Annotated in this window: 102 protein-coding genes and 3 pseudogenes (2 of these 105 cut by a window edge); 62 read left to right on the top strand and 43 right to left on the bottom strand. The window is 59.2% G+C overall.

Annotated features, from left to right (window positions below; all coding sequences use genetic code 11):
- The 4 genes from HV773_RS06750 to HV773_RS06735 all read right to left on the bottom strand — a co-directional run.
- Window positions 1-834, bottom strand: partial view of a VirB4 family type IV secretion system protein gene (locus HV773_RS06750; RefSeq protein WP_246282223.1) — the 5' end (the start) only. 1,686 nt of this gene lie to the left of the window's left edge; the window shows 834 of its 2,520 coding nt (coding positions 1-834); it begins with the start codon at window positions 832-834; its stop codon lies off the left edge, out of view.
- A gap of 50 nt (window positions 835-884) precedes the next feature.
- Window positions 885-1,322 (bottom strand): VirB3 family type IV secretion system protein, encoded by a 438-nt coding sequence (locus HV773_RS06745; protein WP_115783676.1) that lies wholly within the window; start codon window positions 1,320-1,322, stop codon window positions 885-887.
- A gap of 7 nt (window positions 1,323-1,329) precedes the next feature.
- A complete protein-coding gene (locus tag HV773_RS06740; protein ID WP_246282221.1) occupies window positions 1,330-1,605 on the bottom strand; it encodes a hypothetical protein in 276 nt (91 codons plus the stop codon).
- A gap of 140 nt (window positions 1,606-1,745) precedes the next feature.
- Window positions 1,746-2,405 (bottom strand): lytic transglycosylase domain-containing protein, encoded by a 660-nt coding sequence (locus HV773_RS06735; RefSeq protein ID WP_115783674.1) that lies wholly within the window; start codon window positions 2,403-2,405, stop codon window positions 1,746-1,748.
- Between the two features lie 525 nt (window positions 2,406-2,930).
- On the opposite strand from HV773_RS06735, the gene HV773_RS06730 reads away from it, so the two are divergent.
- Window positions 2,931-3,218, top strand: a complete 288-nt coding sequence (locus tag HV773_RS06730) for an Arc family DNA-binding protein (RefSeq protein ID WP_115783673.1) — start codon at window positions 2,931-2,933, stop codon at window positions 3,216-3,218.
- 71 nt (window positions 3,219-3,289) lie between these two features.
- On the opposite strand, the gene HV773_RS37485 is transcribed toward HV773_RS06730, so the two are convergent.
- From HV773_RS37485 to mnmH, 5 genes are all read right to left on the bottom strand, one after another.
- Window positions 3,290-4,009, bottom strand: coding sequence for a fatty acid desaturase (locus HV773_RS37485; RefSeq protein WP_425496169.1), 720 nt, complete (start codon window positions 4,007-4,009; stop codon window positions 3,290-3,292).
- Window positions 4,010-4,247: 238 nt separating this feature from the next.
- Window positions 4,248-4,967: an autoinducer binding domain-containing protein gene (locus HV773_RS06720; RefSeq protein ID WP_115783671.1), complete on the bottom strand. Its 720-nt coding sequence runs from the start codon at window positions 4,965-4,967 to the stop codon at window positions 4,248-4,250.
- Between the two features lie 14 nt (window positions 4,968-4,981).
- Window positions 4,982-5,245, bottom strand: coding sequence for a hypothetical protein (locus HV773_RS06715; RefSeq protein ID WP_162831540.1), 264 nt, complete (start codon window positions 5,243-5,245; stop codon window positions 4,982-4,984).
- A gap of 315 nt (window positions 5,246-5,560) precedes the next feature.
- On the bottom strand, window positions 5,561-6,622 hold the full coding sequence (locus HV773_RS06710; RefSeq protein ID WP_175172071.1) for a hypothetical protein: 1,062 nt from the start codon (window positions 6,620-6,622) through the stop codon (window positions 5,561-5,563).
- A gap of 258 nt (window positions 6,623-6,880) precedes the next feature.
- Complete coding sequence (gene mnmH, locus HV773_RS06705) at window positions 6,881-7,909, bottom strand: tRNA 2-selenouridine(34) synthase MnmH (protein ID WP_115783669.1); 1,029 nt, start codon at window positions 7,907-7,909, stop codon at window positions 6,881-6,883.
- A gap of 287 nt (window positions 7,910-8,196) precedes the next feature.
- Between mnmH and imuA the strand changes: the two genes are divergently transcribed.
- From imuA to HV773_RS06685, 4 genes are read left to right on the top strand one after another with little or no spacing between them, the layout of a single operon-like run.
- Entirely contained in the window at window positions 8,197-8,913 is a 717-nt protein-coding gene (gene imuA, locus HV773_RS06700) for a translesion DNA synthesis-associated protein ImuA (protein WP_115783668.1), read from the top strand.
- The gene (locus HV773_RS06695) at window positions 8,834-10,303 is read left to right on the top strand and encodes a Y-family DNA polymerase (protein WP_115783667.1); all 1,470 of its coding nucleotides are present in this window, start codon (window positions 8,834-8,836) and stop codon (window positions 10,301-10,303) included. The genes imuA and HV773_RS06695 overlap by 80 nt, the downstream gene beginning before the upstream one ends.
- Before the next feature lie 6 nt (window positions 10,304-10,309).
- Entirely contained in the window at window positions 10,310-13,453 is a 3,144-nt protein-coding gene (locus HV773_RS06690) for an error-prone DNA polymerase (RefSeq protein WP_115783666.1), read from the top strand.
- A 49-nt stretch (window positions 13,454-13,502) separates the two neighbouring features.
- On the top strand, window positions 13,503-14,462 hold the full coding sequence (locus HV773_RS06685) for an SOS response-associated peptidase family protein (protein WP_115783665.1): 960 nt from the start codon (window positions 13,503-13,505) through the stop codon (window positions 14,460-14,462).
- Window positions 14,463-15,040: 578 nt separating this feature from the next.
- On the opposite strand, the gene HV773_RS06680 is transcribed toward HV773_RS06685, so the two are convergent.
- The 6 genes from HV773_RS06680 to HV773_RS06655 form a co-directional block, all read right to left on the bottom strand.
- Window positions 15,041-16,435, bottom strand: coding sequence for a hypothetical protein (locus HV773_RS06680; RefSeq protein WP_162831539.1), 1,395 nt, complete (start codon window positions 16,433-16,435; stop codon window positions 15,041-15,043).
- 6 nt (window positions 16,436-16,441) lie between these two features.
- Entirely contained in the window at window positions 16,442-16,930 is a 489-nt protein-coding gene (locus HV773_RS06675) for a Mov34/MPN/PAD-1 family protein (protein ID WP_162831538.1), read from the bottom strand.
- Complete coding sequence (locus HV773_RS06670) at window positions 16,920-17,414, bottom strand: DUF7665 family protein (RefSeq protein WP_115783662.1); 495 nt, start codon at window positions 17,412-17,414, stop codon at window positions 16,920-16,922. Before HV773_RS06670 ends, HV773_RS06675 begins: the two co-directional genes overlap by 11 nt.
- Window positions 17,415-17,419: 5 nt before the next feature.
- Window positions 17,420-17,938, bottom strand: coding sequence for a hypothetical protein (locus HV773_RS06665; RefSeq protein ID WP_115783661.1), 519 nt, complete (start codon window positions 17,936-17,938; stop codon window positions 17,420-17,422).
- Between the two features lie 168 nt (window positions 17,939-18,106).
- Complete coding sequence (locus HV773_RS06660) at window positions 18,107-18,823, bottom strand: ImmA/IrrE family metallo-endopeptidase (RefSeq protein ID WP_115783660.1); 717 nt, start codon at window positions 18,821-18,823, stop codon at window positions 18,107-18,109.
- 4 nt (window positions 18,824-18,827) lie between these two features.
- Window positions 18,828-19,157: a helix-turn-helix domain-containing protein gene (locus tag HV773_RS06655; RefSeq protein ID WP_115783659.1), complete on the bottom strand. Its 330-nt coding sequence runs from the start codon at window positions 19,155-19,157 to the stop codon at window positions 18,828-18,830.
- 211 nt (window positions 19,158-19,368) lie between these two features.
- Between HV773_RS06655 and HV773_RS06650 the strand changes: the two genes are divergently transcribed.
- The 8 genes from HV773_RS06650 (at window position 19,369) to HV773_RS06615 (ending at window position 27,598) form a co-directional block, all read left to right on the top strand.
- A complete protein-coding gene (locus tag HV773_RS06650) occupies window positions 19,369-19,509 on the top strand; it encodes a hypothetical protein (protein ID WP_167470554.1) in 141 nt (46 codons plus the stop codon).
- Window positions 19,510-19,845: 336 nt separating this feature from the next.
- Entirely contained in the window at window positions 19,846-20,037 is a 192-nt protein-coding gene (locus HV773_RS06645) for a hypothetical protein (RefSeq protein WP_115783658.1), read from the top strand.
- 79 nt (window positions 20,038-20,116) lie between these two features.
- Window positions 20,117-21,040, top strand: coding sequence for a hypothetical protein (locus tag HV773_RS06640; protein ID WP_115783657.1), 924 nt, complete (start codon window positions 20,117-20,119; stop codon window positions 21,038-21,040).
- Window positions 21,037-21,984, top strand: a complete 948-nt coding sequence (locus HV773_RS06635) for a tyrosine-type recombinase/integrase (protein ID WP_115783656.1) — start codon at window positions 21,037-21,039, stop codon at window positions 21,982-21,984. The genes HV773_RS06640 and HV773_RS06635 overlap by 4 nt, the downstream gene beginning before the upstream one ends.
- Window positions 21,985-22,233: 249 nt before the next feature.
- On the top strand, window positions 22,234-23,901 hold the full coding sequence (locus HV773_RS06630) for an HsdM family class I SAM-dependent methyltransferase (protein WP_115783655.1): 1,668 nt from the start codon (window positions 22,234-22,236) through the stop codon (window positions 23,899-23,901).
- On the top strand, window positions 23,891-24,913 hold the full coding sequence (locus tag HV773_RS06625) for a hypothetical protein (protein ID WP_115783654.1): 1,023 nt from the start codon (window positions 23,891-23,893) through the stop codon (window positions 24,911-24,913). Before HV773_RS06630 ends, HV773_RS06625 begins: the two co-directional genes overlap by 11 nt.
- Window positions 24,914-25,302: 389 nt before the next feature.
- Window positions 25,303-25,530 (top strand): hypothetical protein, encoded by a 228-nt coding sequence (locus tag HV773_RS06620; RefSeq protein WP_115783653.1) that lies wholly within the window; start codon window positions 25,303-25,305, stop codon window positions 25,528-25,530.
- Between the two features lie 187 nt (window positions 25,531-25,717).
- Window positions 25,718-27,598, top strand: a complete 1,881-nt coding sequence (locus HV773_RS06615) for an ATP-dependent nuclease (RefSeq protein WP_115783652.1) — start codon at window positions 25,718-25,720, stop codon at window positions 27,596-27,598.
- A 255-nt stretch (window positions 27,599-27,853) separates the two neighbouring features.
- Here HV773_RS06615 and HV773_RS06610 read toward each other — a convergent pair whose 3' ends face one another.
- The 5 genes from HV773_RS06610 to HV773_RS06590 form a co-directional block, all read right to left on the bottom strand.
- A complete protein-coding gene (locus HV773_RS06610) occupies window positions 27,854-28,435 on the bottom strand; it encodes a hypothetical protein (RefSeq protein ID WP_175172070.1) in 582 nt (193 codons plus the stop codon).
- An 81-nt stretch (window positions 28,436-28,516) separates the two neighbouring features.
- Window positions 28,517-29,254, bottom strand: coding sequence for a DUF5677 domain-containing protein (locus HV773_RS06605; protein WP_115783793.1), 738 nt, complete (start codon window positions 29,252-29,254; stop codon window positions 28,517-28,519).
- A gap of 21 nt (window positions 29,255-29,275) precedes the next feature.
- Window positions 29,276-30,040: a hypothetical protein gene (locus HV773_RS06600; RefSeq protein ID WP_115783792.1), complete on the bottom strand. Its 765-nt coding sequence runs from the start codon at window positions 30,038-30,040 to the stop codon at window positions 29,276-29,278.
- Window positions 30,041-30,210: 170 nt separating this feature from the next.
- Window positions 30,211-31,053: a hypothetical protein gene (locus HV773_RS06595; RefSeq protein WP_115783791.1), complete on the bottom strand. Its 843-nt coding sequence runs from the start codon at window positions 31,051-31,053 to the stop codon at window positions 30,211-30,213.
- Between the two features lie 188 nt (window positions 31,054-31,241).
- On the bottom strand, window positions 31,242-31,934 hold the full coding sequence (locus HV773_RS06590) for a hypothetical protein (protein ID WP_115783790.1): 693 nt from the start codon (window positions 31,932-31,934) through the stop codon (window positions 31,242-31,244).
- A 308-nt stretch (window positions 31,935-32,242) separates the two neighbouring features.
- Here HV773_RS06590 and HV773_RS06585 point away from each other — a divergent pair, with 308 nt between their 5' ends.
- Window positions 32,243-33,139: a hypothetical protein gene (locus HV773_RS06585; RefSeq protein ID WP_175194383.1), complete on the top strand. Its 897-nt coding sequence runs from the start codon at window positions 32,243-32,245 to the stop codon at window positions 33,137-33,139.
- Window positions 33,129-35,078: a phage integrase family protein gene (locus tag HV773_RS06580; RefSeq protein WP_115783788.1), complete on the top strand. Its 1,950-nt coding sequence runs from the start codon at window positions 33,129-33,131 to the stop codon at window positions 35,076-35,078. Before HV773_RS06585 ends, HV773_RS06580 begins: the two co-directional genes overlap by 11 nt.
- Window positions 35,079-35,511: 433 nt before the next feature.
- Here HV773_RS06580 and HV773_RS06575 read toward each other — a convergent pair whose 3' ends face one another.
- Together HV773_RS06575 and HV773_RS06570 are read right to left on the bottom strand one after the other, a co-directional pair.
- Complete coding sequence (locus HV773_RS06575; protein ID WP_115783787.1) at window positions 35,512-36,486, bottom strand: ParB/RepB/Spo0J family partition protein; 975 nt, start codon at window positions 36,484-36,486, stop codon at window positions 35,512-35,514.
- Window positions 36,483-37,700, bottom strand: a complete 1,218-nt coding sequence (locus HV773_RS06570; RefSeq protein WP_115783786.1) for an AAA family ATPase — start codon at window positions 37,698-37,700, stop codon at window positions 36,483-36,485. Before HV773_RS06570 ends, HV773_RS06575 begins: the two co-directional genes overlap by 4 nt.
- Window positions 37,701-38,924: 1,224 nt before the next feature.
- Between HV773_RS06570 and HV773_RS06565 the strand changes: the two genes are divergently transcribed.
- The 3 genes from HV773_RS06565 to HV773_RS06555 all read left to right on the top strand — a co-directional run bounded on the left by HV773_RS06565 (window position 38,925) and on the right by HV773_RS06555 (window position 41,542).
- Window positions 38,925-40,421, top strand: a complete 1,497-nt coding sequence (locus HV773_RS06565) for a replication initiation protein (RefSeq protein ID WP_115783785.1) — start codon at window positions 38,925-38,927, stop codon at window positions 40,419-40,421.
- Between the two features lie 204 nt (window positions 40,422-40,625).
- On the top strand, window positions 40,626-41,066 hold the full coding sequence (gene parS / locus HV773_RS06560) for a type II RES/Xre toxin-antitoxin system antitoxin (protein ID WP_007731380.1): 441 nt from the start codon (window positions 40,626-40,628) through the stop codon (window positions 41,064-41,066).
- Window positions 41,066-41,542 carry an RES family NAD+ phosphorylase gene (locus HV773_RS06555; RefSeq protein WP_115783784.1) on the top strand — a complete coding sequence of 159 codons (477 nt, stop codon included), beginning with the start codon at window positions 41,066-41,068 and terminating at the stop codon, window positions 41,540-41,542. The genes parS and HV773_RS06555 overlap by 1 nt, the downstream gene beginning before the upstream one ends.
- A gap of 215 nt (window positions 41,543-41,757) precedes the next feature.
- On the opposite strand, the gene HV773_RS06550 is transcribed toward HV773_RS06555, so the two are convergent.
- The 9 genes and pseudogenes from HV773_RS06550 to HV773_RS06515 form a co-directional block, all read right to left on the bottom strand.
- A complete protein-coding gene (locus tag HV773_RS06550) occupies window positions 41,758-42,291 on the bottom strand; it encodes a hypothetical protein (protein ID WP_115783783.1) in 534 nt (177 codons plus the stop codon).
- A gap of 405 nt (window positions 42,292-42,696) precedes the next feature.
- A complete protein-coding gene (locus HV773_RS06545; protein ID WP_115783782.1) occupies window positions 42,697-42,963 on the bottom strand; it encodes an XRE family transcriptional regulator in 267 nt (88 codons plus the stop codon).
- 31 nt (window positions 42,964-42,994) lie between these two features.
- On the bottom strand, window positions 42,995-43,219 hold the full coding sequence (locus HV773_RS37480; protein ID WP_425272062.1) for a hypothetical protein: 225 nt from the start codon (window positions 43,217-43,219) through the stop codon (window positions 42,995-42,997).
- Window positions 43,220-43,373: 154 nt separating this feature from the next.
- A pseudogene (locus HV773_RS37475) lies at window positions 43,374-43,541 on the bottom strand (DUF7673 family protein); the annotation flags it as partial.
- 199 nt (window positions 43,542-43,740) lie between these two features.
- Window positions 43,741-43,986, bottom strand: coding sequence for a hypothetical protein (locus HV773_RS06535; RefSeq protein ID WP_162831547.1), 246 nt, complete (start codon window positions 43,984-43,986; stop codon window positions 43,741-43,743).
- A gap of 447 nt (window positions 43,987-44,433) precedes the next feature.
- Window positions 44,434-44,796 carry a single-stranded DNA-binding protein gene (locus tag HV773_RS06530; RefSeq protein WP_115783781.1) on the bottom strand — a complete coding sequence of 121 codons (363 nt, stop codon included), beginning with the start codon at window positions 44,794-44,796 and terminating at the stop codon, window positions 44,434-44,436.
- A gap of 45 nt (window positions 44,797-44,841) precedes the next feature.
- Window positions 44,842-45,141, bottom strand: a complete 300-nt coding sequence (locus tag HV773_RS06525) for a hypothetical protein (RefSeq protein WP_097397482.1) — start codon at window positions 45,139-45,141, stop codon at window positions 44,842-44,844.
- A 51-nt stretch (window positions 45,142-45,192) separates the two neighbouring features.
- A complete protein-coding gene (locus HV773_RS06520; protein WP_115783780.1) occupies window positions 45,193-46,026 on the bottom strand; it encodes a DUF932 domain-containing protein in 834 nt (277 codons plus the stop codon).
- Between the two features lie 62 nt (window positions 46,027-46,088).
- Window positions 46,089-46,502 (bottom strand): antirestriction protein, encoded by a 414-nt coding sequence (locus HV773_RS06515; protein ID WP_115783779.1) that lies wholly within the window; start codon window positions 46,500-46,502, stop codon window positions 46,089-46,091.
- A gap of 220 nt (window positions 46,503-46,722) precedes the next feature.
- Between HV773_RS06515 and HV773_RS06510 the strand changes: the two genes are divergently transcribed.
- On the top strand, window positions 46,723-48,777 hold the full coding sequence (locus HV773_RS06510; protein WP_115783778.1) for a ParB/RepB/Spo0J family partition protein: 2,055 nt from the start codon (window positions 46,723-46,725) through the stop codon (window positions 48,775-48,777).
- A 344-nt stretch (window positions 48,778-49,121) separates the two neighbouring features.
- On the opposite strand, the gene HV773_RS06505 is transcribed toward HV773_RS06510, so the two are convergent.
- A complete protein-coding gene (locus HV773_RS06505; RefSeq protein ID WP_162831546.1) occupies window positions 49,122-49,643 on the bottom strand; it encodes a hypothetical protein in 522 nt (173 codons plus the stop codon).
- 332 nt (window positions 49,644-49,975) lie between these two features.
- Here HV773_RS06505 and HV773_RS06500 point away from each other — a divergent pair, with 332 nt between their 5' ends.
- From HV773_RS06500 to HV773_RS37470, 9 genes and pseudogenes are all read left to right on the top strand, one after another.
- Complete coding sequence (locus HV773_RS06500) at window positions 49,976-50,233, top strand: hypothetical protein (RefSeq protein WP_115783776.1); 258 nt, start codon at window positions 49,976-49,978, stop codon at window positions 50,231-50,233.
- Window positions 50,233-50,598 carry a plasmid mobilization protein gene (locus HV773_RS06495; RefSeq protein ID WP_115783775.1) on the top strand — a complete coding sequence of 122 codons (366 nt, stop codon included), beginning with the start codon at window positions 50,233-50,235 and terminating at the stop codon, window positions 50,596-50,598. The genes HV773_RS06500 and HV773_RS06495 overlap by 1 nt, the downstream gene beginning before the upstream one ends.
- Window positions 50,599-50,609: 11 nt before the next feature.
- The gene (locus HV773_RS06490; protein ID WP_246282218.1) at window positions 50,610-50,837 is read left to right on the top strand and encodes a hypothetical protein; all 228 of its coding nucleotides are present in this window, start codon (window positions 50,610-50,612) and stop codon (window positions 50,835-50,837) included.
- 4 nt (window positions 50,838-50,841) lie between these two features.
- Window positions 50,842-54,084, top strand: coding sequence for an LPD7 domain-containing protein (locus HV773_RS06485; protein WP_115783773.1), 3,243 nt, complete (start codon window positions 50,842-50,844; stop codon window positions 54,082-54,084).
- A 1,283-nt stretch (window positions 54,085-55,367) separates the two neighbouring features.
- Window positions 55,368-55,646 (top strand): HU family DNA-binding protein, encoded by a 279-nt coding sequence (locus HV773_RS06480; RefSeq protein ID WP_115783772.1) that lies wholly within the window; start codon window positions 55,368-55,370, stop codon window positions 55,644-55,646.
- Window positions 55,647-55,951: 305 nt separating this feature from the next.
- The gene (locus HV773_RS06475) at window positions 55,952-58,411 is read left to right on the top strand and encodes an NACHT domain-containing protein (protein WP_115783771.1); all 2,460 of its coding nucleotides are present in this window, start codon (window positions 55,952-55,954) and stop codon (window positions 58,409-58,411) included.
- An 814-nt stretch (window positions 58,412-59,225) separates the two neighbouring features.
- A complete protein-coding gene (gene eat, locus HV773_RS06470) occupies window positions 59,226-60,608 on the top strand; it encodes an ethanolamine permease (RefSeq protein ID WP_115783770.1) in 1,383 nt (460 codons plus the stop codon).
- 127 nt (window positions 60,609-60,735) lie between these two features.
- Window positions 60,736-62,715, top strand: a complete 1,980-nt coding sequence (locus tag HV773_RS06465; RefSeq protein WP_115783769.1) for a primary-amine oxidase — start codon at window positions 60,736-60,738, stop codon at window positions 62,713-62,715.
- A 30-nt stretch (window positions 62,716-62,745) separates the two neighbouring features.
- Window positions 62,746-63,435, top strand: a pseudogene (locus tag HV773_RS37470) (cytochrome c oxidase assembly protein); the annotation flags it as partial.
- Between the two features lie 115 nt (window positions 63,436-63,550).
- On the opposite strand, the gene HV773_RS37240 reads toward HV773_RS37470, so the two are convergent.
- Window positions 63,551-64,546: a helix-turn-helix domain-containing protein gene (locus HV773_RS37240; protein WP_115783767.1), complete on the bottom strand. Its 996-nt coding sequence runs from the start codon at window positions 64,544-64,546 to the stop codon at window positions 63,551-63,553.
- 1,093 nt (window positions 64,547-65,639) lie between these two features.
- Between HV773_RS37240 and adh the strand changes: the two genes are divergently transcribed.
- The 4 genes from adh (at window position 65,640) to HV773_RS06440 (ending at window position 72,611) form a co-directional block, all read left to right on the top strand.
- Window positions 65,640-67,160, top strand: a complete 1,521-nt coding sequence (gene adh, locus HV773_RS06455; protein WP_115783765.1) for an aldehyde dehydrogenase — start codon at window positions 65,640-65,642, stop codon at window positions 67,158-67,160.
- Window positions 67,161-67,260: 100 nt separating this feature from the next.
- The gene (locus HV773_RS06450; RefSeq protein WP_115783764.1) at window positions 67,261-68,094 is read left to right on the top strand and encodes a sigma 54-interacting transcriptional regulator; all 834 of its coding nucleotides are present in this window, start codon (window positions 67,261-67,263) and stop codon (window positions 68,092-68,094) included.
- A gap of 1,356 nt (window positions 68,095-69,450) precedes the next feature.
- The gene (locus tag HV773_RS06445; protein ID WP_175172066.1) at window positions 69,451-70,224 is read left to right on the top strand and encodes a gamma-glutamyl-gamma-aminobutyrate hydrolase family protein; all 774 of its coding nucleotides are present in this window, start codon (window positions 69,451-69,453) and stop codon (window positions 70,222-70,224) included.
- Between the two features lie 986 nt (window positions 70,225-71,210).
- Entirely contained in the window at window positions 71,211-72,611 is a 1,401-nt protein-coding gene (locus tag HV773_RS06440; RefSeq protein ID WP_115783762.1) for an amino acid permease, read from the top strand.
- Window positions 72,612-73,043: 432 nt separating this feature from the next.
- Here the strand turns inward: HV773_RS06440 and HV773_RS06435 are convergent, their stop codons facing one another.
- Entirely contained in the window at window positions 73,044-73,784 is a 741-nt protein-coding gene (locus HV773_RS06435; RefSeq protein WP_115783761.1) for a FadR/GntR family transcriptional regulator, read from the bottom strand.
- Between the two features lie 903 nt (window positions 73,785-74,687).
- Between HV773_RS06435 and HV773_RS06430 the strand changes: the two genes are divergently transcribed.
- From HV773_RS06430 to HV773_RS36765, 4 genes are all read left to right on the top strand, one after another.
- On the top strand, window positions 74,688-75,827 hold the full coding sequence (locus HV773_RS06430; protein ID WP_115783760.1) for a branched-chain amino acid ABC transporter substrate-binding protein: 1,140 nt from the start codon (window positions 74,688-74,690) through the stop codon (window positions 75,825-75,827).
- Window positions 75,828-76,219: 392 nt separating this feature from the next.
- A complete protein-coding gene (locus HV773_RS06425) occupies window positions 76,220-77,365 on the top strand; it encodes a porin (protein WP_115783759.1) in 1,146 nt (381 codons plus the stop codon).
- A gap of 650 nt (window positions 77,366-78,015) precedes the next feature.
- Window positions 78,016-78,168 carry an IS4/Tn5 family transposase DNA-binding protein gene (locus HV773_RS36770; RefSeq protein WP_229758341.1) on the top strand — a complete coding sequence of 51 codons (153 nt, stop codon included), beginning with the start codon at window positions 78,016-78,018 and terminating at the stop codon, window positions 78,166-78,168.
- Window positions 78,107-78,424 carry a hypothetical protein gene (locus tag HV773_RS36765; protein WP_229758342.1) on the top strand — a complete coding sequence of 106 codons (318 nt, stop codon included), beginning with the start codon at window positions 78,107-78,109 and terminating at the stop codon, window positions 78,422-78,424. The genes HV773_RS36770 and HV773_RS36765 overlap by 62 nt, the downstream gene beginning before the upstream one ends.
- 99 nt (window positions 78,425-78,523) lie before the next feature.
- Here HV773_RS36765 and HV773_RS06415 read toward each other — a convergent pair whose 3' ends face one another.
- The gene (locus HV773_RS06415; protein WP_115783758.1) at window positions 78,524-79,441 is read right to left on the bottom strand and encodes a LysR family transcriptional regulator; all 918 of its coding nucleotides are present in this window, start codon (window positions 79,439-79,441) and stop codon (window positions 78,524-78,526) included.
- A gap of 212 nt (window positions 79,442-79,653) precedes the next feature.
- On the opposite strand from HV773_RS06415, the gene HV773_RS06410 reads away from it, so the two are divergent.
- The 6 genes from HV773_RS06410 to HV773_RS06385 all read left to right on the top strand — a co-directional run bounded on the left by HV773_RS06410 (window position 79,654) and on the right by HV773_RS06385 (window position 85,931).
- Window positions 79,654-80,454, top strand: a complete 801-nt coding sequence (locus tag HV773_RS06410) for a carbon-nitrogen hydrolase family protein (protein WP_115783757.1) — start codon at window positions 79,654-79,656, stop codon at window positions 80,452-80,454.
- 13 nt (window positions 80,455-80,467) lie between these two features.
- Entirely contained in the window at window positions 80,468-81,130 is a 663-nt protein-coding gene (locus HV773_RS06405; protein WP_115783756.1) for an RraA family protein, read from the top strand.
- 102 nt (window positions 81,131-81,232) lie between these two features.
- The gene (locus HV773_RS06400; RefSeq protein WP_115783755.1) at window positions 81,233-82,555 is read left to right on the top strand and encodes an MFS transporter; all 1,323 of its coding nucleotides are present in this window, start codon (window positions 81,233-81,235) and stop codon (window positions 82,553-82,555) included.
- 62 nt (window positions 82,556-82,617) lie between these two features.
- Complete coding sequence (locus HV773_RS06395) at window positions 82,618-83,781, top strand: porin (RefSeq protein WP_115783754.1); 1,164 nt, start codon at window positions 82,618-82,620, stop codon at window positions 83,779-83,781.
- 54 nt (window positions 83,782-83,835) lie between these two features.
- Window positions 83,836-84,606, top strand: a complete 771-nt coding sequence (locus tag HV773_RS06390; RefSeq protein WP_115783753.1) for an HpcH/HpaI aldolase family protein — start codon at window positions 83,836-83,838, stop codon at window positions 84,604-84,606.
- Window positions 84,603-85,931, top strand: a complete 1,329-nt coding sequence (locus HV773_RS06385; RefSeq protein WP_115783752.1) for an MFS transporter — start codon at window positions 84,603-84,605, stop codon at window positions 85,929-85,931. Before HV773_RS06390 ends, HV773_RS06385 begins: the two co-directional genes overlap by 4 nt.
- Window positions 85,932-86,223: 292 nt before the next feature.
- Here HV773_RS06385 and HV773_RS37465 read toward each other — a convergent pair.
- Window positions 86,224-86,353, bottom strand: a pseudogene (locus HV773_RS37465) (IS3 family transposase); the annotation flags it as partial.
- Window positions 86,354-86,613: 260 nt separating this feature from the next.
- On the opposite strand from HV773_RS37465, the gene HV773_RS06380 reads away from it, so the two are divergent.
- The 5 genes from HV773_RS06380 (at window position 86,614) to HV773_RS06360 (ending at window position 91,025) form a co-directional block, all read left to right on the top strand.
- The gene (locus tag HV773_RS06380) at window positions 86,614-87,504 is read left to right on the top strand and encodes a transporter substrate-binding domain-containing protein (RefSeq protein WP_115783751.1); all 891 of its coding nucleotides are present in this window, start codon (window positions 86,614-86,616) and stop codon (window positions 87,502-87,504) included.
- Between the two features lie 43 nt (window positions 87,505-87,547).
- Complete coding sequence (locus HV773_RS06375; RefSeq protein WP_115783750.1) at window positions 87,548-88,273, top strand: amino acid ABC transporter permease; 726 nt, start codon at window positions 87,548-87,550, stop codon at window positions 88,271-88,273.
- 8 nt (window positions 88,274-88,281) lie between these two features.
- Window positions 88,282-89,010, top strand: coding sequence for an amino acid ABC transporter permease (locus HV773_RS06370; RefSeq protein ID WP_115783749.1), 729 nt, complete (start codon window positions 88,282-88,284; stop codon window positions 89,008-89,010).
- A gap of 32 nt (window positions 89,011-89,042) precedes the next feature.
- Window positions 89,043-89,795, top strand: coding sequence for an amino acid ABC transporter ATP-binding protein (locus HV773_RS06365; RefSeq protein WP_115783748.1), 753 nt, complete (start codon window positions 89,043-89,045; stop codon window positions 89,793-89,795).
- A 99-nt stretch (window positions 89,796-89,894) separates the two neighbouring features.
- The gene (locus HV773_RS06360) at window positions 89,895-91,025 is read left to right on the top strand and encodes an aminotransferase class V-fold PLP-dependent enzyme (RefSeq protein WP_115783747.1); all 1,131 of its coding nucleotides are present in this window, start codon (window positions 89,895-89,897) and stop codon (window positions 91,023-91,025) included.
- A gap of 86 nt (window positions 91,026-91,111) precedes the next feature.
- Here the strand turns inward: HV773_RS06360 and HV773_RS06355 are convergent, their stop codons facing one another.
- Window positions 91,112-92,017, bottom strand: a complete 906-nt coding sequence (locus HV773_RS06355; protein WP_115783746.1) for a LysR family transcriptional regulator — start codon at window positions 92,015-92,017, stop codon at window positions 91,112-91,114.
- Between the two features lie 216 nt (window positions 92,018-92,233).
- Here HV773_RS06355 and HV773_RS06350 point away from each other — a divergent pair, with 216 nt between their 5' ends.
- The 10 genes from HV773_RS06350 to gmtX all read left to right on the top strand — a co-directional run bounded on the left by HV773_RS06350 (window position 92,234) and on the right by gmtX (window position 104,778).
- A complete protein-coding gene (locus HV773_RS06350; RefSeq protein WP_115783745.1) occupies window positions 92,234-93,124 on the top strand; it encodes an NAD(P)-dependent oxidoreductase in 891 nt (296 codons plus the stop codon).
- Window positions 93,125-93,159: 35 nt separating this feature from the next.
- Entirely contained in the window at window positions 93,160-94,650 is a 1,491-nt protein-coding gene (locus tag HV773_RS06345) for an aldehyde dehydrogenase family protein (protein WP_115783744.1), read from the top strand.
- Between the two features lie 77 nt (window positions 94,651-94,727).
- Window positions 94,728-96,044: an MFS transporter gene (locus tag HV773_RS06340; protein ID WP_115783743.1), complete on the top strand. Its 1,317-nt coding sequence runs from the start codon at window positions 94,728-94,730 to the stop codon at window positions 96,042-96,044.
- A gap of 13 nt (window positions 96,045-96,057) precedes the next feature.
- Entirely contained in the window at window positions 96,058-97,053 is a 996-nt protein-coding gene (locus tag HV773_RS06335) for a glutamate cyclase domain-containing protein (protein WP_115783742.1), read from the top strand.
- A gap of 59 nt (window positions 97,054-97,112) precedes the next feature.
- On the top strand, window positions 97,113-98,438 hold the full coding sequence (locus HV773_RS06330) for a PLP-dependent aminotransferase family protein (RefSeq protein WP_115783741.1): 1,326 nt from the start codon (window positions 97,113-97,115) through the stop codon (window positions 98,436-98,438).
- Window positions 98,435-99,445, top strand: a complete 1,011-nt coding sequence (locus tag HV773_RS06325) for a glutamate cyclase domain-containing protein (protein ID WP_115783740.1) — start codon at window positions 98,435-98,437, stop codon at window positions 99,443-99,445. Before HV773_RS06330 ends, HV773_RS06325 begins: the two co-directional genes overlap by 4 nt.
- Window positions 99,446-99,767: 322 nt before the next feature.
- On the top strand, window positions 99,768-100,049 hold the full coding sequence (locus HV773_RS06320; protein ID WP_465263027.1) for a hypothetical protein: 282 nt from the start codon (window positions 99,768-99,770) through the stop codon (window positions 100,047-100,049).
- A gap of 5 nt (window positions 100,050-100,054) precedes the next feature.
- Complete coding sequence (gene gmtY, locus HV773_RS06315) at window positions 100,055-101,455, top strand: gamma-mobile-trio recombinase GmtY (RefSeq protein WP_175194380.1); 1,401 nt, start codon at window positions 100,055-100,057, stop codon at window positions 101,453-101,455.
- A gap of 9 nt (window positions 101,456-101,464) precedes the next feature.
- Window positions 101,465-104,101: a gamma-mobile-trio integrase GmtZ gene (gene gmtZ, locus HV773_RS06310; RefSeq protein WP_175194379.1), complete on the top strand. Its 2,637-nt coding sequence runs from the start codon at window positions 101,465-101,467 to the stop codon at window positions 104,099-104,101.
- The gene (gene gmtX, locus HV773_RS06305; protein WP_175194378.1) at window positions 104,098-104,778 is read left to right on the top strand and encodes a gamma-mobile-trio protein GmtX; all 681 of its coding nucleotides are present in this window, start codon (window positions 104,098-104,100) and stop codon (window positions 104,776-104,778) included. Before gmtZ ends, gmtX begins: the two co-directional genes overlap by 4 nt.
- A gap of 190 nt (window positions 104,779-104,968) precedes the next feature.
- On the opposite strand, the gene HV773_RS06300 is transcribed toward gmtX, so the two are convergent.
- From HV773_RS06300 to HV773_RS06275, 6 genes are all read right to left on the bottom strand, one after another.
- Window positions 104,969-106,513: a 2-isopropylmalate synthase gene (locus HV773_RS06300; protein ID WP_129561592.1), complete on the bottom strand. Its 1,545-nt coding sequence runs from the start codon at window positions 106,511-106,513 to the stop codon at window positions 104,969-104,971.
- A gap of 345 nt (window positions 106,514-106,858) precedes the next feature.
- Window positions 106,859-107,737, bottom strand: coding sequence for a CDP-diacylglycerol--serine O-phosphatidyltransferase (gene pssA, locus HV773_RS06295; protein ID WP_129561591.1), 879 nt, complete (start codon window positions 107,735-107,737; stop codon window positions 106,859-106,861).
- A 12-nt stretch (window positions 107,738-107,749) separates the two neighbouring features.
- The gene (locus HV773_RS06290; RefSeq protein WP_129561590.1) at window positions 107,750-108,403 is read right to left on the bottom strand and encodes a phosphatidylserine decarboxylase; all 654 of its coding nucleotides are present in this window, start codon (window positions 108,401-108,403) and stop codon (window positions 107,750-107,752) included.
- A 139-nt stretch (window positions 108,404-108,542) separates the two neighbouring features.
- Window positions 108,543-109,589 carry a ketol-acid reductoisomerase gene (ilvC, locus tag HV773_RS06285; RefSeq protein WP_174220078.1) on the bottom strand — a complete coding sequence of 349 codons (1,047 nt, stop codon included), beginning with the start codon at window positions 109,587-109,589 and terminating at the stop codon, window positions 108,543-108,545.
- Window positions 109,590-109,697: 108 nt separating this feature from the next.
- On the bottom strand, window positions 109,698-110,189 hold the full coding sequence (ilvN, locus tag HV773_RS06280; RefSeq protein ID WP_028226244.1) for an acetolactate synthase small subunit: 492 nt from the start codon (window positions 110,187-110,189) through the stop codon (window positions 109,698-109,700).
- 116 nt (window positions 110,190-110,305) lie between these two features.
- A complete protein-coding gene (locus HV773_RS06275) occupies window positions 110,306-112,081 on the bottom strand; it encodes an acetolactate synthase 3 catalytic subunit (protein ID WP_129563300.1) in 1,776 nt (591 codons plus the stop codon).
- Between the two features lie 426 nt (window positions 112,082-112,507).
- Here HV773_RS06275 and HV773_RS06270 point away from each other — a divergent pair, with 426 nt between their 5' ends.
- From HV773_RS06270 to HV773_RS06250, 5 genes are all read left to right on the top strand, one after another.
- Window positions 112,508-113,071 carry an RNA polymerase sigma factor gene (locus tag HV773_RS06270; RefSeq protein WP_129561588.1) on the top strand — a complete coding sequence of 188 codons (564 nt, stop codon included), beginning with the start codon at window positions 112,508-112,510 and terminating at the stop codon, window positions 113,069-113,071.
- Complete coding sequence (locus HV773_RS06265) at window positions 113,068-113,505, top strand: DUF3619 family protein (RefSeq protein WP_129561587.1); 438 nt, start codon at window positions 113,068-113,070, stop codon at window positions 113,503-113,505. The genes HV773_RS06270 and HV773_RS06265 overlap by 4 nt, the downstream gene beginning before the upstream one ends.
- Window positions 113,506-113,522: 17 nt before the next feature.
- Window positions 113,523-114,326, top strand: a complete 804-nt coding sequence (locus HV773_RS06260) for a DUF3106 domain-containing protein (RefSeq protein ID WP_129561586.1) — start codon at window positions 113,523-113,525, stop codon at window positions 114,324-114,326.
- A gap of 169 nt (window positions 114,327-114,495) precedes the next feature.
- Window positions 114,496-115,047, top strand: a complete 552-nt coding sequence (locus tag HV773_RS06255) for an RDD family protein (RefSeq protein WP_129563299.1) — start codon at window positions 114,496-114,498, stop codon at window positions 115,045-115,047.
- Window positions 115,048-115,253: 206 nt separating this feature from the next.
- On the top strand, window positions 115,254-115,343 hold the beginning of the coding sequence (locus tag HV773_RS06250; RefSeq protein WP_129561585.1) for a UDP-2,3-diacylglucosamine diphosphatase. Its footprint extends 864 nt past the window's final position; only the first 90 of its 954 coding nucleotides appear in the window; its start codon is at window positions 115,254-115,256; the stop codon falls past the right edge of the window.

The following is a 115,343-nucleotide window of genomic DNA, read 5'->3' as shown; positions in this document are numbered from 1 at the left end:
CTTCGCCTTGTCACCGGCCGACTCCAGCTTGTTGATTGCCGAATCGATGGTCCGGTTTGACTCGAAGCCCGTCATACAGTTGAACGTATGCGTAATCGTGAATTCGATGTTCAACGTGATCAACGGGTCGAGCTGACCCCAGCCCGGCTTCTCCGGGCAACTGCGAAGGTCGAGGCAGGTTGCAACGCGTCGGTACGCCGGCACGTTGCTCGCCCCGATCTCGAGCGTGTTGTACCCAAAGTGCAGATGGCTCGACGGGATGACATCGGTGCCGGGTTCCGCTGCGACCGGCAGATCGCCGGTCTTCCCATTGATGAGATAGCTGACGAGTCCATACAAGGGTGAGAACAGCAACTTCGTGCCGTTCATGTGCCTGCGCTCGTACACTTCAAGCAACTCGGCTTCATACTCGGCGAACTGCAGCAGCGCCTGTTTCGCAAGGGAGCAGATTTCCTTGAGCCCGTCATCGAAGTCCTCGTATTTCAGGATCAGCGACAGGTAGTAGCGGTTCTCGAAGAACTTTTCGTCTCCGAAACGTCGCCCGATGTACTCGCGTACGAACCACTGCAGGAAGCGTTGTTTGAACCGGTACACACGATCAAAACTCACGCGCTGTCGCACGAACGTTGCGTGATAGCCAAGGCGGCCACCCAGGTCGCGACCAAGCTTGCTGTACGCTTCCGTATCGCGATCGAACATACGCTCCATCGCGACGTTCTCGTGCACCTCGAACGGCACGCCGCGCATGGCCAGCGTCACCATGAACCGGTTGCCCTCAAGGTGCTGTACGTGTTTCGCGACCGGATGCCAGTACTTCGGAATCCAGTCTTCCACGGCGCCGATCGCGCCGAGGATTTCGCTGGTGACGGCGGGTCTGCTTTGCATCAGGCCTCCGGATCGAGCTCACGCAGCCGGCGCTCACCCTTGGACAACGGTTTAAAAAAATCGCGATAGACGCGGCGCTGCCGTCCGTATCGCAACGGCGCGAGCGTAGCGGTATTGCCGAAGCGCGGGGCGGCTCGCCCGGCATTTAGCCGCGCGCGGACCCGCAGCTGCCAGAAGTAGAAGCGGCAACGCAATTCCAGCCACATGATCCGCAGGCCTTGGTCGTCGGTTTCGCAGATGTGCTTGAAATACAGCAGCACCGGAAAGCCCAGGAAAACGAATAGCAGACCGCCTGGTCCCACGAAGAAGGAAATCAGCACGCCGACAAACATCGACGCGACGACGACAACCAGCATCGCCATATAGGGGACGCCCCAGATGGCAGCCGTGCGGCCAAGGCCGTTGAATCCGGGGTAGCGGGTTTTTTCGTCCGACATGGCGTGCTCAGCTGAACATGTTCCACAGATACGGTGCGAGCACGCCGACCACCGAGCCCACCGCCGCCACCTTGCCGCACATCGTCACAAACTCGCTCCAGTGCGCGCGATCGGCCCAGCACTCCGCCCCTTTCCACATCAGCACGCAGGCCGCGACGACGCCAAGGAACGAATAGAGCCAGATCTTGAAGGTGTTCGCGCCCTGCGTCGCCGAATCGAGCCCACCACCCGCGAATGCAAGTTCCGGACCGATTGCAATGCCGAGAGCGATCGTCTGGCGCATATGGGTTGCGATTCGCCGCATTGATATGCGATATGAGTAATTTTTCAGTAGTACTAATTTCATGGCCGCGAGCTTCGTATTGCGATTCATGTCTTCTCCTTTCACGTGGTTGAGATCAGGCCGCGTCGTCGCGGCTCAAGTCAATTGCAGTCGTTGTCACAAGCGGAATCGCCGAATGCATCCCATGACGGGTGCGGTGCGTCCTGCCGTTGTTTTGGGCCACTGTGGCGCGCGGAAGATGTTTTGACATCGGGCGCTGCTGCGCGTGCTGGTCTGTCGGACTGACTGTCCATCACTACAGGAATCGCAGGAACGACGTTGGTTGAACCTGCCGCCATCTGGGCGTTGGCAACAACTCGCTGGACATAACTGGTGCCGCCGGCGTCGGCTGACTCGCCGCGCGTGAAATTGCCACTGTAGTAGCAGCTGATCGCCGCACGCAATGCCGGCGCACCCTGCCCCATTGCCGCAGTCGCCCGCTCATAACATTCGCGCAGTATCGCGCTGCCCGCGCGCAGGTTCGCACACGGATCGAAGGCCGTTTCGTAGGTCAATCCGTAGCGGGCAAGATTGGCCTTGTTGACCTGTCCAAGCCCCATGCTGAAATTGATGCCTTGTGAATTGAGCACTTTTGCCGTCGCCACCGCTTCAGCACGGTCACGCGGCTGGCGAACAAGGTGGCCACCAACGACGCCGATCGCGTACGGATTGAAGCCGGACTCAGTCCTCACGACCGCCTGAAGCGTCGTGGGGTGGACGTTCGGCGCGCATTGCTGGGCTAACGAGATGAAATCAAGCATGACTTCCCCCCTCGCTCACGTTATGTCGCCGGCTGTGCCCGAACGATATAATGGCTTTAGCCATTGTCGACCTCTCAGGTTCCAACAACTGGTCAGGTCGACGCCACTGCTCGCAACATCGACGCTGACCGCTTCTACTACCCGTACCTCCACGCCGGCCCTTCCCTGTCTGGCGTTACCTCGCCAAAATCCGGCCGCGCGATGCGAACCAATTTAATCTCTTTCTGATACCTGCTCCTGTCGCGACGTTGGCGACGCGGAGGGCGCATCCGACGCGCACTCCTTGCAGACCACCCCATCTCCCAGTTCGGCCCGACGAGTACGAAGCTCGACAATCAGCTGCGCATTTTTTGACCGTGCCTCCTGCTTTGCCCGATCGATGAGCCACTCATTCAGCTCTCGGGGGAGTCGACACTGCGAGCGAACGATGTCACCCATTCTCTCTCCTCTGGTGCTTTATAGTCACTACGTGGTAGTGACACATTGTCACTATATTCCAGCGCCAACGTAGTGTCAAATGTCACTATGAAAGACAGCTACCGCTCACAATTCCGGCTACCGTGGTCCCTCTACCACCAGTTGAACGAATCCGCCACGAAGAATCAGCGCTCACTCAACGCTGAGCTGGTCGCGCGTTTGGAGTCGACCTATCCCCAGCTCAGTGTCCGCGGCGATACCGATCTCGACGAATTACGCGAAACCGTCACTACGATGTCTCTCGCCGAGCTCATGACCCCAGACGAGATAACAATGTTCGCCGAACGCATGCTCGCTCTTGTCGCACGCAAGCGCACTACCAAGACAACACCGTAGTGACACTTTCCAACAGATGATGTGACGAATTCAAGAGACCCACTTAGCCTTGCGGCCGCCAGTGTTTTATGCTAGTGGCTTGTCTTTGATAGCCTATGGTTCATGGCCGAGAACCAGAGCGGTGGAATTAACGCCAGGCCAAACATGTGCAGATAGCCGCCAGGAAGCGCTCTCCCGGCGTGAACCAGGCGATCATAGGCCTGCGTTTGCTCAAGATGATGGTGGGTGTGAAGCCCGTTATTTACGAATAGGCGATTGGACAACCAGAAATTAACGTCCCACGCAATCTGATTGCCCAGGTCGTCAGGACTACCACACAGGCCATAGTGCTGCAGGTAGCCAACCGCCTCTACGACGAAGACAGAGACTATGCCCTGCCCCGCGTAGAAGACCGCCCCACGCCACCCACCAAACCACGCGAAAAGGCCCACGACGGCTACGCTGACCGGGACGATCTGCAGGAGCCGGCTTCCCCTCCACCTGCGGGCCTGGCTTAGCTCGTAAGCAATAGCGGATCTCAGCGCCGAGAAGAAGGAGCGGCCGACGTGACACCAAACCGACAGGCCAACATGGGCCGTTGAGCCAAATCGCGGATCGCCGACATGCCCGTGGTGGAGTTGATGTACGACCCGGTAGTGAGGGTATCCAGCGACTGCTAGCGCTACGTCGGAGATCAGCCTGGATACACGCCCGCCCCGGTGCATTACCTCGTGAATGTGCGCCATCGCGAAAGCACTCAGCACCCCTGAGGCAATAACGAGCCCGGCAAACTCCAGCGGCCTCGCGGTCATCGCTCTTTCGAGGGCAACAAGCACCGCAGCGCCCCACACGCAAATGTAAGTGAGTGGGACTACAGGACCGCTCGGCGCTCGGCTCGCCCTCTGGTTTGTGACCTCCACGTCCTGCCCGATAACCGCGTCAGCGGCAGGAACCACCACAACCAAGAACAGCAAAAACAGCCAGGGATGCCGGTAAATGAAGAATGCCGTCGCGGTCGCTGGTAATAGCGTCGACAGCCAGAACCCGCCCTTATTGCTGCGCAAAGATGTCATTTTCTTCCGCAAACCGCACCGCCGCGGTAATGTGCGAAACGCCAATCTTTTCGTTGATCCGTTGGAACTGCCTGTAGACAGTCGTCGAAGACACTTTCAGCTCATCGGCGATCGCACCTGCATTGAAGCCAGATCTTACGAATCCAATCAACTGCACGTCCTGTTGTGAAAGGCCACACTTTCTGATCGCATCTTCTCGCACTCCCCGCGATGACCAATCGAGGAGCTCCAACGCCAGGGCCCGGAAAAATGCCCTTCCCTCTCTGAGTTTCGGCTCACCTTCCTCGGGCTTCACGCTCGAGCCAAGGTAGAGAGCTCCAATCCGGCCTTTCTCGCTAGCGTGCGCAGGAATGAGGAACGTGCTGAGAAACCCGTGTTCCGCGGCAACCTCAAGCATCCGCTTTTGCCCAGCAGTCCGGACTGGCAACTCCGAGCCCAACACTGGCGCAGTGTTCGATCGTGCGTAATCGAGACAAGGGTCCGTCAGATACCATCGGTTCGCGTTGTACAGTTGGCACCATTCAGGGCGACAACCGATCAAGAATCGATGGGTGGAGCGACTGGCTGAATGATCGGTCGGATGCAACGAAACGAACACAAACCATTCCGCTCCCTTCGATCGAATTGCGTCGCTAACAAGCGGTATCAACTCCAATTCATCCGCTGCATTTATAACGGCATCAAAGCTCAGTTCCATTACGGTCGATCCATCTAGATTACTTCACCAACCCCATCCGCCCAGACAATGTTTCGCACTTCCGTATAAATTGCCCGCATAACCGAATGATGTGGGTCCGAAAGCGCGAACTTTTCAAACTCGCCTTTTGATGAAATCGGCATAATCTGAACCAGCATAAGTTCGTCACCCTGAATCAGATACCTTTCCGCAATGAAACCGCCTGGCACCTGATAGAGACGAATGCCCACCTGCTCGACATCGGCACTAACGGCTCGTTCATAGACAAGGTTCTTCATAATCCTGGCCTTCGATCTCGGGGCGATGTCCGCAAGCACGACACGTCCGATTCTTGACTTCATGCTCAGATTGAGACGAAATCACATTGTCTGCCACGCATCTTTCGCACTCGAAGATCGATACGAAAAATTCCGCGCGGCAGACTTCGCACTTCATTTGATGGACTTCGTTTTCCTGCAAGACTTCCCATCCATCATCACCGTGATCGGCCCCACAAGAAGGGCACACAATGCTGATACAGTCGCTCATAGTTTCCAATCCAACAAATCATCTTCACTCCGGCGAATCGCCGGGCCACCTCATGCACACGAGTGCTACGCCAGCTTTCTGCTCATCCGCGCTGGATACTTATCGCGCGGTCGACTCGAACGCTGGCTTTGCACGTAATTAACGAACTGTTCGATCTCGGAGTCGGCCATCCCGAGCCATGCGAATCGTATGGTTCCGGGCTCCAACGGGAAAATTAACTCGCGGTCGATGCCGTGATGCTCGAGATACTGAAAGAACACGAACAGGTCGTCGTCCTGCAACTGCTCCAGCCATGTTCGCAGACGCTTCAACTCCTCGTCTCTCAGATCCGCCGGCGATGTGTTTAGAACGCTCAATGCGAAGCGCGTTGGGCAGGGCACTCGCGGGACGTAGTAAAGATCGCAGTGGTCTTGGTGCGATGTGCGGGGATCGACGCCCAGTATAGGAAACGAAAGCCCCTGCTCCTTTGCTTCCTTCGCACGCTGCACCCACGGCCGATCGTCAGGGGATGTTGGCCAGATGCGTTTCAAGTTATCAGCCCGGTACTTCTCGCGGGACTCCCAGATCTCATGCAGCTCGCAGTACTCCCTTGATTGAGAAATCCGGTAAGCCGCATCGACAAGCGGGCTGTCGTGCCAGTGAGCGAGCGGCCTGGTGCGTTCCGCTGCATACATGCGCTGATGGTCATCTTGCAGATTGACGCTCGACTCCTCGAACAGGCGACGAAATAGAACCAGTGATCTGCGGAAATACAGGGATGCGCCATCTGACTGCGCATACAGGCGCTCCGGAAATGTTTGCGCGTTATCCGGTGCAACATGGCCATTGGCCGCGTCTGTAATGCCCGTGACAAGCCAGAAAGCATAGTGCGGGAAAAGACGTGCCAGCGCCTCGATCATGTCTGGCGTGGGTCGTTGTCGACGATGAAACACCTTACGCCAGCGCTGAATGGAAATACGGGTGTATTCCGTCAGCCGCTCCAAGTAACCCCGGCCAGGCTCGGGCCTCGGGAGCAGAGTACCGAACGCCCTGCGAAGTGCGCCCATTGGCCTTTCGTCTTCACTTGGCGCGAGGCGGGCCTGCTCATTCAGGAGCAAGATCATGCGGTCTTCGATCGTCGTGGTCATATTTGAAGCAATCCCAATCAGTCAATCTGTCCCGATTAGATCAATTCATAAGATATGACCATACCCGCCCTCCCTTCCCCTCCACCAATTCAGTTACAAACGGAAACACGAAGAAAGGTACCCATGGCTACAAGGCGGAAATTTCTCTGCGTCCATATGCTTCTTGCATAGACGACATGGCAAATATGCCCTATTCCACCCGTATCGCGGGGGCGATTGGCAATGACACGGTTTTAGTGAGATTGAGATAAGAGTCGTTTAGCCAAAGCGCTGAATGAGCGCAAGCGCCACGGCGCGGAGACTGTTTGGCGACAGTTCCTGCAAGTCAACGACTGGTGCGTCTGCAAGTGCGGGATAACTGCGCCGTGTCGAACGTGCATAGGCGGGATCGTAGTGCGCGACCATGACCCGCTCGAACAACTCGGGTATTTGCCGTGTTCTGGCCATTTCCTGCCACACCTCGAACTCTTTGCCTCCGATAAGGCTCCGCAGAGAGGCGAGTTTCGATACGAAGGCGTCCGGATCTTGCTCGAAATGGTGATAGTCCTCTCGCCACAATATGACTCGCTGGGCCATCGGCGCATTCACGCAGACAGGCTTGCCCTTCATATGCATCGTTTCGAGCAGCGCTTCCGGTAACTGCACGTTGCCAATCTTCTTGCTCTCTGCTTCCACCCACACCGGGCGGCTGGGCGAGAAAGTACTAAGCTTTTGTTGCAGCAGGCTATCAAAGTATTTCTGCGTCGGCTGCGGGGTACCAGGTATCGCACCAATAACCGAGCCCCGGTGAGACGCGAGCGCCTCCAGATTCAAGACCTGCGCACCGACGGCTTCGAGTTGATCGAGCAATCGAGTCTTTCCACAACCAGTCGAGCCTGACAGGACCACATACGAGAACTCCCGCGGTAGCTTTGTCAGTTGCTCGTTGACCCAACGTCGATAGCCCTTCCAGCCACCAGGTAGACGGTCCACCTTATAGCCGATCGTATCGAGAGCATCAAACCAAAGTCGACTGCGCTTTCCGCCGCGAAAGCAATATACAAGCACCCTGCCATGACGTGGGCGGCCCGCAATTACGGTGTCAAGGTGTCGCGAAATGTTTTTCAGCGAATAGGACACGCCGATCAGATATGCCCGCATTTTGTCGGTCCGATGCAAGGTGCCGACCTCGGCGTATTCGTCATTGCTGACCACGGGGAGGTTGATTGCCCCAGGGATGTGATCCACGGCGTATTCGCGTTCGCTGCGCGCGTCGATGATGAGGTCGTAATCTTCGAATCGGTACATGCCCACCTGCCTTGTAATTTTTGGCGTACAACGAATTTTCTCTACGCCATCCAGACAACCGGTCGAGTGCAGGCATGGTACGAACCCCTTACCTCTCTGGCAAGCCCTACCACCCGGCAGGTCTGTCACCGCTGGGGTTCCCTCCCATGTCGCAAAAGATGGTCTCGCGCCCGCTTGGCACGGAACCCCAGCTGTAACCGGCCGCGGCCTCCGGACCACCCCCTTTTACATTTTTTGGAGATAAGCGCTACACTAGATACTGTATATCCATACAGTGTTCTTGCCCCATGAGCGCCCTCCCGCGTCACCCTGAAGAAATCCACCCCGCGCTATGGCGAGCATCTCAACTGGCCGCCGGCTTCGATCGGGTGGTGTCGTGCGGCCACGCCGCGCTGGCCTCCGGATTGCCGGGCGGCGGCTGGCCCGCTGGCGCGCTCACCGAACTGCTCACACCGCAGCCTGGCTGCGGTGAACTGCGTCTGCTGCAGCCCGCACTGGCGACCGTCGGATCCCGCCCCCTGCTCCTGCTGCAGCCGCCGCACCGGCTGCAACCGGCCGGTCTGGCGTGGCTGGACATTCCCTCAGCGCAGGCCTGCGCACTGCATGCTCCGCGCACTGCTGACGCGCTGTGGGCCGCCGAGCAGATCCTGCGTGCCGGCACCTGCGGCGCCCTGCTCTTCTGGCAGGCCGAAGTCCGGCAGGAAGCGCTGCGGCGCCTGCATCTGGCCGCGCAGGCCTCGGACACCCTGCTGTTCCTGTTTCGCCCGCTCGCGGCCGCCCAGGCGACGTCGCCGGCGCCGCTGCGGCTTGCGCTGCGAGCCGCCAGGGGCGGTATTGAAGTGACCTTCGTCAAGCGCCGCGGACCGCAGCGCGACGAACCCGTTTTCGTTCCTCTCGTACCTTCACCTGCCCTGTTGAGCCGATATGCAACTCTGGATCGGCGTACATCTGCCGCACCTCGCCCTCGAGTCGTTTCTCCCGCGCTGGTCGATGCCACGCAATGAGGGCGGGTTTGTCGTGCTGGAGAAGGACCGCGTTGTCGCGCTCGACCGCGCGGCGCACTCGGGCGGGATCGTGCCCGGCATGCGCCGCGGTGGCGTGTTGACGCTCGTCCCCGACGCGGTCATCCGGGAACGTGATCTCACCCGTGAAGCGGAGCTGGTTCGTGGCGTGGCCTTCGCCCTGCTGCAGTTCACCCCGCACGTGGTGCTGGCGGAGGAATCGGTCGTGCTGGTCGACGTCTCGGCGAGCCTGCGGCTCTTCGGCGGTATTCGCCCGCTGCGCCGACTCGCGCGCGAAACGGTGATCGCGTTCGGCGTAACGGCAACGCTTGCTGTTGCACCAACAGGGCAGGCCGCGTGGCTCTTCGCCCGGTCCTCGGGTGGCATTGCCCTCACGTTGCGATCCGTCGACCGCGCACTGCGTCGCGTGCCGTTACCTGCCCTGCCGCCGGCGCGCCACTACGCCGAATGGTTCGACGGCCTGGGATGCGAAACGGTGGACGACGTCCGGCGCCTGCCTCGCGCAGGCCTCAAGAAACGCTGCGGCACGGCGCTGCTGGATGCGCTCGATCGCGCGACGGGCGCGGCACCGGAGGTGTATGAATGGCTCGAGATGCCTCCCGCCTTCAGTGCGCGACTCGAGCTGCCCGACCGGATCGAGCACGCAGAGGCCGTGCTGTTCGCGGCGCGGCGCCTGATCCTGCAGATGACCGGCTGGCTGTCGGCCCGACAGCTTGCGATCGAGCGGTTTGTGCTTGAGCTCGAGCATGAGCGCGGCCGCGCGGCGGTGCCGCCGACGGCAATCGAAGTTGCCCTTGCGGAACCGACGTCGCGCGAGGACCACCTCGTGCGTCTTCTGAAAGAACGGCTGGGCCGCGTTGAACTGGCCGCGCCGGTCATCGCCGTTCGCCTCGATGCAAAGGACGTCCGCGAAGCGGACGCGCCGAGCGAATCGCTGTTCCCGGAACCCGGCGGCTCGCCGCAGGATCACGCGCGCCTGATGGAACTCCTCGTCGCCCGGCTCGGCGCGCAGAACGTGCTCAAGGCGGCTCCGGTTGCCGACCACCGCCCGGAAGTCGCCGCACGCTGGCTTCCCATCGGCGAGACCGCCAGGCCCATGTTGCCACCGCCAGATCTTCCGCGACCCACCTGGCTTCTGGACAACCCGGTACAGCTCATCATGCGCGGCCACCGCCCGTTCTACGGCACGCCGCTGCGCATGGTCTCGCCGGGCGAACGGATCGAGGTCGGCTGGCAGGATGGGCACCCGGTGACGCGAGACTATTTTGTCGCGGAGTCCGACGACGCGCTGCACTACTGGGTCTTCCGGGAGCGCGTAAGCGCCGTCGAGGAACGCGAGCCGCGCTGGTTCCTGCACGGCCTGTTCGGGTGATCGCCCATGGCGCCGACCTACGGCGCACTGCCCGACTATGCGGAACTCCAGTGCGCGTCCAACTTTTCCTTTCTGCACGGCGCATCGCACGCCGAGGATCTCGCTGCACGTGGGGCGCAGCTGGGCTATGCCGCACTGGCCATCACGGATGAATGCTCGCTGGCCGGCGTTGTTCGTGCCCACGTCGAGGCGAAGAAGGCCGGTCTGCCGTTCATCGTCGGGTCACACTTCCATCTGACCAACGCCGACGGCACGCCTGCCCTGTCATTCACCGCGCTGGCGATGACACGCGAAGGCTACGGCAACCTGTCGGAGCTGATCACGCTCGGCCGCATGCGCGCGCACAAGGGCAGCTACCGGATTGCCCCCCTGGATCTCGCGCACCCCGAGAAGCCCTTCGGGCACCTGCGGGCACTGCCGGACTGCGTCGCGATCCTGTCGCCGGACTACCCGGCCGACGAAGAGAGGCTGGATACGCAGGTCGAGTGGTTCGCCCAGACCTTCGGCGATCGCGCGTGGATCGCCCTGACGCTGCATGCCCGGGCAATGGACGACATCCACCGTGGCACCGTCGAACACGTCGCTGCTCGCCACGGCATTCCCGTCGTGGCGACAGGTGCTCCTGTCATGCACGTGCGTTCGCGCAAACCGCTGCAAGACGTGCTCACGGCGATCCGGATTGGCAAACCGGTAGCCGAGTGCGGCTATGATCTCGCGCCCAACGCAGAGCAGCATCTGCGATCGCGCCTGCGACTCGCCAACCTGTACCCGCAGCGGATGCTTGAGGAGACGCTGCGGATCGCGCACCTGTGCACGTTTTCACTCGACGAGCTGCGCTATGAGTATCCGGACGAGCTGGTGCCAGTCGGCCATACGCCGACCAGCTACCTGAGACAGGAGACTTACATCGGCGCACATCGCCGCTGGCCAGCGGGCATCCCACATCAGGTACAGCAGCAGATCGAACACGAGCTCTCGCTGATCGGGGATCTGCGCTACGAGCCGTACTTTCTGACGGTCTACGACATTGTCCGGTTCGCGCGCAGCGAAGGGATCCTGTGTCAGGGGCGCGGCTCGGCGGCCAACTCGGCCGTGTGCTTTGCTCTTGGCGTGACCGAGGTGGATCCTGCGCGCTCGTCGATGCTGTTCGAGCGGTTCATCTCGAAAGAGCGAGGTGAGCCGCCCGACATCGACGTCGATTTCGAGCATCAGCGCCGTGAAGAAGTCGTGCAGTACATCTACCGCAAGTACGGGCGCGATCGGGCAGCACTGACGGCCGCCGTGACGACGTACCGCCCACGTAGCGCACTGCGCGAATCGGGCAAGGCGCTCGGCGTGGATCCGGCGATCGTCGATCGCGTCGCGAAGGCTTACCAGTGGTTCGACTCCAGCCGCGATCTGCTCAACCGCTTCGCCGAGGCCGGTCTCGACCCTGAAGCACCGCTGATCGTGCAGTGGGCGAATTTCGCGGCGCTGCTGCTGGGCTTTCCGCGACATCTGTCGCAGCACAGTGGTGGCTTCGTGATCAGCCGCGGCAAGCTGTCGAGGCTGGTGCCGATCGAGAACGCTGCGATGGCCGACCGCTCGATCATCCAGTGGGACAAGGACGACATCGAGGCGCTCGGTCTGCTGAAAATCGACGTGCTCGCACTTGGCATGCTGTCGGCCATCCGCCGCGCGCTCGACGTCATTTCGGAAAAGCGCGGCGAGCCATTCGAACTGCAGGACATTCCTGCCGAAGATTCCGAGACCTACAAGATGATCTGTCGCGCCGATACCGTTGGCGTATTCCAGATCGAGTCGCGCGCGCAGATGAGCATGCTGCCCCGCCTGCAGCCGCGCTGCTTTTACGATCTCGTGATCGAGGTGGCGATCGTACGTCCGGGCCCGGTACAGGGCGGCATGGTGCATCCCTACCTGCGTCGGCGGCAGGGCGTGGAGCCCGTCACCTATCCGAGCCCACAGATGGAGCAGGCGCTTTCGCGCACGCTCGGCGTGCCGATCTTTCAGGAGCAGGTGATGCAGGTCGCGATGCTCGCGGCAGGATTCACTGCCGGCGAGGCTGACCAGTTGCGTCGCGCGATGGCCGCATGGCGCCGCAAGGGCGGACTCGAAGCCTACTACGACCGCATCGTGAACGGGATGCTCGAGCGCGGTTACGACCGCGAGTTCGCCGAGGCCATCTTTGCGCAGATCCAGGGCTTCGGCGAATATGGCTTTCCGGAGAGTCACGCGGCGAGCTTCGCGCTGCTTGTCTACGCGAGTGCATGGCTGAAGTGTCATGAGCCGGTCGCGTTCCTCGTCGCCATGCTCAACAGCCAGCCGATGGGATTCTATTCACCCTCACAGCTCGTGCAGGATGCAAGGCGCCACGGCGTGAAGGTGCTGCCCGTCGACGTGACGCTCAGCAACTGGGACTCGGCAGTCGAGGGCAGATCGACTCGCGCGCCGGTGCGCCTCGGCATGTCGCTGGTTCGCGGCCTGAAGGAAGAAGCCGCCGCGCGCATCGAGCTCGCGCGGGCCGTGCGGCCCTTTGCCGATGTCTCCGATCTGGCACGACGCGCGCAACTCGATCGCAAGGACCTGCAGGCGCTCGCTATGGCCGACGCGTTACGCTCGCTCGCCGGCGACCGGCGCGCAGCTCTGTGGCATGCGGTGGCTGCGGTACCGGACCGGGATCTGCTGCGCGGCGCGACTGATGACGACGCGACGCCGGTCCTCGCGCCGATGACGGAAGGCCAGCAGATCGCCAGCGATTACCGGACCCTCGGTCTGACACTCGGCCGGCACCCGCTGGAACTGCTGCGCCCTCGCCTGCTTGCCCAGCGCCTGCTGTCGGCGTCGACGCTGGCCGGATTCCGGAACGGGCAGCTCGCTCGTGCCTGCGGCATCGTGACGGTCCGGCAGCGGCCGGGCACGGCCAAGGGTGTGATGTTCGTCACGCTTGAGGATGAGACCGGACAGGTCAACGTCATCATCTGGCCGTCCCTGCTGGAAAAGCAGCGACGCGAAGCGCTCGGCTCGTCACTGCTTGCCGTGTACGGTGTCTGGCAGCGTGAGGGTGAAGTGCGCCACCTCGTCGCGCACCGGCTGGTCGACGTTTCCCCGCTGCTCGGCTCGCTCGTCACGTCGACACGAAACTTCCATTAGGAACCGGCGTACCATATTCGCGCACCTTCCTTCAAAAAGGAGAGCCACCATGTGCTATTCAGCCCAGATCCAGGCGGACTACCGCAAGTACGTCAGGATGTTTGGCGCGCACATGAGCATCCGGGAGTTCGCACAGCTGTACTGGGAACGCGCCGAGGGCAGCAACATCAAGATTCCGAAGGCGATGGACGCCGCGTTCTCGGTTCCCCAGACCGACGAGGAACGGCGGATCAAGGAAGCGATTGACCAGTTCACCCGCGACCAGGTCCCAAAGCTGGAGCAGGAACTGTTCAAACAGCGCGCGCGACTCGCCGACGCGGAACGCACCCTGCAGAGCAAGACGACGAAGGCGGCCACCGAAAGCAAACGGATCGCAACCAACAAGATCGAGTCGGCGCTGCACGGGCTCGACGATCTCCGTCGCACCGAACTGAAAGACCGCGATTCGCGAATTTTCCCCGGCAACTATGCTCCGGTCATGATCATGGAAAACGGCAAGCGTGTCATCAAGCCCATGCGATATCACTGTCGCCCGGCTGGCAAGCCTGCGTTCTACGACAAGAAATATCCCGGACTTTACAATGCCAGGTTTGACAACCTGGAAGGCTTCTGGAAGGGACTCTTTGGGTATTCGCACGGTCTTATCGTCGCGAACGCGTTCTATGAAAACGTGAAACGACATCGTCTGGAAGGGCGCGAACTCGCCGAAGGCGAGCTAGAGGAAAACGTGGTCCTGGAGTTCAAGCCGCAACCCGCTCGGGACATGCTAATCGCCTGCCTGTGGTCGCACTGGCAAAGCCCTGGCGAGCCTGATGTGCTCTCCTTCGCGGCCATCACTGATGAGCCGCCCCCTGAAGTTGCCGCCGCCGGCCACGATCGCTGCATCATTCCCATCAAGCCGGAGCATATCGACGCGTGGCTCAATCCCGATCCACGCAATCTCGCGGCACAGTACGCGATTCTCGACGATCGCCATCGTCCTTACTACGAACATCGGATGGCGGCCTGAGCGGACCGGACCGGCGACGACATCGGAGCGCATTACTTGCTGCCGGCCTGGCGTTACCGCCTGTCCACGAAGAAGGACATGTTGGCGAAATAAATTTGCGTAACTAACAGATAACAGGTTCAACCCACCTACTCAAACATGGGTGAACTGATGGCGACATCAAATCGTGTGTTCTGCGTCAACTGTCTGGCGCATTTCGTTGCCGAGAGCGGTGAGGATATGTGCCGAGGCCTCGGCTATTTGATGTTCCTGAGAAATCCCAAACTGAAGCGACCGGGAATAGTCACTGTAACGTTGCCCGCTAAGCAAGTCAGGTACACAAGATGTCACGGCGAGTGGTATGAGCCCAAAGAGCAGGTTTAGAGCAGTTCATCGCTCGGGCAGTGATCAGTGGAAAGTCCGTTCTTGAGATCGCGGCGCGTATCCCTCCCCAGCATCCGCATCCGGGGAAGGCCTTGCTAGATGGCGCAGTCGACGATGGCTCACCAACCTTCAAAGTTGCGTGTTAGATGGCCCACTGCCCGATTCACCGACGACCCGCTGCGCCGCCATAGTTTGATAGGCAGACCCTACAAAAGTTACTTGGCGGCTTGCGTTGCCAAGCCCCGCATCGGCGTCGCCACCTCGCTCGCCAGCCGCCCGTCCAAAGGACTGTTGCCGAGCGCGCAGAGCCGAAGCTTCAGGTCGCTGAATGTCGGGCCACCGTTGACGTTCTTGAGCATTTCGGCCAGCACGATGCACGCTGCCATAGCTCCGACGAAAGGCACCGCGACCGATTTGCCCGCGAGCAGTAAGCGGCCGCACTCGTCGGCACCAAGGGTCTGATATGCCGCGTTGCTATCGGCCTGTTGTCTCTTACGTGCCTCGCGCAGAGCGACCTCCGACGCGGACTCCAGGGGCCACACTTCCGAGGCGATCCGTGGATTCGGCCAAGTATGAAAAGCGATGGTGTCAAAATTAAATGCCTCACCGCCCAATCCGCTATCGAAAATCGCCTGGAAACCAGCATTTGCGAGCCACTGCCGCGGCTGATTATCGTCAAAACCGCACAGAGCAATTATTGGTTCACGATCGGTGCGCCTGAATTGCATGTCGACGCGACGCTCCAGCAGCCTGGTCACGAACCCGCGTCCTTCAAGCCATTCCGCAACCACGCGCGTCTTGAGCCGTTGCACCGCCGCAGCCGTCAACAAGGCGCCCGTCTCGACGTTCACCTTCTCTACCTCATCGTCATCGCAGAGCAGAACCATCACCCTTTCGGGCGACGCGTACGGCAATGCTGCAAAGCCCCACAAATAGGCTTGCCCCAGATGCCCGAGTCCAAAGAGGCCCAGAGAGAGCGGCAATTCAGCGAGCTGCATGCCAACCGCGTCCGGGTGTTCAAACGGCAGGTCCGGCCGCCAGAGCGACATCGCAACAACCCGCCGCGTGGCCGTGATGTTGATGCCTGCAAAATCGGCGAACAACTCCCCCACTGCAATGGCGGCGACCGCAATGCCGGCAAGCGGACAGTAGGTACGCTCCGCCATCCGAGGCACCTCGTTCGCGGGCCCGACCGAAATACGCCAGCCGTCATAGGTCAGCCTGAGCGAGCCTTCTTCGGCGACCGCGTTACCGAGCAGAAGATGACGGCCGCGCGGCGCAGCTCTGTTCCGAGCGACCAGGCTGCCGCCAAGCTCGATGATCGCGTCACCTAGCGTTCCCGAGCGGACCACCGGAACCAGGCACGGAGCCAGCCACATGTCTGCCGACGCGTGCACCACAGTTGCGCCGGCGAAACACTTGACGCCTAAGTTCACCGCAGTGAGCAGAGCCAGCTGCAAGCCATATGACGCTTTGACGTCATCGCCGACGAGCACCTCTAGGCCTCGCTGCGCTCGTCGGCGACGGGACTCCTCCAGATCAGTGGCGTCTTGGTCCATGAATAGCTTGTCGATACGCGACAGCAGGTCACTAGAGATCGGTTGGTTCATCGGGCGTCACCATGTGCAGAGCTTGATCGGGGCGTCAGGATGGTCGTGGGGAAATGACTTCCAGCGTCCATATCCCTGAAAAACGTGAATTCCTACACCTGCCATTGACCACTTCGATGCGTATCCATAGCGAGGCAGGATGAGCGCAACGTGCCCCGCCACGGGCAGCATGGGGTGGTCCTGGTCGATGCTGCTCTGGCGAACGTCAGCCGTCGGATGGGTATGTACGTCGGCTAGAACTTGCAGCTCCTTCTTCTCGCAAAGATCCCAGAGCTCCGAAAAACCTTTCGCATGGAACATAACAATGCCTTTCGACAGTGCGGTGGGGTCGAGATCGTCGTAGCAGACAAAAGCCTCAACTCGACCATCGGGCACCGTCGTTTTGCCGAGCAGGAAAGCGCCGCTCTCCTGCCGGCGCTTTCCCCGCTTGTGCAGCTCCGCGACCAGCCGGCGCCAGGTCAGCAGGGGGATCCGGATGGTACGTTCAGCAGCCAAGATAATCCTCGCAATTCAGCCAACGGTGCACCAGGGTAAGGAAATCCGTCAGCGTATGCTGGGGCGTCCATACATACTGCGGATTCTGTGTTGGCCACTCGTGGTGATTGAGCCTCGCCTGCCTGTCGTAGGGGTGATAGAACCCCTTCCCAGGAGCCGACCAGCCGGAGACCTTGAATACACTTTCAACAGGTGAGTTTGGGCGGCCTTTCGGCCATCGGTCGATTGCCAGGAAGTCGTTGCCAACTTCATCCCAGAAGGCCCCAGTCGGCGACTGGCTGCCGTAGCCGTCGACGTCCCAGCGGACCGTCAGGCGTTCAGGCCCTCCCGGGCGTGGTGCGGCCTGAACCGACGTGTAGACGAAGGGCCAGTCCGCCTCCGACACCTTCCGAATGAGCGACCACTGCCCTTTGGCAACGCCAATCTGAAATTCTGCGCGTTGCAAGTCTTCCCCGAGAAGACGCTGAGCTGTCGACTTCGACATTGCGATCAGCCTTGTGGGGTCACTTCTTTGATCAGATCGAACTCCAACGCGTGGCAACCCGGTTCCAGGAGTTCGCCCAAAAATTCGTTCGGACGAGGATGCTGGCCGGTCGGCCGCAACGCGAGGACGAAGTCGGCGCCCGCACGCGGGTCAATATTGAAGCGCTTCTTCGCCCAGGTTGTCACCGTTGCGATAGTCGTCGCAGGAGAAAACCGGCGCTTGTGATGGCCATTGAAGAACACCGTCACTTCTACACGATGCACCGACTGCGTATGCACGTGCTTATGCTTGTGAAGCTCCAACTGCTCGATCGTCAATTCAAGGTCGACCGGTTCATGGGTATCGGCGTCGGCGTCCGGCAGGCGAATCGCCTCGTCGACCTCACCGACGAAGACAAACTGACCTTCGCCCGGGAGTGCCTCGCATCGGACCAGCAGTTCCCTGAGTGTTTCGTTGAGCCGTGTCTTCGCCACCTGCGGGCGGCCGCTACCATGGAGAAAAACGTCCACTGACATCTCGTTCATACATACCTCTTCAAGACAGTGATTGTTCGCAAGAGCGCTATTTCACGGCGCCTTCCCTGCTTATCTTGGCGAGGCGTTCACAACATCACAAACGCTAATCCGCCGATATGCTGATTAGCGTATCACCAACGCGCGGTCGGTGCAAGCGGTTGCTATGTTCCGCGCTGTTTATTCGAAGAGAGATCGGGTAGCAGCGGCCTGCGTCACAAGCCCAAGCTTGAGGAGGCGCACGCGGGCCGCTTCATCTGACACCTGGAATGTGTTCACGACGCTTGCAATGAGCGCCGCGCCGTGCGAGGTCTGCAGCGAAACGGCCCCATAGAGGCCGTGCGTTTCAGCAAAAGAGCAACATAAGGCGAGCACGGCGCTCTTGGGCATCAGGATCGCGCCGCATACGTAGCCGGCTTGCCACTCCATCCAGTCAGTCTGCACGGCATCGATCATCGCATCACGCTTACAGATAATCTTGTCGCGGTTCGGCTGTTGGCGAAGCAGGTCCGGTGGCTGCTCTATCTCCCAGAGGTAGCTGTGGAAGTGGACATGCCCGTACTCGTGCGTCAGCGTCGTTCGAAGCCGGTTTTCACGGCGTGCGTCCTCGGTAAGGATCGAGGCTATCTTCACTGCAGGCTTGCTTCCCGGGTGAAACTCGGTCACACCCTCGACATCGGCGCCATAGACGGAAAGGTCCGCGTAAACGTCCAGATCTTCGGCATCGCGCTCGATCAGGTTCTTAAGGTCCTCTGTATCGATCGGGTAGCGGACGTCGCCGTGCAACTGTTTGAGGAACCCAGTAATGATGGACTCGCATTCTCGATCCAGCTCTTCTGGTTTGAAGTGTGGCCGCTGCTGAAAGCGGCCTGTGTGATCGCGAACAAAAGTCACCATGGCGTCATTTCGTTTGTGGTCTGCGGAATGCAGTGAAGGCGGCTCTCACTGCATCCTCTGATAAATTCTTCTGGCGTATCTCGTCGGGAAGCTTGCCTGCCAGGTAATGGAGATAGTCGGCGTCGATCTTGAGGGCCTTGGCAAACTGTAGGATCAGGTGATCCGAAGTCGGATTACGACGATCGCGTTCGATGTCGTTAAGGTATTGAGGAGAAATGGGCGCGTCGTCTTCTTCGCGCAGGATGCGCGAGGCCAACTCCTTCTGGCTGATCTGGAGCTTCTTGCGGGCGTCGGCAATGTAGCTGCCGAATGTGGCTGGTTCAGGGCGAGTCATAGGATATCTGCGTCTCCGCTAATCAGCGAATCTTACAGGAAGGGTAGGTGTCAATCGCGATGGGAGCAAGAAAGATTCACGGAGCCAAATTGTCGCGAGGCTATGGCAACCATCCCGTGAAGCAACGCCCGTCCCTTGCCTTGAAATTCCCTCTTGTTGTTCATACGATTAATGTGCCCTGACTTGAGGGTTCGACCACAACGAGGTGACCATGGCAACAGGCAAGAAACCAGCATCGGACGCGGGCAAGATCCTGCGTGATCCGAAGTCGACCAGGAAGGAGAAAGAGGTCGCCGCTTCGGACCTCTCCCAGCGCAAGGGCGCAACCTCAAGCAAGCCGAAGAAAAAGTGACTTTCCTGGGCGCGGGCGGGTGGGTTCTCCGGAACCGATCCACCGCGCTTTATTCAATGCGGTTACTATTGATAAAATATGTTATCAATAGTACCCTGGCTGCCGTGCCATCTACCCCACGCCATCACAACCATGTCCGAACATTCCGACAACGACTGCAGCCCCGTTAATACGTGGAACTACCGCGTGGTTGAACTGTGTCACGACGGCGGTGCAGTCATGCTCACTCTACTGCAGGAGGCCCTTGCCAAACCGGTCCTCACGCCGGCTGATTTCGCCCGGCCGGCCACGTGAACCAGCCAATGGAAGTCCCCGTTTTACCCGAAGGAAATAAAGATGGATTACCGAGTGAGCTATGAGCACAGCCTGGCGAGTTCGCCGGACGACTTCATCGTCCAGGTGCCGGGCCAGACAGTCAGCGACGTGCCGGCGAATGTCCCGCGCGCGCTGCTGCCCGAGTTCATCGCCGACCTGATCCGCGAGCGTTCGCCGAAGATCGGCCGGATCCGCAACCTGCGCATCCTGTGATCACCGCGTCTGAAGACATCGCCGTCGACCGGGTCGCCCCGGCCGGGCGGTTTCCATTCGCCCGCCCGGAGACTGACTTATGACGTTCATGCAGACCGAGTGCGCGCTGGCCATGGGCACGCTGCTGCACGCGCTTCCCGCGTCGACGCCCGACAGCCCGATCCTGGGCATGCCCGCGACCGTGTTCGGTGCCGGCGTCAGCGGCCTGGTCGCGTCGGCCATCACGCTCGCCGGCGTGTTCGTCTCGAACTGGCACAACCGGCAGCTCAAGCGCAGCGAACTCGACCATGACGCCACGCAACGCAATCGCGAGCGGGAGATGGCCCTGCGCCGGGATGTCTTTCTGCCGGCAGTCGAAGCCGCGCTCACCATGCAGAATTCGCTCGGTGCGCTGGTCAACCTCCAGTTGCCCGTGACTGGAATTTCTGAAAAGTATGGGACGGCCCATGCGACCTTCATCAAGGTGGCGGCAATCGGCACGCAGGATACGGTGAACGCCTGCCAGGCGCTGGCCAGTGCGCTGGGACGGGGCTTCTGGGAACTCTCGCTGTGCCGTGCCAGACTGGAAAATTTCCAGAGCCAGCTCGCCGACCTGGACCGGAACACGACGATTCACGAAGGCCTGCGCGATGCGTGGATCAAGGTGCAACTGGACCTGGTCACGAAGGCGGAAAAAGACAACGACGCGTGGCAGGCCGCAAGAAACCACGTCACGCACCACGTGAACGAGATCGGCAAGGCGATGGCGGAGCGCAACCGCATCGTTGACCTGCGGCAATCCGCCCACAGCGAAATGGCCAGGATCATGCTCACGCAGATGGAGACGCCCGGCGCATTGTTCCCGCCAGCGCTGTTCGCCATGCGTCGCGAAATGCAGCTGCCACTGGACGAAACCGCCTTTCTCGAACGCTACAGGAAGCTGCGCGAAGAGCAGATGGCCGTCCTCAGGGCGACTATCGACCCGGCCCATGATCACGTGGCTGCTACGGAGGCCGTCAGATGAATCTTCCCACCCTTGCCGATCGCGGCCAGAGGCTGCTGACCACTGACCAGTTTCACCGGCTGGCCGCCGTCCCTGCCGAGGCCGAGTGGTTTGCCAATCTCGACAATCCCCGCACGCGTCGCGCGTACCAGATCGACCTGCAGGACTTCATGAGTTTCACCGGGATCCAGCGCCCGGACGAGTTCCGCATCGTCACCCGCGCCCACGTGCTCGCGTGGCGCAAGGTGCTCGAGGACCGTACGTTGTCCGGCGCGACGATCCGGCGCAAGCTCGCCGCGCTGTCGTCGCTGTTCGAATACCTGTGTGAAAAGAACGCCGTTGACTTCAATCCGGTCAAGGGCGCGAAGCGTCCGAAGGTCAACAGTAACGAGGGCAGGACGCCAGCGCTTGGCGATCATCAGGCGCGCGCGCTACTCAATGCGCCTGACCCAACTACGCTCAAGGGGCAACGTGATCGCGCGATGCTCGCCGTGCTGCTGTATCACGGGCTGCGTCGCGAGGAACTCTGCCTGCTGAAGGTCCGCGACATTCATGACCGCCGCGGCGTGCCGCATCTGCGCGTGCACGGCAAGGCTGGCAAGACCCGTTACGTCCCGCTCCATCCCGCGAGCGCCGAACGCCTCCACACGTATGTAGAAGCGGCCGGCCACGCGATGACACCGGACGCAGCACTGTTCCAGCCGACCCGGAAAACCGGCAAGGCGATCACGGCGGATGGCGTGTACAAATGCGTGCTCGGGTATGCGGCGCAGGCCAGGATAAACGTGGAAGGTTTCGGCGTACACAGCCTGCGTGCGACTGCGGCAACCAACGCTTTGGAACATGACGCAGATATCGCAAAGGTCCAGGAGTGGCTTGGCCATGCGAACATCGCAACCACAAGGATCTACGATCGCCGAAAGGCCCGACCACAAGATTCACCAACGTTCAAAGTCCTATATTGAGTCGCCGCGACCGCGGTCAGATCGGTTAGATCAACGGCTCGGTATAATGCGTTTACGGAAGATTCCCTGCGCGTGCGATGTGGGACGTGACCGTACCGTACATCGACTTGATCGAATTTATAAAGAGAGCGAACTTCGTTCTTGGCTAATGAATAAGAAGGTAGCTTGACAATGAACTCCCGCTTCAGCGAGGCCGGTGCGGCAAGTTTCCGCGTTAAGACCCGCGCCGCTGCTTCCTAGGATTTGCAAGTGACTCTCGTACGCTCCGTCCATCCCGACGACACGCCCGCCCTCCGCAAGGAGCGAGGTGCCTTCTTCACGCCCGATGAGATCACCCGGTTCGTGGCCAATTGGGCCATTCGCAAGCCTGACGACCAAGTGATGGAACCCTCGGCAGGCGATGCTGCCTTCCTTGTCGCCGCCGTGACTCGCCTTCGCGAACTGACATCGGACATGGATGCGCGTCCGACCGTAGACGGTGTCGAGATTCATGCCCACAGCGCGCGCGTCGCCCGCCAACGCGTGCGCGAAGCTGGTGGCAAAGCCCAAATCCGGCACAGCGACTTTTTTTCGGTCGAACCTGAATCGTTCTACGACACTGTTATCGGCAACCCGCCCTACATCCGCTATCAGGACTTTTCGGGCGAGTCGCGTGCTCGATCCCGCGAGGCCGCCCTCCGAGGTGGCGTCTCGCTCACCGGCCTTGCCTCCAGTTGGGCCGCATTCACTATCCACTCCGCGCTTTTCCTGAAACAGGGTGGGCGGCTCGGGCTCGTTCTCCCGGCCGAGTTGCTCTCGGTGAACTATGCGGCACCCGTGCGCCGGTTTCTATTCAACCGCTTCCGCGACGTGCAACTCGTGCTCTTTGACGAGCAGGTGTTCCCCGAGGCCGAGGCCGACGTCGTCCTGCTACTAGCCGACGGTTATCTTGAAGGCCCCGCGCGTCACGCGACCATCCGGCAAGCGAAGAACGCCGCTGACCTTGCGTCGCTCGGTGCAGGACTGATCTGGACGCCGACTGACCCGTCGGCCAAGTGGACCAGCAGCCTCATCGACCCGAAAGCAATCGAGCCGCTGCACGAGCTACTGCAGCGAGGACTGTTTACGAGCTTGGAGACGTGGGGGGACACCACCCTCGGCATCGTCACGGGCAACAACAAATACTTCACGCTTTCACCTCAACGTGTGAAGGAACTCGGCCTGCGCCGCAATGAGCTGCTGCGCCTCTCGCCGCCTGGAAGTTCCCACCTGCGTGGTCTCTCGCTCTCCAACGCCATGCTTACCAAGCTGGGCCGCGAAGGTCACGCTACCTATCTCTTTTATCCGGGCGATCCACCCTCGGCTGAAGCAGCGGCATACATCGAGGACGGCCACCGAACTGGTGTCGATACTGCATACAAGTGCCGCGTCCGCAAGACCTGGTACCAGGTGCCGCTCGTTCCCGCCGCGGACCTGTTATTGACTTGCATGAACGCAGACACACCCCGACTCACAGCAAATGACGCTGGAGCCCGCCACCTCAACTCGGTGCACGGCGTCTACCTCGATGCAAAAAACCGTGAACTCGGCCACGAACTTTTGCCGCTGGCGAGCCTGAATTCGGTCACGCTGCTGCACGCAGAGATGGTTGGCCGCGCGTATGGTGGGGGGATTCTGAAGATCGAGCCGAAGGAAGCAGACGTCTGGGCAATGCCCTCGCCCGCGTTGATCTTGGCCCATGCCGACGCGCTTCGCACAATCAAACAACAGGTCGCTGAGCTATTAAGCGAAGGCAGACTGCTCGACGCCGTAAATATCGTCGATAAAGTCGTCCTTGCGGGCTGTGGTGACTTGACGGCAAAACAGATCAAGCAAATCCGGCAGGCGCGAGCAGAACTCGCCAACCGCCGCACAATGAGGGCAGGCAGTGGCCGCTAAACAATCCGCGAAAGCAGAAGCGTGGGTCATTTTCGACCGAATCGTCTCCCTCGCCGCCCCTGGCGGTGTGCACAGCAATCCTTGGATCAAGAACGCCGACGGCCAGTTGCGCTTCGAGCCGGACTACACCACGCTTGTCAAACTGCTGGGCGTTCCTCTTTACTTAAAGGCCGGGACCCAATCCGGAGTACCGGCGTTAGCCCTCGATGTATGGCTGAGCTATGAGTTGCGACGGGCGGGCTTCGACTCAGATCAGGCGTGGCCGCGACCAGTCCACCCGCGCATCCTCCCGGCGGCTGTCGCGTACTTGCTGAAGGCACTGCCCCGCAAGATCCGGGATGCTGTGGCGGATCGCGTGAACAACCAAGCTTCGATCCCTGGCGTTACGTCCTCCAGCGCATCCATCCTTGGTAAGAACTACCTCAAGCAGGTTGACGTCATCATCACGGACTGGGCCACGGGGCCCGAGTTGCTGATTTCGACAAAGCGCATGGACTCCTCCTATGGAAAAAACGCACCGAATCGCATCGAGGAGTCATACGGTGACGCTAAGAACCTGCGATTAAGGCACCCCCTCGCAGCTCTCGGTTTTGTGTTCGGGCTTCGCTCCGACATCCTTCAAAAGGAGCCTAAAACCGCAGATTGGTTGTTTGACCTGCTCGCCAAGCTCGGGCGTGAGGACGACGCTTACCACGCGACCTGCCTCGTCTTGATGGAATACTCAGACGATGCCGCAATACCCGACACTGGCGAAGAAAGGCCCGCTGAAGGCGTGCCGGAGCCTGGGCCTGAATTGGTCGAAGAAGAAGATGCACCGGCCCCCACCCCCGAGTCGGAAGTTGATCGTGAGATTGCGGAGCTTCCTAAAGTGACGATCCTCGAAGAAAAGATTCCAGAGGATCTCGCACCTGGCCGCTTCCTCGCAGCGATGGTCACGCGTGTCCTTGGCGCTACGCCGGTCAACATGCACGAGGAAGCGCGGCAACGCCGTGCCTCGCCGGGGCTACGATAAAGACTGTCTCTGCTGGGCTCTGTCGCGTTGCATGTGCCGCTGAATGTTCGAGTGTGTGAGTGCGGGGGGACCTGACCTCCTCCGCTCATTCGAGCTCGGTACACGAGGTGCCGCTCGCGGCACCCGAAGTAGTCATCGATCGGACGATGTCGCCTTGGCTAGTACGACAGTCGCGTCCTTGATGGTTCTGAGATTCCTTATGCGAACCGATTCAATACGCATAACGGTCTCCGCTTTCGGTTGCCTCGTTCGGACGTTCTGATCAACACCGGGAAGACCCCTGCTGGTGACAACGGCATGGCAGCTTATAGTATCCGCTCTGCGGAACAGTGGTTGCACATCGGAGAAGTAGAGAAGCCCCCCATTTTCGTTAGGTAGCAGGAGGTTTTATGGAACGCTATAAAAATCTAAGTGGCGATTCGAACGTCGTTGCCTACGAAATTGAACAAGGGTCTATTACTGTCCAGTTTGGCGACGGCTCGGTTTATCTCTATACAACACAGAGTACCAGTGCAGCAAACATTGCCGAGATGCAGCGTCTGGCGAATGTCGGCCACGGCCTAAATAGCTTCATTGGCCGTGTTGTTAAGAAGGGTTACGCCCGAAAAATTCGCTAGGTGTTCGTGCTCAGATCTTGAGCGGCTGCAACGAGTTGAAAATCCGTGGTTATGGAACGCGGAAGCAGACGTTCACGATCGACTGCTATCAAGACACGTGAGCGAACGATCCGGCGAGAGACTGCTCTTTCGGGCGACGAGTCGGTGTTCGCGGCTCGGTCTTCGGCACAAGGAGCTGGAACCTGCAATGAAAATCCAATCCATTCGCATCAAGAACTTCCGCACGTTGAGAGACGTGACGATCCCCTTCGATTCCGTCACGACATTCATCGGGCCGAACGGTGCCGGTAAGTCAACTGTGCTTCGTGCGCTCGACTGGTACTTCAACGGTAAACCCGGCTCGCTGACGGAGAAGGACTGTTCCTTCGGTGTCACTACCGAGAACATCGAGGTTCAAGTCACCTTCACCGATCTCACCGACAAGGATCGCGAAGCACTTGGCAAGTACGTGCCGGACGGCGTTGCCACATTCACAGCATGGAAGCTCCGGTCGCCTGACGGCTCTGAGGTGCTTTCGGCGAATGCGAAGGGCTTTCCAGAATTCAACGCGGTCAAAGCAGCAGGCGGCGCGACGGCGAAGAAGGATCTATATGCCAATCTCCGCAGCAGCCGTGCGGATCTAGATCTCCCAGCGGCCAATACAGGTGCAGCGGTTGATCAGGCGATGACGGCGTGGGAGTCCGCTCACACCGACCAGCTCGCCGACGCCCCCGAAGCGCTGCAGACCAACTTCTTCGGTTTCAACAGCGGCGGCAAGATGAGCGGTCTCTTCGACTTCGTCCTAGTCACTGCTGACCTTCGCGCAAGCGAGGAGTCGACCGACGGCAAGGCGAGCATCATCGGTCGAATCCTTGAGCGCTCAGTTGATCGTGCTGCTGCGGATGAGGAGATCGCTACGATCGTCGAAGAGTCGCGCACGAAGCAGCAGAAAGTCTACGAGGAAAAGTTCAAGGGGCAGTTGGACGCTATGACGACGCAGCTCAACGAGGTCGTCAGATCTTACTCGCCTGGTCGGGCTGTCACGGTCTCGCCTGCCGAAGTGGAACTCAAGGCCCCACGGACCACGTTCGAAGTCGCAGTGCTCGATGGCGCAACCGAGACCGCTGTGGAGCGACAGGGACATGGCTTTCAGCGCACGCTCCTGGTTTCGGCGCTGCAACTTCTGGCGCAGTCAGGTGCGGCGTCGGCAGAGGGTGTCATATGCCTGGCGATTGAGGAGCCGGAGCTCTTTCAACACCCGATTCAGGCCCAGACCTTCGCGAAAGTACTAAGATCGCTTGCCGAGAAAGCAAGCAAGCGCATCCAAGTGACCTATGCGACTCATAGCCCCTACTTCCTTGAGGCTCGACATTTCGACCAGATCAGGCGGCTGACGAGGTCGTCTGACGAGACCCCTGTGGTCACTGTTCATTTCGCCACGGTCGACGAAGTGAAGACGAGGCTCAATGAAATAGTAGATGCCGACCAGGTTGGCCGTCAACTTGATGGCATAGTCACGAATCGCCTCTCGGTCGCGTTGTTCGCAGCGCGTGTGCTGCTGGTGGAGGGGGATACAGAGGCGGCCGTGTTCTACGGCATCGGCGATCGGGACGCCGTTGGGCGTCTCGAATCCCAGGGACTGTCGATTGTTCCGGCCGGAGGCAAGGGTGGAATCCCGCTTGCTCATGCCATCCTTACCTGCCTCGGGATTCCGACCTACGTACTCTTCGACGGGGACAGTGGCTTCGAGGTACGGGCTAAGGCTGCGGGCAAGAATCCGACCGTAATAGATGGCGAGCGCACGAAGTTTTCGACAGAGAACCGTCGGCTGTTGAAGTACCTCGGTGAGACAGAGGTTGATTTCCCATCGGAACAGGTCGGCGATTGTGTAGCGACCCTGAGCGACCACCTTGAGACCTACCTAGAGTCCAACTGGACGGAGTGGGTCACGTCGTGTGCGGCGATTGAGGCCGCCGCCGGAATCCAACTCGCAAAGAATCAGTATGCTTACCGGACTGCGACGCTTGAGGCGGAAGGAACTGCGCCAGAGATGCTTAAGCAGATTCTCACAAAGGCGGGAGGAGCGTAGACATGCATGAAATCATCTGCCCGCACTGTCGTAGAGCAAAATAAAGTCGTCACAACTTCGCCAATAAAGGTGTCACCTGACACGCTCGCTGCTCGAATTATCCAATAAATCTCATCAATTCAATAACTTGGAAAAGCGCAATAAAGATGTCACCGGCGATGGGGAGCGTGCTGTGGAACCCAGCCTTTACAAGCGTTCCGGATTGACAGGTTTATTGCGTTCTACGGCAGGCGCCAGCGGGAATAAACAGGGACGTCAGGAGATCGACGGCTGCTCGTTGTCCCCGTCAGGCGTAGCGGGCCGCGGGCGCAAAGGCGCCAGTTGCCACTTCAGGAACGCGCCGATCGGCACCTTGCCTTTCTTCTCGTCATGCTCGCAGAAGTAATAGACGAAGCAGTGAACGCCGGCAAGAATCGCCAGGCCCAGCAGCAGGCCGTCAGCCCATCCCGCTCCGCCAACGGTGGCCGTGCCGCCAGCTGACCGGCAGACATAGCCGAGATAAACGTCAACTGGAAATCCCGCGATGAATGTGAGGGCGAAGATCGCCGCGGCGGGCACCTCCCTGTTGCGCCCCCGAGCCCGTGGCAGCCACAGGACAACGCACATCAGCACGGTGCCTGGAACCACATGCACCGCACGTGCGTCGCAGTACGAGGAGAACGTCGAGATCATCAGCGACAGCAGGAACACAACGCGATGGAACCATCCCAACGCGTTGAAACTGCGGGGCAGGTAAAGCAACGACAGGGCCAGCGGCAATATGGCCCCGACCGGATGGATAGAGACGATGTTCGTGTGCTTTGAGCATCTTTCGGACGGCTTCCCTACTCTGTTCATGCTCAGCTCGCCGTGCTGCGGCCTCCGCTTGCCTGAAGGGCGCGACTCGCTTGATGATGTCCATAAGGTCACCCATGTTCTCTAGCGTTCTATACGCTTGTCGACGACGCTGCTCCACTTCTGGTTCATCGCCCCAAAAACCGAGTCGAAATGATCGCCGGGAAATTTCGCAATCTTGCCGAACTGATGGGTTGCATCCATCAGTACCAGCAACGCAGTGTGGACGACTGAGTGTACAAACTCTGGCGGATCGTCCTGCTTGTAGACCATACTCTTTTCGCCCTGATGCCGGAGCGCCAGGACAGCCAGATCGTTATGAGAGAAAGCGCACAGCATCGAATATGGTCCAACCAAATGCCATAACTCCGCAGTTCCAAGATCGTCGCTGATTTTTTTCGGCTTGCGCCCCGCTGCACGAAAAGTTTCACACTCGGAATTGCAAATGGCGTAGCTATCCTTGATCGTCACCTTCAGGTGTTCAGGAATATTTGGGTCAGCCAGTATCCCTTCGTAGACGCGTCGCTCGCCTCTCAACTTCTCGTATCGCATCTGGTCGACGTAGCCGCTATCGGACGCAAGCATCTTCATCGCGACGAGAGCTTCGATCATCGACCGGACGTGCGTAGCAGAATGAGTACTCATATGGGCATTCGCGAGTCGCAACGCCGCTTCAAACTGCTCGGCGATCGTTAGTACGAGGCCGACCCGCAAACGGTCCGGCCCACCCTTCGGAGGACGTGAGCGGACAATGAGGTTTCGAAGATCGTCAAGGATCTGCCCCGACGTATTGAGAAGTTGTGCGACCGTTATTGTGTTCATCTTCTTCTGCCGAGGGGCGGTTCAATCCGGCTCAAATCCCTTACCAGACATAAACGCGTCAAAGCTTTCGATCGTCTCGTCGTCTGGAGGTTCGGCCGTGAAGTCGAGATCGCGGATACTGTCAGCAATGTCGCGGCGGTTGATATAGCCCATACTGTACTTACCATTCTCCAGTTCAAAGTCCAGTGAGCCGCACCAGCTATTGATGCGCCCGTAACCGGGCATAAGCGCCGCCTGCTTTGGATTGCCGCTGACTTCGTGTTTTGCAAGCGACACGCGAACCCACTCCAGACGTGCGAACGGAATGTAGATATGTCGGCGTTGCCTGTCCAGTTCGGCCACGATCGCTTCGTCGTTCAGCACCCGCTCGATCTGCTCAATTCTGATTCTTAGCCCAAAGTGCAAGTCCGCCTTGTGCCGCTCTTTCAGCGACGCCAGTTTCTGTTCAAGCCCGTGGTTCGCATGCCACTTGATGATTTCACTGGCACGCTGCCTCCAGTTTCGCAGCAGTTCATACGCAGCGAAGATCCACATCTGCGACTGCGCGAGCAGGAAATGCGTGTCAGCGGGTGTGGAGTCTGTCTCGAACAGTTCTCGCAATACCTTGTATTCCAACGGCATAAGAAACTGGTCGACGAGGTTCAGGTTTTGCGCCTGAGAACTCAGGTACATATCGTCGGAGAAAAAAACAAGGTTCGATAACGATTGATAGAGCGCCGTGCTGCCGATCGCGTCCGGATCGTCGTATCGTGAACCTTCGTCGTGTTCCTCGAGATTCTCATCCACCTTCGCCCCCGATCAACATGATTATTCCTTGCACGCCGTCTAGGCGCGTTCGCCTGGCGCAAACCGGCCCCGGTTCACCGAAACGATGCCTGCGCGCGTCGCGCCGCATTTCCCATCGCGTCTAGATCTGTTCCTGTTGACTTTGCATGACCATGTGCATACATCCGGGATCAGCGGAGTCCAAGGCGGTGGTGTTCATTCAGCAGGTACGAAATGTAGCTACGCGTGAGGTCGCATATGAGGCGCGCTTCGACGTCGCTCAGTTCGTATGCATCGTTGAGCACCGTACCGTGCCGCACGCCACCGCCGCCAGGCGCCGAGAGGTAGCCGTGCAGCGTTTCCATCCACGAAGCAACCTGCCCCAGCATGCGTCCACGGTTGAACTTCTTCAGGTCGCCAATGATCCGGTTGAAGTATTTGCCCTGCACCGTGCCGTCGCCGTGGCTGCTTCCTTCGAAGGCTGTCGAAATGGTTTCCAGAAGCCAGAGTATTTCCTGAACCGCCTGACGGGAGCGCCCGCTGTTGAGCAGCTCTTCGGACTGCGCGAGCGAGCGCTGGATCAATTCGTTGGCCTGGGTGTCGAGCGATGGGACGTTCTGCGGCACGGACACAGCCGAGACGATGGTGCCGACGATCAGTCGCGGCGGGTCGATCGCATACCCGCTCGGTGCCAGCACGCTGTTGACATAGACCCACGGCGGCTGGCCAATCTCCGGGTGCAGCCGCGCGAGGTCGCTCATCGCATCGTGCAGCGCTTCGACGAAGAGAGCCGCGTTGTCGGCCGCATACCCCATATAGGACCGCAGGTCACTCTCGGCCCAGCTCTCGTTCGAACTGCGCGTCGCGGTCCGGCCCGACGCTTGTGCAAAGCGTCGCTTGAACAGTTCGTAGACCGTCTGCGGATTGGCCTGGGAGGCCAGACGGGCGATGATCACCGAAAACACGTCGTCCAATAGGTCGGACGGGAATTCACCCGGCGACGTGTAGCGCAGTGCGCTGTCGAACTGGAGCATCCTTCCTCCCCTCCTGTGCATGATCCCTGCGGCACGCGTACTGTGTGCCTGCGGACCGCTGCCGCATGCGGCGAGCGGCCGTCCCGATGCTAGCAGATCGGATACCGGTTCAGCGCGAGGAAGCCATCTACCGGACCCTTCGCCCGCAGGGACAGCGTGGCGCGAACGACGGCGCGAAGCGGTCGTACTTACGCCACTGGCTTGTCGCCCATCAGTGCCCGCAGTTCCGCCGCGAGATCGCCGATCGCTTTCGTGACGGGGCCCCGAACAGTCTGTTCGATTTCCATCCACTTCAGGGGACGCTCAGGGTCGTGCTGGTTCAGCGCGACCGTCCACTGGAACAGGTTGGCGTTGCTGACGAGCATCTGGCGGATCTCGACGATCTTGGCTTCAGTCCGCTGGGACAGGAAGATCTGCTTCTCGCTGAGCACCTTGTCGAAGGCTTCCGATGCGTCGGCGACTTCCTTAAGCAATGCTTGTTCGTCGACGCCGACCGGCCGGAACGCGGCGGTCAGTCGTCCGAGCGCGATGTGGAATTTGAGCAGCGGGGCGTGTATGGCGGCGATCGCTTCGAACCGGCGCGTGGTGAGCGCATTGAGCAGCGTGTTGCGTTCGGCCGCCGTCGCGGCCAGTTGCGAGCGCAGCCTTTCCAGCTCGACGTCGCCTGCCGCCTTCAGACTGGCCTTGTGGACTTCGAGCCGCATATCGGCGTCCCCCTTCAGTTGGGCCTTCAGGGTTTCGAGCTTCCCGGCGTATTCCGACTGGATCGCCCCCTTCAGCCGCTCACTGATCCAGGAGCGCAGAAGAAAGGCCAGTGCGCTGACCAGGGCGCTGCTGCCGAGGACCGAGGTCGCGACGGTCAACCAGTTCATCTCATCCATATTTGTATTCCCGTTGTGTGGTCGTTCTCACCCGCGCGGAAGCCCGCGCGCGCCTTTTCGCATGCGAAAGGCGACGTGGGCCCTGCCCTGTTGCTTTTCAAGGTCTGCGTGTCCCGGCGGCGCAAGAAAAACCCGCCGTTTCCCCGCTGCAGCAAAATCGCTACATCTGATAACTGGAGTTATCACGAGTGATGATTTTCCTTGGCAGATTTGCCCCACTCCGCCATACTTCGCCGGAAGGCCCGCCCGGCAACACTTCCAGCCATTCGGCGGACAGGCAACTCAACCGGGAAGACGCCACTCGCACGATGACGACCAACGAGACCTACAGTTACACGGAGCTGACGACGCACACCGAGCAGACAATCCAAGCGCTCATGGACCGGGCGGGGAAGCTGCAGTTGCCCAAGGCGCAGCGTCAGCAACAGACCAGCATGGCCCACGGAGCTTTGGCCCTGTGGCACCGTCTCGTCGGCGGACTGTCCGACCCGTCCTCCCCGAATCACACCGACCAGGTGAAGGCTGATCACGAGCGGCTGAAGGCGCTGATTCGCCGCCCGTCGGCGGTGACACCTGAGGCGTCAAGCGAAGTCCACCCCAACGGTCACCTCGGCCGGACACCGCCGACGCGGCGCACGTACGGACTGCACTGGCACCGCGTGCAACGTTCCGTTCGCAACGTACTGGCGCCGTCTTTCGGTACGCGCCTCGCCGATGATGCGATCGACTGGCACGACATGTGGGAGGACGTCGCGACTTCGACCTTCATCCATCTTCATCAGTTGAAGGACTGGTTCCCCGAACCGGTGAACGAGCAGGCCAATGCGTACATCGACGAACACGAGCCACTGCAGATCTGTGCCGACTTAGCGAATACGGCCAAGCACGCGTGGCTCGACCCGGCAAGGGGCGGCACCCGCGCGAACGTGGTCGCCCGACCGGGGGGGCCAGCGATCACTATCCCGCTCGGCCGCTCAGCGCCTGGGCACGTATCGCGGGCAAAAGTCGAGATCCGGATCGCGCTCGAACGTGGTGGAGCGGCGTCGCACCTGCCGGCGGTCGAACTGGTCGGCCAGTGCTTTGAACTCTGGCGGCAGTTCATCGTGGAGCATGTCGCCGCTGGGGAGCTGGACAACGTGGAGCACGGAAGCGTCTGGATCAACGAAGGGGGCCGCCTGCGACCGAGGACTCCCGATGACCGGTAGCCGGCCGGCACACGCTGGCGCGGCCCGTCGCCTGACCCGGCAGCACTTCGCGCTCTATCGCGGCTGGCTGGAAGGCGCAGCGGTCGGGGGACTCCACGCCGCGTACGGCGAGCCCGGCACCGACGTGCGTGTCACGCGCCGACTGATCGCAACGCTGCGCGACACGCTGGCCGTCGCGGCGCGGCGCGCATGCGACCTCGAGGCGGCGCACCTGCTGCGGCTGAAACCGGGCAGCATTCCGTTGGCTGAACTGCACGCTCGGGATGACGTCCCTACGCTCGAAGCCTACCGCGCGCAGGTGGACCCCGACGGCTTCTATTCCGAGGCCGAGCTCCTGCAACTGTACCGGGGTGATTTTCCGCCGCCGCCCTCGGCCGCCCTTGACCGGAAAATCGCCCGCAATGCGCGGCTGCGCGCCCGCCAGGCCGCGGCGCTCGAGCGCATGGAACGCGCGCTGGTTCAGGACCCTGCGCCAGAGCACCCGCTCGACGGCTGGTTCGAGCCGGAGGTCGCGGCGCGCCTCGCCGCCGCGGGGCTAACCACCCTCGCCGACCTGCTCGCGCTGATCCAGCGCCGCCGGCAGCGCTGGTACACCGCCGTGCCCAGGCTCGGTCCGAAAGGCGCGCAGCGCATCACCGACTGGCTGGATCTGCACGCGCGCTCGTTAGACTGCATCCTCTCGCCGCTGGCGACCACGCCACGCCGGCAGCTCGCCGTGGGCCATCCGGTGCTCACCCGGCCGGTCGTCAGCGCCGACGTGGCGCCCCTGGAGTCGCTGCGCGTGCCGCCCGAACTGGATGGGTCGCACGGCCTGAACCGGGCGCCCGTGCCCGCCCACCAGGCGGAACTCGCCACCGACCTGGACGCCGTCAACGCGTGGATCGCGATCCGCGGCGAACGCAGCGCGCACACCGCCCGCGCCTACCGGCGCGAAGCCGAGCGGCTGCTGCTGTGGGCGATCATCGTGCGGCGCAAACCGCTGTCTTCGCTCAATACGCTGGACTGCCGCGACTACATCAATGGCTTCCTGGCCGACCCGCAACCCGCTGACCGCTGGATCGGCAACGGCAAGGCCGAGCGGTTCGACACGGCCTGGCGGCCGTTCGCCAAGAAACTGCCGCCCGCGAGCCGGGAGACCGCCCGAAAGATCCTGTCGGCCCTGTGCAGCTGGCTGGTGGAGGAGCACTACCTGCTGGTCAACCCGTTTCACGGGCTGCAGAAGGTGGACAGTGCGAAGCCGCTGGTCGACGTGACCGGGCGCACGCTCACGCACGCCCAGTGGCGTTTTGTGCTCCAGACCGTCAGCCGGCCACTGAACCTGCCCGGCGGCTCGCTCGCCGACCAAAGGGACTGTTTTGCGCTGCTGCTGGCGTATGCGACCGGGCTGCGCCGCACCGAACTGGCCACCGCCACCACCGGCGCGCTGTCGCGCAAGGCACTAGATGCGGCCCTCGAGGACGCCTGGACCCTGCGGGTCATGGGCAAGGGCAGGCGCGAGCGGCAGGTGCCGATGCCACACCGGCTGATGGAGACGCTCGCGGCGTCGCTGCCGCTGCGGCCGACGCCCTGCACGCTCGAGACCGCGCCCGCTGACACGCCGCTGATCGCCCACCTGAAAACCGGCAAGCCCCTGACGCCCGACGCGCTGGCCCGGCTGTACAAAGCCATCTTCAGGCGGGCCGCGGACGCGCTCGCGCCCAGCTACCCCGGTGCCGCGGCGGACCTGAAACGGGCCAGCACGCACTGGCTGCGCCACACGCATGCGAATCACGCGCTCGACGCCGGCAGCGACCTGCGGGACGTGCAGACGGGCCTGGGCCACGCCAGTCTCGGCACGACGACCCTTTACACCAAGGGCGACGCGGCCCGGCAGTACCGCGCGGTGGAGCGGTTTTTTGAGGCAGCGCTGGAGGATGCTGCCGCCGCATCGCCAGTCTGATCCGGCCGAAACCGGCTGATCAAGCCTTACCATCTGTGCCGTCCGCATAGTCAATGCCGCTAACAGGAGTTAGCGGCATTGAAGCGAAAAAAGCGGCCCGTCGGCGGCCGATCGCGCGGACCGCTTCGCGATGGGGGCAGAGCCGCGACGGACGGCCAGACATCAACACACCCCCGCGATTCTAAACAGCAGGGATCTAGCCTGACTGTTTTGTTTGCTCACTGACAGCAGTTTGAGTGTGTCAGTAATACTGACACGGCAGTTGTTCACCGGAGGTGCGTGCAGGTCGACACTCGGGCGAGTCCCGCAGAAGTGAAACCGCGGGTTGTTCGGTTTGGGGGCTGTGTCAGTATTACTGACACCAACCCGACGTTCTACAGGCACAAAAAAGCCCGCTCGAGGCGGGCTCTTCGATGGCGGCTGCGTCGGACGGTCAGCGCGGCTCACCCTTGTACAGATCACTTATTAGTTGCCGGATTCGAGTCTCTTGCGCCTCGGTCAACGACGCGGTTTTGATTTTGACCGTGAAATTGTTGACGTCCTTGGTTATGCTTCCAGCTTGGTCCTTGCCAGCGAAAAACTTCTCAATGAGACGCTCCCGAGCCGCTGTCCCGGTCGCGCGACGTGTGACCATGGCGGCGATTGCTGGAGCGAATTTGCCTTGGGCCAACTCGCCTTTCACCACGTCGGGCCACAATTCTCGCGCTGCCAATTCAGCGTCCGCCCCGTGCTTCTTCAGAGCAGAAACTACCTCCTCAGCTGCGTTGCAACCGAGAAGACCAGGCTGCAAATCGAGGTCATTCTTGATGAAGTCAGGCAAATTTTGAAACGCGAGAAACTGGTACAGGCCTGTGCGCGACAGGCCCAGTGATTCCGCCAAACGCTTGCGACTCGGAAACTCAGTCTCAGACCGCCGGATGGAGATGGCAACCTCATAGTCAGACAGGTCGTCCCGTCCCAAATTCTCGACAAGCGCCAAGACAATCATGTCTTGGTCGGAGCATTCGATCACTACTGTCTTGATATTCTCAAGCCCAAGCATCTTATGTGACCGCCAACGGCGTTCCCCGGCGACAATCTGGTACGCCGACTCGACGCGCCGAACAACGATGGGTTGCATGAGCCCCACTTCGCGAATCGATTCCGCGAGCTCAGACAGTTTGGTTTCATTGAAAACTCGCCGCGGCTGCCAGGGATTTGGGACGATGGCGGAAACAGGCAATTGCGACGACGTGCCCGTCGACTCGAGTTCCTGCACCCTCAATTGCGCAGCCGCCAATGCCCCGGCCATACCCGGCGCGGTCTCTGTGCGACTCGCGCGCCGGCCAACGTCGGGGGTTCTTTCCGCCGTCGAGCGAAGACCGGCGGTCTTAGCCAGCATCTGGTCACGAATATTGCCGTTGCTCATTGTGCCGGCCTCCATTGTTGGACGAACATGTCATCGACCCATCGGCAGTAGTCGACGAGCGGCTGTCTTACCCGCGCCAAGGACTTGGCCTGGCTGTGCGAGCTGCTGATGTCAAATACGGTAGTGAACGCAAGCGCGCCCGAACTCATCACGGAGCTAGCTGGAACCTCGAACTGGGACAGCCAGTGCCGGTAAGCGCCCTGCGCCCAAGTGCGGACGACAGGAGCCGCGGAAGTGGTGCTGTAATTCACACGCGTCAGCAGGACGGACACGAAGTCATACTTTTTGTTGGATTCGTATTTGATAAAGGACTTTGCGACGTCGGAGAAAAGCCGCCAGAACGAAAGTGAGCTGAAAAAGTCGAGATTTTCCGGGACCATGGGCATCACCATCGCGTCCGCGGCTAACAGGGCGTTCAGATTCAGGTACGAAAGAGACGGCGACGTGTCCAGAATGATGTAATCGTAATGCGTGCGCAAAGGCGCGAGCCCGTCGCGCAGCACCTGCCAGAATTTGAAGCCAGGAATCTTCATCTGCATTGCTGGGAGGTGATACTCCGCACCGACTAGCTCAGTATGAGCAGGGATGATGTCTAGCCCGTCCCAATAAGTCTTCTGCACCTTCGCCAGTAGGCCGCCCTCTACCTTCTGGTCATAGATATAAGGGAGTACCGTGTCGTCAGCAAAGACTTCCTTCTCGGCATACAAGCCACACAGCTCCGAAAGGGAAGCTTGGGGGTCGAGATCAACTACGACAACCTTTCTCCCGCGCAAGCTCAGCCCTTGGGCGAGACACATAGCTGACGTCGTTTTGGCCGAACCGCCCTTGAGCTGTGAGGTAACGATCACTTTGCCCTCAAAGTCACTCGGACCGACTACCAGCGGCGTCTGGTAAATGTCCGATACCTTCTGTACCCAGTTTCGAGCTTCAACCAATGTAAATAGACGACTACGGCTTCGGCCAGTGCCTGTCGACTGCCCCTCCGGCAACACACCGTCCCCCTTCGTTGCAAGATATTGCACTTGCTGACGCGTCAACCCACATAGCTCGGCGACTTCTCCCGTAGTGAACACCGGCGCTTCCTTGCGCGGGCGCGGCGCTATAATCTGGTCTCGCAATTCAGTTGCATAATCGGTGACGACGTCCGCGAAATCGGAGATTTCCTCAAGCGTTACGGTTCGGTCTATCGGCATCGGTTGACTGACATTGGCCATTTCTGAGTTTTCCCTGAAAATTGAAGCTAAACGGAGAATACAGGAAAAACGCAGAAACATGCTTGTTTCATCGTCTGAATTCTGAAGAGTCGCCCGTAAGCCACTGTTTTCTATATATTCACTCACCCAGTCCCAGCGCGGACAGAAGATGAGTCTCCGCCATTGCAGGTACAAAATCTCTCACCTTTGACGAGCTACACGAGCCGAGGTGAGCGTATTCCCGTCAAGGTACTAAGAAACGAAGTAATCGGGCTGCTGCCGCAGTTAGGAAAAATCAGACATGTCGAGGCAGAAAAGCGGGCCTGCGGCACGCAGAATGGCGTCTCCACACCGTGTCCATCTCACATTCGCCTTTCACTAACCACGAACCAGAGCTAAAGGTGAGAGATTGTGTACCTAGTTTGCCTAGTTGCCCATGCACCAGCATATTGAGCACAAAGTTTCTCATCCTACGGATGCACGGATGCTCGCCACGGAAGCGCATTTCCATTGGCCATCGGCGGCCTAACGAATAGGTGGGAGATTTCGTACCGTGCGCTCCTTGTGCAATCTCAAAGCCAAACCACGCGTACAAAATCTCTCACCTTTCGAAGAGCAACTTCAGCTATATCCGAGCAGCCGATGTGCTGACTGTTCCGACCTCACTGGCGCTTGACGACGGCTGCTTTTGTGCCGCGAATTCGGCGAGGCCAATTAGCAATCACCGGTCGTATCTTGCCAAAGCGCCTGTCCGCGACCATCCGCGTCATGCTCTTTCAATAGGGCAATGAACTGGTCACCCGTTTGTAGGTTGTTTTATAAAAAAAACGAACCTACAAACTAACAGGGAAGATTGGGATCCTTTAAAATCAACAGGTTAACACCTGTGGGGTGAGAGTTGATGTGTCAAAGGTGAGAGATAATGTACCTCGCAGGTGAGAAATCAGAAGGGTAAAAAGTGAGACTCCGTGGACCCGAAGGTGAGAGAAGGTGCCATAGCCGGTCCCGAGGTGAGAGATTTGGCGGCAGGTCTGTGGATAAGCGGGCGGAATCCCGGCCGCGCAGAGGTTTGGGCGCACGTGTCTGAATTGACGGTGAGACTTGTTGTACCGAAGGTGAGAGATGTTGTACCCGCGGTCGTCGACGGCGCGAAAGGTGAGACGCATCCATTGACATCTCACCTTTATATGCTTAGAGTCTGCTGAAATTTTGGCTTAAGAATAGCTGCATTTTCAGGGAACAGGCATGGCCAGCAGCGTCGAACGGCGAGTGACCCCGCTTCAATATGCGCTTGACCTTTTCGTCGAAATGGCGCCGACACGCGGGTCTATCAATGAGGCCGTCTCTGACAAGGATATCGGCTATCAAAAGAACCGGGTCTTTGCCCGCATTATTGGCCTCGGTCTATCCGCTAGGCGTTTCGTTGACGCCGCCTACTTTATCGTCGCGCAGGAACCTGAAGTCCAGGAAGCCTACGATGTCACCCTCAGCTTTTTCAAATGGCTGATGCGCTATGACAGTAAAAACAAGAAGCATTTTTCCAGCGTCATTCGTAGCGTCAAATCTTCCATGCTCGAAGTGACAAGCGCGCCAGTCTTGTCGGTCGATTCGGCTGGACGGATGGTGGAAGAGTCCGTTGAAAGCGGTGAGGAAAAGGGCAGGGCAGTCGATGATGAGGCGGATGACCACGACTTGGTGGTCGAAAATGAGGATGGCGACTGGCTTGAGCTGATAGGCCGCGTCAGTGTCAGAAATGGTCGGATTCGATTCAGGGTGCCGGTTGAGCTGCAACGCCTCATCAAGGACCCCCAGAATTCTTACTGGACTAGCCTGTTAATCACCTCGAGATTTACGCTTATCTATGCGCGCGCAATCTACGACCATGTCCTGCCATTTGTTCCGAACGCGGTAACGGAGTGGCTGCCGCTGGACCTCGTTAGAAACCTGCCCGGAAAGTCATGGGCAAACAACGCTGAATTCAAATACTTCAAGCGTGATTACCTAGAGCCAGCCGTGAGCCAAATCAACGAGCTGTCTGACATCGAGCTGTCGTATGAAACCCGGGCAGGGACTCCGGGTTCGCGAAAGAAAGACCAGATTCGCTTCAGGCTCAAGCGCAAGGAGGCAGCTGTGGCCTCCAAGGCGGATATGCTCAATTCGGTAGCGCTTTTCATGACGCTGCAGAACGAATTCGCGCTGTCCGAAAAGCAGTTTGAGACAATCGCGCAGAACCGGGCAGTGTGGACCGATGAGCGCATTCAACAGGCCATCGAATACACCCGGTGGAGAATCCGACAGGGCGACAAGATTAAAACGGCTGCGGGGTACATGATGAAAGCCCTTTCGGACAACTACCGAGTGTCCGAAGCCGATAAGCAGGTTGAGTTAATTCAGGCGCAACTGGTTGACGCGGCGACGGTTCAACAGGACTCCAATTCCAACATTCAAAAAGCGGTAGCTGCCAACTTGGCGGCAGCTAACGCCGCAGCCGAACACCGTCGACACGAAGAGATTCGCCTCGCGCGCGAATACTTTGACACGGCAGACAAGAAGAAACGGGAGGACCTTGTCCGCAAGTTTGTCGCATCGAGCACTATGGGGCTCCGGGCGATTGAACGCCAGATGCTTAAACCTGCCCAGGTAACAGAGGCGAACATCCTGACCTTTCCGGATATCGCCAATACGTTTGGTTCCTTTGTTGCCGGCGAACTTAGAAAGGCCGCGCGAGTGCAACGCAAGTAGAGGCAAAGGTGCACTTCCTCCGTCTCGGGTACAACATCGCGTTCAAATTACAAACACGTTCATGGCACACCCCCCAAGGGGTTTTGGCGCAATCTCTCGCTGAAAGTAGCCGGCAGTCCCGCCCGGACCGGCGACGCCCCAGCAGCAGCTACCGTCTCTGCCATTTTGGTATAAAATAGATGCCAAATGGCAGGAGGTGAAACCGTGAACGTCATCGAGAAGGTATCAGCCGATTCATTACTGGGAGGCCGGTCGGTATTTCCGCGTTCTCCCCGATCCGGCCTTGAATGGGTGGAGGTCGTCCGCCACGGCATTTCGTCGCGGGCGCTGGACGCGATGCTCAAATCCATCGGACTTTCGCAAGCAGAACTGGCGCAGGCGCTCGATATCCCGGAGCGGACCTTGGCGCGTCGCAAGCGGGAAGGGGTGTTGAGCCGTGAGGAGTCAGCCAAGCTGCTGCGACTCGCGCGTGTCGCAGCGCGCGCTGCCGAGGTGTTTGACGATCTCGACCTGGCACTCGCCTGGCTTAAGATGCCGGTTGCTGCCCTGGAAGACGCCACGCCACTGAGTCTTGTCGATACCGACATTGGCACCGATAGCGTGATGGATACGCTGGGACGCATCGAGCATGGCGTGTTTGCGTGATGTTCACGGCATGGCGGGTGGTGACTGAACGATATGCGGATACCGCTTTTTCTGGGGAAGGAGCGCGATTGTACGGTGGCCGGTGGAATCCCAAAGGCGTCGCGATGGTGTATACGGCGCAGACGCAATCGCTCGCGCTGCTCGAGATGTTGGTCCAGGATTCACCGCTGCGCGCCCGCTATGTGATGATCCCGGCCACTATCCCGGAGAAAATCGTCGAACGTATCGATCCCGCCAGTTTGCCTCGCGACTGGCGGGACATTTCAGCGCGGGCCGAACTGCAGCAACTTGGATCGGCGTGGGAGCGGAAGCGAACCAGCGCCGTGCTGGCTGTTCCCAGTGCGGTCGTTCCTGCAGAATCCAATTATTTGCTCAATCCCAATCATCCGGACTTCGCGCTCGTCCTGGTTGGAGCGCGTGATGAGTGGTTGACCGACCCTCGGTTATTGCGGCGCGCTGCTGCGAAGGGATCGTGACGAGCATTTCGTGTGGCAGTGGCAAGCGGACGATGGCGTGTGATCAACCAACCCGCCGGCCATGCTTCGCGGGGTGCCGCCATTCAAGGTGCCTGTGCGTTGTCAAAACCGATTACATCATGCGTTTAGGGACGTCGCCTGTCACGGACCACCACTGGCGGAACCGGTCCTGCAGGTTCTTGAACTGGCTCGTGCCGATCCAGTCAGTAGGGGGATTATTTTTCGTTACGGTCACGGTCGATGTAACGGTTAAATGCGGCTTCGTCGTCGTAAAGCGACCTCGAAAACGTGTCGTCGGCCCAGTCGATCATGCGCTCGATCACCGCGCGCCGGGACAGGCCGAAGTGCGCGCCCAACCGCTCCAGCGCGAAAAACTGGGTGCCAGTCATCGTCAGGTGCAGACGCCGCTCGCCAGAATCGGCGTCTTCCTGACGCGGAAGCCGTCCGAGGACTGTCGCCACGTCAGAAGGAGCTTGGGCAGACGGCTTCGCCCGTGACACAGTCTTAAGCTCGCGCCGCGCCTGTACCAGTTCACCACGCAGCTGCTCGCACTCCCGCACCAGGGCGTCATGGGCGTCGGCAGGCGGAGGGGTATTTTTCGTTACAGTAACGGATTTTGTGTGCGCGCCATGTCGGGCTCGCCACGCTGCCTGACGCTCAGCGTTCGACATCGCATCCGGTTTCCGTGGCCGGCCACGGCCACGCTTTTCCGTGATGCCGGTTACCTTGTCGTTTGCCGGTGAAGGCATGATCCATCCTGGTGCGGTTGACCAAATCTATTTTACGTTATACATAACGATAAATATGCTATTTCGTTACGCGTAACAAATGTGCACAAGCTGCCTTGCACGGCATGTATTCATCCGGGCAGATGGTTGCAGGTGTCGGGTCCCAGCCCGGGTGTCGTTCCCCGGAGAGGATCGCTCACGGCGCAAAGCCGGTTGCAACCCGACATGGCATCGCTCTTTTTTCGTTTTGTTACCTGACACACTCGGGGAGGCCGTCAGGGAAGAGGGCATCTGAAGACTCGGAAATACTGGGATGGCCCCAGCCTCGCGTACGTAAACGTCCGAATCTTGAAGGGGCACCCCGATTAGTCGCGCCCCCGGCGTGATACAGGAACCGCAGGATTGCGAATCATCAGCGTATCGAGGCTACTCTTCTGTTTCCCAGATATGGCCAAATCCGGCGGCATGGCAGAGTAGCGCCCATGCGGAATAGGGGATTTCATTTTCGCCGCTGATCCAACGACGTATCTGCCGCCCGCTCTTGTCAGCGAGGTCCAGAAATTCCGCTGCACTACGTCCCGTAAAACCGGCCAGCCGCACTACCTCCTGGATTTCTGCCCCGGTCGGTTTGGCCCAGTAGATCGCGGGCTGCAAGCATTCGCGTCGGATTGTCGTGTTTGTGTCAACTGCCATATGCTTTCCCCCTGGTACTCTTACGTTCGTCTCAACTACTGGCGCATAAGGCGTGCGCCCGGAATCTAAAGCCACTGCGGCCGCAGTTCGCCTTCCTACATGTCGAGTGGCCCTTCGTGCCACTCACGCGGCCGCCAGGCCCCGCGATGCAGGTAGATAAGATCGCGGCTATACGCTCCGAGGCGCCAGTTGAAAAGTCTAGTTCGATCGGCTGCTGGCGTGCAGGGTTCCCGTCGATCACCGCTACCAGCGTCATATCGCGATAACCTGGTGCTTCCTGATACGTCACATAGCTGGCCTGATAGCGTTCGCCATGAAGCGGCGCCGGCTCTGGCCGGACGTTTGTCCAGATTCCAGCGCGTGATTATCTGCTGCCGGCGCCGCTCACCGCCAGGAAAATAGCCGTGCACTTCACCAGTCGGGCGGTGGTCGAGTCGCAGCACGGCGAGACAGTGCTCGAACAGATCGTCGTCCGGCGCCCGCAGCGCCGTGAGGTCGAGACGGTAGTCGGTGCCGTTGTACAGGCCCGCGAGAAATTCGGCGACGGTCTCCGCCTGTTCGGTGTCGCCTTCGGCCATGTCAACGAGCTGCAGGAGCGAATCGAGGCCGCGGTCACGATCGCCAGCGCGGATCTCCGCTGCGCGCTGCGCCGGCGTCTGGCCGCCGTGCGCGTTCGCAAAAAACTCGGCGATGGTGTGCTGGAATGCCTCGAGGAGGTGCTCGGGCACGTCGCTGGTAATCCGGTGCGTTTTCGGCCGGGGCGCAATGTTCATGGTGTTACCTTGATTGTCCGGAGTAGGAGGATTCGGCCTCGTACCCGCGTTCGGTGATAAAAGCGGCGATGCCGAACGGCACTGTTGCATCGACGGCATCGGCCAGCGCAAGCCCGACAACCATGCCGCCGAAACATTCGCGACGGTACCCAACGCCAGTTCCTCGCGTCCGTTCGCGCCAGGCCACAACCATGTGCACCTCGAGACGTGCCAGTCCGTCTGCACCAGCGTAAATCGTTCTCTCTTCCATCTCTGGTCCTGTTGATTGAGTCCGTGTACGGGATCGTACGACAGCGCTGGCCTCGAAGGTCCGCAAGCCGATCCTGGATCCAGCCCCCACGGCTTCGCCGCGGAGGAAACACGCAGCCTGCGGCTGCTTGACGACCCCGGCTGCGGTTCGCTTGCGCTGTACCGGATCGTCCCGGCGCTACTGCGCCGCGCCGGCGCTCTCCCCACGCCTACTGGCGCGGGTCCCCGTGCGCCTCGATCCGGGCGCGCCGGCGCGCGCGTGACGCCTGCGGTTATCCGGACTCAAGGTTTGGCAGGAAGGGGGTGCCCTTTCCGGACGCCTGGGACGCCCATGCCGCTGAGGCTATTTCGGCCAGGCATGGGCCGGAAGGAACCACCGCAGCCCACGGTTTCAGCGTCATCTCCTGTACTGATCAACAGCCCCGGCATGAACCGGGGCCACCATGCATCATTCCTGACGCCGCGCCAGTTGCGCCCGTTTGAGTTCACCGGGCGCGCCGAAGTCGAAGTTATCGACCGTGAAGTTGTATCCGTAACGCTCGATGCCTTCACCGTCCGTGAAATCGTTGTTCGACAGCTTCGCCTCAACGATCAGTTGATCGCCCTTCAGAACGTTTCTGGCGATGGCCCCACCGCGCGAACCAAAGGCGGTGAACTGGATTCTCACCTGACGCTCTTTCGCTTCACCGCTGCCTTCGTCGCGACCGGCGTACTCGTTGAAAATCAGGGTGAATTTCGTCACCTTCGAATCACCGTGATTCGCAAGCACAGGGGCGGCGGCAACACGGCCAGTAAAGAAAAGCTTGTTCATGATTTGTACTCCTGACAGTTTGAATGAAACAGAGGGCAACTTTCGTTAAAATCCTGACTCGGGTAGGGCAGGCTGCGGGGCACGGGGCGGCACACGATGAAACTCGGAGAGAGCGTTGCGGGCTATCGCGCGCAACTCTTCCCGGTGCATGTCGATTGGGTGCCCGTCGCGGTCCAGCATGTTGGCAATCCGGTCGAGTGCTTCGGCGGAGCGCGCGGCGGCATCGGCGGACAAGGCCATGCGGAACAGTTCCGCGCGCACCAGGGAACGATCGCCGTATTGATAGACGGCCAGCAGCGGAAGGAGGGCGGTCAGCCACGTTGGGCGGATGTGAGCGGTATCCATGTCGGTTTCCATAGTTGAGGTCATGCCCGGCGCGAAGGCCGGGCGCACCTGTCATCCGCGCAGGCGGCACAGTTCGTCGGCGAGCACCCAAAGGGCGCGGTTGAGCCTGATGTTCTGGTCAATGCCGGTGACGGCGCGGGTTGTGGTTGCCCGCCCATTCGCGTTACGACCGCGCAGGCCGCCGTTGATCATGTTTTCCTGCACGCGATTGAATGTCGTCCATAGGTCCGGTGCGCGATCCTCCATGCGATGCGGTGTTAATAGTTGCTGCTCAGTGATGGGCGCGGGCTTCTCGTCGTCGTACCGCAGCGCAAGCGCGGCCCGTGCGAAAGCGGTCTGTTCGCCGTCGGTCAATGCCAGACCGGCCATCCCCTCTCGCTGATGGGTCGCTGCCTCAAAGCTGTCGAGCACCTTGAACGCCCCCTCGATTACCTGGCCGACTACGTCGCCCTTATGAGGCACGCGGATATCACCAATGGTGTCCCCGCAGACCATACCGTTCTGGCACACAAACCGGAACATCCCGGCGAGCATCTGGTAGCTGCTGCTGCCATCATGGCTGTTCAGAAGGATGATTTCGTTGGCTTCGCGGCCCGTGACCTGGTCGGCGTGGCGCAGGCGGACCAGATGTTTTGTGTGTGCGCGCTTGTCGTCGGCGCGTACGCGGGTCTGACAGGCCATGAAGGGTTGAAAACCTTCCTTGCGCAGGCCGTCCAGTACATCGCTGGTTGGAATGTAGGTGTACCGTTCCGAGCGACTTTCGTGCGCGGACAGCGCGAAGATCGACGGGGCAACCTCTGCAATCTCGTCATTCGTCAGCGGGCGATCCGATCGTGTGCCAACTGCGTTGCGTCCGAAGCGGCTTGTCAGGTAAGTGGTATCCATGCTGTTCCCCAATATCAGGATCAGCCCCAGCCCACAGGCTAGGGCCGTGAGTGGTCAATGCGTCAGTCGATGGCGCGCAGAATGTTGGCGGCCTCTACGTGCTGCGCCGCGTAGGCCCGCAGCGCGTGGTAGTGGTCAACGATCCTGTCATCGCCGCACTTTTCCGCGAGATGGCACAGGGCAAACAGCGTGACGACGATGCCGAACGCGTCAGCGCCCATCGTGTCGCTGTAGCCGTTCATGTGCCACCGCACATGCACCCGTCCGCAATTCGCTGGAGCCATATAGAAGCCGCTGTTCGACAACTGGAAGAAGTCCCACGAACCGCCCTTGTAGGCACTCGAAAGGCGGGCAGCCCAGTCGTACACCAATGCCTCGCCCCGAAGGTATTGCGCGCCCAGGTAGTGAGGAAGGAAATTCAGACGCAACTCATCGACAACGACTGCTGACGAGATTCTGGTTTCATTGTCAATCACGGTTATCTCCGGAAATGGGCCGCAGCGGAATGCCGGGCCACGCTTTTATATTAGGTCGTATTGACCGTTACATCAAGATTTTAACGATCCCATGTTTCAATCATAAAGATAAATCAATTTAAAATATAAATCGAATAATTACGTGCTATAAGGGCAATTCGACCTATCATATCAGTGTGGCCCGGCATTCCGCTGCGGCCCATTTCCGGAGGCATCCATAATGGAAGTCGTTGAAATCCGTGTAACTGAATCCGTTCTCGAAGCTAACTTCGGCAACGAAGCGCAGATCGAATACGTCCCGTACGGACGGCTGTGCCGCTCACCGCTGAATATCCGCAAAAAGGCACCCACCGGCATCGAGGCGCTGGCCGGAACAATTGCCGGGAAAGGACTGATACAGAATCTCGTCGTGCATGAGATGAAAGGCCGCGCGAAGGTGCCGAAGCTCGGCGTGTGCGCCGGACAACGGCGGCTCGCTGCGCTGGACCTGCTGTTTTCGCAGGGGCACATTACTAAGGATTACCTGGTGCCGGTGCTGATCGTAAGTGATGGCGAGGCGGTGGCTGCGTCGCTGATCGAGAACCGGGAACGGGAAGCCATGTCGATCGCAGATGAAAGCGTAGCGTTCCGCCTGCTCACGGAGGATGGCAAAAGTGTGGCCCACGTCGCGGCGCTGTTCAAAGTCTCCGAAATGGTGGTGCGCCGTGCACTGAAAATTTCGAACCTCGCTCCGGCGCTGCTTGACCTGCTGCGCGACGACAAGCTGGATTATGAGCAGGCGAAGGTGCTTGCACTGGCCGACGATCACGCGACGCAGGAACGCGTGTGGAACGATGCCCCAAATGCCTGGCAACGCCGACCATCCGAACTGCGCGCAGCGCTGACGAAAGCGGAGCTCGACGCCAGCGAGAATCCGCTCGCGAAGTTTGTCGGGCTAGACGCTTACGAGGCGGCAGGCGGCTACGTGCGTCGCGATCTGTTTTCCGACGACCAGAACGCCGGATACATCGCGGACGCTGACCTGCTGCATCGCCTGGCAACTGACCGCCTGATCGAGCTATCCCAAGCCGTGGCCACTGAGGGCTGGTGTTTCGTGGAAACGCGGACCCGCTGTGACCAGGCCGAACTGTTCCAGTACGACCGGATCGCATCGACCACGCGCAAGCCGACCAAAGCGGAAAAGGCCGAGCTTGCGAAGCTTGTTGCCACGCGCGACGAGGCGAAGGCCGCGCTTGATGCGTATTACGCCGATCAGGACGGCGAGGAAGACGAGGCGCTTTGGGAAAAGCTGGACAACGCGCTCAACGATGCTTCGGCTGCTGTTGACGCCTATGCCGAGCGCTTCGAAACATTCGCCGCCGACGACATGAAGCAGGCCGGTGCGTTCGTCGCCATTGACGAGGACGGGAAGGTGCAGATCACGCGCGGCCTGCGGTGCCGGGAAATCAACGACGCAGACGCGGGCAGTATCGCTCACTTCGCGCATGCGCAGCGAAATCGCGACCTGCCCGCGAAGGCCCGGCCCCTGCACGGCGAAAAGCTGTGCAAACGGCTTACCGCGCACCGCACGGCTGCGGTACAGATCGAGCTTGCGCAGCAGCCGACCGTTGCGCTGGCCGTGCTGATGTACCGGATGATTCCGGCTGTGTTCGATGACGTGTACCGACAGTCATACATCGACCATGCGGTGCGGATCGACGTGCATACATCGCGCGATGCGCTGGTGTCGAACGCCGACGACATGGCCGACAGCGCTGCATGGAAGGCGTTTGAAGGCGAGCGGGCGAAGTGGAGCCGGATGCTGCCGAAGCGCACCGATGAACTGCTCGCGTGGCTGCTGCAACAGGATGTGGACGTGATGTCAAACCTGTTTGCATTCTGCGTGGCCGCGACGGTAGACAGCATCAGTCCCGTTGACCGGGCGCACCCGGTCAACGAAGTGGCGAACACGCTGGAACTGGACCTCACGCGCTACTGGAAGCCAACGCGTGCAGGGTATTTCGAGCACGTCCCGAAAGATCGTATCGTGACCGTCGTCGGCGAGACGGTTTCGCCGCAGGCCGCAGGCGAACTGCGCGGGCTGAAAAAGGGCGATGCCGCAGCTGCCGCCGAGCTTCGCATGACGGACGCGGGCTGGTTGCCGGAAGTGCTGCGCAACCGTGAGGTGCCGGAACACGTCACGTACGGCCAATGGGAGGATGACGGGGAAAGCGATGCCGATAGCACGCAGGATGAGTGCAACGACGGGGACGCGGAGGAAGCCGAAGTCGCCTGAGCCGTGATGCACTTCGCGTAAGTGCGGGTTGTCACATGCCGCCGTCCGGGTGAACGCCCGGGCGGCTTTTTGCTTTACGGGTTCTGCACAGGAAAAAAAGAAGCCGGTACGCAGACCGGCTTTCCGAGGCTCCTACCGCATGGCTTTGGGGACTAGGCAGGGGCAGGGCGATTGTGCCAAGGAGCACGCCTGAAGGCGCCGCGTTTTGCGAAACAGAATGTAACTGCGTGTGCGAACCAGGGTGGTATCGCGCGCGCCGCGCGCCCGTATCGAGGGCCACGGGGACCCATGCAGGATGCATGGGGAGCGGCCCGACCCGGCGCAGTGCGGCGGGCCGATGCGGCTCAGGGTTTCGCGTGCTGAGGGTATTTTTTCTTGAGTGCATCAATATCGGCATTGCTCACGCGAGGTTCGCCGTACTGTTCGGCGTAGAGGCGGTTCAACTGCATGCTTGAGAGGTGGGGATTCTCAGACTGCAATTGCTCGAAGGTTTTGATGCGAGTCTGTGCCGGTGCCGGTGCATCGGTCGTGGGAGGGGTAGGCTTGTGCGTTTCGAGAGGGGCTGTCGCTCGGGAGGCTGTAACGGGGGGCGGGGCGCTGGGGCGGGCTGCCGCAGCGCCGGATTTGCTGCCGGAATCGGGCGGAGAGGTGATCTTTCGAAGCCTGTACAGGGTTCCGTGAAACGTCCGAAGGGAGATATCGAGTCCCTGTTCGCGCAAGGTATTCAGGATATCAGCGGCGGGAACGCGAGCGGCGAGCGCCGCCTCAATGTCCGGAAGGAGGGCCTTGAGATGGGAAGCTTTACTGCGTTTCGGGCTTGTGCTGGCAAGGCGGCGCAGCGCGGAAGCAAGTTGTTCGTGATCCATTGGGGAAATGGCGAATAAATGTAGTATGGACGTAGTATGAATGACGACAGCATGTAGGGGCAAGGTTGTATTGGGTAGTACTCCCACGCAATGCGTGATGTACTGGTGTAGTAGGGGCGTAGAATATGCGTAGGAAATAATGTGTGGCAAGAGCGGGGCGAGGCACGTCGAATATGTTTACGTAACGCTACGCGTTCCGTAAAATATTTCGTGCCAAAGGGGCGGGCCCCTTTGAAACCCCGCCGCGGTCTATTGCCGCGTCCGCGTGTCGGCAACTCCGTTACTGACACTAAGCACTGCCTGGTATGCGTAATGAATACGGAGGTCTGGCGATGATTCCGAGCAGTGAATGGGTGATCCAGCTTGTAGTGGGGCCGCGTGCCGACGAGCGCGGCAGCGAGCCGCGTTATCTGCCGTGGGCAGGCTATACGTTGCCAATGACGGGTGACCAGGCAATGCGCGCGCTGCGCGAGTGCGAGTTGCGGTGGCCGGAATACGAGTTTCGCGCGCATCCGATCGAGGACGACGGCAGGCCGTTCGCGATGGTCGGCGCCGAGATCGACCGTAGTCGTTCGACGGGGCTCTGGTAATGCCACGGCAGAAGAGCAATGACGGGGCAGGGCTGGGCAAGCCGATCGCGTTCCGTCTGTCGGATGCGGATCGCGCAGCGTACCTTGCCAAGGTGGCGCAAAGCGGGATGACGCAATCAGAGTTTTTCAGGCAGGCGGTGCTCACCAACCGTACGCAGGTGATTGCGCGCCCGGTGGCGAGCGGAGACCGCAAGCGGTTGCTGTACATCTTCAACAAGACCAGCAACAACCTGAACCAGATTGCCCACCGCGCGAACTCGGAGCACGTTCGCGGGAAGCTTTCGGAGGCGACCTACGAGCAACTGCTCGCGCAATTGCAGCTCATCGGGCAGTACCTCAAGGCAACCCTGAACAAGGTCGACTGATATCGATGGGAATGGATCAAAAGCAGGCCGCCATCATGGCGGTCATCGAGCTGGAGACGAAGCTGCACTTCGATCGCGACCATGACGGTGCGCGTACGCTGACGCAGCCGGACTGCGACAGCGCCCGGGCGGCTGTCGATGCCGCTGGCCATCTGCTGCTGTCGATCGTGAACAGCACGCTGCTTTTGCGCATCGAAGGGGCTGAGCGCTGGCTCGCCGAGCGCGGGATGCTGGAGTAGGACGATGCTCATACGCGTACGCGGCTATCACGACGGGATCAAGGCATACCTGGAGAAGGGCCAGAAGCAGGGTCGCGAAATGGAACGCGACGAGATGGACGAGCGCGTGATACTCGCCGGCGATCTCGATCTGACGAACGACATCATCCAGTCGATCGACACGGACGCTGAACGCTACCTGAATGTCACGCTGTCTTTCAAGGAAGACGAGGTCGACCGCGAGCTGCTGGGTGAGATCGTGCGCGAGTTCGAGGCGTTTGCGTTTGCCGCATACCGTCGGGACGAATACAACTTCTACGCCGAAGCGCATGTGCCGCGGATCAAGAGCTATGCGGACCGCAAGACGGGCGAGGCTGTCGAGCGCAAGGTTCACGTGCATGTGGTGATCCCGGAAATGAATCTGGTAACGGGCAGACGGCTTGATCCGTTCGGGAAGGTTGACCATAACGAGCGGTATCTGGAGGCTTTTCAGGAGCACATTAACGCGAAGTACGGACTGGCGAGCCCAAAGGACAACCGGCGTGTGCAGTTCACGGACGCGTCCGAAATGATCAGCCGGTACAAGGGCGATGTGTTCGAGGGCGCTAACCGCGAGCTGAAGGCCTCGATTCTTGAGGCAGTGATGACGCGTGATGTGACCCGGTATGACGACTTCAGGGCCTTGATCACGGAGTACGGCGAGACGCGCACACGCAATGCCGGCAGGGAGTCGGAGTACGAGAACGTCAAACCGCCCGGTGCCGCGAAGGGTGTGAACCTGAAGGAGTTCGTGTTTTCGCGCGAGTTCATCGAGCTCGATGCTACGGCCAAGCGTGAGGCGCTCGAATCGAATGTGCATGCGCAGTACGTCGAGCCAGGCGTACCGCGCGATACGCCGCGGATCTATCTCGATTCGCTCGAGACGTGGCACGACACGCGCGCGAGAGAGATCAAGTATCTGAACAGCGGCAGCAGTTTTTACAAGACGTATCAGGCAGCGCCGCCGGCGGAGCAGCGGCGCATTCTCGATCACCGCGAACAGCGGTTCTATGACGCAACAGGAGGGCTTAATGAACGCACACGAGAGCGAACACAACAGCGCCACGATCGATCCGGACACTGGCGAGATTGGAAGCGGATGGGAGCCGCCGGAGCAGGAGGGCGGGCGCGAGAGCGCGGTGCCGGGCGGGAACCGGAAAGGACAGGGCAGTCGCAGCAATGGTGGAACGAGCTCGAACGCGCGCACCGCGAAATCACGGGGCGATGGCGAGCCGGAGCGGATCACGACTTTGACGCTCGCTTCGATCGATCCGGCGCGCCGTCCCAATCCGCCCACCGTGTGCATGGCATGCCCGGCCGCGGTGTGGATGGCGACGCCGCGCGACGTCAAGTGCTTCTGCCGGCTGATGCATTACTGGAGCTGGGAAACCAGCAAGCCGAACGAATTGACGCACTGCGATGGTCTGGCGATCGCGAGCGAGCGGGAAGAGAACAGCTAGTCATTTCGGTGCCACTGCCGCGATGGCGCGAAGGTGCCGAGGGCGGTTTCGACGTGGGCCGCAATTACGGCGAGTTCGAGGATCGGTGGCAATGGTCGGGCGAACCCGATGCCATTGACAGTTCCGCCGGCGAGCCTGAATGGAAAGCGATCGTAGATCGCATGTTTGTCGCGTGGGACCAGGCCGACGAGGCAGGGCGGACGCGTCTCACCCGCACCGCTGCCGGGAAGTTCATGCGGGCAGGAGGACCGTTCGGCTCACGCGAGCCTTTTGGTCTGAGCGGCGGCGGCCTGCCTGCAGGGTTCGGACCGCGTGAGGAAATCCGCAGCCTCGCGGATGTGCAATCGTTCGATGCGATCGAATCGCTGCCGTTCGAGATCCGGCCAACTGATACGCCGCTGCCGACGGACGCGGCGTCGGTCGATTTCAATGCAGGTGCGCGCGCATCGACGGGCCGGGCAGCCGATACCGTTTGCGACCAGTTTGCGCGTGACCTGTCCGAGGCTCGCACGGTGCGACGTGCCCGGGAGCGGGATGAGTTCACAGAGATTCGCGCGACGCTCGACGCGGGCCGGTTGCTGGCCGTGCTCGCGCATACGCACGGAGTGATCGTCGAAAAGTATTCGATCGGTAAAGGCGCGGACGGCGGTGACAGGATCCAGGCCGGCTCGCGCAATCTGAATGTGTCTGACTTCCTCACCAAGGAGATGAACCTGTCATGGGAGGAGGCGGCTGAGCTGCTGCGCGAGACCTATCGTGCACAGACAGGACGTGATCCGGAGCATGCACAGAGGCGTGCGCCTGAACGGGACCTATGGGGCGAGTTCCAGCAATGGCGATCGGCATACCGGAACGAGCTACGTCGCGCGTGGGATGCGCAGGCCGATCATGAGAGTGAGCGGCGAAAGGCGGTCAAATCCGAGTTCTACAGTGCCCGTAGCGCGCTGGTTGAACGCCCGCGCATGGACCTGTCAGGTGCGCAGCGCCGCGAGCAGCTTTCCGCGGCACGTGTTGCGCGCCTTGAGGCAGAGGCTGCGCTGCGTGTGCAGATCGCGAAAGAGCGGGATGCGCTGAAGGGCGCCGCAAGCCGGCCCTTGACCGAGCGGTATCGTGACTTCCTTCAGGAGCGCGCTCAGGAAGGCGACGAACGGGCGCTGCGTGAGTTGCGCCGGATGCAGCAGATCCTCCTGCGGACGAAACGTGCAGACGACGAACGCGCGGTCATTTTCAGTGCGCCGTCTCATGCGGTGAACCGACCGGCAGCCTACGACCGCAACGAGATCATCTACGCGGGCCCGGCGATCACGTACGAGGTGCGGGCCAGCGGCGAGGTCGACTACCGGAAGGACGGTGTGGCGTTCCTCGTCGACGAGGGCCGCACGTTGCGCCTGTGGGATAGCGAGCGCGAGGCGATCGAGATTGCGCTGCGTTTCGCGCAGCAGAAGTTCGGCAGCACGCTGTCGCTGTCCGGACCTGATGACTTCCAGGCGGCCGCGGCGCGTGTGGCGGCCGACACGCGTATGCGCATCGTGTTCGAGCAACCGGAGCTGGAGAGCATCCGGCAGGTCCGGCTTGCGGAGCTCGATTCCGAAGCGCTGGAACGTCGGGCGGCGCAGCGTGAGCGCGAGGCATGGGAGCGTGACGAGCTGCGCGATGTTGTGCGCAATCCGCCGCCACCCACCCCGGAAGATCCGTCCAATCCCGACTTGGATGTAGCACCGCCAGCTGATCCGGATGCACCGGACAGCGGGCCGGATATTGACCGATGAACCATCAACCTGAGCGAAGAAAATGAACGAGCTTGCACACATCGATCGCGACGGCCCGATTGCGGTCGCGCCCGGCGTGGGCATTCGCGAGGTCAACATGGGCCGAGTATAAGCGCTCGTTACCTGACGCCGGCAGCCCGCGCTGGCGATACCGATAAAACAGGGTATGAGTCGTGCGTACTCGCACGATCATTAGCGGAGGATCGCGCAAACTGTTGTCCTCTTTCGGGTTCGGTATGGCCCTCCGAATAGCCGAATCTGCGCCAGCCAGCGACCAGCGAAGGTTGCTGCTTTTTTATTCGTAAAAGCAACTAACGGACCGCGCCTACGTCGGCCGACATCAAACCTGTAAAGGCCGCTACGAACGTAGCCGGTTGCATGAGTGAAATGAAGGGGTAGATAGTTTAGGGCTATCTACCCCTTCATTTGTGGACACGGGCCCAAGTTCCGGAATTGCCGCTGGGGTTTCACCTCAAGGCCACGCTGCGGGCGTCCCTTATGCGATGGCCCACACTTGCCATGGCACGCAACCGGGCCCGGTGAAGAAGTCGGCTAGCGGGTGACCGCATTGACGTGATGCGCCAGAAGGTCACACGGCACGCCCGTGCGCCGCAGAGAGCACCGCAACAGCCGGAGCCCGGCAGGCTGGGCGCCCCGGCGGTTGGTGCCGTCGGAAACCGGCGTCCGGTCTGGAAAGCTGGAAGCGGAACCATAGACGTTCACCTTTGCTCAGGTGCGCCGAACTTTGCACGTGCAAAGTTCGCCCAAGCGATTCAACGACCCTGCGACAGACACGTCGGTGAGGGGCGACAGGCTGGAGGTTTGACTGACTATCGATGGATTCAGGTCATTAAATGCAGTATTGCTTGTAGCAGTTATCAAAACTGCCATTGATATGTCCCCAATTTTTATGGGTGATGTGCTACCGCGCACACAACTAATTTTGTTACCGTGAGCGACTGTTCAGATGCGTTCAGGCGCCGGGTGTGGAGGCGCCAGGCAGCATTGGGATGACGCGAGCCAGCAATGAAAGCCAGCTGCTGGTCGCAAACTGTCCGGCGACTGACGAAACGGCACACTTGCGCGCGCTGGGCTTCATCGCCCGGCACGCGACGGAATCCCACGCGGATGGGAACGTTGCTGTTGAGGTGAGAAGAAACGGGAGGCGGGCGGAGAGCCAGTGCACGGGCTACCTGCGATGCCAAAGAAACAGTGCGGCCATTGCGCGACCCGGCACCGATCGGGTACGGTGGCGCAGTCAACAACCATCAAGAGGAATAGCCATGAACAAGCAGGAGCTGGTCGATGCCGTGGCCGCGAAGACGGGCGACAGCAAGGTCGCCACGGGCGAGACGATCGACGCGGTGATCGCGGCCATCACAGGCGAACTGACGAAGGGCAAAACGGTACAGCTGATCGGATTCGGCTCGTTCTCGGTAGGCGCGCGCGCCGCACGGGTCGGCCGCAATCCGGCAACCGGCGCCGAGATCCAGATTCCGGCCGCGAAGACGGTCAAGTTCACCGCGGGCAAGGCTTTCAAGGATGCGGTGAACGGCGGATGAGACCGGGCACACGTCGTCGGCTAGATAAGATACGTGCCGACGGTAGCGTTGCCGGCCAAATCGCTGCCGCAGATCGTGACGGTAGAGAACGGCCGCGTCTGGCAGAAGGCCTGAGCGCGTGGGCAGCGCGCGATGATCGAGTCGTTTGATACGAAGGGGCAGGACATTCGTTAACACCGACAAATGGAACAATTTGCGGGAGCGCGGCGCCCAGCATTTCGCGATGAAACTGCCATGGGCGGTCCGACGTCGCGACGCGGCCATGCGCGTCGCGACGACAGTGAAGACAAACTGAGAACACTACGATGCGCGCTAACCCTGCCAATACAACGGAAGTCGGCAACGCTTTTCGCGACGCCGTTGCGAGCCTCCTGCGCACGAAATATTCCGATGTCCGGACGGAAGTCCTAGTTGGCCATAAGAAGGTCGACGTGGTCTACACGTACGTCGAGTTTGGCCGGCGGATCACCGTCGGCGTCGAATGTAAGAACGAAGCAGCTCCGCTTACAAAGGATGATATCCGAACGAGGATCTGGTCGGACTACGACCCGCTCGTCGACAAACACGAGCTAGATATTGTCATCATCGTTGCCAGGAAGGACATTAACGCGATGGCGCGTGCGTATGTCGACGGAATACCGTCACTGAGGTTCCAGACGTACGAGCAGTTCGAGGACAGCCTGATCGGGTTGAACGACTATGTGACACAGCTCGCTGGTACGTTCAAAGCCAGCGATCTGGAAAGCTATTACGTGGACGCCCGTTTCGAGGGACACGAAAAACCCGCACTAGCCGTTATCGAAGATTGGATGCGATCCGACGATCCAATGCCGCTGGCCATCCTTGGGGGATATGGAAAAGGCAAGACGAGCCTCGCGCTGCGGGTCGTCTCGCAGCAGGCTGCGCGACACCGTGCGGATCCCGCTGAACGCATCCCAATCCTCATTCGGTTGGGACAGGTGGTACACGAGACACAGCTCGAGGCTCTCTTCGGAAAGGAGTTCACGGCCCGCTTTCCCGCGACGGACTTTCGGTTTCACACGCTCATGCATCTGAATGCCGAGGGGCGGCTGTTCGTCGTCCTTGACGGATTTGACGAGATGAAGCACGCGATGTCAGTCGCGGACTTTCATGCCACGTTTAGGGAGTTCAATCGCCTGCTCGGGCCGAAGGCAAGAGTACTGCTGCTCGGCCGTCCGAACGCACTGCCAACCGAGGCGCGTACGCATGTGCTCCGCGGCCAGCGACGCGTTGGATCGCAAACGGTAAATGATCCTCAGTTTGCGCCGTGGCGCGAGGAGGAGATTGCCTTCTTCAATGCCGAGGAGATTGAACGGTTCTTGCGTGCGTACCTCGGACATTTGCTGAGACATCTGACGCACGTTAACGGCGTGACTGTGACCGAATTCGTCGATCTGCGTGTGCGGGAAGTCATCTTAAAGGTTAGCCCTGACCTTCTCCGGCGCCCGGTGCAAGCAAGGATCGTCGCTGAGCTGGCCTATGATCCGAATTTCAGGCTCGATGGCTTCACCAGCTACACGTTGTACGACCAGTTCATCAGGCAATTGATCGCGCGCGATACGGAGGAGAAGCGTGCACGCGGGGTTATCCCCCTCGAGGCAAGGTATTCGTTTCAGAAGGAACTGGGGTGGTGGTCCTGGACGAAAGCAAGTGATGGTCAGGGTTACTTCAACCGAGACGAGATCCCTCAAGCCCTCGTCGATCAGTTGCCGGATGGCGATGCGACTGATGGGGCGGCCAAACTGACCGAATACATCGTGTCGAGTCTGACCGAAGAGAAGGAAGCGGGCATCCTGTACTTTGCACACCGCTCATTTCAGGAGTTTCTTGTTGCCGACCGTCTGCGCACTGTCCGGCTTACGCCGGATCAACACGTCCTCATGAGTTCCGCCATCACGCCGGACATTCGCAGTTTCCTCGACGCTGCGCCGGACCAAAGCCATCTCGCGAGCTGGTTCGAAACGCTGAGCGCCTGCGAAGGGCCGCTCACCATAGACTACCTTCGCTATTTCCAATCGGACGCTGCGCTTGTAAAGGAAATCGCCGCGACGGCGAGGTCATCCAGTTGCTCGCCCGCGCACATCGCTATTGTCGGTATCGCACATGAGGATCGTGCTGATTGGCCGCTGTCGCGCGCCGACACGATTAACACCCTAGCCTACGCCGTACTTCGGTTTGACAAGGAGACATCTGCGCTAGCTGCGCTGTGTCTGCTGCGCATGGCCCACAACGGAGACACAGCGGCGACCAAAGCGTTTTTGGCGGCACTTATCGTTCGAATTGCGCAACGAGTTCGCGAAACCGATGACGTTGACAAGTCGCTGACCATCGCGAGTCAGCGCTACGGCCCGCTCGAGGAGCTACTTAGTAAATGGGTGCGAAAGTCGACAAACGTGAGGGATGGGGTCGTTGTGCAGGTCGATGTCCAGCGAGCCTGCCTGTTGCTGCATGCCTATGTGACCGGCAAGTACATCAAGCCTGCCTATGACGCCGAGATGCAATTGGCACTATCGCCGTTCAGCGAGGAAATCGGGGCAGCGTCAAGGGTTGAGAGCCGTTTGTCACTGTCTGCCGCCCGGGTCATCGAAGCTGTAAAAGACAAAGACTTGCGAAAATTGGCGGGGAGAATTCTCCACGCACGCGGGGAGGGATTCAACGTCGTTTCCGTCAACGATCGGACGCGGCGTATCTACCGCGGCAATGAAGAGGCCGAACTCACCATTGTCTACGACGAGCGCGAGTAATCGTGCATTAGTGCAAAACGGGCGGTATGTGTTGAAGTCCTTAAAAACTGCTAATCGTGTCCATAGATTACGCTAATGTAAGACTGCATTTTGGCCCTGCAAAACAAGGCATAGCGGCGGTTTCGCACGCTTTTCTAGGCGTTGCGTTTCAGCAACACACGCACGCTCGGATGTCCGTTGATTTTGCTAACGCGTTTGTCGTGTCCGCTAATTCGGCTAGTACGGTTGTAGAGGAGCGCGATAGGTGCATTCGCTTGAAGCGGCAGCAAGTGTAAATATCGGAGGTCATTTTTTTGATCTTCGGAAGGTGCCCATCTCAGTGCGCAGATCAAAAACGCCATACAGTACGGCACTTTGTGTGTCACATCGGGGGCCTTCAACATCCCCTTGTGTGGATGTTGGTCAGCACGGCGTCGTCCTGCGCTTTGTCAGTCGTGCCGGGCAGTGAGTTCGCGTTGCGGTAGAAAAAGCCGCGCTAGCAGAATTAATGGGCACGATTAGCGCTCCAACGGACATCATTAGCAGAATTGACGAACGGCAACACCAATCAGTTCGGGTGAGGCGACAACTCGCCTGACATGTCTGGGTACCCAAGATTGTTAGCACTGGAGGGCTCGCCGGCCCGGTGGCTGCTCGCCCCCCGTAAAAGCACAATGCTGTCATTAACATTACGAAATCCAAACAAAGAGAATGCGGATGGATGCCGGAAGGAGGTTTCATTCCGGAAACGTCGCATGTCTTGCTGATTCCAGATAGGTGCAGAAATTTCGGCTGCATAAATTGGGCGCTCACCCACCAACTTGACGAGCCCAACATGCAACCGTCGAACCAATCCCTTCAGCCAACGCTTAATGCGTGGCACCTTTGGGGCCTAGCTGTCGGCCTTGTCATCGCTGGCGAATACTTTGGGTGGAGCTACGGCTGGTCTGCCGCGGGTACCCTTGGATTCATCGTTACCTCCGTCGTCGTCGCGGTGATGTACACGACCTTCATTTTCAGCTTCACGGAACTCACCACCTCTATTCCAAACGCGGGTGGCCCCTTCGCATACGCCCGGCGCGCGTTCGGCCCGAGAATCGGGTTCATTGCCGGCTTTGCGACGCTGATCGAATTCGTGTTTGCACCGCCTGCAATCGCGATGGCGATCGGCGCCTATCTCAATGTCCAGTTTCCCAGCGTCGATCCGAAGTGGATGGCCGTCGGTGCTTACGTCGTTTTCATGGGTTTGAACATCCTTGGCGTGCGCATGGCGGCAACCTTCGAATTGATCGTGACGATACTCGCGATCATCGAATTGCTGGTTTTCATGGGCGTCGTGTCGCCCGGATTTTCGGTCGCTAATTTCGTGGCGCATGGCTGGGCCGGTCACGATCATTTCTCGCTCGGTGTGGTGCCGGGTCTGTTCGCGGCGGTGCCTTTCGCGATCTGGTTCTTTCTCGCTATCGAAGGCGTGGCAATGGCTGCGGAGGAAGCGAAGAACCCGACTCGTACGATTCCCGTCGCGTACATCACGGGCATTCTGACGCTGCTCGTGCTTGCCATTGGCGTGATGATGTTTGCAGGCGGAGTCGGCGACTGGCGTGTGCTCGCGAATATCAACGACCCGCTTCCGCAAGCAATGAAGGCGGTAGTCGGTAATCACAGCAACTGGTTACACATGCTCGTGTGGCTCGGCCTGTTTGGTCTCGTGGCGTCGTTCCACGGCATCATTCTGGGCTACTCACGCTGCGTTTTTGCAATGGCCCGTGAAGGTTACTTGCCCCGGTGGCTGTCAGCCGTGCATCCGCGGTTCCATACGCCCCATCGGGCGATTCTCGCCGGTGGTGTGGTCGGCATCGCAGCCATTTTCAGCGACTCGCTCGTCACGTTCGGTGGCCAGACGCTAACGGCCAACATCGTCACGTTGTCGGTGCTCGGCGCTATCACGATGTACATCGTGTCGATGGCCAGTCTCTTTGCGCTGCGCCGTCGCGAGCCTGATCTGAACCGCCCATATCGCGCGATCGCCTATCCGCTCTTTCCGGCTCTTGCGCTGTGTCTCGCGGTCGTGTGCCTTGTCACGATGCTGTACTACAACGCGATGCTTTCGGGGCTGTATCTCGTCATGATGGGCATCTTCTATTTGTACTACCACTTCACACGCGACCAGCGCGTGCACGAAGAGGCTCCCTCGCTCGCGTCGCTACAGGGCGATTGACTTCCGGCGCCCCTACCTTGTTGCCCGGCGAGTCTTGCTGAAACTTGATATCCACGCAAATTTGCTCCGCTAACAATGAATCTATCGGCTCTACGCAGCCGCCAACCCAGACATTGAAGGTCCCTCAATGAAGAACGATCACAGCGCGGTGCTTAGCGCACATCCTCTTGATCCCTTGTCGATTGCCGAGATCGAAGCGGCATGCAAAATCGTGAGGGACGCGAAAGCACTTGGTCCACGATGCCGTTTTCCGTATGTTTATCTCGATGAGCCCAGTAAAAGCGAAGTGCTGGCATTCAAGCCCGGCATGCCGTATTCGCGTAAAGCTTTTGTGCTCGTACTCGATAAGGCGACCGGGGCAACCTACGAGTCGCTCGTTGATCTCCGCGTAGCGGAGGTTGTATCCTGGCGCGCGCTCGATACAGAAGTTACGGGTCAGGCGCCGATCATGGTGGAGGAATTCGACCTCTGCGTGAAGATAGTTCAGGAAGATCCCGAATGGCGGGCTGCGGTGAAGCGGCGTGGTTTGACCGATGAGGACATTGCCAACGTGCAGATCGATCCATGGTCCTTTGGCTACTTCGGCGATGAGGAGCGTTATCGCGGTCGCCGCCTGATGCGCGGAGTCGCGTTCTACCGTGATGTCATCACCGACAACGGCTACGCGCACCCGATTGAAGGTCTGGTCGCGATCATCGATCTGAACGAGGAAAAGGTTATCGACCTGCTTGACGACGGTCGCAACGTACCGATCCCGAAGACAAAACGCAACTACGATACGCCGTCGCTCGGCGCGCCTCGCGACGGCTTGAAGCCCCTGCACATCACGCAGCCCGAAGGTGTGACATTCTCGGTGGACGGCTGGAGAGTGTCATGGCAAAACTGGGACTTCCGCGTAGGCTTCACGCCGCGCGAGGGCCTTGTGCTTCATAACCTCAGTTACCACGATGGCGAGGAGGTCAGGCCGATTATCTATCGCGCGAGCGTGACCGACATGGGCGTGCCATATTCGAGCGACGAACTCAATCACTTCTGGAAATGCGCTTTCGACGGCGGCGAATATGGACTCGGCCGACTCGCTAATTCGCTCGAGCTTGGCTGTGACTGCCTCGGCGCGATCCGTTATTTCGACGTGCCCGCGGTAAACGATCTGGGTGAGGCATTCGTCATGAAGAATGCCATTTGCATGCACGAGGAAGATTACGGCACGCTCTGGAAGCATTATGAGTTTCGCACCGGCGTCTTCGAAATGCGTCGCTCGCGGCGCCTTGTTATCAGTTTCTTCTGTACGGTCGCCAACTACGACTATGGCTTCTTCTGGTACCTCTACCAGGACGGCACGATCCAGCTCGAGGCGAAGCTGACCGGCATCATCCAGACGGCTGCGCTTGTACCCGGAGAGGTTCAGAACGGCGGAAAGGTCGCCGCGGATATATACGGACCTAGCCACCAGCACTTCTTCAGCGCGCGTTTGCACATGATGGTCGACGGCGAGCAGAATTCAGTGGTGGAGACAGACTTCCATCCGAGACCGGTCGGGGAAGGGAACCGCTATGGAAATGTCTTCGACGCAGTGACGACGACGTTCAAGAACGAGCTCGACGCCTGCCGCGAAGCGAACGGGCAAACCGGACGTTTCTGGAAGATTATCAACCCCAACGTGCGCAATGCCGCCGGGAATCATCCAGGCTACAAGCTTGTCGCCGAGCAGAATCCCGTCATGCTTGCGCAGCCCGGAAGCTATTTCCATCAACGGGCCGGCTTTGCATCGAAGCATGTGTGGGTCACGCGTTACTCTCCGGGCGAGCGGTACGGTTCGGGGGAATATCCGAACCAGCACAAGGGCGGCGATGGGCTTCCTGCCTATGTAAAGCAGAATCGCAGCATTGAGAACCAGGATCTCGTTCTCTGGCATACCTTCGGCCACACCCATATCTGCAAGCCCGAAGATTTCCCGGTGATGCCGGTCGAGTATGTCGGTTTCAAGCTCAAGCCGAATAACTTCTTTGCAGCCAACCCTGCAATGGATCTGCCGGGTGGCAAAGATAGCAAGAGTGTTAGCGCAAGTGGCGGGAGCGGTTCGAGTTGCTGCCATAGTGCGAAATAAGGGGCGCAGAGCACTTGCGTGGAGAGTCGAATGCCTGTTCTAAATCAAAGCCGTGTCCTCACGGGAGTGTCAGCCCGGTGGGAGCTGCTGACTCCACAACGGCGTTCGAACATGCGTCGACTCTCGTTCAGGCCGCACGGGCGCGTCGTATGTGGAGCGCTTTTGCTGCTGATTGCGCAGTGTGGCGTCGTCAACGAGTTCGCGCGACAAGCGCTTTGGATTCATGCAGTCCAAAGCGTGTTGCTTCACCACGTTGTACCCAGCCTCGTTTTCTCTGGAGCATGTTCTGCCGGGGCAATGGATGCAGAGGGCGACGCAGGCCACGCGAATTGCAGCACATACGTGAAACTATGGAGCACGCTTGCCGCGTTGGCCTTCGCTACTATCAGCGTCGTGTGGATGATCCCGGTCGTGCATGCACTCGCGATGAGGAGCGCCGTCGTGCTTTCAGCAATGAGCGCTTCGATGCTGCTTAGCGGGACGTGGCTTGTCCTAGCTTTTCGCAATCAAAGACCATTTGCAACGCGATCGGCGCTCTTCTGGATGCTTTGCGTGACCCCGGTCGCAATCCTCGGTCTCGAACTATGCCTTTCCTCGCCGCTCTATGCATTCGACATGGCGCTATGCCGCTCTGCTGCACGCCCGTCTCTCGGCGGCATTGCGTGGATACTCGTTCATTCGCTGTCGTGGAGCGCGGATCAACGGCTCGCGGGCGGGCTTTACCTGTTTACTGCTGGCTGGCACGGCCTCAACTATGCTCGCAATACAGCGTGTCAAGGAGCAACAGTTAAGGATTGGAAAATCGTGCAATCGGGCGCGTTGCCGCAATGGCATCTCAATGCGGCAACAGCAATGTTTTGGATGGCAATTCGCCGAACAGTTCAAAGTACTGCTTGGCGAACATGCCGAGGTGCCAAAAGCCGCAGTCGAGTGCGACCTGCTGAATGCGTCCCGGCGCGGGCGGCGATGCGCGTAGAGCGCGTCGCGCAAGATGCAGGCGAACCGTTCGGAGATACTTGACTGGGCTGATGTCCAGCACCTGATGGAATGCATGGTGCAGGCTGCGCTGACTAATGTTCAGCTGAATGCAAAGCTGGCTCACAGTAGGCGGGCTGCCGGGGTCGGCGAGAATGCGGTCGCGAACGGCGTTGACGATGTATCGGTGAACGCGTTGGGTGGTCCGTGCTACGCGTTCGACGCTGGGCGTACCCAGCGCGGCAAGCGCCGCAAGGCAAAGGTCACTGGCCAGTAAATCAAAGGCGCACGCGTGCTTGTCTACCGTCCCGTCCAACGCGAGGAGGAGCATCGTCCGCAGCTTCGCGGCGTGAACTGGCGATACACGCTCTGCCGCCGGCCGAACCCTCAATACCTTCTCAAGCGACTCCAGTTCGACTGACGAACACGATTCGCCGAGCAATTCTTGGCTAACGGTCATAAACGAAAAGTCGGATTCTGTGGGCGTCTTGAAAGTAAGCTCAGCGCCGTCAGTCAGCAGCAACACGCTGTCCTGATGAAGACCTCGGCCGCCCCAAAACCCTTCACCGATCAAGCGATTGCCGACGCCGACAACTAAACGTCCGACGGGCGCTTCGCCATGCTGATCGACAGAGCGGTTCATTTGTTCTCGAAAGATCTGCATCCCTGCGGTGCTCACCGACCACGTCTCCCCAGCAAACCTGCCGTTGGTCAACTGCCAGTACGACTGGCGCCATTCCGGCAAATTGTCGGCTTGCTCAAAGACATCCGCAGCAAGGGCATGCGTCACCGACGCCGAGATCGACTCGGTGCCAAATGCGCTTTCGGAAGAGATTGGAAAATCATTCGTTGCCATGGCCCGGCATCCTCATTCGAATGCGGTTTGCGGATGCAATTTCTGTTTCTACACCGCTTTGGACATCAGTGTACCTCGCCAAAAAAACGCGCGTGACGATACGCACGAAAGAGGCACTGGGGCCATATCGTGGTCATTCAAAGTAAGCCGTATGACGACGAATATTAATCGCAACTTTTTCGCTTCATGCGTCATTCGATCTGGTGCCGCGCGGACCTCCTTCCGCCCAAACATCCGTTCGAATTAGGTGAGCGCGGTATAACACAATTGCCTTGGTGCCATGCGGGGGATCACGCCATTCGCCGATCTGCGGGCCTTGCATGCGTTTGTCATCGTTTGCGAAGCAGCGTCGATGATCGAAGCCGCGCGTGCGCTTGGGGGCGGAAGGCGCGATCAGCCAGTCCAGCAAATCCCTCGAAGTGGAACATGGCGGAGCTCTATTCGATTGTGAGATGAGGCCACTGCGCCCCAACGCTGCTGGCCGCGTGCTGCTCGATCAGGCCGCCGCACTACTCGAACATGCATACACTGCTGCCTTCAACGTGCGCGCCGCTTCCGGGGGCCATCGTGGTGCAGTTGCGCCTTGGGTGCGTAGACTCGTTCGCCGCGGCGATCGGGCGTGCTCGATTGAATCGGCTGATGGGGACAGCGCAAAGCCAGCAGCTGTAGTCCGGTAGTATCATGAGGAATCCGTACTATATCCGCCTTCGTGGCTCGTCTCTCCCACGTGTGCTCTTAGACAGACAATGGACTACGTGCTTAAACCCCCACTTTGCTGATTTCGACGAACATGATGCTGGATTGCACTGGACCTCAATTTATGTGTCCGCTGCTGCGAACAGAACGACAGGACGGAGCTGTTTCCTCGCATAGAAGAGACTGCCCACAAACCGACACAAATCGGGGGAACGCCGATGCAGCCGCGCCGAAACTGGGGCGAATACATTGCCGATTTTTGATACCCACAGCGGAGCAAGGTCGGTAACCTGTTCATTCGATGCGTTGTCGGATGCATGTCGCCTTTCCCCAGGATTAAAGCTGATCCCAGGTCGGAAAATCAACGCAATAGGCAAGTTTACCTTGGGAGCGATAGATGAATCACGCGGAAATGCAATATCTGACCACCGAATTCCCGTACAAGAAGCAGTACGCGAACTATATTGACGGTGAATGGGTAACGCCGGTTGGCGGTGAGTACTTTGACGACATCTCTCCAATTACGGGCGAACCGTTCACGTCGATTCCGCGCTCGCGCGAAGCCGATATCGAACTCGCACTCGACGCCGCGCATCGCGCGAAAGCTGCGTGGGGCAAGACCTCGACCACCGAGCGCGCGAACATCCTGAACCGCATTGCCGACCGGATGGAAGCTAACCTGCAACGTCTTGCCGTAGCCGAGACGATCGACAACGGCAAGCCGCTGCGCGAAACCATGGCCGCGGACATTCCTCTCGCCATCGACCACTTCCGCTACTTCGCGGGCGCCGTGCGTGCGCAGGAAGGCTCGATCTCCGAGATCGACGACGACACGGTTGCCTATCACTTTCATGAACCGCTCGGCGTGGTCGGCCAGATCATTCCGTGGAATTTCCCGATCCTGATGGCCGTGTGGAAGCTCGCCCCCGCGCTCGCCGCCGGCAACTGCGTGGTGCTCAAACCAGCCGAACAAACGCCGGCGTCGATTCTCGTGCTGGTCGAACTGATTCACGACCTGCTGCCCGCGGGCGTGCTGAACGTGGTCAACGGCTTCGGCCTTGAAGCCGGCAAGCCGCTCGCCTCCAGCAAGCGCATCGCCAAGATCGCGTTTACCGGCGAGACCACGACCGGCCGCCTGATCATGCAGTACGCGAGCCAGAACATCATTCCGGTGACGCTCGAACTCGGCGGCAAGAGCCCGAATATTTTCTTCGCCGACGTGATGAATGCTGACGACAGCTACTTCGACAAAGCACTCGAAGGCTTCGCGATGTTCGCGCTGAATCAGGGTGAAGTGTGCACGTGTCCGTCGCGCGTCCTAATCGATGAAAAGATCTACGACCGCTTCATGGAACGTGCGTTGAAGCGCGTCGCGGCAATTACGCAAGGGCATCCGCTCGACACCAAGACGATGATTGGTGCTCAGGCATCGCAGGAGCAACTGGAAAAGATTCTCTCGTATGTCGACCTCGGCAAACAGGAAGGCGCCCAATGTCTGATTGGCGGCGAACGCAATACGCTTGGCGGTGAGTTGAGCAAAGGCTATTACGTGAAGCCGACTGTGTTCCGCGGCCACAACAAGATGCGCATCTTCCAGGAAGAGATCTTCGGGCCGGTGGTGTCGGTCACGACGTTCAAGACCGAAGAGGAAGCGCTCGAGATCGCCAACGACACACTCTACGGCCTCGGCGCCGGCGTGTGGACGCGCGACGGCACGCGCGCCTATCGCTTCGGCCGTCAGATTCAGGCGGGCCGCGTATGGACCAACTGCTATCACGCCTATCCGGCACACGCAGCGTTCGGCGGCTACAAGCAGTCGGGCATTGGCCGCGAGAATCACAAGATGATGCTCGATCACTACCAGCAAACGAAAAATCTGCTTGTCAACTACAGTCAAGAACCTCTAGGGTTCTTTTAAAAAGTAGGGTTGCCCTCGGATCTGAGAAGGGTCGGAGGGCGACGGCGAAGCCAAAGAATTGAGGTCAGATCGTGACGCTATTTATCGAACTTTGCCAAGTATGGATAGAGTTAACTTTCTCACTGTAAAAGAAGGGGACGGGACTCGGCGGCGGTCGCGGCCTAAGCGCGCCTACTTTGAAATCGCCTACCCAAATCGCTGCCTTTGCTCAAGCAATCACTGCGACACAGTCCCTTGTATGGAGCCAGTATTCACAGCATTTGCGCGCGCTGGTTCTTTGCTAGTCGGCGGTGAAACTGGTACTGGAAAGACGGCGTTTGTGGGTGCTCTGCACGCAATCTCACCCTGGTCCAACAGGCCGCTTTGCGTGGTTGACTGCTCAGCAATGCAAGAAAATTCTTTGCATAAAATGCTGCTTGGATACGAACCAAATCAGCCACCTCTGAGCCCGGAAAATATCATTCTTAAAATGGATCGCACCGGTGCTGGAATCCTGTTTTTGGATCACGTTGACCAGATGTCTGAGGAAATCCAGCAACGCTTGCTTCCTGTGGTGGAAAAGATGGCTTCGTCGGCTCCCGAGTGCGGGGTAATGAAAACAAAAGTTATCTGTGCAACGAGTATTAATCTAAGTGCGGCTGTATCCAGGGGGGAGTTTTCTGAAGACCTATATCGCTTCTTCGGTCGGGTAGAAGTGTTTCTCCAACCTCTACGTGATAGGAAGGACATAATGTTATTGGTTGACAAGATTTTGAAAATTCATTGTGGAGGCCGATCAGAAATCACGCTTACTCCTTTAGCTGTCAGAGCAATTCGCCAGCATCCGTGGCCAGGAAATCTCCGACAGCTTGTAAATTTACTGAAAACAGCGTGTGCGCTCCTTGAGCCGGATGGAGTTGTGATTGACACGGATCATTTTTCTGGTGATTTTTGAGTTGATTCCATTATTTCCATCAAAAGAATGTCAAGCTGGAATTTAGTTTAATTAGAGCTTTTTGCTATCAGGCGGAACGGTTTAAGAAATATCTAAAAAAGTTCGTGAAAACAAGATTACCAATTGCGTGCGGTTGATCTTACGTAATTCATCCGGATGTGTTTTTCATGCAAACGAAAAACGTTAGAGGTTCTCCGGAAATTAATCAGATGGCTTTCTCTAGATGAGCTGAAGAAGGCACACACCAGCGATAGCGAGGTATCCGCCGAATGCTGTAGCGCAGTGCGTCGCGCCGTTTGGGCGCCTTCTTGTGAGCGTTTTTTTGGACTGGGAAGGGCGAGCTGCTGGGATTTCCATGCCGCTAGACACTGTCACTCATGCGACGCCGGCCCTACGATTCCTGTAGGGCAAAACCGGTGCGAAGCGTGGATTCCGCCTTTCGCTGCCGTTTGTGACAGTGGTCTCGCATCTGCACGAATCTTTACCTCCTACTCGACATGGCACTACGCGTCCGGAACACCACGCAAAGGGTGGCCGTCAGGCTTTCCGCTGCGGCGATTATCGATCTGTCGCTTCGAAATCATCTCTGTTTCAGTGCTCTACGTACTGAGCACGGCACCGCATTCCATTTGGGAGTCATCGTTCGAACAATGTTTGCATCATTTTATTTGTTTGACGCCGGCTTCGGTAACGGAGATCTGTCGATATACACCGAAGCGGATCTCAACCTAGGTGAACTCGCAATGTCCCGCAGCCTCGGGTCTCATTACAGTTTGAAATCGAATGCAGTTCAACCGACCGCACGACTGCTTGCACTTTACGATCATCAGCTTCACACGGCCCCGCTCGATGAATTGGTCGCGGCACATCAACGCGCCGAGTGTAATTTCCATGCATCTCCTGAAAGGCGATTGTCTATTCCAGCGCTCGTACAACGGTCCCAAAGACGACGACTGGAAAATCGCGGCTTCCGTGCTGTGGGAGCCGCACCATAAACCATTTTCGAGAGCGCACCATTCCGGGGGCAGACACAACCCCAAAGGTGCCACGCATTGAGCGTGGGCTGACGCGGGTGTGTTGACGGTAGCATGGTGAACTCGGCGGAGTAGTTGGAGAACTCCCGATCTATGCAGCCGAAACGGTGGGTAGTATCAGAAATCAGCAAGACACATGTACTTGAGCGGGAACATCACTGGTTGTGCGTTATTTGAGGGGCGGATCTTTGCTTAGCGAATGAGTCTCTTGCGTAGCCCCACCTGTTCCACCGCGATCGGGGTAAGCCCTGGTATAAAAGCGTTTTTAAAGATAACATCTATATGTTAGAGTTTTATCCATCAAATACTTGCCCACGAGATGATGGAACAGCGATCTGATACGCCCTCTCCGCGACAATTGCGGGTACTGGTTTCCGGCTCCTTTGGTTCACCGCTTGCGACACCACAGCTCAATTCCACGCTACAGACTCTTGCGGACAGCGTGCATGACCAGCTTTTGATCGTCGGTGTGACGGGGCACGCGGTCAACGCGGTTGCGCCCAACTGCGAGCCCCAAGTTCTGGCCGACTTATACGACGGGCTGATAGTTCTTGGCGGAGCCGATGTCGATCCGGCACAGTATGGTCAGAGCATGGAAAGTGTCTGCTCGTACGGAATCAATCCAAATGCGGATGAATTCGAGATTTCCCTTTTGCGCCGCGCCGTCGAAGTGCAGATGCCGATCTTCGGGATCTGCCGTGGTATGCAGTTGTTGAACGTTGCTCAAGGAGGCACGTTGCTTCAGGACATTGGCCCCAGTACTGTACACAATGTCGCCGAAGACAATTCTGCGCTGACCGGGCATAGCGTTCGCATCCTGCCCGAGACGAGACTTTCGTCAATTTTCGGGGAACAGGACATTGAGATTCGATCTGCGCATCATCAAGCGATAGGCACGTTAGGCAATGAGTTGAGAGTCGCCGCGGTTGCTCCCGACGGAATTATCGAGGCGATAGAGCTAAAGGGAGAAGCCTGGGGAGTTGGCGTGCAATGGCACCCTGAGGATCCGATGGCCGACCAGGCGCAAATTGGACGAATCCTCGAGTCATTCGCGCTGCAATGCGCTACCTACGCAGAACGTCGAGTGTCATGTTGATACAGGTTCATTGACGGTATCGACGCGAAAGCCATCCGCGTCGCTATTTTCTGAGTAGACGTGAGTTCCGCGTGCATGAATATTCATGCTGAACTCGACGTTCAATCAATAGGGTAACTAGAGTTACATATTTTTGTCGCCGGTGGTTCACCGTGAGATCCATGCAAGTAGGTTGCGGGAATCGTAGGGCCACAAAAAACATGCGACCTACTTTCCGCCGCGCATCGCAAAGGCGACCGTTTTGAGCCTTATTTAGATCGCACATACACGTGGCAATAGCGATCGCAAGTAGCAGTCGTCGATACTCACTGTACTCATTCTGGAGATTATTTGCATCGATGTCGGATTTTGGACAGCCTGACTGGTCCTCCGATTGGATGTCAATATATTGACGCTCAGTTCGAGCGAGAGAACCCGTGCTTAACCTATCTGAGCGACGGAAGGGGTCGAGAAAGATCGAGGGAGCACGGGTCGTGTCTGCCTGATCCAACTCGACTGGTTGCGACGCCATGGAAGACTACCGGCGACCAGTCGATAAGATCGACGCATAACGCGATACCACTGGAGAAACGTACGGACTATCTTATCCTCGAACGGCGCCACGCGTGTTGATGGCCCTGGGCAATTCACAGTGAACAGCAGATTGTTTCCTGCGTGGGCGTCAGCTTGAGGACGCCGTACGGTGGTACGGAGAGGATGCGCCGTCAGGGAGGTACGCGGCCAAAAATCTCTGGCGGGCAAGGGTGTGGCCGACCTGGTGCCATCGAGAACCAAAACGTCCGGATTAGTCGTGGTACTCCGGCAGGACGGATGTGTGTCGTCGTTGTTTTTGCTTGGACAAACAAGCGAGACGGTGGCCAGAGCACGATACGGACAGGCAGACCTTCGACCTCATTTCTCTCGAACCTCACATAGCAGTATCGACAATTCAGTATAGAAATGATCTGCCAATACATTTAACGTTTTACGAAATACAGAGACATGTGATGGACACTAGTGTTACACGCAATGATAGTACAACTGATTTGTATGAGGTTGATCGCCAAAGCCTTGAGCGCAAACTCGATAATCGACATGTGCAGCTTATTTCAATTGGAGGTGCGATTGGTACAGGGCTGTTTATGGGCTCCGGTAAGGTAATCGAGCTCGCAGGAACATCGATTGTTCTCGTCTATGCAATCATCGGATTTTTCCTGTTTTTTGTGATGCGAGCGATGGGCGAGCTCCTGCTGTCCGATTCGCGGGTTCGGTCATTCGCGGATATTGTTGGCATCTATCTTGGGCCTCGCGCCGGTTACGTACTGAGCTGGTCCTATTGGTTGAGCTGGAGTGTGGCAGTGATCGGCGACGTCGTTGTGGTCGCTGGCTACGTCCAGTATTGGTTTCCGAGTGTGCCTGCGTGGTTGCCAGCTCTTTTCACGATGGCGCTTCTTCTTGCACTGAACATGATGGCGGTAAGGATATTTGGCGAAGTGGAGTTCTGGTTGGCGATCGTAAAAATCGTGGCGATTGTGGCGCTGGTCACTACTGCACTTGTAATGATCGCAACGTCATTCACTTCGCCGAACGGTGTCGTCGCCTCGTTTTCGCATATGGCGGCCCCCGGCACAATATTTCCGCACGGCATTACCGGGTTCTTTGCTGGATTCCAGATTGCCATTTTCTCATTTGCTGGCACCGAGCTAATCGGAACGACAGCAGCAGAGGCCAAAGACCCCGAAAAGACTCTGCCGAAGGCGATCAATACGATCCCAGCGCGGATCCTTTTATTTTACGTCCTGTCGCTGGTGTGCATCATCAGCGTTGTGTCTTGGCAATACGTTCCATCCACTCGCAGTCCATTTGTCGAGCTGTTCAAACTCGCAGGTTTTCCTGCCGCTGCAAGTATCATTAACTTCGTCGTCTTGACCTCCGCAGCCTCATCCGCAAATAGCGGCGTCTATTCTGGTAGTCGAATGCTATTTGGTCTGGCGGCGTGGAAGAACGCGCCAGTAGCGTTCGGCCGACTATCTTCGAACGGCGTGCCGGTTTTTAGCCTGATTTTCTCAGGTATGTGCATGCTTGTGGGATTGTTGCTTCTGGTCATCATCCCCGAGGTGATGACCGTCTTCACCCTAGTTTCGACCGTCTCAGCGATTCTCGTGATCTTCACCTGGTCAATGATTCTCGCCGCTTACATCTCCTACACGCGAAAATGTCCGGACGTTCACCGTCTGTCACGCTTCCGCAGCCCTGGCGGTGCAGCTGCCGCTGTGGTTACACTCGTTTTTCTTCTTCTTGTATTGTGCTTGCTCGCGATTAGAGCTGACACGCGCGCTGCGCTTCTCGTCTCGCCGCTTTGGTTCATATTCGTCTGGGCTTCTTATCGATGGAAGCGAAGTCGTTAGACTTCTACTGAACAAACATCTCATCGTCGAATTGGTAGACTCAGTGCGTGATTGGGGGAGCGTCCCGTCCGTGAATGGCGAGCTTTGCTGGCTTCGCATTCGAGAAGTGGTCGTGCACATGGCTCCGTAGCCACCGACGATCTCGGTCAGCGCTTTGTCAACTGCACGTGCCGGCAATCTCCGACGGAATTGAGTTCGGCAGCGCCCTGTCGTGCAGAAGGATGCCGGACCTGCCAAACAAAGGTATTGCTGCTCGGTGCGATTGGACGCGTGTGCGCGGAAGCAATGGTTTGCAAGCGGAAGCGCTGAAGCTACACGCTACGCTGTCTTCTCATTAAACGGTTGAACCCGGGCATTGCAGGCGACAGGGGCGGTGTTGCCGCGCCTGCTGCCTGGCGCACCGAGATGGGTCATCTGCGTCACGTGGTAGCGTCAATTGTTGGTGGTCTGCCTCGACATCATCAAGCTGACACACCAGTCGAACGTCGATTCGACGTGGGCGATAAGTTCCCGCCTTGCACCGTCGGCGTCCCTCTCGACGATGGCTGAAACGAGGGAATCATGATGCATGGAGCGAGTGTTTCCTACAAGCGAGGGAGTGGTCAGCGGTAGGATAATGGAGTTAAGTTGCTCCTGAATATGGATCTCTTGGCGCACCAGATCTGCCGACTTGGACGCCTCTGCAATCAGTGTATGCAAGCGAGCGTCTGCCAGTCGCCGGAGAGAGACGTCCGATGAGCATTTGGAGAATTCTTCGGCAGCGGATTGTATGTTTGAAAAGTCTCGTTGATTTCCGCGCTCCGCAGCGAGATAGCATGCTTCCCCGGAAATTGCTCGACGCCAGTCCGTCAGGCTACGTAGTTCCTGCTTGGTCATTATGTTGGACTTGGCGGCTTTCCGTAGTTTCTCCCCGATGTCACTCGCGACAAAGGTGCCGCCGTATCGCCCACGAGTCGTGACCAATAGGCCCATCTCTCTAAGTGACGCAAGCGCGTTGCGTAGCGTCATCGGTGCGACTCGCAGCACCCGGGCCAACTCGTCCTCGCGTGGCAGTTGGTCGCCCGCCTTCAACTCGCCCGCGATGATCGCCTCAGTGAGTCGGCGCACGATTGCCTCGGGCGCGCTCAACCCGCTGATCGGGGTAAGTCCCGACACAAAAAGTTGTTGAACCATAAGCTTTAAATGTTAGAGTTTTAAACATAGGACAGCAATGCTACGTTCATGATACAGAAAGCAGGGCTGGATGATATACGACAATCGCGCGTGCTGGTTTCCGGCTCGTTTGCTTCTACCTCCGCGAGACCGCGACTCAACACGGCGCCAAAGATGATGGTTACAGATGAGGCTTGCAATGACACCCTTCGGTTCCGCTGGCAGGTCAGAGCAGAGTGCGAGGATGCCCAAGGCGCTCGCGCTGCAGTGCGGTGTCTGCGCGAACGTCTGCTCCCATCCCGATACGCGCCAGATTATGGCGACATGGGCGCTATGCAATTGAATTCAACAGCGGTCTGCGTTTGAGGCACTCATTCTGGCCTGTTCAAAAAACTCTCCATCAATTTTATTAGTATAACGAAACAAGAAGATGAAAAATTTAGTCTGACTCCACCGCGTATTGCTGTTTCAGATTTTTGGGAGGCGAGGTCTCCGCAATCAACGTGTGGTTTTCATGTCAGAGCTCTTGCACAGTGAAACCGAGCGGGAAAGGCGGTGTTGGCTGGGGGAGTGTTCCACACGCAATTCCGGACTGAGACTTGAAGTATAGGTGTCACTGGTAGTCCAGCTTACAGATTAGGCACCAGACGAGAATACGGGAATCAAGAAAACGTTAGTTGAATGTTTGGCTCCGTCCCGCATCAGTAGGAGCGCGCGACGCTGTTCTCCGTCTCGCTGAAAAGCGGCGATTCGGGAGGTTCTCGGGGTCGCGCGAGATTTTCTGAGCCTCTGAGGCGCGATTCTAGGCGAGTCACAAGTGGGCTGCACTTGGTCTGGGTGACTTACATCCTCTGAGGTCATCGCAAGGTGTACCCAAATTTCATTGTTGTACCGTAGTTTCCCCAATCTTTGGAGAAAATTGGAATGAGTATTTCTAGAAACAAGTATCAACTCGCATCTGTGGTGATTAGTGTTGTGATTTCTAATCCCGCGTGGAGTGACGAAGTCGTTCTGATCGGGAACGTCGCGCCCACAACCGGTAGCATCGCCCACTTGGGGAAGGATCAGGAAAATGGCGCGCTCATGGCAGTAGAGGAGATCAATAGTAAAGGTCTCGTGATTCAAGGCAAAAAGGTTTTGCTTCGTCTTGACTCACAGGACGATGCGGGTGATCCGCGTATCGCAACGCAGGTCGCGCAGAAGCTAGTTGACGAACACGTAGTCGCGATTGTCGGCCATGGAACGTCGGGCACATCGATTCCCGCATCGAAGATCTACAGCGACGCCCATATCGTCCAGATTTCGCCGTCCGCAACAAATCCTACCTACACGCAACAAGGCTTCAAGACGACCTACCGAGTGGTTGCCACCGATGCGCAGCAAGGACCAGCGCTTGCGAAGTATGCGGCGACCACATTGAAGTTGAAGACCGTCGCGATCGTCGACGATGCAACTGCGTATGGACAAGGGCTGGCTCGGGAATTCGAAAACGCCGCTCAATCGCTGGGACTGAAGATCGTTTCACGTGACGCGACCAACGACAAAGCGATCGACTTCCGTGCAATTCTGACAAAAATTAAAGGCGAAAACCCCGATGCAATTATGTTCGGTGGGATGGATGCGACAGGGGGGGCCTTCGCCAAGCAAGCGAGGCAGCTAGGCATGCATGCAAGGGTTCTGGCCGGAGACGGAGTATGTACGGAGGCCTTGTCCGAGTTAGCGGGTCCCGCAACGGATAACGTCATCTGCTCGTCGCCTGGAATCTCACTTGGAAAAATGTCTGGTGGCGCTGAATTTGCGGCAAAGTATCAGAAGCGCTTCGGTATACCGGTTGTCTCATATGCCCCTTACTCCTACGACGCCGTGAACGTCGTAGTCAAAGCCATGAAAAGCGCTGATTCGACAAATCCGGAAAAAATCCTCGCAGCTATGCAAGGTACTGATTATAAGGGCGTTACCGGTCCGATTGCGTTTGATCCGAGGGGTGACTTGCTCCACGGAGTAGTCTCAATATTCAATTATAAAAACGGAAAAAAGACGTTGCTCGACGAAATTCGCATGTAACTTATTCGTGACACACAGTCGAAGTCCCATGTGCGCCTTAGACAACTATCTTTGGCGAACGCATGTCGACTTACGGAGGGCTAGACCAGCCGTTTCGGATGTCAGTCAGGTAGGGACTTCAACTAACGACGCGACTTAGAAACAAGACGATCAAGCTGCCATTCTGGCCGCTTTCACAGCAAATCTTGGGCGATGGAGTGACTAGTGCGAATCACTTGACAACTGAAAGGTTGTCGGGCTGTGGTGTATTCATAATGAAGCCTGCTATAGATATTAGTTAAAAAAGATAATTAGGTTTATGTATGTAATACGATAATCGCTAATTTGTTAGAAGTACTATATACGATTAGTGCCAATTTAAATATATAAAAAATTATTGTTTGGAGATGAAAATGATAAATATCAGACTGTCGGTCATTCCGTTTGCGCTTGTCTGTGCCATCAATACGGCATATGGCCAGAGCAGTGTCGCGTTGTATGGTGTGATCGACGATTCGTTGCAATTCGTGCACAACACGACTGACAACAAAGGCAGCGACGCGAACTTTATTGGTATGGCGGGTGGCAACCTGCAGGGCCCGCGGTGGGGACTCAAAGGCGCAGAAGACCTTGGTGGTGGCTTAAGGGCAATTTTCCAGTTGGAGAGCGGGTTCAACCCGAACACAGGTAGGCTCAATCAAGGCGGTCGCCAGTTCGGTCGCCAGGCGTTCGTTGGGCTCGCGAGTGACCATTGGGGCACCGTGACCGTTGGCCGCCAGTACGACCCGGTCGTTGACCAAGTTCAGCAATTCACCGCTGACAACTACTGGGGCTCTACATTTTCGACGCCTAGCGATGTCGATAACAACGATAACAGCTCGCGTACAAACAATGCAGTCAAGTACACGTCGCAAACATACGCGGGCTTCCAGGTCGAAGCCATGTATGCGTTCGGCGGGGTTGCAGGTTCAACTGGATCGGGGCAGACATGGTCGGGAGCGGCTAGCTACTCTAATGGCCCTTTTAGCCTCGCCGCAGGTTACCTTCGCATGGACAATGCGGGCTCGGCAGCGTCTCGGAATGGGAGCTGGAGTGCCGGTGCAACGTCGGACGGTACGTTCAATTCGATTAACCTGCCGTACCAATCGGCGATGTCAATCCGCATCGTCTCAATTGCAGGCCAGTACGTGAGCGGCCCGTTCACTGCTGGTTTGCGGTATAGCAATGCCCAGTACAAGCCTGATGCATTCTCGACGTTCAGCTTCACCGAGCACTACGACGTTGGTGCAGGTTTTGTGAGCTATCAACTGACGGCGGCTACGCTGCTGGGCCTGGGTTACACATTCACTCATGCTTCGGGGAACGGACCGTCGGCTTCGTACAACCAGGTTTCGCTCGGCGCTGACTATAGTGTGTCCAAACGTACGGACGTTTATGTTGTCGGTGCATATCAGCGTGCGTCCGGCACCGGCGCGACAGCCACGGTGGCCGACTACGACTACCCATCGGGGTCGCGCTCGCAGGAAATCGCCAGCCTAGGTATCCGTCACAGGTTCTGATCAAAGAGTGGTGCCCTTTGGGCTACAAGGCTGCGACGAATCCAAGCGCCGGCACAAGCCATGGGTTTGCTTTCGGGTCCGACATTGGCGAGTTCCAAGGAGGATGCGAATCCCGTAGGGGTCGCGGCGGCAGCATCGCGATGTGCCGCCGCCGCGCTGTGAGAACTATATGATCACTACTCGGTCCATTTCGATGTCCCTTCTCACATGCATGGTCATCTGGATGCCATCTGGCCGATCCGGCCGTAATAGGTCGTCACTGAGGCTGAGTGGGACCAGGATCCCAAGCTCTTCGTCGAAAGTGCTCCTACGACGGGCGATAAGGCGATCCGCGACCACGCGCAAAGCCTGAACGGTTTAGCGCTGCGTAGGGAGTTTACGTTTTACACAGGATGGCACGTCGAAAGGTTGCGTCGGCAGTCGAATGTGATGACTAGACAGGTTGGACCTGAACTCGCTAAACCTGAATGTGCATAAGAGCCCTTAGCTCGTGACGCCAATGAGGGGCGAGTCAGCGGATTTCATAGGGATCCGCAGTGACTGTATCGGCTGCAATAAGGCCCCACATCTTCGTGAGCGGCGTGATGGATGATCGCTTGTAAACAGTCTGCGTCGATGTTGATTTCGGCCCATTCTGTTCGCAACGGCAGTTGCAATTCGTCAACGAGAACGAGACGGGTGACTGGGCAAGTGCCGAATTCGGGGAGGCGAATCTGGGTGATGCACGCCTGGCGCAGCGCCTTGTTGCGCTGGCTCGCCGACTCGCGTGCAGTCCGCAACGGTTGGTTTCCACAATCGCTTAAGCCAGCCTACTGTTTCTTCGATAATACGCAGGTCGACAAGGACGGCATCCTCGCGCCCCATATTGCGCAAACGCTCGATCGCATGAGGCAGGTGCCGATCGTGCTGGCGGTTCAGGACACAACGGAGTTCAACCTGTCTCATCTGCAAGCGACTGAGCGTTTGGGTCGCGGCACCGGCAACCATGAGCAAGGCTTCATGATGCCCAGCCTGCTGGCGATCACGCCGAGGGGCTTGCCGTTAGCGTGCTTGGGATGAAGACCTGGGTGCGCCCCGAAGAGAAGTTCGGCGAGCGGGCCCCTGCGGTTACGCGCCGTGTTACGACAGAGCGATGAAAAAAGAGTGGCACCTGGCGACTCACGGAACCCAAGCAACTCGAGAAGTTTCCTGCCGACAGTAGTCATGTGCTGCAGCGCTGACTAGGTCGGCAATGAGTCCGGGTAGCGAAGTCTCCGGCGCGTCGACATACGCAAGATGGAAAGCGAACGCGGGAAATGGTTGGATCACGTCGAGCTTCAGGAGCTTGCCGCTCGTTATCTCGTCTTTCACGATTGCTTCCGGGAGAACTGCCACCCCCAATCCATCGCTGACCAGCTTGACAATTGTGGCAACGGAATTGGACGTATAAACACGCATTGCCTGGAAGACGTCTCGGCGAAAATAGCCTCGCATTGTTTCATGCGGGTCGGAGCCTTTTGGAAATGAAATGATGGGATGGCTGACCAGAACGTCTAGATCGATCGGCGTTTCTGCGTTAGGAAAGGATGGACCCGCGATCCAGGTTGCAGACAGGTTGAACATGGGGCGACTGACAATGTCTGTTCCGTGAACCGGACCCATGAGCAAGGCCAGATGCAGCTTGCTCTCTGTCAGTTGCCGTGCGAGGTTGATGCTCGTATCAGCATGTAACTCGAAATTGACGTTTGGGTAGGTCGTATTCAATCGGTCCACGATCAGCGGAAGGAGCGTGAACGCGATTGCGTCGATCACGCCAATTCGAATCGTTCCCCGTGCGTGTTCAAGTCCATTCAATTGGAGCCGAAACTTGGCAGCGGCTCTTAGTAGTTCGTCGGCGCCCGTGAGCGCGCGTTCACCTTGCACTGTCAGGCTCGTGTCCCTACCGCTTCTTTGGAACAGCTTTATGCCCAGCTCTTGTTCCAGTGCCGCTATTCGAGCTGAAATCGTCGCCTGGCTCAGGTTCAATTTCTCTGCCGCTAAACGAAAGCTATTAAGGCGGGCCGCCCAAACGAAGGTTTCGAGAAAACGCAGGTTCATGACACGCCAAAATTAAGCAAGTGATCAATAAAGGGTTAAGGCACGCACGTCCGGTCTGCTCGCGTACCCCGAAAACGTCCGACTCGGCACTTTTTAGATTGTACCGTGGGGCACTGATCGGAAAAATTTGAGAATTTGAATAGATTTTCTCGTTTTACGGGGAAGATCAAAGGCGGGAGGATAGCAACACATCATCCCAACAGAGAACCGCCATGAAAATTGCTGCAATCCAAATGAATTCACAAGACGACAAGGACGCCAATTGCGCAGAAGCTGAGCGCCTGGTGCGTGCCGCGGCCGCGGACGGAGCAACACTGATCGTGCTGCCTGAATACTTCGCCTGCCTGAGCGCAAGCGATTCCCTCCAACGGGAAAGCGGCGAGCCGTTTCCGCAAGGGGGCATTTTCCACCGCTTCTCCGCGCTGGCGCGGGAACTGAAGGTCACGCTCCACGCAGGAAGCGTGGTTGAAAGCGAGGGCGCCGCCCGATACAACACCACCGCTGTCTTCGGCCCGACCGGTGAGGTCATCGCAAAATACCGGAAGATCCATCTGTTCGACGTCGAAGTTCCGGGCGGTATCACCTATCTCGAGTCGTCGCGGGTCGGGCGCGGTACGGAAATCGTGACCTATGAAGTCGACGGTCAGAAAGTCGGCTGCGCGATCTGCTACGACATCCGTTTTCCGGAGCTGTTTAGAAAGCTGCGCGACGAAGGATGCGACATCATCGTGCTGCCGGCCGCCTTCACCCTGCAAACGGGCAAGGACCACTGGGAAGTGTTGTCGCGTGCTCGCGCTATCGAGACGCAAACCTATTTTGTGGCTTGCGGTCAGGTCTTCACGCATGGCAACGGCACGAAAGCGTGCTGGGGTCACAGCATGGTGATCGATCCTTGGGGCAGCGTGGTTGCACAGGCATCGGACCGCGTGGGATTCATCGTCGCAACGCTCGACGATGACTATACCGCGAGCGTTCGCCGCAATGTCCCCGTTGCCAGCCACCACGTACTGTGAAGAGGCAGCCACCATGTTCATCCTGAAAGATCTGCCTCGTCAAATTGATACCGAAACCCTCCAATTATTGGCGCAAGCTGAAACGGCTACGATTGGGCACGTGCAACACAGTGGCTTCGTCGATCCGGCGATCCGCGCGGTGTTGCCCGAGCGTCGTGTCGCGGGGACGGCTGTTACTCTGCGAATCCCGGGGGCTGACTCGACCTTGCTGCATTACATCCTGCCGCATCTACGCCCAGGAGATTTTGTCGTTATCGAGCGTTGCGGGGATACGCGGCACGCCTGTTGGGGCGGCGTCGTGACCAATACTGCGAAGCGCGCAGGTGTCGCGGGCGCCGTGATCGATGGAGTCGCGACCGATTTCTCGGAAATCCGGCGCTGCGAAATGCCCGTGTGGTGCCGTGGACCATCGCCGATCACCACGAAGATCCTTGGCCTCGAAGGCGCCTTCAACGTGCCGATCAGCGTAGGCGGGCAGTCCGTGAATCCGGGAGACGCCATTCTCGCCGATGAAAGCGGGGTCGTGGTGCTCGAAGCGGGGCGCGCTGCGCAGATCGGCCGCATGGCGCTCGATATGCAGCAGGCGGAACTGTTGCTTCTGGAACGGCTTGCAAAGGGCGAGCGGCTTCCCGATATCTCCGGAGCCACCGCCCTCGTCGATACGCGTAGAGGCTAGCCCAAGAAACACCACCACCCGATCGCTCCCGTGGCCCAGTGGCGGTAACCATCGACGCATTGCACGACGCTCATTCCCATTCATCTGCATCTAGGCGGGAAAATGTCTGATTCGAAATTGAGTTCACTTGCTGCCGGACTTCGTTGCGTAAGTTCTTCAGAGAATGAAGCCCGCATCTTCAAGAAGATCGCGCTTCGGATCATGCCTTTCCTTTTCCTGGTGTATGTCCTTTCGTATTTGGACCGGGTGAACATCGGCTACGCGAAGCTGCAGTTTGGCGCAGATCTGGGCTTCTCCGATCGGGTTTATGGCTTGGGCGCAGGGATATTCTTCATCGGGTATTTGTGCTTTGAAGTGCCCAGCAACGTGATGCTGAATCGCTTTGGCGCACGCGTGACGATTAGCCGGATCATGATCCTCTGGGGAGCGTTGTCCACCGGCATGATGTTCATTCACTCGTCCACCAGTTTCTACCTCATGCGGTTTCTTCTCGGTGTCGCTGAAGCCGGCTTGGTGCCGGGCGTCATTCTCTACCTGACATACTGGTTCCCGGCCGACATGCGGGCCCGCATGATCGCGATCTTCATGGCGGCAATCCCGGTGTCAGGAATCATTGGTGCGCCTCTGTCGGGCTTCGTCATGCGGACGTTCAACGGCACGCACGAACTGCGTGGCTGGCAATGGATGTTTTTGCTCGAAGGTATTCCGTCCGTTCTGGTCGGGATTTGGGCGTATTTCTATCTGGACAATCGGCCGAAAGACGCGCGCTGGCTGTCGGCCGAGGAGAGGTCCCTGGTCGCCATACGTGTCGATGCGCAAGTGCAGGTGCCGCACGGGATGTCCAATGGCATCGGTGCAGCGGTTCGCTCGCGTGTTTTCTGGTTGCTTACGTTCATCTACCTTTTCCTGATCGTGGGCAACGCTGGCTTCTCGTTCTGGCTTCCGCAGATCGTAATGGACCTGGGCGTAACCGATCTCGTCACGAACGGGCTGGTGACGGCCATCCCCTACCTAGTCGCCGGCATAGGCATGATCGCGGTCGGATATTCATCCGATAGGAGGGGAGAATGCAGATGGCACTACGCAATGGGTTCCGTCGCTGGCGCATTGGGCCTGTTCGTATGCGCGTTCTTCGCACACTCGCTGGTCGTGGCAGTCGCGGGGCTTGCCTTGTCGTACCTTGGCATTTTGTCGTGCTTCGGCGTCTTCTGGTCATCTGCCACGTCGATTCTGAAAAGTGAAGCGGCCGTGGTCGGTATCGCGTTGATCAATTCTATCTCGAGCGTGCCAAGTTACATCAGCCCGTTCGTGCTGGGCATTATTCGGGATGCGACTCATCACATCTCGGGGGGGCTCTATCTCATCGCGCTCTGCCTGCTGATCGGTGGCTTCCTCGCATTGCGACTGCCACGAATGCGCGTGTAGCCGTCGTGGAAAAAATCTTAGAAGAATGAATGCTTCACAAGTAATTAGGAATCCAAAATATAATGCGCTTATCGAATCTCGCTTTCAGGCAAGCCGCGCTTGCCGTTCTGGTGTCTGCGGGTATTGCCAATACGTCAGTTTTTGCTCAAAGCAGTGTCATCTTGTACGGCAGTATCGACAATGGTGTCGACTACACGAGCAACCGCGGCGGCAAGGCTTCCTATCAAGCGCTCAGTAGCGTCAAATGGGGGAGTCGGGTGGGTTTCACGGGCCGCGAGGATCTGGATGGGGGCATGGCCGCGATCTTCACGCTCGAAAATGGCTTCGATGGTTTTTCAGGTGCACTCGGCCAGGGCGGCCTGATGTTCGGAAGACAGGCGTTCGTCGGCCTCAGCAGCCGTTACGGAACGTTCACGGCAGGCCGTCAGTACGACTCGGTTGCGAACTACTTGGGTGCGCTGGCGACCTCTGATCAGTGGGCGGGCTACCCTGGCGCGCACCCGGGAGACTACGACAACGTGAACGATGCCTTTCGTGAAAACAACGCCTTCAAGTATGCAAGTCCGAATCTGAACGGCTTCACGTTCAACGGCCTGATCGCGCCGGGAGGAGTGGCGGGCAGTACGACGAAAAACAGAATCTTCAGCACGGGCGGCGGGTACACCGCGGGCGGATTCACCCTGAACGCCGCGTATCTAAACGTCAAAAATCCCGCGACAGCAGCTTATGGCGGCACCGTGACGCCCGTCACAGGTACAACCTATCTCAATCCGGTCACGAGCCCGGTTTATCGTGGATATGCATCGGCGCGGACCTATTCGGTGTTCGGTACTGCCACCAAATACACGTTTAAGGGAACGACTCTCGGTGCGATGTACACGTATACCAGTTTCGCCGACATCGTCACTACGTCGTCGACGCCGAACGCCGGGAGTGTGAAGTTTCATAACCTCGAGGTCAGCGTGATGCAGTACATCACGCCGTCCCTGATGGTGGACGCATCGTACGATTTCACAAAGGCAGAGCGTGCGCATTATCACCAGGTGAACGCCATGCTCGACTACTTCCTTTCGAAACGGACAGATGCGTATCTTCTGGCCGTTGCGCAGGACGCGAGCGGTATCGATTCGACGGGTACCACGGCGGTTGCGTCCATCAACGGACTGACTGCCTCGAGGTCCAGTCATCAGCTTTTCTTGCGCGCCGGCATCAACCACAAGTTCTGACGTGCCGCACGAGTTGGACTAACACCATCTTCCTTTTACTCAGTGGGGAATTCCATGAAAGACTTTGACCTGCGAATGCGTTCGGCTGTGTGGTTGTCCGGGCCAAATCTGGCCGCCGCGGAGATAGCGGCGATGATCGGATACCGGGCGGTGGTTCTGGATATCGAGCACGGAACCTTTGATCTCGCCGCACTGGAACGTTTCATTCCGGCGCTCAAGGGTCTCGAGCTGAAAGTGTTCGCGAAAGTGCTGGGTCCGTCTCGTGAACCGATCCAGCAAGCGTTGGATTTTGGCGCGGACGCGATCGTAATTCCGCACATAGAGGGTGCGGCTCACGCAGAGAAGATCTGCGCGTTCGCCAAGTTTCCTCCTGTAGGGGCGCGGAGCTTTGCTGGTGGCCGCACGGCGGGTTACGGCGGTTTTGACGACGAATGGCTGAAACGGCAAGATTGCGAGACTTTGTGTTTCGCCATGATCGAAGACGCGCAGGCGTTGGCGGAAGTCCGCGAGATTCTTGCGCTTCCTTCCGTAGATGGCGTATTCATCGGTCCGTCGGACTTGTCGTTGCGTCGTTCACGTGGCTCATACAAACGCATCGAAGGAGACTGGCAGGACCTGAAGGCCATTGCCGAAGCGGCGCACGAAGCGAATAAGCCGTGGATCCTGCCAGCATGGAGTGTTGAAGAAAAGGCTTTCGCCATCAAAAACGGCGCCTACAAGATGGTCCTAACGATGGAGCACGGTGCGCTTGCACTCGGCCTACGCACAGCCTGGGAGCAAACCGTTCAGCTCTTTGAGGAAGCGGCAGGGGCTGACGACAAATGAACTCGATCTCGAACGGTGCCGAAGACCTGTCCGCACCCGGCCGTACACGCTGGCTGATTGGTGGCTTGCTCGGCACCGGTGCGTTTGTCAATTACGTGGACCGCGTGAACCTGTCGATCGCCGCCCAACCGTTGGCGCATGCGCTGAACCTCGATCCGTCCCAGTTGGGGATTGTCTTTTCATCGTTTTTGTGGACCTATGCGCTTCTGCAAATACCCATAGGAGCGTTTATCGATAAGGTCGGCGTCAAGTGGGTGATGCGAATCGCCACGGTCATGTGGGGCGTTGCAACCTTTATGACCGCCGCAGCGGGCGGCCTGGGACTGCTGATCGTGGCCCGGTTGATCCTGGGCGTGGCTGAGACGCCGATGATTCCCGCCGCATGGAAGGCGACGGGCTACTGGTTTCCGAACAGTGAGCGAGGCATGTGCACGTCACTGCTAGACGGCGCGGCGAAGTTGTCGAATGTAATTGGCATTCCGGCGATGGCCTATGTGGTCAACCGCTGGGGTTGGCAGGCGGCGTTTCATCTCACCGGCATCGTAAGCGTAGGCTATGCAGTCTTGTTTTGGGCGCTGTACAGAAATCCCTCTGAAATGCGCTCGCGTGGCTTGCTGAGGGCCGCGGAGCATGAGTTTATTTTGGAGGGCGGAGCTCAGACCGAGCGTGCTTCGGAAAATTATCGCCCCACGAAGATTTCCTACTTGCTCACACAGCGCAAGACTTGGGGCCTTGCCCTGGGATACGCCAGTTACACGTACACCTACTACGTTCTGCTGACCTGGCTTCCGGGATTCCTCGCAAAACAACTAGGCCTAAACGTTCTTGCGAGCGGCATGTACACGACGATTCCCTGGATCGTGGCAGTAATCGCGGAGTTCGTGATCGGCGGCTGGCTGGTAGACCAGCTGATCATGCGAGGCAAGGAAGCAACCCAGGTGCGCCGGGCTGTTTTGGTAGGGAGCATGGTTTTATCGCTTGCCGTAGTTGGCGCGGCGTTCGCAACTTCACTGCAAATGGCGCTGGTGTTCCTGTCGCTAGGCGCTGCGGGACTCGCCATCACGGCGCCGACAGCGTCGAGCATTGTTGCACTGATCGCGCCTCAGGGAAGTGTGGCGGCGCTGGGCGGTATCGTGAATTGTATTGCCAATCTGATCGGCCTGTCTGCGCCGATCGTGACCGGGTTTGTGGCGCAGAAAACCGGAAGCTTCTCGGCTGCCTTCTTTATCTCCGGGGCGGTCGTGGTGTTGGGAATTCTAAGTTATATATTTTTGCTGGGACCCATCGAGAGAATAGAGAGCGCTGCGTGTTCCGGGATACAGTAGAGAGCCGGGGGCGTCTCGTAGCGCAGGGAGCGCATCAGCAGTTGTCGGGGCAGTGCTCAAGGCACGTTTTGTTTAACGAATGACAGTCTAGGATTCAGCATGAAAGTGGATTATGACAAGGACGCCGACCTCTCGCTCATCAGGGACGTTAGCTGGGCGTATCGTATGTGAAATCCGAAACCCACAGTTCGTGCGGCCAGTCGGCCTTGAATTGACGCTTGATCCGTCCAGCGGTTCGGGGATGGCCGTGCGTACTTGCTTGCTGCGATTCGCGCCGCGCTAACCTATTGCTTCATCCGCCGCTCGACTGTGCAACGTGCCATCGTGATACGTTCCCGGTTCATCTGCTTCCAGACCTTGTCCGCGCCGTAGCCTCGCATGTTGGACTGCAAGACACGCTTGGTTTGCGGTCGCAGATACTCCGCCGCATCTCACGGCGTAATGGCGGGCGCCCCTCGCGCTTCGCACGCGTGCGTTCTCCCCGTTCTCGCGGCATCCAGCACCAAAATAAACGAAACCTTTTCCTTCCTATTGGGAAAGAAAAGGTCATCTTTTTTTATTCTTTTTGGATGCCTACAGTTTTCCTGCACCCAGTCGTTCGGTGCGCATAAATCCACCTACGAATGCCGGCGCCGGGAGACATCGTTGCGCCAGTGAATACGCGACAACACAGGAGTTCGGAATGCTGTTCAGACTTTTCGTTCCAGCGGTTCTTCTCGTTGCGGGAAGTACGATGTTTTCGGTGCAGGCCAACGCCGCCGACACGCTCGCCAAAATCAAAAGCACTGGCGAAATACGGCTGGGAGTGCGGGATGCTTCTGTGCCGTTCTCGTACCTCGACCAGAACCAGAACTACGTCGGGTTCTCGGTCGACCTGTGTCACGCAGTGGTCGACAAACTGAAGCAGACCATGCCGGCGTTGAAGCTGACGAATGTTCCGGTCACTTCGGCCAATCGTATCGCGCTCGTGAACAACGGAAACGTCGACATTGAATGCGCGAGTACGGCGAACAGCCTTGACCGCCAAAAACAGGTCGGGTTCTCGGTCGGTACGTTTGTCAGCCATACGCGCTGGCTCGTGCAAGCAGATTCGGGCATCAAGTCGGCTGCTGATCTCAAGGGTAAGACTGTGGTTTACACCCAGGGCTCAAACGCTTTGGGTTTCGCGAAGGAAATCAGCGAGAAGAACAACCTCGACCTTAAGTTCATTCCGGCACATGACCACGGCGAGTCCATGCTCGTTCTGGAAAGCGGTCGCGCGGCTGCCTTCATCGAGGACGACATTCTCCTCGCCGCGAAGAAAGCTGACGCCAAGAACCCGGCTGCCTTTACGTTCCTCCCGGAATCATATAACTCGCTGGTCTACGGGTTGATGTTCGCGAAGGACGACCCCACCTTCAAGAAGACGGTCGACGACACATTGAAGTCGCTGATGGCTTCAGGTGAATTCAACAAGATCTACGCTAAATGGTTCGAAGACCCGATTCCTCCGCGCGGAATCAAACTGAACTTCCCGATGAGCGATGACCTGAAGGTGCGCGTCAAGGCTCCAAGCGACAAGTTGCCTTCATAAATCTGTGCGGAGCAGCAGCGCTGCTCTTCAACTGGGGGCACCCATGCAACTCCTGTTCGAAACAACCGTCGACGGAAATCACTACTTCAACTGGTTGCTCTCAGGCCTTTATTGGACTTTGCTGCTCTGGTTCGGCGCCGCCGTCATCTCGGCGGCGCTCGGAGTGCTGGTTGGGTCGGGTCGGACATCGCGTAGCAAGATGCTCCGCACGTTAAGTCGCGCTTACGTTCAAGTATTCAGAAATGTCCCTCTGCTACTTCAGGCGTTTCTCTGGTACTTCGTTTTCCCTGAGATTTTGCCTGTCGGACTGGGACATGCAATCAAGCAGATGCCACCACCGTGGGCCAGCTTCGTGCCTGCACTGATTGCTGTCGGCTTGTACACCGGGGCGCGCGTCGCAGAGCAGATCCGCGCGGGGATTCAGTCGTTGGCTAAAGGACAGCGCGAGGCGGCAAATGCGCTGGGGCTGTCTAGCTTCACCACGTACGCATGCATTCTGGTACCCCAATCGCTACGAACAATGGCGCCTTCGCTTACCAGTGAGGCATTGGCGTTGCTCAAAAACACATCGGTTGCAATGACAATTGGGCTGCTGGACCTGACAGCGCAGGCACAGCAGATGAATGAGTTCACGTTCAGAACGTTCGAATCGTTCAGCGTCGTCACAGCGACGTACTTCGTCCTCTCCATAGTCATTTATGGCGCGGCTGAGATTGTCATGCGGCGGTTTTCCGTGAAATCGAACGTCGCAACGGTCAGCAAGGTATAGAGGCAGGCATGACTACGTATGACTTTGGCGCCATCCAGCGCGCACTCCCGTATCTCGGCGAGGGCATGGTGTTCACCCTCAAGCTCACTTTCCTCGCGTTTCTCGGCGGTCTCGCTATCGGAATAGTCCTCGCCGTGATTCGTCACATCAGGGTCCCGGTGCTCGACCGTATCGTCTGGGCTTACGTGACGGTCATGCGGTCAATTCCGCTCATCATGGTGCTGTTCTGGTTTTTCTTTCTTGTGCCGCTAGCGCTTCGCCATTTCTCTCCGGTGGGAATCTCGGTCTCGGTAAGTCCGCAACTGACGGCCTTCGTTACGTACACGCTTTTTGAGGCAGCCTACTTCTGCGAAATCATCCGCTCGGGTCTGCTGTCCGTGCCGAGAGGTCAATATGAGGGAGCGAAAGCTTTGGGTCTTTCGACCTGGCATGCGTATTCACTCGTCATCGTTCCACAGGCGCTTAAGGCGGTGATTCCAATCATGGTGACCCAGGCAATTATTCTGTTCCAGGACACGTCTCTTGTGTACGTCCTGTCGCTGACGGATTTTGTCGGGGCCGCCTCGAAGATTGCCCAGCGTGACGGCAAGCTTGTGGAGTTTTATACATTCGCAGCAGTCGTGTATTTCGTAATCTGCTCCGGTGTGGCGGAGCTTGCTGACTACCTTCGGGCGCGTCGCCAGGCAAAGAGCGAAACACGTATTCCGGCTCCGATCGTTGTCACCGCAGCCAACTGACTCCACCCAATCGCCCGTTACAGGGAGCAGAAATGAATGCAACCGATACCCCAGTCGTCGAACTCGTATCGCTAACCAAGCGCTTCGGGGCGCAAACAGTTCTCAACAGCGTCAACCTGAAGATTGGCGTTGGACAGAAAGTGGTGATTTGCGGACCATCGGGCTCCGGAAAATCTACGCTCATTCGTTGCATCAACGGGCTGGAGGACATTGACGGCGGAGAGGTCATTGTCCGGAACCCACAAACCGGCGAGCGATACCAGAAGCCAGCAGATGTACGTCGCCATGTAGGCATGGTGTTTCAGAGTTTCAATCTGTTTCCGCACTACACTGTGCTCAAAAACTGCATGCTCGCGCCCGTAAAAGTGAACGGAGTAAGCAAGGATGAGGCAAGAGAAATCGCGACTCGGTTGCTCACCAAGGTCCGCGTAGCAAATCAGGCGGGAAAATATCCTCCCCAACTCTCGGGAGGTCAGCAACAGCGAGTGGCCATCGCACGGGCCTTATGCATGAGTCCGAGTGTCATGCTCTTTGATGAACCGACATCGGCGTTGGACCCAGAGATGGTCAAAGAGGTTCTCGACACGATGGTTGCTTTGGCGACGGAGGGTATGACCATGCTTTGTGTCACCCACGAAATGTCGTTTGCACGGAGAGTTGCCGACCGAATCATCTTCGTTGACGGCGGCCGCATCCTTGTCGACGCCTCGCCGGACGAATTCTTCAGCGACGCAGCTCATCCGCGTGTACGCGAATTTCTTGGTCAGGTGTTGGCACACGCCTAAATGAAACCCCGGCCACCGACGAGCGTTTTCGTGGCGCAGGCCTTCCCGTAACCATCTTCCAATTGCAGCGCCCGTTCAGGCGCGCAACGATGAATGCTCATGACACTCCTCGATAACGCAGCAATCAGGGCAGATTTTCCTGCGGCAAGCAAAATGCTCTATCTGGACTCGGCACATCAGACGCCACTTGGCGTGACCGCAAAGGTGGCAGTCGAAGACTTTCTCGCAGAAAGCTTTGAGATGGCAGGCCCAAAGCCGAAATGGCTGGCCCGGGTTGAACAGGTGCGGGGGGGCCTGGCGTCATTCATTGGAGCATCTCCTGACGAAATCGCATACACTAAGAACACGTCGGAAGGCCTCAACATCGCAGCCAATGCGATTGATTTCAACGCTGGCGACAACGTCTTGCTGATTGAAGGCGACCATCCCAACAACGCCTATACGTGGCTGAATTTGCGTCGTAAAGGTGTCGAGGTGCGGTTCGTCAAATTATCTGGAGAGGTTGCGAATGCCCAGACTTTCGCTCCCTACGTCGACTGCAAAACGCGAGCGATATCGCTTTCGCACGTGACCTTTCACGCCGGGCAGCGACATGACATCCGGTCTATCGGACAGCTTTGCAAAGAGAATGCTCTTTATCTCGTTGTCGATGCAATGCAGTCGGTCGGAGTCTTGCCGCTTGACGTCAAAGACCTTGGGGTTTCGATTCTGGCGGCCGGATGCCACAAAGGACTGCTGGTGCCCCAAGGGCTTGGGTTCCTTTACGTCGATTCAAGCCTCGAAAGCCTTGAGCCCGTGTATCTCGCCACGGCTGGGCTCGCGAATCCGCCGGCCGATTTCATAGCACGTCCCGATGATGTCGCTCTGCGAGCAGGGGCTGGTCGATTCGAGCTCGGCAACTTCAACCTGCCAGGGATTCATGCGCTGGGCGCTACGTTGAGTTTGCTCGATAGCATCGGCGTCGACAACATTGAGGCGCACGTCCTCAGACTCGGGGACAGACTTATCGAGCATCTCGATGACCTTCGCATCCGACTTGTCGGGCCACGGAATGCGACGGAGCGTGCGCACATTTACACGATGGCGCTCTCGCCTGACTGGTTGGCGTATCTCTCGGAGAACAATGTCCGCGTATCGCCAGAGCGAGATGGCATCAGAATTTCGTTCGGCATTTTCAACGACGAAACAGACGTTGACGCTGTCGCAGAAATCATCCGAAAACGCCTCTAAGCGTCGGAAATGCCCCGCTCGTATTGAGCGCAAAGGCACTCAACTGGTCGCCTGGTCTTGTGATGGGACCGGCACGGGTTTGGCCTTCACTCGGACGGTTCAGCGGCCAACGTTAGAGCATCGAGAACTGCCGCGATAGCGGGCCGCTTTGCGGTCCCGCGTGGCAAGGCAATGAATACGCGCCTGTTCAACACGGGGTCAATTGGAATGACAGAGAAGTCGGGGTCTTTCTCTGCCTGCCGCAGGGCGAGCCGTGGCAACACAGCGACGGCACAGCCGGTCCGGACCATTTCCAGTGTGACTGCCGTATTGCGGCTGCTTGTCGTCACTTTCGGGGTGAACCCGCCTGCATAGCAGGCGTTCAGAAGGAACGTGTGGTACGTCGCCGCCGACTGATTCAACGCCCAGCGTTCGTGCGCGAGGTCCGATAACGCAATGGATTTTCGTCCAGCAAGCTTGTGCTTCGACGATACAACCGCATCAAAGTGGTCAACACATAAAGGATGAAACTCAAGGGCGCTTGCGAGTGCTTCGGCGCTCACGAGGTCATCCACGATGGCGAGGTCGGTCTGCTTGGCCGCGGCCGCTCTCAGGCCTTCGGATGGCTCCAGTTCGGTAAAGATGACGTTCAACTGAGGGTGCTGCTCAAGTAGTCGGCTGATGGCGACCGGCACGACACTGCTCGCCAGCGACCCGAATGCCGACATTCGCACCTCGCCACTGACTTCCACATTCGCGGCAGCGACCTCGGACTCAATATCCGCAACCATTTCGAACAAGCCAGTCGCTCTTGCCACCAAACGCCGTCCGGCAGGCGTCAGTTGGACGCCGCGACCTGACCGCTCGATTAGAACCGTCTCGAGTTCCTCTTCCAGTTGGGCGAGCTGTTGAGAAACGGCTGGCCGCGTGAGACGGACCGCTTCCGCGACCGCCGAAATCGTTCCAAGGACCGACAACTCATGCAACAGATGAAGGCGGCTGAGGTTGAGCATCCCGCACTCCTACAAGGATATGGAGCGAATGGTAAGCGAAACTTACTCATAGGGTCAAAAAGTGTCGTCTTTTTTTTCTGAATTTGTCTTCCTATAGTCACATCACCGGCACGCAATTTCTGGTCGAAACAAGGGAAAACCCTTGACTGACAATGACTTAGGTGTTGCGCGTTTTGCCCGGCTTAACCAATCAGATTCCAGTTGGAGGAAGCTCAAATGAAGGTTGCATTTATCGGAGTGGGACGCATGGGTGGCCGTATGGCAGCCCGTCTGGTCGCAGCGGGTCATCAGGTGCGCGTGTTCGACCCTAGCCAGGCAGCCGTTGACGCTCTCGCATCGAAGGGTGCAATCGCCGCGAAGAGCCCTGCCGACGCAGCACAAGACGCAGAACGCATTCTCCTCAGCCTGCCGAGCCCGAAGACGCTGCGCGATGCGGTGACTGGCGAAACCGGTGTTCTGCAGACGGCAGCCGAAGGCGCAATCATTGTCGACTTCAGCACCGTCGACCCGGCGACGACCAAAGAGGTTGCTGCTGCAGCCGCAGCAAAGAAAGTTAGCTTCGTCGATTCGCCCGTGAGCGGCGGCGTTGCAGGCGCCGAGAACGGCAAGCTAGTTCTGATGGTCGGTGGCTCGCCCGAAGTAATCGAAAAACTGAACGCGATTTTCGAAGTTCTGGCCGGCCGCGTCGTGCATTGCGGCGATACGGGCGCGGGTCAGCTTACGAAACTAAGCCACAACCTGCTCACGGCAATCAATACCGTCGCCCTAGGTGAAGTGCTTACTGCCAGCGTCAAGGCAGGCGCGAAGCTCGACGTGCTGTGCGACGTCCTGACGGCTGGCCTCGCCGGTAGCAAGATGCTCGACTACCTGCCGAAGACGCTGTTCACCGAGCAGCGCCCGGCCAACTTCGCCATCGACCTCATGCACAAAGACATCAAATTGTGCCTCGACGAATTCTCGAATCTTCCGATGCCGCTCGGCCAACTCGTGCTGCAAACCTACAACGCGGCTCGCGCAAAGGGTCTCGGCGGTAAGGATTCGACCAGCGTGAATGAAATCTACGAAGAGCTGCTTGGCGTGCGCCTTAGCCTGCCCGCCGCCCTGTAAGTCAATTGAACACCAAAGGAAATAACGTGAATTCCATGACCGACAACGTATCCGCCGAAATCGTCGTTCCGAAGGCGGGCATTACCGGCCTGCTGATTAACAACGAGTGGCGCACCCCCGCAAAGGGCAAGACCCTTGATGTCGAAAATCCGTCGCGCCGCACGAAGATTGTCTCCATCGGTGCGAGCGACGAAGAAGACGTCAAGGCGGCCGTTACCGCAGCGAGTGCTGCTTTCCCGGCATGGCGTCGCTTGGCATCGCGTGCACGCGGCGCCCTCCTGATTGAACTGGGCAATCGCGTTACCGCCAACGCTGAAGAAATCGCTCGAGTTCTCGCTGCGGAAAGCGGCAATGCGCTGCGCACCCAAAGCCGCCCGGAAGTTCTGGGTGCCGCTGAAGTGTTGCGTTACTACGGCGGTGTCATCGCTGAACAAAAGGGTGAAACACTACCGCTCGGTCCGGGTCTCTTCAGCTACACGACGCGTGAGCCGCTCGGCGTCGTCGGCGCCATTATCCCGTGGAATTCACCGGTTGTCCTGGCGGCCGTGAAAATCGGCATGGCGCTTGGCACTGGCAACACGCTGGTTCTGAAGCCGGCCGAAGACGCGCCGCTTGCTGTTATCAAAATTGCCGAACTCGCGACCGGTCTGTTCCCGGCGGGCGTGTTCAACGTGGTAACTGGCACGGGTATCGATGCCGGCGCGCCGCTCGCGGCGCATCCGAATGTCGCGAAGGTTTCGTTCACCGGTTCGCTGGAAGTCGGCAAACTGGTCGGTCACGCAGTTGCAGACCGTATCGGTCACGCAACGCTTGAACTCGGCGGCAAGAGCCCGTGCATCGTCTATCCGGATGCGGCGACCCCGGAACATATCGACTCGACGGTCACCGGCATCATCAATGCGATGCGCTTCGCCCGCCAGGGTCAGTCCTGTACCGCTGGCTCGCGGTTGTACGTCCACGAAAGCGTCTGGGACCAGGTGATGACCAAAGTGGTCGCCAAAGTGAAGGAGCTGAAAATTGGCGACTCACTGGACGAATCGAGCGACATCGGCGCAATCATCAGCGCCGAACGTTACTCGGAAGTTCGCGCATTCATCGAAGAAGCCATCAACAACGGCGCGAAGGTTCTGACAGGCGCGCTGCCGCCGACGGTCGAAGAAGCCAAAGGCTTCTTCCCTGAGCCCGTGATTTTCACTGGCGTCGACAACAGCTGGCGCGTGTGCCGCGAAGAGGTCTTCGGCCCGGTTCTGGTGGCATTGCCCTGGAAGGACGACGAGGAGGTGTTGCAATGGGCGAACGACTCCGTCTATGGCCTCGCTGCGTATGTCTTCACAAATGACCTGACCACGGCGCTGCGCGTCACGGAACAAATCGACGCGGGCTGGTTGCAGGTCAATCGCGCTGGCGGCCAGATTCCGGGTATGTCGTACGGTGGCGCGAAGCAGAGCGGCATCGGTGCCGAGTATTCCATTGAAGGCGCACTGGAAGCGTACACGTCGCGAAAGAGCGTAACCATCAACGTGTAACCGCTGCAGATAAGGTAGCCCGGCGACCGACCGGGTGACCACCACACCTTTACTGGGCAACAGGTTGGGAGTTAATCATGAGCGCAAATCTGGCAGCAACGGCTTCGGACGAAGCTAAGGAGGCTCGAAGCGTTTCGACGCGAGCAGCATTCAGTTCGTTCATTGGCACGACGGTCGAATGGTACGACTATTTTCTGTACGGTACAGCCGCAGCACTGGTATTTCCGAAAGTCTTCTTTAATGACTTAACCCCGGAGCTGGCAACGCTTGCTTCGATGGCTTCCTTCGCCGTTGCATTCGTGCTGCGCCCGCTCGGAGGTATGGTCATCGGTCACTTCGGTGACCAGATGGGCCGCAAAAAGATGCTGGTCTTCACCCTGCTTGTCATGGGGATTTGCACCGCCGGCATCGGTTTTCTGCCCTCGTACAACTCGGCGGGTCACTGGAGCCCGGCGCTTCTGATTCTCCTGCGCGTCATCCAGGGTTTCGCTTTGGGTGGCGAATGGGGTGGCGCAGCACTGATGTCAGTCGAGCACGCGCCAGAGGGGCGCAGAGGACTTTTCGGAAGCACTATGCAAATGGGTGTACCGGCCGGCTTGCTGGTGTCTACCGGAGCATTCGCTCTCGTTTCTGCGTTGCCGGACCAGCAGTTCTTCGCATGGGGATGGCGATTGCCGTTCATCTTCAGCCTCGCCCTGCTGGCAGTCGGGATGTACATCCGCTTGCAGGTGTCGGAGCCGCCAGCATTCGAGAAGGTCAAAGAGTCGGGCAACGTCTCGCGCGCCCCGCTGCTTGAAGTGTGGAAGAACGAAAAGAAGAAGACCGTCATCATGGTGTTCTTCCAGACCGTGGCGAATGTCGGCTACTTCCTCATCACCGTTTATGCGTTGACGTACATCACAGGAACACTACATCTGCCGCGAAGCGTCGCATCGACGGGCCTACTCATTGCAGCCGCAGTTGACCTCTTCATGCAACCCTTCTTCGGATGGCTTTCGGACAAGGTTGGCCGGCGAGTCGTCTACGGGTTTGGTGCCATTTTCTTTGCGCTCTACGCATTTCCGCTGTTCTGGCTTCTCGATACTGCGAACCCGGCACTTATCACGGTCGGACTTGCTTTGGGCCTTGGCATCGGCCACGCGTCCACCGGCTCGCTGCACGGCGTTATTTACGCTGAGCAGTACCCGACTCGTTACCGGTTCAGCGGTTCGTCGACCGCGTATCAGCTCTCCGGAATTATCTCCAGTGCGCCGACGCCATTGATTGCCGCGTGGCTCGTGGCGCGAAGTGGCAACTCCATGTCGGTCTCGTGGTACGTGGTGTTGGCGGCAATCATCTCACTGGTCTGCGTCCTTCTGGTGAAGGAGACATATCGTGAGCCTATCGACCGTTAAAACGAGCGTAACAATGACTCCGACGAACGACCAGATTACAGGTGAGCGGATTGACCGTCTTATGACGGTTGAAATTCGCCCTCTGAACGGCGGCCTTCCAGCAGGCTATGTGGTGCCGATGTACAACGTGTGCCGCGCCCACCATGGAGAGCCGCTCAGTTCACTCGCGGCGCGAAAACTCGCCGATACGTTGTCCCGCGGCGACATCGTCTTCATTGCCACGGGAGCTGGTACACCACCTAGGCTGCCGCAAGGTGAAACAGATGGCCCGGTCGGCGCCGCGGTCCTGGCCCGTGCGCTGATAGCCGCCTTCGGTGTGCGCGTAGTCCTTGTCACCGAAGATGCACATGTAGCCCCCGTGATGGCGGTTGCTGCAACCATCAATGCCGAAATGGGCGGCCCCGCCGCAATTTCGACAGTGTGCTTCCCGCTGGGTCTTGAGCCTGGCCGCAGAATCGCGCAAACATTGATGGAAGAGTACCGACCTAGGGCGGTCGTCTTCGTTGAACGCGATGGCCCGAACAAGGAAGGCTACTTCCACGGGGTACGAGGTGATTGTCGCAACCCTGAAGATGTCGGTCACGTTTACCTGCTCGCCGATTTTGCGCGCAAACGCGGGGTGCTGACGATTGGCGTTGGCGATGGTGGTAATGAAGTTGGGTTTGGCGCGGTACGAGACGCTATCACCGCCGTTCATCCGCTGGGCGGGAAATCTTTGGCGGGTCATGAGTCGGGCGTTGTCACGGTCACGGCAACCGACGTCGTTGTGAGCGCGTCGGTTTCCAACTGGGGTGCGTACGCAATCGCCGCTGCGCTTGCAGCACAGACGGGAAACATCGACGTGCTTCATACGCAAGCGCTGGAGCACGAGCTGATTGAAGCAACGGTGAAAGCTGGCGCGCGGGATGGGGCCACGTCTAAAGCTGAGGCCGCGGTGGATGGCATCAACTGGCAGGGCCACACCTCGTTTGTCGAACTATTACGAAGCATTGTTACTGTGTCGCTATGAACGACAGGCACCGGCAAATCTCTCGCAGCAGCACCCAACTGAATTAACAGGTGTAAGTCATGAATGACGTGAAGGACATTAGCAATGCAGCAAAAGCTGCAAGTGTTAGTCCCGTAAAAACGGACAGTTTCGGAAACCCCATCGACCCAACCGTCGGCTTTGCCCGAGGCTCCATCATTCGCTCCAGCATCGACGAGGCACTCCGGCTTCGCCATGGACAGGCTGTCGCGGCGAAACGGGTGAAAACACTTGGCGCGGAGTCGATAGGCGTATTCACTGGCAATCAGCGCGATTTTCCGATTAAAGCTGAAGACATCGCCACGCTTTGCGAGGAGTGGGTCGGGCCGGGACTCGAAGCGGAGTCGCTGCGCCAGGTCGCAATCGGTCACATGGGTGGGAAAACAGACGATGCAGTTGCTACGTTCAATCGAACCAGCGCCGGCATCATCGCCACAATCGCCGCGCTAGCCGAAGGAAAGCCTGTCGTGTCCGTGGTCCCGCCTGGCGGACGCTCGCACGCCTCCGTGCTCCGCGGTTCGAAAATCGCGGGCGTCCCCGTAGTTGAGGTGCAGGGCGATAAAGAGTGGCTGGCGGCAATTCAGAAAAACGCGTCCGCTCTCGTGGTCATTACCACTGTGACAAGCAGTCTCGAGCGTCTGGACGACCACATCACGACCCAGGTCACTGAATTCGCTCACGCACTTGGCGCGAAGGTCTTTCTTGATGAAGCTTACGGCGCACGTCTTCGCACCGTCTTGCACGGCGGTCAACTGAGTCTTCAGATGGGTGCGGATATCTCCATCACGAACTGCGATAAGGCGGGGTTGTCGGGCCCGCGTGCGGGCGTCCTTGTGGGGCGCCCGGAGTTGGTTACAGCAGCAGCGGCAAAGGGCGCTGAGTTTGGTATGGAGGCGCGGGCTCCGATAGCAGCCGCTGTATTCCGGTCGCTCCAAAAATATGAACCTGAGGACCTCCGCAAGGAGTCTGCCGCGGGTCAACAGCTTGCAGCCGTACTCGAAGCGAAGTTGGGCAAGGAGCTTGTCCAACGCAGCGACCTCGGACCGATGGTCGACGAAGACGCGGTACTCCGTGTGCTCCTGAAGCTCGCGGGCAAGACAGGTTCGAAGCCGGTCGTCGTCCCGTGCGAAGCCACATCGGCGCTCGGCATGGTTCTGCTTCAGGACTACGGCGTATTGACCGTGAACACCCACGGGCAACCGGGTGCACGCGTATCGCTGCGTCTCAAACCGACGCTCGATGCTCTGGGTCGCGTCGGGGGCTTCGATGCTGTTGTGACGGCGGTTATGGAGTCTCTCGATAAGGTCGCGAAAATCATCGATAACCCCGACGCAATCAAGCGCCTTATCGTAGGGAGCTATATATGACTTCAAGTATTTTCAGTGCCGTCGATGATAGGCTGGATGCACTTATCACGTTGGACTTGGGCGGACGCGGCGTCGAGCATGTCTATCTGGCTGCCCGGGAGCGACAAGGCGGCTCCCTCGTGGGTGCCGCGGCCGATGCGCTCGCAGCCATCCCCGAAAAAGCGAACGTCTTTGTGACCACAGGTTCGGTGTCACGCGCGTGGATTTCGCCATCCATCGGCGAGAACGATGGTCCAGCGGGACTTGCGGCAGTCGTGCGCGCGCTCTCACTGGCGAAGAAGGCGCTTTGCATCACCTTCGTCGAAGAGACGCTTATCGAGACTACTTCGGCGATTCTGACGACGGCGGGTCTGACTGTTCTTCCCTATGAGCAGGCCGTGATCGCGCGCGATGATGGCAGCCTGGCCGTTGTGTGTGTCGAGCCTTTCCCTGTCGAGGACTCGGCGGCAAGAGACGCTTCGAAATCGCTTCTCGACAAATACGACCCGGCACTGTTCTTCTCGACGGAGCGCGTCGGTCGCAACGTCGACGGCATTTACTGCAGCATGCGTGGTATCGACTACGGAATGGGACGGGCTCGCATCGATTTCCTCTTCGATGAGGCTATCGCGCGGAAAATCCCGACGGTGGCTGTCGGCGATGGTGGTAACGAGATTGGTATGGGCGTCGTCATGGACGCCGTTCAGAAGCACGTCAAATTTGGCGACAAGCGACCTGATGGCAGCAAGGGTATCGGCGCGGTGACAGGAACGGACGTGCTCGTGACAGCGGCATGTTCCAACTGGGGCTGCTATGCCATCGCGGGCGCCTTCGCGGCTCGCCAGGGCAAGGCATCGCTGGCACACACGCCGGCGTTGGAGGCTTCTCTCCTCAGGCGCGGCGTGGATGTCGGTCTAATCAACTCGGTCGCAAATATCGTCGACCCTAACGTCGACGGGATTCCCGAGGCGACGCATCTGGCCGTTGTGCAACTCATCTCGACGATTATAAGTCCAGCGTTCAAGTAGTATTTGTTGAACGGTATCGAGCACCGTGTCTCAGACATGGCGCAAAAAGCTAGACCAAACCCCACGTTCTTTGGTTATTCCCCCCAACGATCAATACATAGTTAGGGTGGTTTAGCTGCCGGAAGGATTCCACGCCCCTCTCGAAGGGGCTTTTTTTTGTCTCAATGTTTTCGTAGTTATGCCGTAAACATGCATCGAATGTATAGCGAACGGGCAGATGCAGCGATGTCTTTGGCTGTTCGAGTAGCCGTCTTTCTTTGAAAGACGAGTAGCAGGTGGGGGTCCGGGGGAGGAGCGGATGGGTCGACGGTCTGTGGATAACTTGACGCTAGAACGCTGGCGGGCGCTTGACGCCCTCTTCGTGCTGGGGAAGCTGGGGTGCTACGCAAAGGTCGACGACACTTTCGAGCCCCTGAGTGCGCAGGGTACGCAGCGCTATCACGTCAATGCTGAAGGACAGGATTTCGAATTGCTCCTTCGCGGCCCCAAGTTCTTCGACACACGGCTCCAGAGAGGCGGAGGCGGTGCAGTGGACCTGGTCATGCATGTGCGCCATGTCGATTTCAAAGCCGCGACTGACTTGTTGCGTCGTCTTGCTGTCTAGCTCCCATGTTCGTCACCGTCAAAGCCCGTGTCCACACCGACGCCACAGGGGCCTACACCGAAATGCCTGCGTTGCTGACACCGGCCGGGGTGTTGGAGCCTTTGCTCGATTATTGCCTGTATCGGAGCCACGACCGTAGTTTGACCTGGATGTCCAAAGTGACCCGCTCGGTACGGATGTTCCTCGAATACCTGCAATCCAACCCCGCCGAGCGCGACACCTACCGTCTGTTTCAAAATTTTGCCCAACGGCTCTATACAGGCACCTTCGACCGCCAGACCGGCCTGGACCCCAGTGACCTGTGCTGGGCACCTCGCTCACCGCAGGACGCTTCGCACATCGTCACCTACCTGACAGACTTCTTCGACTGGCTCGGCGAAATGAGTCCCGAGGCTGCTCAGGTGAACCCACGCTATGCGGGCGGGGCCTTCGACCGGCAGATAGACGAGGCTGCTTATCAGTTCCGGCGCAACAAAGCTTTCCTTGGTCACACCTGGACGACGAACGCATCCCCCAGCGAAACCGGGCATCGTGTCCGGCATCAACGCCTACCTAAGGTCGAAAGAGGTGAGCCCCCGGCCTTCCCTGAGAAGTGCTTCGAGGAACTGCTCGCCAAGGGGTTCAGCGTGGCCGGACGCCAAGACTATCGCGGCATGCTCATCACCTTGCTGCTGCACGGGGCCGGTTTCCGCGAGTCGGAGCCCTTCCACCTCTACATTTCGGACGTGTTTCCTGATCCGGCCAATCCGCGCCAAGCCAAGGTGCTCATCCATCACCCGAGCCACGGTGTTGCGCCCGCTGACTGGTGCGATGAAAGGGGCAAGCCGCGCAAAGGCAACCGCGCGGAGTACCTAGCCCGGCAGTTCGGCCTCGTGCCGCGTACTAAGGTGCTGGACCGCCGCCACGCCGGCTGGAAAGGCGGCATGCACGATGCGGCCTACTACAAGCAAGCGTATTGGTTTCTGCCGGAATATGGCGAGTGGTTCCTGCAACTTTGGTACCGCTACCTTGAGCAGGTTGCTCGCGTCGAGCGCGACCACCCCTTTGCCTTCATCAACCTAAGCCGCGAACCTATGGGCGCGATGTATACGCTGAACCAGTACAACAAGGCGCATGCCGCCGCCTGCAAACGGATCGGACTCGCGATCAGCAAGACACTGGGTACGACACCACATGGCCACCGTCACGCCTATGGCCGCCGGCTGCGCAACGCTGGCGTCGACAAGTCGCTCATCCGACGCTTCATGCATCACGCTTCTGAGGAGAGCCAGGTGGTGTACACGCAAGCGACCACCCACGAGGCTTTGGTGGCGCTGGAAGTGGCCGCACAGCGGTCGCGGGACAAGCATGCCAGGGAGTTGTCCATGCGGGGCCGACAGCCACCGGCCATCGAACTCAACGACTGAGAGATCAGCATGACCGACGGCAATACAACGACTACGCCCACGGCATCTACTGCCGTCGCCCGCAAAGTGAAAGGGATAACGCGTGCTAACGACGTGAACTTAGGTTGGGTCGAGCGCGATTATCCGCATCTGTCTGTCTGGCGCGCGTTGGCGACGGAATGGCTCAAAGGGGAAACGAGAGGCGTCGGGAACAGACTCACGGCCTTGGCGTCTTTCTTCGAGCGCTACCTTGGCCAGCAGGGTGTTCCGCTCGATCCGGCGACGTTCCTGGCTCGCGGCACGGTTCTGCCCGACTTCTACCGCACAGCCTGCCCTGATTCTCGAAGAGGCATCACAACTAACAACTACGTCCAGGCCTTCCTGCACTTTGTGCTGTTGCGCGAGTTCAGCGAAACCGGTGACGAAGGCCAACCGGAAGTCTCGCCAGCCTTTCGAAACCCCGTGCCTCGGATGTCCAAGGGCGGCCAGCCCACGCGCGACGAAAGTGTGCATTCTCCGCTGCCCTACGGCTACATCGACGAACTGCGCCAGATGCTCGCTGCAGGTCCACACTTACGGGACTGGCAGTGGGCGCAGCGCGCCATGGGCGCGGATACCGGCCAGCGCGGACGCGGCGCAGGCAGTTGGTTCGAAGTGACCGAGGCGCAAATAGATCCGAGCGACCCGGATTGCGTGTGGCGGGTGCGCAAGTTGGCTACCCCTAACTATCGCGGCGGCGAGGTGCTGGAGATGTGGAGTCCGGTGCGCTGGATCGCGCTGTTGGTAAAGCTCATCCTGCCACTGCGCACCTTCCAGGTCCGCATGCTCGACTCAGGCGAAGCCGATACATGGCGTTACGCGAAAGGTGGCTGGGCGCCAAACCCGAATCGGCTCGCACAGGGCAGCGAACGACGGCCCTTGCAGCAAGGGGTGTTTCGCCGCGGCAACCCGCTTACCGATGGCGAGGCCGTGCCAACTGTGCTCTATATCAACACCAACAAGACCGCCGACATCGCCAAGTCCGGTCCTGACAAGGGCTACGTGCTGCCCTGGTCTTCTAGCGGGCCGGTGCACCAAGACGTGTTTTACTGGCTGGAGAAGTTGCGTAACTGGCAAGAGAAGTACAACCCCGTCGCGCGGCGCACAGCCTGGGCAAAACTGGACGCCCGCCACCTTCATGCGAAAAGCGCAATGCAATTGGCGGGCTATCCCGACGCCTGCTTTCTATTCCGCATGCCGGAAGCACGCGACGGCGAACACTATCTGCCGCTGACCGCAGATACATTGGACAAACCATGGTTTCTCCTGCTTGCTTCACTGGAATTGCGATTGGCTGAGCGTGGAGAAACGCACCGCAACGGGTCGCCCATTCACTTACTTCCATCATTGGAAGTAAGGGCCAAGAGCGGTACCAACGACTACACCGTAACGCTCTTCCCACTTCACAGCCTGCGTGTTTCCCTCATTACCGCGCTGGCTTTGGAAGGGCAGGTACCGTTTCCGATACTGCAAAAGCTGGTCGGCCACAGCCGCCTGCTGATGACGCTCTACTACACCAAGCCCGGCGCGACGCATATTCGCGACGTATTGCTTAGTGCCGCCGAGCGGCTAGAGGCTGGCAAAGAAAGGAGTATTGAGAACTTCCTGCTCGACACCGAGCACGACGAGTTGTTGCAAAGGGCCATCTGCAACAGCGTACCAAGTCTTGCTGCGGCGATCCCCCAGCACCCGGCCACGCGCAACCCGTTGGGCTGGATGCCAATGCATCACGGGCTGTGCTTGGTCGGCGGCAACACCAGCGAATTCGAGGACAACAGCGCAGTGGGTGGCTGCTACAACGGCGGGCCGATGATCGCCAAGGGTGGTTCGTCAGTGAGAGCCAAGTATGCTCCTGTTCCTGGCGGCAGTCGCAACTGCGTGCGCTGCCGCTGGTTCGTGACCGAGCCGCACCACTTACCTGCGCTGGCAGCGCATTTCAACACGCTTGCCTATCACTTCGACGAGTCCCGCAACGCCTGTCTTGCTCGCGAAAAGGAGCTGGATGGTTTGAAAAAGGAGAAGGCGGATGCGGAGGACGCAGGGCAGCCGTTCGCTCGCCAGGACGCCTACCGGCAGGCCGAACGAGTGTGGGAAAGCGTAATGAAACGCTTCAGCGACCTGGCGGAAGACCTAGTGGCCTGCTGGCGTCTCATCGAACGCTGCAAGTCCTCACTAGAAGCTCCCCCTGGCGACGGGATGCAACTGGTCACGGCCGGCGCGGTTAGTGATGTGCAGGTTGCCTTCGACGAGATAGAGTCCGAACTGCTCCAGCTGGCCGTTGTCTGCGACAGCGTCGAGGCCTACCCCGACCTAGAGCCCGGCAAGGCGGTATTCCGTCGCAGCCAGTTGCTCGATAGCGTACTCTATCGCGACGACCTACCGCCCGTGTTCATGCTGCTGAGCGAGCATGATCAACTGCTCGCGGGCAACGCCTTTATGCGACGACTTGCCCAGCAGATGAACCCTGAAAATCCCGCGCTGGGGCAGAGGGAGGTGATTCGCCTAATGGACGCAGGCGCGCGTCTCAGCCAGCGCTTCGACGTGGACCTCGACTCGCTGCTACCCGCCGCGCAATCGGCCCAGTCGTTACCCACCGCGCTCTGGTCCCTGAAGGAAGATGAAACATGAATGGCGTGACGGACATTCACCCGGACGCCGTGCTGGGGTCGCTGCTCGACAAGGGCGGGCGCTCGAACCGACGAGCAAACCTAGCGAAGATGCACGAACTTTGCCGCCGGCAGCATGCGGCGGGCTCGCGCGACTTCTCGCTGCCCAACATCGGCCGTCTAGCGGAAGCCGAGGGTATTCTGAAGGGGCGTGCCCTCTACAACGCTCCGTCTGCCGACTACCGCACGCTCATCGAAGCCTGGGCCGCGTATGTCGGCCCAGCCGCGCCTAAGCTGCCGAAGACCCTGGCGAGCCATGAATATCTGATGCGTATCGAGGACCCAGCCATCCGCTCCATCGTGCAGGCCATCATCGCTGAGCGCGACAAGCTCAAGGCTCAAATCAACGTGCTGAAAGCCAACACGCTGGTGACCGTGGAGCGGCGTCCCATGGACGCGACGGTTTCTGCTGCCCCCGGTGCTCCGCGGGTTCCCCTGCTCGCTCTATCGGCGAAACTTACACCGTCTGAGCGCGAAGCCTTGCAGAAGGCGGTGTCGGCTGACTACCTCGAAGAGCGCGGTTTGAAGGAAGGCAGCCACGGTGAAATCGTCAACGAGCGTGGTCGAACGGTATTCGAGGTGGGCTTTGCCCGCGCGCTTCGCAAGATACTGGGCGACGAACTTCCCAAATTCACATGAAAAAAGCGCCGATGTTGTCATCGGCGCTTGATAGTTACGATGCATTGCGATGTATTAATGCATCGCAACGAGCGCAGCTAAAGATTCAATATTTGAAGCCCGTTACGGCCATTCACTTCCATACTATGTACGGTTAGGGAATAAGACCTTTGGAGCACGGGGGCTTGTCATTTGAGCCGCGTGGCGCCGCTTATGAACGCTGCGGATTGAGCTTGTCGCCCGAATAAAGCTTGTTCAGCGCCGAGATATACGCCTTCGCCGAAGCGGCGACGATATCCGGATCGGTACCCACGCCATTGACGATGCGGCCCGCCTTCGAGAGGCGCACGGTCACTTCGCCCTGCGCCTGGGTGCCCGTCGTGATCGCGTTGACCGAGTACAGCAGCAGTTCCGAGCCGCTGCCCACTTCGGTTTCGATGGCGTTGAGCGTGGCGTCCACAGGGCCATTGCCCGCTGCTTCGCCGGTCACTTCCTTGCCGTCCGCCGAGAACACCACGCGAGCGTGCGGGCGCTCGCCCGTCTCCGAATGCTGCGCGAGCGAGACGAACTTGAAGTGTTCCTTCTCCTGCGCTTCCGCCGACTCCTCGGTCACGATCGCAATGATGTCTTCGTCGAAGATTTCGGCCTTGCGGTCAGCCAGCTCCTTGAAGCGCGCAAATGCGCTGTTGAGTTCGGCTTCGCTGTCGAGCGCAATGCCGAGCTCCTGCAGGCGCTGCTTGAACGCGTTGCGGCCCGAAAGCTTGCCGAGCACGATCTTGTTCGCGCTCCAGCCCACGTCTTCCGCGCGCATGATCTCGTACGTGTCGCGCGCCTTGAGCACGCCATCCTGGTGGATGCCCGAAGCGTGCGCGAACGCGTTCGCGCCCACCACCGCCTTATTCGGCTGCACGACGAAGCCGGTGATCTGCGAGACAAGCTTCGAGGCCGGCACGATCTGCGTGGTGTCGAGGCCGATGTCGAGGCCGAAGTAGTCCTTGCGGGTCTTCACGGCCATGACGATTTCTTCGAGCGAGGTGTTGCCCGCGCGCTCGCCCAGACCGTTGATGGTGCACTCCACCTGGCGCGCGCCGCCAATCTGTACCCCGGCGAGCGAGTTCGCGACGGCCATGCCGAGGTCGTTGTGGCAATGCACCGAGAACACCGCCTTGTCCGAATTCGGAATGCGCTCGCGCAGCGTCTTGACGAGGTTGCCGTAAAGCTCCGGAATACCGTAGCCCACCGTATCGGCAATATTGATCGTGGTGGCGCCTTCGTTGATCACCGCTTCGATCACGCGGCACAGGAAGTCCATGTCCGAGCGGCTGCCGTCTTCGGGCGAAAACTCCACGTCGTTCGTGAACTTGCGCGCGAAGCGCACGGCCAGCTTCGCCTGCTCGAACACCTGCTCGGGCGACATGCGCAGCTTCTTCTCCATGTGCAGCGCCGAGGTGGCGATGAACGTGTGAATCCGGAAGTGATCGGCGGGCTTGAGCGCGTCGGCGGCGCGCTGGATGTCCTTGTCGTTCGCGCGCGCGAGCGAGCAGATCGTGCTGTCCTTGATCATGCCGGCGATCGTGTTGATCGCGTCGAAATCGCCGTTCGAGCTGGCCGCGAAGCCTGCTTCGATGACGTCGACCTTCATGCGTTCGAGTTGCTTCGCGATGCGGATCTTCTCTTCTTTCGTCATCGACGCACCGGGCGATTGTTCGCCGTCACGCAACGTCGTATCGAAAATGATGAGCTTGTCTGCTGCCATTTCGGGTCTCCAAGGGGACTTGTTCAGTGTCTAAAAACGGATTTCGGGTGTTCGCGCCACCGTTGGCGACGCTGACAATGAACGAAGCAGACGGAGGGCGAGCGAGATCAGCGCGGCAGGCGCGCTAGCGCTAGCGTGCTTAGCAGCGCGCCGGCTTGAAGAGGAAAGAGGGGGAACTGGATGGTGTCCATGCTGCCGACTATAGCGGGAATCCGGCGATAGCGCAATTGCACCTGCCCGGCCGCCGACGCCAAAATAAAAAGGGCCGCGCTCTTTCAAGCGCAGCCCTTTGCAGATTTGCCTGGCCTTGCGGCCAGCCGCCGGCAAGCCGCGCCGGCCGATGCCCTACCGCTCGCGCGGCGAGGATCGCGCCGGGTTCGTGCGCCCGCGAATGCCCTGCCAGGCCCAGAACACATAGCCCGAAAGACCGTAGAGCACGAACAGGCCAAACAGCATCAACGGGGGATCGGACGACACAAGCACGAACGCCACCACCACGAGCAGCGTGGCCGCGAACGGGACGCGATGCCGCACGTCGAGCGCCTTGCCGCTGTAGAACGGCGCGTTCGAAACCATCGTCACGCCCGCATAGATCGTCAGCGCGAAGGCGGTCCAGGGTAGCCACGAAAGCTTCACCGGCACACGGTTGTCAGTGGCGAGCCAGACGAAGCCCGCGATCAGCGCCGCCGCAGCCGGGCTCGGCATGCCCTGGAAGAAGCGCTTGTCCACCACGGCGATATTGGTGTTGAAGCGCGCGAGACGCAGCGCAGCGCCCGAGCAGTAGACAAACGCCGCCAGCCAGCCCCAGCGCCCGAGATCCTTGAGCACCCACTCGTACATCACGAGCGCGGGCGCGACGCCGAACGAAACCATGTCCGAAAGGCTGTCGAACTGCTCGCCAAACGCGCTCTGCGAGTGCGTCATGCGCGCGACGCGCCCGTCCATGCCGTCGAGCACCATCGCCACGAAAATGGCGATGGCCGCCACCTCGAAGCGCACGTTCATGGCCTGCACGACCGCGAAGAAGCCGCAAAACAGCGCGGCGGTGGTGAACGCATTAGGCAGCAAGTAGATGCCGCGCTTTTTCAGGAAGTCCTGGCGCGCGGCGCGACGGCTCGCGGCAAGGCCCACGGTATCTTGAACCGCAGCCTTGTTGCGGCGAAACGGGCGCGGCAACGGCGCGCCGGCGGGGTTGCGGGGTCGACGCGGTTTGAGTCCGGCCATCGCTGCCCCCCCTTATGCCGATTGCGTCGGCAGTTCGGCGAGGATCGTCGACGAAGCGGACACCTTTTCGCCGATCGACACGCGCGGGCGGCTGCCGACCGGCAAATACACGTCCACACGCGAGCCGAAACGGATGAAGCCGTAGCGCTGGCCGCGCGAGAGCGGCTCGCCGGAGCGCACGTAGCAAAGAATGCGGCGCGCGATGAGGCCGGCGATCTGCACCGAGGTGACGGTCGTGCCGTCGGCCATCGTGAGCACGACGGCGTTGCGCTCGTTCTCGGTCGAGGCCTTGTCGATGGCGGCGTTCAGGTACGCACCCGGGAAGTACTCGACCTTGGCGACGGCGCCGTCCACGGGTGAGCGCTGCGAGTGAACGTTGAACACGTTCATGAACACGCTGATCTTGAGCGCCTCACGGTTGGCGTACGGGTCGTGCGCGGTTTCGACCGCAACGATGCGACCGTCGGCCGGGCACAGCACGGCGTTGGCCTGGGTGGGAATCGGGCGCGGCGGATCGCGGAAGAACTGGACGACGAAGATCAGGATCAGCCAGAACGGCCATGCGAGACCGAAGCCGGCGACCGCATGGATCAGGAGCGCAACGACGGCCGCAATGGCGATGAACGGCCAGCCTTCGCGCGCGATGATCGGATGAGGGTAATTCATGGTGGCTTCGCTGTTATTTTAAAAACCGTAGCATAACAAAAGCCGCCCAGGGTTCATCCCACCTGGGCGGCTTTCTTTGATACTGAGTGGCGTGCGACCGGGCAAATCCGTACGCACGCTCGGAACAACGCCGTCAGACTTAGTTCTTCGACTGGTCGACGAGCTTGTTCGCGGCGATCCACGGCATCATCGCGCGCAGCTTCGCACCGACCACTTCGATCTGGTGCTCGGCGCCGAGACGGCGGCGCGACTGCAGCGTCGGTGCGCCAGCCTTGTTCTCGAGAATGAAGCTCTTCGCGTATTCGCCGGTCTGGATGTCCTTCAGGACGTCCTTCATGACCTTCTTCGTCTCTTCCGTGACGACGCGCGGGCCGGTCACGTACTCGCCGTACTCGGCGTTGTTCGAGATCGAGTAGTTCATGTTTGCGATGCCGCCTTCGTAGATCAGGTCGACGATCAGCTTCAGTTCGTGCAGGCACTCGAAGTACGCCATTTCCGGCGCGTAGCCGGCTTCCACCAGCGTTTCGAAGCCAGCCTTGATCAGCTCGACCGTACCGCCGCACAGCACGGCTTGCTCGCCGAACAGGTCGGTTTCGGTCTCTTCGCGGAAGTTCGTTTCGATGATGCCGGCACGGCCGCCGCCGTTCGCTGCTGCGTACGACAGGGCGATGTCACGCGCTGCGCCCGACTTGTCCTGGTGGACAGCGATCAGGTGGGGCACGCCGCCGCCTTGCGAGTAGGTGCCGCGAACCGTGTGGCCCGGCGCCTTCGGGGCGATCATGATGACGTCCAGATCCGCGCGCGGGATCACCTGGCCGTAGTGGACGTTGAAGCCGTGCGCGAATGCGAGCGCTGCGCCGTTCTTGATGTTCGCGTGAACTTCCTTCGCGTAGACATCGGCGATCTGCTCGTCGGGCAGCAGCATCATGACGACGTCTGCGCTCTTCACGGCTTCGGCCACTTCCTTGACCTGCAGGCCGGCGTTCTCAGCCTTGCTCCACGATGCGCCGTTCTTGCGCAGACCGACCGTGACGTTCACGCCGCTTTCCTTCAGGTTCAGCGCGTGGGCGTGGCCTTGCGAGCCGTAACCGATGATCGTGACCTGCTTGCCCTTGATGAGGGAGAGATCGGCGTCCTTGTCGTAGAAAACTTTCATGTTGGTTCCTTGGCGAGATACTTGATGAATTTCGGTATTGCTAACAGCTTGCGCTGCACCGGATGCGTCGCTCGTGCGCTTGGCATCCGGTCGGGGTTCCGGTGCTTGAGTTGTCAAACCCGCAAAAAAGATCGGGTGTCACACCTTCAGAATGCGCTCTCCGCGCCCGATGCCCGAGCCGCCCGTGCGGACGGTTTCGAGAATCGCAGCGGCGTCGATCGCTTCGATGAACGCGTCGAGCTTGTCGCTCGCACCCGTCAGTTCGATCGTGTAAGTCTTTTCGGTGACGTCGATGATGCGGCCGCGGAAAATGTCCGCCATCCGCTTCATCTCCTCGCGTTCCTTGCCGACCGCCCTGACCTTGATCAGCATTAGCTCGCGCTCAATGTGGGCGCCCTCGGTCAGGTCGACCACTTTCACCACCTCGATCAGGCGGTTCAGATGCTTCGTGATCTGTTCGATCACGTCGTCCGAGCCAATGGAAACGATGGTCATGCGCGACAGCGAACGGTCTTCGGTCGGCGCCACCGTCAAGGTTTCGATGTTGTAGCCGCGTGCCGAGAAGAGCCCGACCACGCGCGAAAGCGCGCCCGGCTCGTTTTCCAGCAAAACGGAAATGATGTGTCTCATGATGTGATCCGCGATTTATCCAGTTGAGCGTGTCGCCGTTGCGTTCCCGCGAACCCGCGCGCCCCTTGTGTGGACGCGCGCCGCGCGGGATTGCAACGGCTTTCGTTCGAATACCGTTACAGGTCTTCCGAGCCGAGCAGCATCTCGGTGATGCCCTTGCCGGCCTGTACCATCGGCCAGACATTCTCGGAAGGGTCGGTCTGGAAATCGAGGAACACCGTGCGGTCTTTCAGGCGCAGCGCTTCCTTGAGCGCCGGCTCCACATCAGCCGTCTTTTCGATCCGCATGCCGACGTGGCCATACGCTTCGGCGAGCTTCACGAAGTCAGGCAGCGCATCCATGTACGAATGCGAATAGCGCTTGCTGTATTCGATCTGCTGCCACTGGCGGACCATGCCAAGGTAGCGGTTGTTCAGCGAAATGATCTTCACGGGCGTGTCGTACTGCTTGCAGGTCGACAGCTCCTGAATGCACATCTGGATCGAGCCTTCGCCCGTGATGCACAGCACGTCGGAGTCGGGGTGCGCCATCTTCACGCCCATCGCCGCCGGCAGGCCGAAGCCCATGGTGCCGAGGCCGCCCGAGTTGATCCAGCGGCGCGGCTCGTTGAAGCGATAGAACTGCGCGGCCCACATCTGGTGCTGGCCCACGTCCGAACACACGAACGCGTTGCCACCCGTAAGCTCCCACGCCTTTTCCACCACGTACTGCGGCTTGATGATCTCGCTCGAGCGGTCGAACTTCAGGCAGTTCTTCTCGCGCCAGCCTTCGATGTCCTTCCACCAGTCGGCGAGCGCCGCCGTATCCGGGCCGTGCTCGGCGTGCTGAAGCTGCTCGATGAGCTCCTTGAGCACTTCCTTCACGTCGCCGACGATGGGGATATCGACCTTCACGCGCTTCGAGATCGACGACGGGTCGATGTCGATATGAATGATCTTGCGCGGCGTCGAGGCAAAGTGATGCGGGTCGCCGATCACGCGGTCGTCGAAGCGTGCGCCGATTGCGATCAGCACGTCGCAGTGCTGCATCGCCATGTTGGCTTCGTAAGTGCCGTGCATGCCGAGCATGCCGAGGAATTTGCGGTCGCTCGCGCGGTAGCCGCCCAGACCCATCAGCGTGTTCGTGACCGGATAGCCGAGCAGGTCCGCGAACTGGTTCAGTTCGCGCGACGCATCCGCGAGGATGATGCCGCCGCCGGTGTAGATATACGGACGCTTGGCCGACAGGAGCAGCGAAACCGCCTTGCGGATCTGCCCCGAGTGGCCCTTGGTGACCGGGTTGTACGAGCGCAGCGCAATGCTCTTGACCTGCTCATACGCGCACGGCGTCCTCGACACGTCCTTCGGAATGTCGATCAGCACGGGACCGGGGCGGCCGGTGCGCGCAATGTAGAAAGCTTTTTTGACGGTAGCGGCGAGATCGCGCACGTCCTTCACGAGGAAGTTGTGCTTCACGCAGGGACGCGTGATGCCGACCGTGTCGCACTCCTGGAAGGCGTCTTGACCAATCGCGGCGGTAGGCACCTGGCCGCTGATGATCACCATCGGGATCGAGTCCATATAGGCCGTCGCGATGCCCGTCACCGCATTGGTGACACCAGGTCCCGAGGTCACGAGACACACGCCGACCTTGCCGGTCGAACGCGCGTAGGCGTCGGCCGCATGCACGGCTGCCTGTTCGTGGCGCACGAGAACGTGCTCGATTTTGTCCTGCTTGTACAGCTCGTCGTAAATGTAAAGTACCGAGCCGCCGGGGTAGCCCCAAATGAATTCGACCTGCTCGTCGGCGAGCGCCTTCATCAGCACGGTTCCGCCGATGGAGGTATGAGCTTGGGAGTCAGATTCTTGCGAAGGGGGGACCGACGTGGAGAATTCCGCGCTGGGCATATTCATCATTCACCTTTCGAATTTTCGGCAAAAAATTGATCGGGTGCTCTCTGCCGGGCTCGTGGCTCGGGTTCAAGCGGCGCGTCCAGTTGACAGATGAGCCTCATGGGCCACACCTGAATTGAGACAAGTCACTTATGTTGCGAACCATCGACGATATCGTTTAGTCCTTGTTCGGTCAAGCAATTCATGGAGTTTTCGATCATCCCGGGCATAAATGTTGCGCGCAGGCCCATCCCGCTCGCGGGCCGGTGCGCGGCGGTCTGCGCCTTGCGTCGCGCCAGTGGCGCCCGCGCGGCATGCAACACTGTGATATGACGCAGCGCACAGGCCGCCGGCTAACCGGATGGCCTGAAAATTTGCTAGCATCCGCGAGCTTTACGACATTTTTCGAACGATTACGCGTACGCTGGTGGCGGCGCCCTGCAACGGATGGCATCAGAAAAGGAACTCGCCGACTTTTTGGCGGGCGTCGAAAGACGCGCGTTCAAGCAGACGGTCTACGCCGTGCGCGACGACGACGCCTCGCTCGATATCGTGCAGGACGCGATGATCAAGCTCGCGGAAAAATACGGGGACCGCCCACCCGCCGAACTACCCCTGCTCTTCCAGCGCATCCTTCAGAACACGATGCACGACTATTTCCGTCGGCAGAAGGTGCGCAATACGTGGGTAAGCCTCTTTTCCTCGCTCGGCAACTCCGAGGACGAGGAATTCGACATTCTCGAAACCTTCGAGGCCGAGTCGGGTTCGGCGGGCGCGGAAAGCAGCGAGCAGCAGATCGAACGCGCGCAGGTGCTCAACCTGATCGACGAAGAGGTCCAGAAATTACCGGCACGTCAACGGGAAGCGTTTCTGATGCGTTACTGGGAAGATATGGATGTCGCCGAAACCGCCGCCGCCATGGGCTGTTCCGAAGGGAGCGTGAAAACGCACTGTTCGCGGGCCACCCACACGCTGGCTCAAGCGCTCAAGGCCAAAGGAATCACGCTATGAGCTCCGCCCTTGACAATAAAGAATCAGAATTCGTGCAGGCGATGCGCCGCGCGCTCGACGAGAGCGCCGCGGGCCTGCCCGCTGCCACTACCAGCCGCCTCGCCGCTGCCCGCAAGGTCGCGCTGAGCCGCAAAAAAGCCGAGCAACCGGTGTTCGTGCGCGTGCCGTCGTTCGCGGTTGCGGGCGCGGGCACGCTTCCCGGCATCGCGCAGGGCGGCCTCAAGCCGCCGCGCCGGCGTTCCGCGCTCGCGCGCTTCGCGCTCGCCTGGCCGCTCGCGGCACTGGTCGCGGGCCTGTTCGCCATTGCGTATTTCGAAGACCAACAACGTACCGCAGAACTCGCCGATATCGACGCGGCCATGCTGAGCGACGATCTGCCGCTCACGGCCTACCTCGACCACGGGTTCAACGCGTACCTGTCGCGCGCGCACTGAAGCGGGGGATTCACGGGGTGAGTTACAAGCGCGGCTTGGCCGTTGTCATTGGAACCGTAGTCGCGGCACTCGTAGCGTATGCGGCGACGTATCCGCGCTTTCATCCGACGCCGGCCGCCGAGGCCGCCGCGGCGGCGCCGGTACAATCCCAGGCCCCTGCCGGGACCCCGGCTGCCGTGCCTGCGCAGCCCGAAAACGCCGGCCCGCTGTCCTGGGCGCGCCTCACGGACGCCCAGCGCGCAGCGCTCGCGCCCTTTGCCGCCGAATGGGACACCTTCAGCGACGCGCGCAAGCGCAAATGGCTGAGGATCGCCTCACGTTACCCGAAGATGTCGCCGGAAGCGCAAAAGCGCCTCCAGGAACGCATGACTGAATGGGTGCGTATGACGCCTGAACAGCGCCGCGTGGCGCGTGAGAACTATCAGGTGTCCAAGGAGATGACTGCACAGGCGCGCCAGCGTGCCTGGAAGGCCTATCAGCAGCTTCCGGAAGAGCAGAAAGAGCACCTCGCCGCCAGCGAGCGCAAGCGCCGCACCGTGGTCAGCGCACCGCCGAGCGGCAACAAGAGCGAGATTCGTGACATCGGACGGCTCGTGAATGAGCGCGAGCACGGCGTGCGTGCTCGCACGGCGTCCGGCGCATCGGGAGCGCGAGGCGCGTCCTCGCCGGCGCAACCGGTTCAGCCGGGCACGTCCGGGCAGCTCCCGACGCCGCCCGCTGCCGCGCTCGCGGCCAGCATCCCGGCGGCAGGCAGCTTCGTGCCGGCCATTCCCGTGCCGGTGTCGCCGGCCGAGGCGCCCGCGGCGTTCAAGGGATCCTGAGCGCGCTTGTACGCCACCGTGCGTCGGTGCGCGTCTCGCTTCGCGCGCGCCAGCGCGTTTTCCCGCGTTTTCCCGCGTTACTCACCGCTGCGCTTCGCGTTTATCCTCACGGTGTCCCGTCCCTTATCCGCATCGCGACGCCGCCGTGACCGAACCCGTCTCAGCCACCATGCCCGCCGCGAGCGTTGCACAACGCTCGCCATCCGCAAACGAAGCGGCGCCTGACGCGCAACCGCCCACATCCTTGCCGCTCGTTACCGTGCGCCGGCGGCTCGCCGCGCTCGTCTACGAAGCCGTGCTGCTCTTTGGCGTGATCTTTGCCGCTGGCCTCGCGTTCAGCCTCGTATTGCAACAGCGCAACGGCTACACCCATCATCGGCTGATGGCCGCGTGGATCGCCCTCGTGGCGGGCATTTATTTCGTCGGCATGTGGCATCGCGGTGGGCAAACGCTGCCGATGAAGACCTGGCGCCTGCGCGTAGTCGGCCGCGACAACGCCCCGCCCTCGCTCGCCCGCGCCACGCTGCGCTACTTCGCTGCCTGGCTGTGGTTCCTGCCGCCGCTCGCGCTGCATCCGCTTCTGAATCTTTCGGTGCCGCACACGCTCGTGCTCGAGGTCGCATGGTTCGCGTTGTGGGCCGTGAGCGCGCGCTTCGCGCCCGGACGGCAGTTTCTGCACGACCGGATCGTCGGGACCCGCGTCGTCGCCGTGCTGAGGTAAGCCCAAGCGCCAGCGCGACCACGCCGCCACGTCATCAAACCGTCACGGCACGTCGCGCGAACGCTGCCGTTCGTGCAGACCACCACGCTGCCGCCAGCCTCCCCTCGAATCTCACAAGGACTGCGTAACAAGACTTTCTTGTGACTGTCATGTCGACGTCATGGCCTCATGGCGCAATGCGCGTATTGCAACCTGCCGCGTGAGCCATGGCCCAGAAGACGTCCGCGACCTCATTATTCCGGCAGACCACCGCGCCGGGCGCCGACCCCGCCGCCTTCCACCCCGGTCCGGGTGCC

Source organism: Paraburkholderia caffeinitolerans (assembly GCF_902859945.1).
In the GTDB taxonomy this organism is placed as follows: Bacteria; Pseudomonadota; Gammaproteobacteria; order Burkholderiales; family Burkholderiaceae; genus Paraburkholderia; species Paraburkholderia caffeinitolerans.
Note: the sequence above shows the minus strand (reverse complement) of the source record. Positions and strands in the feature narration are given on the sequence as shown.

What these genes read in the sequence shown, in the direction of transcription:
- HV773_RS06745 (WP_115783676.1), bottom strand. Translation starts at nt 1,322, where the DNA reads ATGTCGGACGAAAAAACCCGCTACCCCGGATTCAACGGCCTTGGCCGC.
- HV773_RS06740 (WP_246282221.1), bottom strand. Translation starts at nt 1,605, where the DNA reads ATGCGCCAGACGATCGCTCTCGGCATTGCAATCGGTCCGGAACTTGCA.
- HV773_RS06735 (WP_115783674.1), bottom strand. Translation starts at nt 2,405, where the DNA reads ATGCTTGATTTCATCTCGTTAGCCCAGCAATGCGCGCCGAACGTCCAC.
- HV773_RS06730 (WP_115783673.1), top strand. Translation starts at nt 2,931, where the DNA reads ATGAAAGACAGCTACCGCTCACAATTCCGGCTACCGTGGTCCCTCTAC.
- HV773_RS37485 (WP_425496169.1), bottom strand. Translation starts at nt 4,009, where the DNA reads ATGACCGCGAGGCCGCTGGAGTTTGCCGGGCTCGTTATTGCCTCAGGG.
- HV773_RS06720 (WP_115783671.1), bottom strand. Translation starts at nt 4,967, where the DNA reads ATGGAACTGAGCTTTGATGCCGTTATAAATGCAGCGGATGAATTGGAG.
- HV773_RS06715 (WP_162831540.1), bottom strand. Translation starts at nt 5,245, where the DNA reads ATGAAGAACCTTGTCTATGAACGAGCCGTTAGTGCCGATGTCGAGCAG.
- HV773_RS06710 (WP_175172071.1), bottom strand. Translation starts at nt 6,622, where the DNA reads ATGACCACGACGATCGAAGACCGCATGATCTTGCTCCTGAATGAGCAG.
- mnmH (WP_115783669.1), bottom strand. Translation starts at nt 7,909, where the DNA reads ATGTACCGATTCGAAGATTACGACCTCATCATCGACGCGCGCAGCGAA.
- imuA (WP_115783668.1), top strand. Translation starts at nt 8,197, where the DNA reads ATGAGCGCCCTCCCGCGTCACCCTGAAGAAATCCACCCCGCGCTATGG.
- HV773_RS06695 (WP_115783667.1), top strand. Translation starts at nt 8,834, where the DNA reads ATGCAACTCTGGATCGGCGTACATCTGCCGCACCTCGCCCTCGAGTCG.
- HV773_RS06690 (WP_115783666.1), top strand. Translation starts at nt 10,310, where the DNA reads ATGGCGCCGACCTACGGCGCACTGCCCGACTATGCGGAACTCCAGTGC.
- HV773_RS06685 (WP_115783665.1), top strand. Translation starts at nt 13,503, where the DNA reads ATGTGCTATTCAGCCCAGATCCAGGCGGACTACCGCAAGTACGTCAGG.
- HV773_RS06680 (WP_162831539.1), bottom strand. Translation starts at nt 16,435, where the DNA reads ATGAACCAACCGATCTCTAGTGACCTGCTGTCGCGTATCGACAAGCTA.
- HV773_RS06670 (WP_115783662.1), bottom strand. Translation starts at nt 17,414, where the DNA reads ATGTCGAAGTCGACAGCTCAGCGTCTTCTCGGGGAAGACTTGCAACGC.
- HV773_RS06665 (WP_115783661.1), bottom strand. Translation starts at nt 17,938, where the DNA reads ATGAACGAGATGTCAGTGGACGTTTTTCTCCATGGTAGCGGCCGCCCG.
- HV773_RS06660 (WP_115783660.1), bottom strand. Translation starts at nt 18,823, where the DNA reads ATGGTGACTTTTGTTCGCGATCACACAGGCCGCTTTCAGCAGCGGCCA.
- HV773_RS06655 (WP_115783659.1), bottom strand. Translation starts at nt 19,157, where the DNA reads ATGACTCGCCCTGAACCAGCCACATTCGGCAGCTACATTGCCGACGCC.
- HV773_RS06650 (WP_167470554.1), top strand. Translation starts at nt 19,369, where the DNA reads ATGGCAACAGGCAAGAAACCAGCATCGGACGCGGGCAAGATCCTGCGT.
- HV773_RS06645 (WP_115783658.1), top strand. Translation starts at nt 19,846, where the DNA reads ATGGATTACCGAGTGAGCTATGAGCACAGCCTGGCGAGTTCGCCGGAC.
- HV773_RS06640 (WP_115783657.1), top strand. Translation starts at nt 20,117, where the DNA reads ATGACGTTCATGCAGACCGAGTGCGCGCTGGCCATGGGCACGCTGCTG.
- HV773_RS06635 (WP_115783656.1), top strand. Translation starts at nt 21,037, where the DNA reads ATGAATCTTCCCACCCTTGCCGATCGCGGCCAGAGGCTGCTGACCACT.
- HV773_RS06620 (WP_115783653.1), top strand. Translation starts at nt 25,303, where the DNA reads ATGGAACGCTATAAAAATCTAAGTGGCGATTCGAACGTCGTTGCCTAC.
- HV773_RS06615 (WP_115783652.1), top strand. Translation starts at nt 25,718, where the DNA reads ATGAAAATCCAATCCATTCGCATCAAGAACTTCCGCACGTTGAGAGAC.
- HV773_RS06610 (WP_175172070.1), bottom strand. Translation starts at nt 28,435, where the DNA reads ATGAACAGAGTAGGGAAGCCGTCCGAAAGATGCTCAAAGCACACGAAC.
- HV773_RS06605 (WP_115783793.1), bottom strand. Translation starts at nt 29,254, where the DNA reads ATGAACACAATAACGGTCGCACAACTTCTCAATACGTCGGGGCAGATC.
- HV773_RS06595 (WP_115783791.1), bottom strand. Translation starts at nt 31,053, where the DNA reads ATGCTCCAGTTCGACAGCGCACTGCGCTACACGTCGCCGGGTGAATTC.
- HV773_RS06590 (WP_115783790.1), bottom strand. Translation starts at nt 31,934, where the DNA reads ATGGATGAGATGAACTGGTTGACCGTCGCGACCTCGGTCCTCGGCAGC.
- HV773_RS06585 (WP_175194383.1), top strand. Translation starts at nt 32,243, where the DNA reads ATGACGACCAACGAGACCTACAGTTACACGGAGCTGACGACGCACACC.
- HV773_RS06580 (WP_115783788.1), top strand. Translation starts at nt 33,129, where the DNA reads ATGACCGGTAGCCGGCCGGCACACGCTGGCGCGGCCCGTCGCCTGACC.
- HV773_RS06575 (WP_115783787.1), bottom strand. Translation starts at nt 36,486, where the DNA reads ATGAGCAACGGCAATATTCGTGACCAGATGCTGGCTAAGACCGCCGGT.
- HV773_RS06570 (WP_115783786.1), bottom strand. Translation starts at nt 37,700, where the DNA reads ATGGCCAATGTCAGTCAACCGATGCCGATAGACCGAACCGTAACGCTT.
- HV773_RS06565 (WP_115783785.1), top strand. Translation starts at nt 38,925, where the DNA reads ATGGCCAGCAGCGTCGAACGGCGAGTGACCCCGCTTCAATATGCGCTT.
- HV773_RS06555 (WP_115783784.1), top strand. Translation starts at nt 41,066, where the DNA reads ATGTTCACGGCATGGCGGGTGGTGACTGAACGATATGCGGATACCGCT.
- HV773_RS06550 (WP_115783783.1), bottom strand. Translation starts at nt 42,291, where the DNA reads ATGCCTTCACCGGCAAACGACAAGGTAACCGGCATCACGGAAAAGCGT.
- HV773_RS06545 (WP_115783782.1), bottom strand. Translation starts at nt 42,963, where the DNA reads ATGGCAGTTGACACAAACACGACAATCCGACGCGAATGCTTGCAGCCC.
- HV773_RS37480 (WP_425272062.1), bottom strand. Translation starts at nt 43,219, where the DNA reads ATGACGCTGGTAGCGGTGATCGACGGGAACCCTGCACGCCAGCAGCCG.
- HV773_RS06535 (WP_162831547.1), bottom strand. Translation starts at nt 43,986, where the DNA reads ATGGAAGAGAGAACGATTTACGCTGGTGCAGACGGACTGGCACGTCTC.
- HV773_RS06530 (WP_115783781.1), bottom strand. Translation starts at nt 44,796, where the DNA reads ATGAACAAGCTTTTCTTTACTGGCCGTGTTGCCGCCGCCCCTGTGCTT.
- HV773_RS06525 (WP_097397482.1), bottom strand. Translation starts at nt 45,141, where the DNA reads ATGGATACCGCTCACATCCGCCCAACGTGGCTGACCGCCCTCCTTCCG.
- HV773_RS06520 (WP_115783780.1), bottom strand. Translation starts at nt 46,026, where the DNA reads ATGGATACCACTTACCTGACAAGCCGCTTCGGACGCAACGCAGTTGGC.
- HV773_RS06510 (WP_115783778.1), top strand. Translation starts at nt 46,723, where the DNA reads ATGGAAGTCGTTGAAATCCGTGTAACTGAATCCGTTCTCGAAGCTAAC.
- HV773_RS06505 (WP_162831546.1), bottom strand. Translation starts at nt 49,643, where the DNA reads ATGGATCACGAACAACTTGCTTCCGCGCTGCGCCGCCTTGCCAGCACA.
- HV773_RS06500 (WP_115783776.1), top strand. Translation starts at nt 49,976, where the DNA reads ATGATTCCGAGCAGTGAATGGGTGATCCAGCTTGTAGTGGGGCCGCGT.
- HV773_RS06495 (WP_115783775.1), top strand. Translation starts at nt 50,233, where the DNA reads ATGCCACGGCAGAAGAGCAATGACGGGGCAGGGCTGGGCAAGCCGATC.
- HV773_RS06490 (WP_246282218.1), top strand. Translation starts at nt 50,610, where the DNA reads ATGGATCAAAAGCAGGCCGCCATCATGGCGGTCATCGAGCTGGAGACG.
- HV773_RS06485 (WP_115783773.1), top strand. Translation starts at nt 50,842, where the DNA reads ATGCTCATACGCGTACGCGGCTATCACGACGGGATCAAGGCATACCTG.
- HV773_RS06480 (WP_115783772.1), top strand. Translation starts at nt 55,368, where the DNA reads ATGAACAAGCAGGAGCTGGTCGATGCCGTGGCCGCGAAGACGGGCGAC.
- HV773_RS06475 (WP_115783771.1), top strand. Translation starts at nt 55,952, where the DNA reads ATGCGCGCTAACCCTGCCAATACAACGGAAGTCGGCAACGCTTTTCGC.
- eat (WP_115783770.1), top strand. Translation starts at nt 59,226, where the DNA reads ATGCAACCGTCGAACCAATCCCTTCAGCCAACGCTTAATGCGTGGCAC.
- HV773_RS06465 (WP_115783769.1), top strand. Translation starts at nt 60,736, where the DNA reads ATGAAGAACGATCACAGCGCGGTGCTTAGCGCACATCCTCTTGATCCC.
- HV773_RS37240 (WP_115783767.1), bottom strand. Translation starts at nt 64,546, where the DNA reads ATGGCAACGAATGATTTTCCAATCTCTTCCGAAAGCGCATTTGGCACC.
- adh (WP_115783765.1), top strand. Translation starts at nt 65,640, where the DNA reads ATGAATCACGCGGAAATGCAATATCTGACCACCGAATTCCCGTACAAG.
- HV773_RS06450 (WP_115783764.1), top strand. Translation starts at nt 67,261, where the DNA reads ATGGATAGAGTTAACTTTCTCACTGTAAAAGAAGGGGACGGGACTCGG.
- HV773_RS06445 (WP_175172066.1), top strand. Translation starts at nt 69,451, where the DNA reads ATGGAACAGCGATCTGATACGCCCTCTCCGCGACAATTGCGGGTACTG.
- HV773_RS06440 (WP_115783762.1), top strand. Translation starts at nt 71,211, where the DNA reads ATGGACACTAGTGTTACACGCAATGATAGTACAACTGATTTGTATGAG.
- HV773_RS06435 (WP_115783761.1), bottom strand. Translation starts at nt 73,784, where the DNA reads ATGGTTCAACAACTTTTTGTGTCGGGACTTACCCCGATCAGCGGGTTG.
- HV773_RS06430 (WP_115783760.1), top strand. Translation starts at nt 74,688, where the DNA reads ATGAGTATTTCTAGAAACAAGTATCAACTCGCATCTGTGGTGATTAGT.
- HV773_RS06425 (WP_115783759.1), top strand. Translation starts at nt 76,220, where the DNA reads ATGATAAATATCAGACTGTCGGTCATTCCGTTTGCGCTTGTCTGTGCC.
- HV773_RS06415 (WP_115783758.1), bottom strand. Translation starts at nt 79,441, where the DNA reads ATGAACCTGCGTTTTCTCGAAACCTTCGTTTGGGCGGCCCGCCTTAAT.
- HV773_RS06410 (WP_115783757.1), top strand. Translation starts at nt 79,654, where the DNA reads ATGAAAATTGCTGCAATCCAAATGAATTCACAAGACGACAAGGACGCC.
- HV773_RS06405 (WP_115783756.1), top strand. Translation starts at nt 80,468, where the DNA reads ATGTTCATCCTGAAAGATCTGCCTCGTCAAATTGATACCGAAACCCTC.
- HV773_RS06400 (WP_115783755.1), top strand. Translation starts at nt 81,233, where the DNA reads ATGTCTGATTCGAAATTGAGTTCACTTGCTGCCGGACTTCGTTGCGTA.
- HV773_RS06395 (WP_115783754.1), top strand. Translation starts at nt 82,618, where the DNA reads ATGCGCTTATCGAATCTCGCTTTCAGGCAAGCCGCGCTTGCCGTTCTG.
- HV773_RS06390 (WP_115783753.1), top strand. Translation starts at nt 83,836, where the DNA reads ATGAAAGACTTTGACCTGCGAATGCGTTCGGCTGTGTGGTTGTCCGGG.
- HV773_RS06385 (WP_115783752.1), top strand. Translation starts at nt 84,603, where the DNA reads ATGAACTCGATCTCGAACGGTGCCGAAGACCTGTCCGCACCCGGCCGT.
- HV773_RS06380 (WP_115783751.1), top strand. Translation starts at nt 86,614, where the DNA reads ATGCTGTTCAGACTTTTCGTTCCAGCGGTTCTTCTCGTTGCGGGAAGT.
- HV773_RS06375 (WP_115783750.1), top strand. Translation starts at nt 87,548, where the DNA reads ATGCAACTCCTGTTCGAAACAACCGTCGACGGAAATCACTACTTCAAC.
- HV773_RS06370 (WP_115783749.1), top strand. Translation starts at nt 88,282, where the DNA reads ATGACTACGTATGACTTTGGCGCCATCCAGCGCGCACTCCCGTATCTC.
- HV773_RS06365 (WP_115783748.1), top strand. Translation starts at nt 89,043, where the DNA reads ATGAATGCAACCGATACCCCAGTCGTCGAACTCGTATCGCTAACCAAG.
- HV773_RS06360 (WP_115783747.1), top strand. Translation starts at nt 89,895, where the DNA reads ATGACACTCCTCGATAACGCAGCAATCAGGGCAGATTTTCCTGCGGCA.
- HV773_RS06355 (WP_115783746.1), bottom strand. Translation starts at nt 92,017, where the DNA reads ATGCTCAACCTCAGCCGCCTTCATCTGTTGCATGAGTTGTCGGTCCTT.
- HV773_RS06350 (WP_115783745.1), top strand. Translation starts at nt 92,234, where the DNA reads ATGAAGGTTGCATTTATCGGAGTGGGACGCATGGGTGGCCGTATGGCA.
- HV773_RS06345 (WP_115783744.1), top strand. Translation starts at nt 93,160, where the DNA reads ATGACCGACAACGTATCCGCCGAAATCGTCGTTCCGAAGGCGGGCATT.
- HV773_RS06340 (WP_115783743.1), top strand. Translation starts at nt 94,728, where the DNA reads ATGAGCGCAAATCTGGCAGCAACGGCTTCGGACGAAGCTAAGGAGGCT.
- HV773_RS06335 (WP_115783742.1), top strand. Translation starts at nt 96,058, where the DNA reads ATGACTCCGACGAACGACCAGATTACAGGTGAGCGGATTGACCGTCTT.
- HV773_RS06330 (WP_115783741.1), top strand. Translation starts at nt 97,113, where the DNA reads ATGAATGACGTGAAGGACATTAGCAATGCAGCAAAAGCTGCAAGTGTT.
- HV773_RS06325 (WP_115783740.1), top strand. Translation starts at nt 98,435, where the DNA reads ATGACTTCAAGTATTTTCAGTGCCGTCGATGATAGGCTGGATGCACTT.
- gmtY (WP_175194380.1), top strand. Translation starts at nt 100,055, where the DNA reads ATGTTCGTCACCGTCAAAGCCCGTGTCCACACCGACGCCACAGGGGCC.
- gmtZ (WP_175194379.1), top strand. Translation starts at nt 101,465, where the DNA reads ATGACCGACGGCAATACAACGACTACGCCCACGGCATCTACTGCCGTC.
- gmtX (WP_175194378.1), top strand. Translation starts at nt 104,098, where the DNA reads ATGAATGGCGTGACGGACATTCACCCGGACGCCGTGCTGGGGTCGCTG.
- HV773_RS06300 (WP_129561592.1), bottom strand. Translation starts at nt 106,513, where the DNA reads ATGGCAGCAGACAAGCTCATCATTTTCGATACGACGTTGCGTGACGGC.
- pssA (WP_129561591.1), bottom strand. Translation starts at nt 107,737, where the DNA reads ATGGCCGGACTCAAACCGCGTCGACCCCGCAACCCCGCCGGCGCGCCG.
- HV773_RS06290 (WP_129561590.1), bottom strand. Translation starts at nt 108,403, where the DNA reads ATGAATTACCCTCATCCGATCATCGCGCGCGAAGGCTGGCCGTTCATC.
- ilvN (WP_028226244.1), bottom strand. Translation starts at nt 110,189, where the DNA reads ATGAGACACATCATTTCCGTTTTGCTGGAAAACGAGCCGGGCGCGCTT.
- HV773_RS06275 (WP_129563300.1), bottom strand. Translation starts at nt 112,081, where the DNA reads ATGAATATGCCCAGCGCGGAATTCTCCACGTCGGTCCCCCCTTCGCAA.
- HV773_RS06270 (WP_129561588.1), top strand. Translation starts at nt 112,508, where the DNA reads ATGGCATCAGAAAAGGAACTCGCCGACTTTTTGGCGGGCGTCGAAAGA.
- HV773_RS06265 (WP_129561587.1), top strand. Translation starts at nt 113,068, where the DNA reads ATGAGCTCCGCCCTTGACAATAAAGAATCAGAATTCGTGCAGGCGATG.
- HV773_RS06255 (WP_129563299.1), top strand. Translation starts at nt 114,496, where the DNA reads ATGCCCGCCGCGAGCGTTGCACAACGCTCGCCATCCGCAAACGAAGCG.